This is a genomic window from Parashewanella sp. 2304DJ23-3 (assembly GCF_056591695.1).
Window position 1 is genome coordinate 1153430 of sequence record NZ_JBWQOH010000001.1, and the last position, 115343, is coordinate 1268772.

103 protein-coding genes and 1 pseudogene (2 of these 104 running past the window's edge) are annotated in these 115343 nt (G+C 40.5%); 37 read left to right on the top strand and 67 right to left on the bottom strand.

Going from position 1 to position 115343, the window contains the following annotated elements; all coding sequences use genetic code 11:
* The 5 genes from AC1EU2_RS05070 to recJ form a co-directional block, all read left to right on the top strand.
* Positions 1 to 868: the 3' portion of an MFS transporter gene (locus AC1EU2_RS05070; RefSeq protein WP_480296896.1), read on the top strand. Its footprint begins 479 nt before the window's first position; 868 of the gene's 1347 nt are visible here — the last part of the coding sequence; the start codon falls outside the window, past its left edge; the stop codon is at positions 866 to 868.
* Between the two features lie 135 nt (positions 869 to 1003).
* On the top strand, positions 1004 to 2281 hold the full coding sequence (brnQ, locus tag AC1EU2_RS05075; protein ID WP_480297081.1) for a branched-chain amino acid transport system II carrier protein: 1278 nt from the start codon (positions 1004 to 1006) through the stop codon (positions 2279 to 2281).
* A 38-nt stretch (positions 2282 to 2319) separates the two neighbouring features.
* Positions 2320 to 3225, top strand: a complete 906-nt coding sequence (gene xerD, locus AC1EU2_RS05080) for a site-specific tyrosine recombinase XerD (protein ID WP_480296897.1) — start codon at positions 2320 to 2322, stop codon at positions 3223 to 3225.
* Between the two features lie 141 nt (positions 3226 to 3366).
* Positions 3367 to 4086 (top strand): bifunctional protein-disulfide isomerase/oxidoreductase DsbC, encoded by a 720-nt coding sequence (gene dsbC, locus AC1EU2_RS05085; RefSeq protein WP_480296898.1) that lies wholly within the window; start codon positions 3367 to 3369, stop codon positions 4084 to 4086.
* Positions 4087 to 4146: 60 nt separating this feature from the next.
* Positions 4147 to 5886 carry a single-stranded-DNA-specific exonuclease RecJ gene (gene recJ, locus AC1EU2_RS05090; protein ID WP_480296899.1) on the top strand — a complete coding sequence of 580 codons (1740 nt, stop codon included), beginning with the start codon at positions 4147 to 4149 and terminating at the stop codon, positions 5884 to 5886.
* Here recJ and AC1EU2_RS05095 read toward each other — a convergent pair.
* Positions 5858 to 7063: a hypothetical protein gene (locus AC1EU2_RS05095; protein ID WP_480296900.1), complete on the bottom strand. Its 1206-nt coding sequence runs from the start codon at positions 7061 to 7063 to the stop codon at positions 5858 to 5860. The genes recJ and AC1EU2_RS05095 overlap by 29 nt on opposite strands.
* A gap of 188 nt (positions 7064 to 7251) precedes the next feature.
* Positions 7252 to 9336: an elongation factor G gene (fusA, locus tag AC1EU2_RS05100; protein WP_480296901.1), complete on the bottom strand. Its 2085-nt coding sequence runs from the start codon at positions 9334 to 9336 to the stop codon at positions 7252 to 7254.
* Positions 9337 to 9702: 366 nt separating this feature from the next.
* Between fusA and AC1EU2_RS05105 the strand changes: the two genes are divergently transcribed.
* A complete protein-coding gene (locus AC1EU2_RS05105) occupies positions 9703 to 10218 on the top strand; it encodes a hypothetical protein (RefSeq protein ID WP_480296902.1) in 516 nt (171 codons plus the stop codon).
* Positions 10219 to 10274: 56 nt separating this feature from the next.
* Here the strand turns inward: AC1EU2_RS05105 and AC1EU2_RS05110 are convergent, their stop codons facing one another.
* Positions 10275 to 11120 carry a DUF1838 family protein gene (locus tag AC1EU2_RS05110; RefSeq protein ID WP_480296903.1) on the bottom strand — a complete coding sequence of 282 codons (846 nt, stop codon included), beginning with the start codon at positions 11118 to 11120 and terminating at the stop codon, positions 10275 to 10277.
* A gap of 499 nt (positions 11121 to 11619) precedes the next feature.
* Here AC1EU2_RS05110 and AC1EU2_RS05115 point away from each other — a divergent pair, with 499 nt between their 5' ends.
* Positions 11620 to 11835: a hypothetical protein gene (locus tag AC1EU2_RS05115; protein ID WP_480296904.1), complete on the top strand. Its 216-nt coding sequence runs from the start codon at positions 11620 to 11622 to the stop codon at positions 11833 to 11835.
* 242 nt (positions 11836 to 12077) lie between these two features.
* Here the strand turns inward: AC1EU2_RS05115 and AC1EU2_RS05120 are convergent, their stop codons facing one another.
* Entirely contained in the window at positions 12078 to 12413 is a 336-nt protein-coding gene (locus AC1EU2_RS05120; protein WP_480296905.1) for a DUF4870 domain-containing protein, read from the bottom strand.
* Positions 12414 to 12723: 310 nt separating this feature from the next.
* Between AC1EU2_RS05120 and AC1EU2_RS05125 the strand changes: the two genes are divergently transcribed.
* The 4 genes from AC1EU2_RS05125 to AC1EU2_RS05140 all read left to right on the top strand — a co-directional run bounded on the left by AC1EU2_RS05125 (position 12724) and on the right by AC1EU2_RS05140 (position 18544).
* Complete coding sequence (locus tag AC1EU2_RS05125; RefSeq protein ID WP_480296906.1) at positions 12724 to 14079, top strand: DUF1800 domain-containing protein; 1356 nt, start codon at positions 12724 to 12726, stop codon at positions 14077 to 14079.
* A 3-nt stretch (positions 14080 to 14082) separates the two neighbouring features.
* Positions 14083 to 15228, top strand: coding sequence for a DUF1501 domain-containing protein (locus tag AC1EU2_RS05130; RefSeq protein WP_480296907.1), 1146 nt, complete (start codon positions 14083 to 14085; stop codon positions 15226 to 15228).
* A 199-nt stretch (positions 15229 to 15427) separates the two neighbouring features.
* Entirely contained in the window at positions 15428 to 15880 is a 453-nt protein-coding gene (locus AC1EU2_RS05135) for a type III secretion system chaperone (RefSeq protein WP_480296908.1), read from the top strand.
* Positions 15881 to 15892: 12 nt separating this feature from the next.
* Entirely contained in the window at positions 15893 to 18544 is a 2652-nt protein-coding gene (locus tag AC1EU2_RS05140; protein WP_480296909.1) for a hypothetical protein, read from the top strand.
* On the opposite strand, the gene AC1EU2_RS05145 is transcribed toward AC1EU2_RS05140, so the two are convergent.
* From AC1EU2_RS05145 to cyaB, 4 genes are read right to left on the bottom strand one after another with little or no spacing between them, the layout of a single operon-like run.
* Positions 18533 to 18988 carry an N-acetyltransferase family protein gene (locus AC1EU2_RS05145; RefSeq protein WP_480296910.1) on the bottom strand — a complete coding sequence of 152 codons (456 nt, stop codon included), beginning with the start codon at positions 18986 to 18988 and terminating at the stop codon, positions 18533 to 18535. The two genes, AC1EU2_RS05140 and AC1EU2_RS05145, sit on opposite strands and share 12 nt — an antisense overlap.
* The gene (locus tag AC1EU2_RS05150; RefSeq protein WP_480296911.1) at positions 18989 to 19318 is read right to left on the bottom strand and encodes a hypothetical protein; all 330 of its coding nucleotides are present in this window, start codon (positions 19316 to 19318) and stop codon (positions 18989 to 18991) included.
* Between the two features lie 6 nt (positions 19319 to 19324).
* Positions 19325 to 19750: a hypothetical protein gene (locus AC1EU2_RS05155; protein ID WP_480296912.1), complete on the bottom strand. Its 426-nt coding sequence runs from the start codon at positions 19748 to 19750 to the stop codon at positions 19325 to 19327.
* A 58-nt stretch (positions 19751 to 19808) separates the two neighbouring features.
* Positions 19809 to 20354: a class IV adenylate cyclase gene (cyaB, locus tag AC1EU2_RS05160; protein ID WP_480296913.1), complete on the bottom strand. Its 546-nt coding sequence runs from the start codon at positions 20352 to 20354 to the stop codon at positions 19809 to 19811.
* A 140-nt stretch (positions 20355 to 20494) separates the two neighbouring features.
* Here cyaB and AC1EU2_RS05165 point away from each other — a divergent pair, with 140 nt between their 5' ends.
* The gene (locus tag AC1EU2_RS05165) at positions 20495 to 20884 is read left to right on the top strand and encodes a hypothetical protein (protein WP_480296914.1); all 390 of its coding nucleotides are present in this window, start codon (positions 20495 to 20497) and stop codon (positions 20882 to 20884) included.
* 61 nt (positions 20885 to 20945) lie between these two features.
* Here AC1EU2_RS05165 and AC1EU2_RS05170 read toward each other — a convergent pair whose 3' ends face one another.
* Positions 20946 to 25499, bottom strand: coding sequence for an ATP-binding protein (locus AC1EU2_RS05170; RefSeq protein ID WP_480296915.1), 4554 nt, complete (start codon positions 25497 to 25499; stop codon positions 20946 to 20948).
* Between the two features lie 199 nt (positions 25500 to 25698).
* Here AC1EU2_RS05170 and AC1EU2_RS05175 point away from each other — a divergent pair, with 199 nt between their 5' ends.
* On the top strand, positions 25699 to 26610 hold the full coding sequence (locus tag AC1EU2_RS05175; RefSeq protein ID WP_480296916.1) for a LysR substrate-binding domain-containing protein: 912 nt from the start codon (positions 25699 to 25701) through the stop codon (positions 26608 to 26610).
* A gap of 29 nt (positions 26611 to 26639) precedes the next feature.
* Here the strand turns inward: AC1EU2_RS05175 and AC1EU2_RS05180 are convergent, their stop codons facing one another.
* Complete coding sequence (locus AC1EU2_RS05180; protein WP_480296917.1) at positions 26640 to 28370, bottom strand: ATP-dependent nuclease; 1731 nt, start codon at positions 28368 to 28370, stop codon at positions 26640 to 26642.
* 1041 nt (positions 28371 to 29411) lie between these two features.
* Here AC1EU2_RS05180 and AC1EU2_RS05185 point away from each other — a divergent pair.
* From AC1EU2_RS05185 to AC1EU2_RS05230, 10 genes and pseudogenes are all read left to right on the top strand, one after another.
* Entirely contained in the window at positions 29412 to 29888 is a 477-nt protein-coding gene (locus AC1EU2_RS05185; protein WP_480296918.1) for a hypothetical protein, read from the top strand.
* 374 nt (positions 29889 to 30262) lie between these two features.
* The gene (locus AC1EU2_RS05190) at positions 30263 to 30721 is read left to right on the top strand and encodes a Fur family transcriptional regulator (RefSeq protein WP_480296919.1); all 459 of its coding nucleotides are present in this window, start codon (positions 30263 to 30265) and stop codon (positions 30719 to 30721) included.
* A gap of 72 nt (positions 30722 to 30793) precedes the next feature.
* A complete protein-coding gene (locus AC1EU2_RS05195) occupies positions 30794 to 31195 on the top strand; it encodes a MerC domain-containing protein (protein WP_480296920.1) in 402 nt (133 codons plus the stop codon).
* Positions 31196 to 31242: 47 nt separating this feature from the next.
* A pseudogene (folE2, locus tag AC1EU2_RS05200) lies at positions 31243 to 32148 on the top strand (GTP cyclohydrolase FolE2).
* A 563-nt stretch (positions 32149 to 32711) separates the two neighbouring features.
* Positions 32712 to 35009 carry a TonB-dependent siderophore receptor gene (locus tag AC1EU2_RS05205; protein ID WP_480296921.1) on the top strand — a complete coding sequence of 766 codons (2298 nt, stop codon included), beginning with the start codon at positions 32712 to 32714 and terminating at the stop codon, positions 35007 to 35009.
* Between the two features lie 70 nt (positions 35010 to 35079).
* Entirely contained in the window at positions 35080 to 35751 is a 672-nt protein-coding gene (locus tag AC1EU2_RS05210; protein ID WP_480296922.1) for a Fe2+-dependent dioxygenase, read from the top strand.
* Between the two features lie 17 nt (positions 35752 to 35768).
* Positions 35769 to 36059 carry a hypothetical protein gene (locus AC1EU2_RS05215; RefSeq protein WP_480296923.1) on the top strand — a complete coding sequence of 97 codons (291 nt, stop codon included), beginning with the start codon at positions 35769 to 35771 and terminating at the stop codon, positions 36057 to 36059.
* Positions 36056 to 37597, top strand: a complete 1542-nt coding sequence (locus AC1EU2_RS05220; protein ID WP_480296924.1) for a PepSY-associated TM helix domain-containing protein — start codon at positions 36056 to 36058, stop codon at positions 37595 to 37597. Before AC1EU2_RS05215 ends, AC1EU2_RS05220 begins: the two co-directional genes overlap by 4 nt.
* Positions 37591 to 37857: a DUF3325 domain-containing protein gene (locus AC1EU2_RS05225; protein WP_480296925.1), complete on the top strand. Its 267-nt coding sequence runs from the start codon at positions 37591 to 37593 to the stop codon at positions 37855 to 37857. Before AC1EU2_RS05220 ends, AC1EU2_RS05225 begins: the two co-directional genes overlap by 7 nt.
* 120 nt (positions 37858 to 37977) lie before the next feature.
* Positions 37978 to 39135, top strand: coding sequence for a hypothetical protein (locus tag AC1EU2_RS05230; RefSeq protein WP_480296926.1), 1158 nt, complete (start codon positions 37978 to 37980; stop codon positions 39133 to 39135).
* Here AC1EU2_RS05230 and AC1EU2_RS05235 read toward each other — a convergent pair.
* The 20 genes from AC1EU2_RS05235 to AC1EU2_RS05330 all read right to left on the bottom strand — a co-directional run bounded on the left by AC1EU2_RS05235 (position 39113) and on the right by AC1EU2_RS05330 (position 54228).
* Positions 39113 to 39997: a hypothetical protein gene (locus AC1EU2_RS05235; RefSeq protein WP_480296927.1), complete on the bottom strand. Its 885-nt coding sequence runs from the start codon at positions 39995 to 39997 to the stop codon at positions 39113 to 39115. The genes AC1EU2_RS05230 and AC1EU2_RS05235 overlap by 23 nt on opposite strands.
* 3 nt (positions 39998 to 40000) lie before the next feature.
* Entirely contained in the window at positions 40001 to 40486 is a 486-nt protein-coding gene (locus tag AC1EU2_RS05240) for a hypothetical protein (protein ID WP_480296928.1), read from the bottom strand.
* On the bottom strand, positions 40479 to 40880 hold the full coding sequence (locus AC1EU2_RS05245; RefSeq protein ID WP_480296929.1) for a hypothetical protein: 402 nt from the start codon (positions 40878 to 40880) through the stop codon (positions 40479 to 40481). Before AC1EU2_RS05245 ends, AC1EU2_RS05240 begins: the two co-directional genes overlap by 8 nt.
* A gap of 8 nt (positions 40881 to 40888) precedes the next feature.
* Positions 40889 to 42235 carry an EscN/YscN/HrcN family type III secretion system ATPase gene (locus AC1EU2_RS05250; protein ID WP_480297082.1) on the bottom strand — a complete coding sequence of 449 codons (1347 nt, stop codon included), beginning with the start codon at positions 42233 to 42235 and terminating at the stop codon, positions 40889 to 40891.
* A 13-nt stretch (positions 42236 to 42248) separates the two neighbouring features.
* A complete protein-coding gene (locus AC1EU2_RS05255; protein WP_480296930.1) occupies positions 42249 to 44309 on the bottom strand; it encodes an EscV/YscV/HrcV family type III secretion system export apparatus protein in 2061 nt (686 codons plus the stop codon).
* Positions 44306 to 44668 carry a type III secretion apparatus gene (locus AC1EU2_RS05260; protein WP_480296931.1) on the bottom strand — a complete coding sequence of 121 codons (363 nt, stop codon included), beginning with the start codon at positions 44666 to 44668 and terminating at the stop codon, positions 44306 to 44308. Before AC1EU2_RS05260 ends, AC1EU2_RS05255 begins: the two co-directional genes overlap by 4 nt.
* Before the next feature lie 85 nt (positions 44669 to 44753).
* On the bottom strand, positions 44754 to 45788 hold the full coding sequence (locus AC1EU2_RS05265; RefSeq protein WP_480296932.1) for a TyeA family type III secretion system gatekeeper subunit: 1035 nt from the start codon (positions 45786 to 45788) through the stop codon (positions 44754 to 44756).
* 24 nt (positions 45789 to 45812) lie between these two features.
* The gene (locus AC1EU2_RS05270) at positions 45813 to 46679 is read right to left on the bottom strand and encodes a hypothetical protein (RefSeq protein WP_480296933.1); all 867 of its coding nucleotides are present in this window, start codon (positions 46677 to 46679) and stop codon (positions 45813 to 45815) included.
* Positions 46676 to 47335, bottom strand: coding sequence for a type III secretion system domain-containing protein (locus AC1EU2_RS05275; protein ID WP_480296934.1), 660 nt, complete (start codon positions 47333 to 47335; stop codon positions 46676 to 46678). Before AC1EU2_RS05275 ends, AC1EU2_RS05270 begins: the two co-directional genes overlap by 4 nt.
* 19 nt (positions 47336 to 47354) lie before the next feature.
* Positions 47355 to 48077 (bottom strand): type III secretion system inner membrane ring lipoprotein SctJ, encoded by a 723-nt coding sequence (sctJ, locus tag AC1EU2_RS05280; RefSeq protein ID WP_480296935.1) that lies wholly within the window; start codon positions 48075 to 48077, stop codon positions 47355 to 47357.
* The gene (sctI, locus tag AC1EU2_RS05285) at positions 48074 to 48433 is read right to left on the bottom strand and encodes a type III secretion system inner rod subunit SctI (protein ID WP_480296936.1); all 360 of its coding nucleotides are present in this window, start codon (positions 48431 to 48433) and stop codon (positions 48074 to 48076) included. The genes sctJ and sctI overlap by 4 nt, the downstream gene beginning before the upstream one ends.
* A 12-nt stretch (positions 48434 to 48445) precedes the next feature.
* The gene (locus AC1EU2_RS05290; RefSeq protein ID WP_480296937.1) at positions 48446 to 48766 is read right to left on the bottom strand and encodes an EscG/YscG/SsaH family type III secretion system needle protein co-chaperone; all 321 of its coding nucleotides are present in this window, start codon (positions 48764 to 48766) and stop codon (positions 48446 to 48448) included.
* Between the two features lie 27 nt (positions 48767 to 48793).
* Entirely contained in the window at positions 48794 to 49009 is a 216-nt protein-coding gene (sctF, locus tag AC1EU2_RS05295) for a type III secretion system needle filament subunit SctF (protein ID WP_129948641.1), read from the bottom strand.
* A gap of 10 nt (positions 49010 to 49019) precedes the next feature.
* The gene (locus AC1EU2_RS05300; protein WP_480296938.1) at positions 49020 to 49718 is read right to left on the bottom strand and encodes a helix-turn-helix transcriptional regulator; all 699 of its coding nucleotides are present in this window, start codon (positions 49716 to 49718) and stop codon (positions 49020 to 49022) included.
* A gap of 150 nt (positions 49719 to 49868) precedes the next feature.
* Positions 49869 to 50474 (bottom strand): type III secretion system translocon protein SseB, encoded by a 606-nt coding sequence (gene sseB / locus AC1EU2_RS05305; protein WP_480296939.1) that lies wholly within the window; start codon positions 50472 to 50474, stop codon positions 49869 to 49871.
* A 52-nt stretch (positions 50475 to 50526) separates the two neighbouring features.
* A complete protein-coding gene (locus AC1EU2_RS05310) occupies positions 50527 to 50949 on the bottom strand; it encodes a hypothetical protein (protein ID WP_480296940.1) in 423 nt (140 codons plus the stop codon).
* A gap of 18 nt (positions 50950 to 50967) precedes the next feature.
* Positions 50968 to 51159, bottom strand: a complete 192-nt coding sequence (locus AC1EU2_RS05315) for a hypothetical protein (RefSeq protein WP_480296941.1) — start codon at positions 51157 to 51159, stop codon at positions 50968 to 50970.
* A 9-nt stretch (positions 51160 to 51168) separates the two neighbouring features.
* Positions 51169 to 52374 (bottom strand): type III secretion system inner membrane ring subunit SctD, encoded by a 1206-nt coding sequence (gene sctD, locus AC1EU2_RS05320; protein ID WP_480296942.1) that lies wholly within the window; start codon positions 52372 to 52374, stop codon positions 51169 to 51171.
* 7 nt (positions 52375 to 52381) lie between these two features.
* Positions 52382 to 53833, bottom strand: a complete 1452-nt coding sequence (locus tag AC1EU2_RS05325; RefSeq protein WP_480296943.1) for an EscC/YscC/HrcC family type III secretion system outer membrane ring protein — start codon at positions 53831 to 53833, stop codon at positions 52382 to 52384.
* Positions 53830 to 54228, bottom strand: a complete 399-nt coding sequence (locus tag AC1EU2_RS05330) for a hypothetical protein (protein WP_480296944.1) — start codon at positions 54226 to 54228, stop codon at positions 53830 to 53832. The genes AC1EU2_RS05325 and AC1EU2_RS05330 overlap by 4 nt, the downstream gene beginning before the upstream one ends.
* A gap of 439 nt (positions 54229 to 54667) precedes the next feature.
* Between AC1EU2_RS05330 and AC1EU2_RS05335 the strand changes: the two genes are divergently transcribed.
* On the top strand, positions 54668 to 57406 hold the full coding sequence (locus AC1EU2_RS05335) for an ATP-binding protein (protein ID WP_480296945.1): 2739 nt from the start codon (positions 54668 to 54670) through the stop codon (positions 57404 to 57406).
* On the opposite strand, the gene AC1EU2_RS05340 is transcribed toward AC1EU2_RS05335, so the two are convergent.
* The 4 genes from AC1EU2_RS05340 to AC1EU2_RS05355 form a co-directional block, all read right to left on the bottom strand.
* Positions 57399 to 58046, bottom strand: a complete 648-nt coding sequence (locus AC1EU2_RS05340; protein ID WP_480296946.1) for a two component system response regulator — start codon at positions 58044 to 58046, stop codon at positions 57399 to 57401. The two genes, AC1EU2_RS05335 and AC1EU2_RS05340, sit on opposite strands and share 8 nt — an antisense overlap.
* 86 nt (positions 58047 to 58132) lie before the next feature.
* A complete protein-coding gene (locus AC1EU2_RS05345; protein ID WP_480297083.1) occupies positions 58133 to 58996 on the bottom strand; it encodes a MaoC family dehydratase in 864 nt (287 codons plus the stop codon).
* Positions 58997 to 59210: 214 nt separating this feature from the next.
* Entirely contained in the window at positions 59211 to 60812 is a 1602-nt protein-coding gene (locus AC1EU2_RS05350; RefSeq protein WP_480296947.1) for a methyl-accepting chemotaxis protein, read from the bottom strand.
* 11 nt (positions 60813 to 60823) lie between these two features.
* Positions 60824 to 61801, bottom strand: a complete 978-nt coding sequence (locus AC1EU2_RS05355; RefSeq protein ID WP_480296948.1) for a cytochrome-c peroxidase — start codon at positions 61799 to 61801, stop codon at positions 60824 to 60826.
* A gap of 224 nt (positions 61802 to 62025) precedes the next feature.
* Between AC1EU2_RS05355 and AC1EU2_RS05360 the strand changes: the two genes are divergently transcribed.
* Positions 62026 to 63030, top strand: a complete 1005-nt coding sequence (locus tag AC1EU2_RS05360; RefSeq protein ID WP_480296949.1) for an NAD(P)H-quinone oxidoreductase — start codon at positions 62026 to 62028, stop codon at positions 63028 to 63030.
* A gap of 305 nt (positions 63031 to 63335) precedes the next feature.
* Entirely contained in the window at positions 63336 to 63752 is a 417-nt protein-coding gene (locus AC1EU2_RS05365; protein WP_480296950.1) for a hypothetical protein, read from the top strand.
* 77 nt (positions 63753 to 63829) lie between these two features.
* Here AC1EU2_RS05365 and AC1EU2_RS05370 read toward each other — a convergent pair whose 3' ends face one another.
* From AC1EU2_RS05370 to AC1EU2_RS05455, 18 genes are all read right to left on the bottom strand, one after another.
* Positions 63830 to 64870, bottom strand: a complete 1041-nt coding sequence (locus AC1EU2_RS05370) for an aldose epimerase family protein (RefSeq protein ID WP_480296951.1) — start codon at positions 64868 to 64870, stop codon at positions 63830 to 63832.
* Between the two features lie 11 nt (positions 64871 to 64881).
* Complete coding sequence (galK, locus tag AC1EU2_RS05375; protein WP_480296952.1) at positions 64882 to 66051, bottom strand: galactokinase; 1170 nt, start codon at positions 66049 to 66051, stop codon at positions 64882 to 64884.
* Positions 66052 to 66232: 181 nt separating this feature from the next.
* The gene (locus AC1EU2_RS05380) at positions 66233 to 67657 is read right to left on the bottom strand and encodes a solute:sodium symporter family transporter (protein ID WP_480296953.1); all 1425 of its coding nucleotides are present in this window, start codon (positions 67655 to 67657) and stop codon (positions 66233 to 66235) included.
* A 3-nt stretch (positions 67658 to 67660) separates the two neighbouring features.
* Positions 67661 to 70834, bottom strand: coding sequence for a glycoside hydrolase family 2 TIM barrel-domain containing protein (locus tag AC1EU2_RS05385; RefSeq protein ID WP_480296954.1), 3174 nt, complete (start codon positions 70832 to 70834; stop codon positions 67661 to 67663).
* A gap of 33 nt (positions 70835 to 70867) precedes the next feature.
* Positions 70868 to 71779: a TolB family protein gene (locus AC1EU2_RS05390; RefSeq protein ID WP_480296955.1), complete on the bottom strand. Its 912-nt coding sequence runs from the start codon at positions 71777 to 71779 to the stop codon at positions 70868 to 70870.
* Between the two features lie 92 nt (positions 71780 to 71871).
* Positions 71872 to 73236 (bottom strand): magnesium transporter, encoded by a 1365-nt coding sequence (mgtE, locus tag AC1EU2_RS05395; RefSeq protein WP_480296956.1) that lies wholly within the window; start codon positions 73234 to 73236, stop codon positions 71872 to 71874.
* 246 nt (positions 73237 to 73482) lie between these two features.
* Positions 73483 to 74166, bottom strand: a complete 684-nt coding sequence (locus tag AC1EU2_RS05400) for a hypothetical protein (RefSeq protein WP_480296957.1) — start codon at positions 74164 to 74166, stop codon at positions 73483 to 73485.
* Complete coding sequence (locus AC1EU2_RS05405; protein WP_480296958.1) at positions 74167 to 75291, bottom strand: AAA family ATPase; 1125 nt, start codon at positions 75289 to 75291, stop codon at positions 74167 to 74169.
* Positions 75292 to 76024: 733 nt separating this feature from the next.
* The gene (locus tag AC1EU2_RS05410; RefSeq protein ID WP_480296959.1) at positions 76025 to 76294 is read right to left on the bottom strand and encodes an HPr family phosphocarrier protein; all 270 of its coding nucleotides are present in this window, start codon (positions 76292 to 76294) and stop codon (positions 76025 to 76027) included.
* Positions 76287 to 77138, bottom strand: a complete 852-nt coding sequence (gene rapZ, locus AC1EU2_RS05415) for an RNase adapter RapZ (RefSeq protein WP_480296960.1) — start codon at positions 77136 to 77138, stop codon at positions 76287 to 76289. Before rapZ ends, AC1EU2_RS05410 begins: the two co-directional genes overlap by 8 nt.
* A complete protein-coding gene (ptsN, locus tag AC1EU2_RS05420) occupies positions 77135 to 77578 on the bottom strand; it encodes a PTS IIA-like nitrogen regulatory protein PtsN (protein ID WP_480296961.1) in 444 nt (147 codons plus the stop codon). Before ptsN ends, rapZ begins: the two co-directional genes overlap by 4 nt.
* A gap of 2 nt (positions 77579 to 77580) precedes the next feature.
* Positions 77581 to 77868: a ribosome hibernation-promoting factor, HPF/YfiA family gene (gene hpf / locus AC1EU2_RS05425; protein WP_480296962.1), complete on the bottom strand. Its 288-nt coding sequence runs from the start codon at positions 77866 to 77868 to the stop codon at positions 77581 to 77583.
* Positions 77869 to 77940: 72 nt separating this feature from the next.
* Positions 77941 to 79416 carry an RNA polymerase factor sigma-54 gene (locus AC1EU2_RS05430; protein WP_480296963.1) on the bottom strand — a complete coding sequence of 492 codons (1476 nt, stop codon included), beginning with the start codon at positions 79414 to 79416 and terminating at the stop codon, positions 77941 to 77943.
* A 48-nt stretch (positions 79417 to 79464) separates the two neighbouring features.
* On the bottom strand, positions 79465 to 80196 hold the full coding sequence (lptB, locus tag AC1EU2_RS05435; protein WP_480296964.1) for an LPS export ABC transporter ATP-binding protein: 732 nt from the start codon (positions 80194 to 80196) through the stop codon (positions 79465 to 79467).
* A complete protein-coding gene (gene lptA, locus AC1EU2_RS05440; protein WP_480296965.1) occupies positions 80193 to 80750 on the bottom strand; it encodes a lipopolysaccharide transport periplasmic protein LptA in 558 nt (185 codons plus the stop codon). Before lptA ends, lptB begins: the two co-directional genes overlap by 4 nt.
* Positions 80737 to 81294, bottom strand: coding sequence for an LPS export ABC transporter periplasmic protein LptC (gene lptC / locus AC1EU2_RS05445; protein ID WP_480296966.1), 558 nt, complete (start codon positions 81292 to 81294; stop codon positions 80737 to 80739). The genes lptA and lptC overlap by 14 nt, the downstream gene beginning before the upstream one ends.
* Positions 81291 to 81851 carry a 3-deoxy-manno-octulosonate-8-phosphatase KdsC gene (gene kdsC, locus AC1EU2_RS05450; RefSeq protein ID WP_480296967.1) on the bottom strand — a complete coding sequence of 187 codons (561 nt, stop codon included), beginning with the start codon at positions 81849 to 81851 and terminating at the stop codon, positions 81291 to 81293. Before kdsC ends, lptC begins: the two co-directional genes overlap by 4 nt.
* 1 nt (position 81852) lies before the next feature.
* Positions 81853 to 82830, bottom strand: coding sequence for a KpsF/GutQ family sugar-phosphate isomerase (locus tag AC1EU2_RS05455; RefSeq protein WP_480296968.1), 978 nt, complete (start codon positions 82828 to 82830; stop codon positions 81853 to 81855).
* 295 nt (positions 82831 to 83125) lie between these two features.
* Between AC1EU2_RS05455 and mlaF the strand changes: the two genes are divergently transcribed.
* From mlaF to AC1EU2_RS05495, 8 genes are all read left to right on the top strand, one after another.
* Positions 83126 to 83938 (top strand): phospholipid ABC transporter ATP-binding protein MlaF, encoded by an 813-nt coding sequence (gene mlaF / locus AC1EU2_RS05460; RefSeq protein WP_480296969.1) that lies wholly within the window; start codon positions 83126 to 83128, stop codon positions 83936 to 83938.
* On the top strand, positions 83925 to 84710 hold the full coding sequence (gene mlaE / locus AC1EU2_RS05465; protein WP_480296970.1) for a lipid asymmetry maintenance ABC transporter permease subunit MlaE: 786 nt from the start codon (positions 83925 to 83927) through the stop codon (positions 84708 to 84710). The genes mlaF and mlaE overlap by 14 nt, the downstream gene beginning before the upstream one ends.
* A gap of 31 nt (positions 84711 to 84741) precedes the next feature.
* Positions 84742 to 85221 (top strand): outer membrane lipid asymmetry maintenance protein MlaD, encoded by a 480-nt coding sequence (mlaD, locus tag AC1EU2_RS05470; protein ID WP_480296971.1) that lies wholly within the window; start codon positions 84742 to 84744, stop codon positions 85219 to 85221.
* An 8-nt stretch (positions 85222 to 85229) separates the two neighbouring features.
* The gene (locus AC1EU2_RS05475; RefSeq protein ID WP_480296972.1) at positions 85230 to 85895 is read left to right on the top strand and encodes an MlaC/ttg2D family ABC transporter substrate-binding protein; all 666 of its coding nucleotides are present in this window, start codon (positions 85230 to 85232) and stop codon (positions 85893 to 85895) included.
* 2 nt (positions 85896 to 85897) lie between these two features.
* A complete protein-coding gene (locus tag AC1EU2_RS05480) occupies positions 85898 to 86185 on the top strand; it encodes an STAS domain-containing protein (protein ID WP_480296973.1) in 288 nt (95 codons plus the stop codon).
* A gap of 9 nt (positions 86186 to 86194) precedes the next feature.
* On the top strand, positions 86195 to 86446 hold the full coding sequence (locus tag AC1EU2_RS05485; RefSeq protein ID WP_480296974.1) for a BolA family protein: 252 nt from the start codon (positions 86195 to 86197) through the stop codon (positions 86444 to 86446).
* Positions 86447 to 86481: 35 nt separating this feature from the next.
* Positions 86482 to 87741 carry a UDP-N-acetylglucosamine 1-carboxyvinyltransferase gene (murA, locus tag AC1EU2_RS05490; RefSeq protein ID WP_480296975.1) on the top strand — a complete coding sequence of 420 codons (1260 nt, stop codon included), beginning with the start codon at positions 86482 to 86484 and terminating at the stop codon, positions 87739 to 87741.
* A 130-nt stretch (positions 87742 to 87871) separates the two neighbouring features.
* Entirely contained in the window at positions 87872 to 88909 is a 1038-nt protein-coding gene (locus AC1EU2_RS05495; RefSeq protein WP_480296976.1) for an NAD(P)-binding domain-containing protein, read from the top strand.
* Positions 88910 to 89013: 104 nt separating this feature from the next.
* Here the strand turns inward: AC1EU2_RS05495 and acnB are convergent, their stop codons facing one another.
* Positions 89014 to 91611 carry a bifunctional aconitate hydratase 2/2-methylisocitrate dehydratase gene (acnB, locus tag AC1EU2_RS05500; RefSeq protein WP_480296977.1) on the bottom strand — a complete coding sequence of 866 codons (2598 nt, stop codon included), beginning with the start codon at positions 91609 to 91611 and terminating at the stop codon, positions 89014 to 89016.
* A 283-nt stretch (positions 91612 to 91894) separates the two neighbouring features.
* Between acnB and hxpB the strand changes: the two genes are divergently transcribed.
* Complete coding sequence (gene hxpB / locus AC1EU2_RS05505; RefSeq protein WP_480296978.1) at positions 91895 to 92551, top strand: hexitol phosphatase HxpB; 657 nt, start codon at positions 91895 to 91897, stop codon at positions 92549 to 92551.
* A gap of 50 nt (positions 92552 to 92601) precedes the next feature.
* Here the strand turns inward: hxpB and AC1EU2_RS05510 are convergent, their stop codons facing one another.
* The 3 genes from AC1EU2_RS05510 to AC1EU2_RS05520 form a co-directional block, all read right to left on the bottom strand.
* Positions 92602 to 94674, bottom strand: a complete 2073-nt coding sequence (locus AC1EU2_RS05510; protein WP_480296979.1) for a M13 family metallopeptidase — start codon at positions 94672 to 94674, stop codon at positions 92602 to 92604.
* An 84-nt stretch (positions 94675 to 94758) separates the two neighbouring features.
* Positions 94759 to 96978 (bottom strand): patatin-like phospholipase family protein, encoded by a 2220-nt coding sequence (locus tag AC1EU2_RS05515; protein ID WP_480296980.1) that lies wholly within the window; start codon positions 96976 to 96978, stop codon positions 94759 to 94761.
* An 8-nt stretch (positions 96979 to 96986) separates the two neighbouring features.
* Positions 96987 to 101435 (bottom strand): EAL domain-containing protein, encoded by a 4449-nt coding sequence (locus AC1EU2_RS05520; protein ID WP_480296981.1) that lies wholly within the window; start codon positions 101433 to 101435, stop codon positions 96987 to 96989.
* A 304-nt stretch (positions 101436 to 101739) separates the two neighbouring features.
* Between AC1EU2_RS05520 and AC1EU2_RS05525 the strand changes: the two genes are divergently transcribed.
* Positions 101740 to 102315, top strand: a complete 576-nt coding sequence (locus AC1EU2_RS05525) for a nucleoside triphosphate pyrophosphohydrolase family protein (RefSeq protein ID WP_480296982.1) — start codon at positions 101740 to 101742, stop codon at positions 102313 to 102315.
* An 87-nt stretch (positions 102316 to 102402) separates the two neighbouring features.
* On the opposite strand, the gene ubiA is transcribed toward AC1EU2_RS05525, so the two are convergent.
* The 9 genes from ubiA to AC1EU2_RS05570 all read right to left on the bottom strand — a co-directional run bounded on the left by ubiA (position 102403) and on the right by AC1EU2_RS05570 (position 111222).
* On the bottom strand, positions 102403 to 103263 hold the full coding sequence (ubiA, locus tag AC1EU2_RS05530; RefSeq protein WP_480296983.1) for a 4-hydroxybenzoate octaprenyltransferase: 861 nt from the start codon (positions 103261 to 103263) through the stop codon (positions 102403 to 102405).
* 9 nt (positions 103264 to 103272) lie between these two features.
* Positions 103273 to 105474, bottom strand: a complete 2202-nt coding sequence (gene uvrD, locus AC1EU2_RS05535; RefSeq protein ID WP_480296984.1) for a DNA helicase II — start codon at positions 105472 to 105474, stop codon at positions 103273 to 103275.
* 164 nt (positions 105475 to 105638) lie between these two features.
* Positions 105639 to 106157, bottom strand: a complete 519-nt coding sequence (locus AC1EU2_RS05540; RefSeq protein WP_480296985.1) for a hypothetical protein — start codon at positions 106155 to 106157, stop codon at positions 105639 to 105641.
* 207 nt (positions 106158 to 106364) lie between these two features.
* The gene (locus AC1EU2_RS05545) at positions 106365 to 107297 is read right to left on the bottom strand and encodes an SPFH domain-containing protein (protein WP_480296986.1); all 933 of its coding nucleotides are present in this window, start codon (positions 107295 to 107297) and stop codon (positions 106365 to 106367) included.
* A complete protein-coding gene (locus AC1EU2_RS05550; RefSeq protein WP_480296987.1) occupies positions 107297 to 108226 on the bottom strand; it encodes an SPFH domain-containing protein in 930 nt (309 codons plus the stop codon). The genes AC1EU2_RS05545 and AC1EU2_RS05550 overlap by 1 nt, the downstream gene beginning before the upstream one ends.
* Positions 108227 to 108231: 5 nt before the next feature.
* Entirely contained in the window at positions 108232 to 108693 is a 462-nt protein-coding gene (locus AC1EU2_RS05555) for an NfeD family protein (protein ID WP_480296988.1), read from the bottom strand.
* A gap of 159 nt (positions 108694 to 108852) precedes the next feature.
* A complete protein-coding gene (udp, locus tag AC1EU2_RS05560; protein ID WP_480296989.1) occupies positions 108853 to 109608 on the bottom strand; it encodes a uridine phosphorylase in 756 nt (251 codons plus the stop codon).
* Between the two features lie 121 nt (positions 109609 to 109729).
* The gene (locus AC1EU2_RS05565) at positions 109730 to 110176 is read right to left on the bottom strand and encodes a GNAT family N-acetyltransferase (protein WP_480296990.1); all 447 of its coding nucleotides are present in this window, start codon (positions 110174 to 110176) and stop codon (positions 109730 to 109732) included.
* Positions 110176 to 111222, bottom strand: coding sequence for a polysaccharide deacetylase family protein (locus AC1EU2_RS05570; protein WP_480296991.1), 1047 nt, complete (start codon positions 111220 to 111222; stop codon positions 110176 to 110178). The genes AC1EU2_RS05565 and AC1EU2_RS05570 overlap by 1 nt, the downstream gene beginning before the upstream one ends.
* Positions 111223 to 111248: 26 nt before the next feature.
* On the opposite strand from AC1EU2_RS05570, the gene AC1EU2_RS05575 reads away from it, so the two are divergent.
* Positions 111249 to 112586, top strand: coding sequence for an MATE family efflux transporter (locus AC1EU2_RS05575; RefSeq protein WP_480296992.1), 1338 nt, complete (start codon positions 111249 to 111251; stop codon positions 112584 to 112586).
* On the opposite strand, the gene AC1EU2_RS05580 is transcribed toward AC1EU2_RS05575, so the two are convergent.
* Together AC1EU2_RS05580 and AC1EU2_RS05585 are read right to left on the bottom strand one after the other, a co-directional pair.
* Positions 112583 to 113617 carry a PQQ-dependent sugar dehydrogenase gene (locus AC1EU2_RS05580; protein ID WP_480296993.1) on the bottom strand — a complete coding sequence of 345 codons (1035 nt, stop codon included), beginning with the start codon at positions 113615 to 113617 and terminating at the stop codon, positions 112583 to 112585. The genes AC1EU2_RS05575 and AC1EU2_RS05580 overlap by 4 nt on opposite strands.
* A 193-nt stretch (positions 113618 to 113810) precedes the next feature.
* Positions 113811 to 115343 carry the final stretch of an ankyrin repeat domain-containing protein gene (locus AC1EU2_RS05585; RefSeq protein WP_480296994.1) on the bottom strand. It continues 6906 nt past the right edge of the window, so the window shows 1533 of its 8439 coding nt (coding positions 6907-8439); the start codon falls outside the window, past its right edge; it ends in the stop codon at positions 113811 to 113813.

Consider the following 115343-nt stretch of genomic DNA (forward strand, 5'->3'; position numbering starts at 1 on the left):
GGTATTTACAGATGTATCTCACTACTCTCAATCGGCATTATCGCAAATGAGTGACGCTCAACAATTGATCACTCTCAATGCACTTTCAGCTAAACTAGTGACGCCCTACCTAGCAATGGCCATCATTCTATTAGTTTTAGCGATGTGCGTATTGTTATCACCACTTCCTGAGTGCGATTTAGAAAGAGTTAATCAAGATAAGCCTGAACACTATGATAATCCATTTAAGTATCCACACCTCATTCTTGGTGTGATGGCGTTATTTTTCGCTGCAGGAACAGAAGTGGTTGCGGCCGATACCATCGGTTTATTAGGAAAGGCCTTCAATGTGACAAACTTTTCCAGTTTAACGGCTTATACCATGGCCTTTATGGTCATTGGTTATATCTTGGGGATCAGTTTAATCCCTCGTTGGATAAAACAGGAAAAAGCACTACTTTTCATGTCTTTATTAGGCACAGTAATCACTTATTTTATTATCAACTCAAGCGGTCAGCTATACAGCATTTGGAATACTTGGTTCTTATGGACCCATGCTCCAGCAGTACCTAATGTCGTGGTTCTCGTCGCCATGTTAGGCTTAGTCAACGCCATTATTTGGCCCTCTATTTGGCCCTTGGCGTTAAAGGGACTTAATAGGAAGACTATGACCATGGGGTCGGCAATGCTGGTAATGAGCTTTTCAGGCGGAGCCATGCTCCCCATGCTATATGCTGAACTAGGCTCAACCTCTGAAAATATGATCAGTGCATACTTAGTATTAATACCTTGCTACTTATTCATTGCATTTTATGCTGCACTTGGACACAAGGTTAATCAGTGGAATCGTGTCATAAACTTAGAGCAAAGTTCAACCTGCAATAGCTGAATGTAAACTGACAAACGTTCAAACAATCCAACATTAACTCGAATTCAACCATAAAATGGCCGCCTGAAAACCTATTCGTGTATGCCTGTGACCTCATCTAAATTCTCACTCTCAGAAGTCTGCTCTATTACTTTTATGACATTCGGTTTTATTTTTGGCGCTGGCAATGTCATCTTTCCACCTACCTTGGGTTTCAAGTACGGTTCAGACAGTTTCTCTGCAGTCCTCGGTTTTTTAAGCTCCACGTCGCTACTGTCTTTTTTGGCTTTAATTGCATTTGGCATCATGCAGGGTAACTTGACTAAGTTTTGGCCGAAGAAATACGGCAAAGGTTTCATTGCCGTATTATATTTGATGCTTGGGCCTATTCTTTGTGGGCCTCGTAACGGTATCGTTTCATTTGAGTTAGGGTTAAAACCTGTTTTATTACAGACTCACCTCATTGATGGCTCAAATTTGTCGTTGCAGATAGCCCTGTTGGTTTTCACCGTTGCATTCTTCACATTTGCCCTTTGGTTATCATTAACGCCAAGCCAGCTGGTAACGACTGTTGGGAAAGTGATCACTCCTTTGCTTTTACTTTTAATATTTATCTTATCTGTCCCACTATTTTTCACTCACTTTCCGACCATCGCACCACCAAGCTACGACCATAACAACTCTGCCTATATCAGTGGTTTTCTCGAGGGCTATAACACGCTTGATGTCACATGTATCCCTGTATTCGGCATTATTGTCTTTGACACATTAAGACGACGATCAATTCATTCCTCTAAAGGCATTTTTAAAGGCTTTATGCTCACGACCTTTAGTGCGCCAATCTTTACTGCTCTGATCTATTTTGCTTTTTGTTATATGGGGCTCTCTGAAGCAGGAAAAACAACTGCAGCATTAAGCGGTCCACAAATATTGCTGGCTTATACACAAGCTCATTTTGGTTGGTTTGGGGAAGTACTATTGGGCATGGCTGTATTCTTAGCCTGCTTATCAACTGCTATTGGTTTTATCGTGGCAAATGGTGAATTTTTCCATGAGATGTTTCCAAAAATCAGCTATCGGAAAATTGCAATATCAACAACTATTGTCACCGTGCTAATTGCGAATATAGGGCTTGCCGAGCTCACTCACCTAACCCAACCAGTATTGAACTTTTTCTATCCAATTTTGATCGCTTTGATTATTTGTGGCTTGTTTACCCCATTAATGAAACAACCAAAATTGACTAACTATGCGGTTGTGGGTGTTACAGTATTGATCAATACGCTCTCTATTGCCCATTATCACATTGGTTCTCTGACACAGTTGCCTTTATTTGATAATGGTCTTGGCTGGCTACTTCCTATGGCATGCACACTGATTTTGTGTTTATTTTTACCCGACAATGACTTGCAATTCGATTCTGTTGCAGATTGATGATATTTTAAAATAAACACATGCCAAACATGTAGAACGTGAGCCAAAACAAATATCAACAAGATCCTAATTTAGATCGTTTTTTAGATCACCTTTGGTCAGTACAAGGGTTAAGCGACAACACATTGTCGGCTTATCGAACTGACTTAAGGCATCTTGATAAGTTCTTACAACAACAAGGCTCTCGACTGCTTTATGCAGAACAAAGCCACATTCAATTGTTTATCGAACACAGATTTAAAACACAACCTGCAAAAACATCACAAGCGCGGATGTTGAGCAGTCTTAGGCGTTTCTATCAATATTTATTATCAACCAAACAAATCAGTAAAGATCCTACTGCTTTAATCGATTCACCTAAGCTTGGACAAAAGGTACCAACCAGTCTCACTGAAGCTGAAGTCGACGCTTTACTTTCCACTCCAAACGAGGAGGATGTGATTGAAGCTCGTGATAAAGCGATGTTGGAACTGCTATATGCAACAGGCTTACGTGTCACTGAGCTCATATCTCTAACAGTAGACCAGATTAGCTTACGCCAAGGTTTGGTTAGAGTTGTAGGTAAAGGTGACAAAGAAAGACTGGTCCCTTTAGGTGAAGTCGCTGTCGAACAACTTGAATCTTATTACGCCAAAATTCGACCTCTATTACTTGGTGATAAAATTTCAGATGTTGTCTTCCCATCAAGGCGCGGTCAGAAAATGACTCGACAAACATTCTGGCATCGCATTAAACACTATGCAGTGATTTCTGGCATCCATTCAGAGCTATCGCCTCATACCCTAAGACACGCTTTTGCGACGCACTTGCTGAACAATGGTGCAGATTTGAGAGTGGTTCAGCTCTTATTAGGACATAGTGATTTATCCACGACTCAAATCTATACTCATGTAGCTAAGGCAAGACTTCAGCAGTTACATCAACAACATCACCCAAGGGGGTAATTAATGTATCACTCCCTTATTCCAAGCTTAATCACACTATATGAATATTTGCTTTAAAGTGAATAAGGTTGTAACTTTTAAGCAATTACTCAGGTCTAATGAAGAGACCACTGATAGCATTAACCTTAATTAGGATACCCCATGAAGTTCTCCCGTATTTTATCCTTGTGCTGTTTATTAGCATTTGGAACGGCACATGCAGCAGACGTTGCAAAACCTAACATTGACGCCATCAAAGAAAAATTAACCAAAACTGCAGGATTGAAAGTGATGTCCATGCAAGACACACCGATAAAAGGTCTATACCTTGCAATGACCGATCGTGGTGTATTTTATATTAACAGTGATGGTACTAAGCTGATTAATGGCAGCATGTTTGACCTATCGAATGGGTTTAAAAACCTTACTGAAAAAGCGATGGGTAAACCTCGTATTGCCGCACTGAAAAAATTTGAACCTGACATGCTGGTTTATAAAGCAAAAAATGAAAAGCATGTTGTTACTGTATTTACCGACATCACTTGTGGCTACTGCCGTAAACTTCATAAAGAAATGCAGCAATACAATGACGAAGGTATTACTGTTCGTTACCTCGCTTTTCCTCGTGCTGGTGCAAACTCTTCAGTAGCGAAAGAAATGCAATCAATTTGGTGTTCAAAAGACCCATTGAAAGCAATGGATGATGCTAAAGCAGGCAATGACGTATCTAATAAAGTATGTGATGCAAAAATTGCTGAGCAGTATCAATTAGGTCAAAGCTTCGGCATTAACGGCACTCCAGCCATTATCCTTGAAGATGGCACGTTAATCCCAGGCTACCAGCCGCCAGCTCGTTTATTACAGACCATAGAAAATCACTAATCATTTCGTTATGATAATCTGGCGGCAAATTTGCCGCCTTTTTATTGCTTGGAAATTATTGTGCCTTATAAAATTGTTCGCCGTCCACACGTTGATGACTCACATTTACCCAACTCATTACATCCACTACTGAAGCAAATTTTAGCCAGCCGTGGAGTAATGTCTGAACAGTGTCAACTTGAACTCAAAGGCCTACTTAGACCAAGCACAATGCAAGGACAAGCAGAAGCTGCAACGATCATTTCCAGTGCCATTGAAGCTAATAAATCTATTTTTATTATCGGTGACTTTGATGCTGACGGTGCAACATCGACATCGGTATGTATGTTAGCATTGCGAATGATGGGGGCAACTAAAGTCAACTATCTCATTCCAAATCGCTTTGATTATGGTTATGGCCTCAGCCCAGAAATCGTCGATTTAGCTCAACAACAAGGCGCAGAGCTATTGCTTACAGTTGATAATGGTATCTCCTCAATTTCGGGCGTTGAACGAGCTAATCAACTGGATATTCCTGTCGTAGTTACCGATCATCACCTTCCTGGTGAGCAGCTTCCAGAGGCTGCAGCCATTGTTAACCCAAACCAATATGGTTGCCAATTTGCCAGTAAAGCCATGGCTGGTGTTGGGGTCGCATTCTACTTAATGACCACCATAAAGACTGAGCTAAAAACTCGAGGTTGGTTCATACAAAAGAATATTCCTGAACCTAATTTAGCGAGCCTGTTAGATATTGTAGCTTTAGGCACGGTTGCTGATGTCGTGCCACTGGATGCCAATAACCGTATTCTAGTCGAAGCGGGCCTTAAACGAGTCAGAGCAGGTCAATGCCGTCCAGGAATCACGGCGTTACTAGATATTGCCAAGCGCAATCCGCAGAAAGCTGTAGCATCTGATTTTGGCTTTGCTGTTGGTCCTCGCTTGAATGCTGCTGGTCGTCTGGATGAAATGTCTTTGGGTGTCGAACTGCTCCTTTGTGACGACATCATGAAAGCTAGAGGCATGGCCGCTGAACTCGATGGGCTAAACCAAGACCGACGCGAATTGGAAGCAGGCATGCAGCATGAAGCACTTAAAATGCTCAAAGCATTTAGCGTTCATGAAGCGTCTATGCCTAAAGGTCTGGCGCTATATCAAGATGATTGGCATCAGGGGGTTATTGGTATCCTCGCATCGCGAATTAAAGATAAATACCATCGACCAGTCATTGCTTTCGCTTTAGGAGAAAATGGTGAAATTAAAGGATCAGCACGCTCAATAAAGGGCGTGCACATGCGTGATCTACTCGACCGAATTAATACTCAAGTTCCTGGTTTAATCATTAAGTTTGGTGGTCATGCTATGGCGGCAGGTTTATCGATCAGAGCCGATGCATTTGAAGCTTTCAAGCAGCATTTCGAAGCCATAGTCGATGAATGGGTTACCGATGCACTGTTAACGGGCGAATATAAAACCGATGGTGAGTTAGACGTCAAATTTCTTGAGCAAGAAACAGCAGATTTACTTAAATTCGCAGGCCCTTGGGGTCAAGAATTTGAAGAACCCAGCTTTGATGGTGAGTTTAAAATCGTTCAACAGCGACTGGTCGGCGAAAAACACTTAAAACTGGTGCTAGAAACGTCTTGCAGCCGCCGTTTAGTTGACGCCATAGCTTTTAATGTTGATTTAAATATATGGCCAGATGCTCAAATAAATAAAGTATCATTGGTTTATACATTAGATGTGAATGAGTTTAGAGGCAATACGAGTTTACAATTGATGGTGAAACAAATCATGCCCGTAAACTATTATGATTCATGAGTTCGACATTAGCATTCGGCTGGAGTCTTGCAGTTGCATCATTTGTTCTTACGCTTTGGTTTGCTTTTTCATTTCGATTTGTCTGTAACGGATCAGGCGACGAGCTACCTAAGCTCATTGATTCTAGAGATTCATTAATCACCTGGTTACTTCCTTGACTTGCAGCTGTTCGAGCCTCACCAGCCAAGTCCTGTCCTAGCTCAGCATCTAAATCTAAGGGTGGGACGCCATCATTAGTATCTACAGAAGGCGGATTTTGTTGATTATTGGAATTAACTTGCGTAGCTGGATTTGAGTGCGAGCTCGGCCTTGCTTGCGGAGTATGTCGAGCACCCGAAGGAGGAGTCGCCTCTGATTTTTTAGGCTTACTACCACCAACTTCAAAATTTAACTCTCCGTTTGCTTTCCGTTTCTCCATTAGTTCTCTTGCTTTTTCCTTCTTATCACCCGAAAATAATACAGGGTCTCGAATATCATAACCTCTGAACGATTGGTTAAACTGATTCTCTTTAGTGCGAAATCCGGGTCGATGCATTAAATTTGCACGCGCCGTCAAACCTCCAAGTGGAAATCGAATACAATAGTTAGAAACAACGTTGGTGATTTTATCTATTTTTTCTTGATCATCCATTCCACCTTTACGGAGTAATGCCTCCAGAATATTTGATATAGAATCACCATGATATTTGAAACCATCTTTACCAGCGGCTCTTAAACCTAAATTAATCGTTGAGCAGCATAAATCGGCCGTACTTACTGCCACGCCAGCCCCAGCCCAAATAGCAAGGGGCGTAGCAGCGCCAAGCGTTACTCCGGTTAAAAGAATAGCCCCCGCTAGCAATGCTGTATGGCCAATCAATGTGTAAATACGTTCAAGGATATCCATTGCCGCAGTTTCTAAACCAGCCTCTTGCGCCTCTTCAAAGTTATTGACCAACTCCTCCATTTCTTTGTTCTTCGCCTCAGCAATCTTGCGGTGGACGTCAGACACATTATTTGGAACATCAAGATCATACGATTCAGATAACGGTGCTTGCTCCGGATTAAACTGACTACCTTGAGTCGAGTTTTGAGAAACACGACCTGAGCCAGTTTGGCCCATCGGTTGAAGAGGAACATCACCAGGAGAGACAAAACCATTTTGAGGAACACGTGGCTGCGTTACACTTGTACTCATGCTTAGTTCTTCAAGTTAGTTTGACATAAGCTCAGTATAGTAATGCTCGTTTACCGTAACAAGTGAATGAAATAAAAGTTAAATTAAGCTTTCTTCACATTTTTTCGATACTCTCTGTCATTTTTCATAAGACATAAAAAAACCGCTGACATTACAGCGGTTTTTGAATTAAAGAATAAAAGTTAGAATTACTTCTTAGCTTCTCTTTCTTTAACTTCAGCAATTACTTTTTCAGCAACGCTGTTTGGACATGCACTGTAGTGAGAGAATTCCATAGAGAATTGACCACGACCAGATGTCATTGTACGTAGAGAACCGATGTAACCGAACATTTCTGATAACGGTACGTCAGCTTTAATACGAACACCAGTAACGCCAGCCATTTGATCTTTGATCATACCGCGACGACGGTTAAGGTCACCAATTACGTCACCTACGTTGTCTTCTGGGCTGAACACGTCAACGTGCATTACAGGCTCAAGAAGCTGTGCGCCAGCTTTTGGCATAGTTTGACGGAATGCACCTTTAGCAGCAATTTCAAACGCAATAGCTGAAGAGTCAACTGCGTGGAAAGCACCATCTACAAGTTCTAGTTCAACGTCAAGTACTGGGAAACCAGCAACAGTACCAGTTTGCATCATAGATGCGAAACCTTTCTCAACTGCAGGCCAGAATTCTTTAGGTACGTTACCACCAACAACTGAAGAGCTGAAAGTGAAACCAGAGTTTTGCTCACCTGGACGGATAACGTAATCAATCTTACCAAACTGACCAGAACCACCAGATTGCTTCTTATGCGTGTAAGAATCTTCAACAAGCTGAGTAATCGTTTCACGGTAAGCAACTTGTGGCTCACCTACAATTAGGTCAACGCCGTAAGTACGCTTCAAGATATCAACTTTAATATCTAAGTGAAGTTCACCCATACCTTTAAGGATGGTTTCACCTGAATCTTCGTCAGTTTCAACGCGGAAAGATGGATCTTCTGCAACCATTTTACCGATTGCGATACCCATTTTCTCACTACCGCCTTTATCTTTAGGAGATACAGCGATAGAGATAACTGGCTCAGGGAACACCATAGCTTCAAGCGTACATGGGTTCTTAACATCACATAAAGTGTGACCAGTTTGAACATTCTTCATACCAACGATTGCGATGATGTCACCAGCTTGAGCTGAATCTAATTCGTTACGCTCGTCAGCTTGCATCTCAACCATACGGCCAACACGCTCAGTTTTACCTGTTGCACTGTTAAGAATGGTATCACCCTTCTTAATGCGACCAGAGTAGATACGTACGAAAGTAAGTGCACCAAAACGGTCATCCATAATTTTGAATGCTAGCGCTTTTAGCGGCTCATCAGCAGAAACGATAGCGTGTTCGCCAGTTTCGTTACCTTCTTCGTCAGTAAGAGGCTGTGGATCAACTTCGTTTGGAGCTGGTAGATAATCAACAACAGCATCAAGTAATAGCTGCATACCTTTGTTCTTGAACGCAGAACCACAGTACGTAGGGAAGAATGCCATTGTTTTAGTACCCATACGGATACAACGCTGAATGTCTTCCATAGATGGCTCTTCGCCTTCCATGTAAGCTTCCATTAGATCGTCATCTTGCTCAACAGCAGTTTCGATCAACATTTCACGGTATTCTTCTACCTGATCAACCATATCAGCTGGAATATCTTCTACTGTATAGTTTTCAGCTTGGCCAGTTTCATCCCATACCCATGCTTTACGAGTAAGTAGATCAACTACGCCTTTGAATTCGTCTTCGATACCGATTGGTAAAACCATTACCAATGGGTTAGCAGCAAGAACGTCTTTAGTTTGCTTTACAACGCGTAAGAAGTCAGCACCCATACGGTCTAACTTGTTTACGAAGATGATACGAGCAACTTCAGATTCGTTCGCATAGCGCCAGTTAGTCTCTGATTGTGGCTCAACACCACCAGAACCACAGAATACACCAACACCACCGTCAAGAACTTTAAGAGAACGATATACTTCAACTGTGAAGTCAACGTGTCCAGGAGTGTCAATAACGTTTAGACGGTGCTTGTTCCATTCACAAGTAACAGCAGCTGACTGAATGGTAATACCACGCTCAGCTTCTTGCTCCATGAAGTCAGTAGTAGATTCACCATCGTGAACCTCACCGATCTTATGGATTTTACCGGTAAGCTTTAGGATACGCTCAGTGGTGGTAGTTTTACCCGCATCAACGTGCGCAAAAATACCAATGTTTCTGTATTTTGATAAGTCAGCCATGATTCAACTTTAATCTAGTTAGGTTAAGAATTAGACGGAGTATGCGAATAACCGACACACCACACATCAGAATTTAAGGCGCATATTGTAAGGTGGAACCATGTTTGGTGCAATTAGCTAGTGCAAATTTTAGTGAATTTGTCATATAAATTGATTAGAGCACGAGCAACTATCATTTAAAATCAATACGATAGCGCCATAAACTTTTGGCAATGATTTATACTTTTTTCACTTAAATAATTAAAAAAGTAATACATTAGGACATACCACTGTAACGAAAAGTATCTTCAGCATGGAAAAATCACTTCAATATCCTAGACTTAATTTCCCTGTACTGATTTTTTGTTGTAGTAAGGATACGAAACAATGTTGATCACTTATTCAGAGTTTTGTAAGAAACTCGCTAATCAATTTCATGCTAGAAGCTCTATTCAGAATATTTATAATTTCGAATTCGAAGAGTTACAATCAAACGGGTTAAATAACGAGTTTGATGTTAACTTTTGGTTAAAAGAACAATATAAGACTCAACTTAGAAACCACCACTCTCGTCCTTTTATTAGTGACACTTTAATCTTAAATTGGTGTCAACAAATCAGTAAAGTACTTTTGAACCGACTATATCCTGAAACTGAAAATGCTCGATTTACTGTCACCGATCAACGAATAATTTGTATAGAGCCTTGTTTTGAGGACTTACCCATTCATAGCAATATTAGAATTTTGAGCCAACGTGAAGAGCAAAATAAATATGACTTCTCTCTTTTACATGAGCTCGGTCAAAACCAAATGAGTGTGAGAATTGATTTAACAGCAGCTAAATATGACGAGCAGTTAATTGAGGAATACTATCAAATTCACTCGTCGAAGTACGCATGTTAACTTGTGATATAGGGTTAGGTGCATCACAACTAACCCTACTCAAATATCAGTTAATTCTATGAATGGTGACGTTTCCATTCACGATAGTAAGTCCAACTATCTTGATTAGGAGTTTTGTACTCTTCTGGCGCATTCAGAAACTGGGGGTAATTTAATTGAGTATAATTTAATATATTCTGAGACAAATCATTGATGCTATTAAGTTTACCACTGTCCCCTATCAATAAAAGTCCACCTTCACGCTTGCCCATTTTCATCCATGGAAACCAAGGGCTTGTTCTAACCCAAGTTGCCCGGTATGGGATCGTCGTTTCATTTGAATTTATGTCTTGTTGAGCAACAAAATATTCAAAATGTTCTGACGCAATATACCTGTTACCCGTTGAAGCCATCGGAAACTCTTTAGGTGGCAATGGGTTTACTTTGTCGATAATAACCTCTTGATTAAGCCTTAAATAGCCATCATTCGTTGGGTAAAAATCGCCAGAATCAAAGTTTTTTGTATTGTCTGGGTCAATTGCAGACTGCAATACATAGTCACTTTTTCCTGTGTATGGGTTGTGCCACGTATTTAAAATTTTATGACTATTGAGATCCGTATAATACGTCACCTCACGAGATTGCCACTGGTATTTCCCACTGCCTAAAAAAACTAACTTACCAATATTAAATCCTTCAAAACCCATTACTGCCTTCAATTTTTGATGCGGTGTTTTTGCAAATACTTTTCCACTCCACCAAGTGACAACTGGGTCTCCTGATAAATCAAACCTCATCCGTAAATAATTATTTAGCTGTTGAGACTGTCCACTATCGATGTTGTTAAGTTCAGCGTGAGAAACAACTGTAAGTGGGATAATCGAAATACATAAAACGCGAAGTAATGTGTTGAAATTCGACATTTTCGGATCCTCTGTTTTGTAACTCACAAAGAATATCAACGCCGACTTCATCCCCTTAGATTTGATTGATATATGAAGCGATAATCGGTGATTTTTTCGTATTTCATAATCAGTAACCTCAATTTTTTTAACAAAAAAGAGTGTATTAATTAATGTTAAACTTACTAACAAAACATTTTAAAATAAAAACAACACCAAAAAATCAACAATAAAAACAAATAAATAAATTACCTGTAAATGTTAAACATATAAGCAAAAAATATTTGAACACTTCTCACTCATCACGAACCATAAGGAAGACTCCTTAGCTATAAACGCTACACTGCATCAACTTCTTTATTACAATACATTGAACCCTAATGAATAAATTCCTTTTAACAGCGTAGAGATCACTGGGGAAGGCATTGAAGGTAAACTTGTTATCGATAAGATTTTCAAGCAAGTTAACAACGGCAAAATAACAGTTTGTATTTAGGCGCAAGTTCAGTTCAAGATCAGCTTGGTCATTGATGGTTACCCAGTAAATGGTAAGATTCAAGATAACGCTGAATACGAAATCAACTACATCAAGCAAGGTGAAGTTTTCTATACTGAAACATTATTTATCGGTAAGGTCTTCAGCGCTAAAGAAGAGTTACCACTACCTGAAATGATTGAAATTCGTCGTGAGACAGGTGATTTATTGTATAACTGGGAGTCAACAATACCACTTTAGACTGACACAGATATTTGGGTTTCAGATATCGCTTAATTTGGCTCAGTGCGCTTCCCTGTCGAAGCTGAAAAAACAAGAGTTTAATCTTCAAAGTTGCAAAAAATCAATTACGTAGGCCGCTCTAGATTTGTTCACTACAGCCGTAGTATTTCAGTTGGTTATGGTTTCTTTCATTAATACAGCATAAACAAAAAAACCAGCTCTCTTTAATCAAGAAAGCTGGCTTTTTGAAATTCAGAAATCTACTTCAATAGTCTCAAGGTATACTTCACTCGATAATCTTCACCATTACTGGCTTTAATTGCACCAAGAATACAAAAGATTAAATGGGCAATACCCAATATCATATAACCCAGAAAGCCGATGACGATAAACACTAATACTGTTGAAATAGCATAACCAATCATTGAAGTGATAGACCAATTCAACGCTTCTTTAGATTGCTCTTGAACATACTGATCGTCTTTCTTAATAAGATACAAGATAAGACCAGGTATGAATCCAAAGAAAATAGTTCCAATCCAAAGTAGCATACCTAAATTACGCGACTCTTGATCAGATGCAGCGACTTCACTCATATCAATATCCTTATAATAAATGAACAAAACGGGGTTATCTTAATCAATTTGTGTATTTTTTAATACTTATTTTATCTGTCAATGAACGTAAAAATCTGTAAAAACAATAGTATTTGAATCTAAAGCGCTTAAATTGAGTTGATGATTATTAAACCAGTTCATATATCTAAATCGAATTACATGAGGTCATTAGGTGAAGTTTAAAGAGGTTTATCACTGTATAAACTTCTATCAAACCCACCTCGATATAAAATATTGAATATGACACTCTTTACGATTTAGTTACGGTTGGTCGTTGTCAGGAGCCGCTATGTCTACTCAAGCTGTTATTGCCGTTAATCGCTTTGGATTAGGTGCACGCCTAAATGAGCTTAAAGAAGCAGAGAAAGATCCAAAATCTTTCCTCATTACTCAACTCAATCCACCAACATTCAACGAGAAACTGCCCAACTCAAATCAACTTTTACTTCACATGGCCGAGTTTATTCAACAGCGGCGCTACTCAAACTTTTCAGCTGATTGCGTATTACCCAATAAACAAAAAAAATCAGTAAAAAAACAAAAACCTTTTTTTCAAAAGAGCTACCAGCAGTTATGTTGCGATACTTTGATTCGTGCCATCCGCTCTCCTGATAGCTTGTCATGGCGACTTCTCGACTTCTTCTCAAATCACTTCAGTGTCACTGCACTTGGTCAAAAAATGGTAGCGTTAGCGCCAACATTAGAACGCGAAGCCATTGCCCCCCATATGCTCGATAAGTTTGAAGACATGGTTCTGGCTGTCATGCACCACCCCACCATGTTGGTGTACTTAAACAATGACCGATCTTTTGGACCTAACTCAAAAATAGGCAAGCGCAGTAAAAAAGGACTAAATGAAAACCTCGCTCGTGAGATGATGGAGCTGCACACACTGGGGGTGAATAGTGGCTATACGCAAGCTGATGTTATTGAGCTGGCAAAGGGTATTACAGGCTGGAGCGTTGCCCTGCCGTTAAAGGACTACAACGTTGGGTTTTATTATCGTGACAGTGGCCATGAACCAGGAGAACGTACATTACTTGATAAAAAGTATCCTCAGCAAGGAGAAGCGCAAGGTACAGCCATGATTACCGACCTTGCTCGACACCCTGCCACTGCCAAACACTTGTGCTTTAAGCTGGCCAAACACTTTATCAGTGATACACCACCACAATCTTTACAAGACAAAATGTTCAAACGTTGGCAAGAAACGAATGGCAGCATCAAACAAGTGATGATCACTATGATTAATGCCGATGAATCTTGGAAACCAGAACCCGTTAAGTTTAAAACGCCACGAGAATTCATTATTTCAGCACATCGAGCGCTTAACTTTACGCCTAAAAGTCATCAATCATTAATCTGGGCGCTTAATCTGCTTGGACAAAGCCCATTTAAAGCCAATTCACCAGAAGGTTACGGAGATATTGAAGCGAATTGGAATGGCCCAAGTGCATTAATGTCTCGTATTGATTGGTCAGCTCAATTGGTGAAACGTAGGCAGAGAACAAATCCCAAAGTCCTCAGCCAGCGATTATTTGCCGATACCCTTTCCGATAACACTCAAACCTTAATACAACATGCTGAAAGCCGACAAAATGCACTTACGCTATTGTTGATGAGTCCAGAGTTCTTGAGGAGATAAGCTATGAAACGCCGCAACTTTATCAAATTAATGGGTGGTGCCATTGTTCTATTTCAAAGCCCAAAACTTGTATTTGCGAAAAATCAAGATAACCCAAATCGACCATTATTTATTTGGGTGATCATGCGAGGTGCTCTTGACTCATTACACACCGTCATTCCTGAAAGTGACGATAACTACAAAGCATTTCGCCCCAACCTTGCTCAGCAAATCCAGCAACCTACATTGCCTTTGTCTCAAGGGTTTACCTTAAACCCGGCGTTAAAGAACTTGCATGACTGGTATCAAAACAAAGAATTGTTACCGATTGTTGCGGTCGGCAGCGGTTACCCCAGTCGCTCTCACTTTGATGGTCAAGATTATTTAGAGAGTGGAACAGGGACACAAAATACCAAAACGGGATGGTTAGCCAGAGCACTCAATCAGAAAAAAACCGATGCTATTGCGATTGATTACTCTACACCTGTCAGCTTGAGAGGCTCATCAGGTGTAAACACTTGGTATCCTGCGAAACTCAAATCTGCTGATGACGATATTTATCAAACCTTGAAAACTTTATATCAAGATGACACCTCATTACTTGCAAACCTCAATCATGGGCTTGAGATTAAAAACAAAACCCAAGGTTTAGACAAACAAAAAGGGCGTTCGAGCTTTTCAAGTTTAACCCGTGGTTGTGCCAAGTTGCTCAGTCAAAGTCCAGATATGGATTGCGCCATGCTCGAAATAGGTGGCTGGGATACACACAACGCCCAACAGCCCAGACTAAAAAAACAACTCACCGAACTCGATGATGGCTTGGCTGAATTAAAAGCATCATTAGGACCACTGTGGAAAAACACTGTAGTCGCACTGGCAACTGAGTTTGGCCGAACAGTGAGAGAAAATGGTACGGGAGGCACCGACCATGGAACTGGAAGTGTAATGTTTTTAGCTGGCGGCGCCGTGAAGGGTGGAAATATTCAAGGTAAATGGCCTGGCCTAAAACCGGAGCAACTGTTTGAAAACCGCGACTTAATGCCAACAACCAATACTTTCAGTTGGATGGCGACAGCACTGAGCCAACATTGGAAACTGGATAACAACTTAATGAAACAGGTTTTCCCTCAGCAAAAGGTTTATAACGCATCAATAATTAGAACAATTTGAACTATGGTTAGTATGAATCAGTTGGTGATTCTATGGCATTAAGTATCTGTCGATAAGTTATTTGTACGTTATTACCGACATACAAAACTGTCGTTATTACATTTGTGTTCGGGTCTAGTGCTATACAAGGCGCAATTACAACACTTCAGAGTGTTGAAGTTAGACGCAAGAAAACCTTAAGCAACTTATTCAGGTACTTATGAGACAAAACTTAACTCTGTGGGAAAAGGCATTATCAGATGTCTTAAATCAAATCGTAAAGTTTGACGAAAGCGATGTGTTTCTCGCAGAGATTGAGCAGCAGTTGATTAACTTTCATTACCAAGATGCTGTACTCATTATCTTCGCTTGTGCAGGCCAACTCGAAAATCAGCAGCAAGCAACCGCTCTGCTCCGAGCGAACTGTTTTTGGCAAGGTACAAAAGGGGCAACCTTTTCAACCATGGATGATGGAACTATCGTCTTAGCACTTCAATGCAGCATTCAAAATAAAGCAAATCTCAATCAATTACTGACTGACTTTTTAGTTACATTAAATTATTGGTCTCAACGTTTATTAAGTGATCTTTCATCATCAAAAGAAAACGAGCCGCAAAAACTTCAAGCCACTAAAGCAGAGTCAAAACGCTGGCTTTCAATTGATTTACTCTAAGGTATATCGATTATGGCAGGCATTATTTCAGTCAAACTTTTAGGCGCCACACCAAAAATAAAGTTCAAATTCAAGCCCAAAGCGAAGCTTCCCAAAACACCTAAAGCTTCAAAATCCAATTCACCAAAAAACATTCATAAAAAAGATCCTGCGAATGGCGTCACACGTAAGAAAAAAATCAGTATGCAGCTTCCTCAAGTGCTGTCTGACGCTATCGAACCACTTGAGTTAATTCCTGAGTACCACATTGAAGCCAAATTATTTGATGAAGACTTTTCATTTTGGGGAAAGATCCCAACATTAATTCGTTACATTATTCTCAAAACAACGTTTATTAGAGAACATGAAGGTACTCTCAGTCTCATAGATTCAAAACGTTTATTGAAAACCGCTGCACATTTAGAACGTTTGCTCGGAGCCATTTTGAATCAGTCAATTCCGCTGCAGCAGATCACAATGCTTGAACCATTTTCCAACTTGAAATTGTCATCTGCCGTTTCAGCCGACAGCATCATCAATCAACTTAACAGCTTAAGAATCAACGACACAAATTCAGTCACGAACCTCATAAAGTGGTTAAGCATTTATACCCCTAAAAACGATATTTCAAACTTAAGCCGATGTTATGAATCACTGATTCAACTCTGCTCATCCACAGAAAATAAACAAGATGAATGCTACCGATGCGCCTTAGATGTTCAGGTTCTCGGCATGAAGAGTCTCAAGCAACAGTTTAATAACCAATGGCATAAGTACTTCGATAAATCGAAATCACGCCAAGCGATCACTTTTACTCTTGAGGTCAGCCAAGCGTTACCACTATTCAATCATCAAAGTCTAACCTCAACTTGGTATGTAAAATTTGAAGCCATTGTTTCTTTTTACTCAAAGGAAAATTTAAAAGTATTATTCCGCTTTTCTGCGGGTCCTTCTCCTCAGGATTTGGCCCCAATACAAACTCATGGTCAAAGGCTACTCTCAGGCCGACATTTAAAGTTCTTTAGCCCTTACGAAGATGCAGTAGATTATCTTTCTACAGGTTTTTTATTGAATCTATGTCACCCATGTTCAAGAACTCTTCACCAATTCAAAACCATTAATAGTTCTACTCTTCAACTAAAACGCACTGAACTACTCCGTAATATGGCGCTACAACAACACATCACCCACAAAGCCTCTACTCGCTACGCTGAATCGTTAAATGAAGTGCCATTGAAGAGTATTTCTCAACAACAAGTGCCTTTTACTTCTACGATAAGCCAAGGTTTCCATTATGGATTTTCAAGATACCTTGATGCACAGCGCACTAAAGTGCCACTGCTGAACCAGTTATTACAAGAGCCCTTCAGGTTAACGTGTCGTAATCCTCAATACTTTACTCTAAAAATTCCTCATAAAAGATTCGGAATGATGCAACGCAAGGGAGATCTTGGCTTTCAATGGGTTAAGAACATTACAAATAAAATCGGGGGTATCATTGATACTCTGGAAAAACAAACCACGGTATCTAAACAGGAATTACAATCACTACTGTCTGAGAGGCTGAAACTTAAACAAACCATTACTGCGCTCAACGCTGAGTATCATGCGTATTTAAGTGTGCTACGAAAATACGAAGCTGCATCAGCGTCAAATTACCCTAAATATCGAGAATTAAAGCAACAATTTGAAGATAATCGTGACTCAAAGTGTCGTGCCGAATATTTACGAGCGGTAATCTGTACTCACGCCTTATTGGTATTGGCCTATCACCAAAGTCTAAGTGCTCAGCATGAATCACTGAACGAACCCGAGATCAATTTTTGCCGATATCTGTCAAAGCTAACACAAGATTATGAGCATCCTGATTGCTACGTCGTGAAAGAAGAAGCCGATTGCTATTTGACCATGACATCAGTACTTAAAGATACGCAAATCGAAATTTGGAAACAGATTGATCTCGATGCAACCGTAAACAGATTAGCACTTACCAAAGGTAGTGTTGTTGCACGAGCGATTTGTGATGATATCGACCCATACATGGACGGTGACTATATTGATATATTGCTGACAGGTGACATAACACATCAACCATCAACACAAAGTCCAGATTGGCTTAAAATGGCTTTGCAGCAGATTTTTTCACAACCGGAGCTGTCATCGTTATCCATCAACTTAATCGATCTGCCCGAGATTGATGAAACCCAAATCACTTCAAATACGCACGTAATATTGCAATTCAAAAAAGGAAGAGATCAATTTTATGATATACAGTTTATAAAACTCACTGACTCGAATACCTTTGAACATCATAAACATGTTTATGCCACAGGCACTTCTATCGAGTTTTGGTTGAAGCAATATAACGGAAGATCGAAAGGTCACGAGCCTGAAGTTTGGCAAAAATTTAAGAGTAACAATCACAAGGCTTTGCAGCACTTGTTTGATCAAATTATTATACCTAATAGTCATGTTGCCAACCAAGTGGAAGCAATAACACGCAATTTTGAAGATCAATCAAGCAAGCGAAACCTGATAAAAGCGATACTTAAGTGGAAAAAATCACCTGAACGGCTCGAGGCAACGCAAGGCGCATTTGATGATTTTCTAAAAGAACAATATCACCACTATCAGACGAGAATTCTTAGCAGACTTTCTGTTATTAAAGCTCGATTAGAGCGTTAATTTAAACCCTTCGTGAGTAGCTTTAAAACCCAGTTTTTCATAAAATCGAATGGCGTCAGGTCGCTGTTTATCACTGGTCAACTGGACTAAACGGCAATCTCTTTGCCGAGCTCGTTTAATGGCAAACTCAAACATTTTCTCGCCCATTCCCTGCCCTCGAAAGTCAGCATGAATGCGAACGCCTTCGATTAAACAGCGCCATGTCCCAATATGAGTAAGATAAGGAATAAAAGTGAGCTGTAGCATACCAATAATTTGGTCACCTTTTTCAACAACCAATAACTCATTATTTGGGTCAACATTAATAGCTGAAAACGCATCGAGATATTTTTGATTGAGTGGTGTACTCAAATCTTCCCTTTGTCTACCCAGTTCATCGTCAGCCAGCATAGAGATCAATGATTCAATATCCTTGGGTTGCGCTTGTCTAAAATTTAAATCCATTTAATCCTCAAAGTTAATAAGTTTTGCAGAAATAGAGATGGAGCAATCAATATGTTTAAGCATTTGATTAACGACTTTATCTGCCGTATTCACTTCAAAACTTTGATCATTTTTAGGTGTAAGCAATATATCGCAATCGTCGTCAGAAATTTGCTGCTGTACAGCGAAAGTAGAAATGTCATCAATAAGCCAAACATCATCTAACAATACGTAAGCTACATACTGATTGTCTTGAGTTTGTTTTCTGAAAACATTGCTAACCTCACTCTCTAGGGTCAGCATTTGTAGTCGGTTAAGCGTTAAAAAGCGAAAGTATGCAGTTACAGCCATAATTAATTATGAAGTGCGGATAAGTTTATAAGTGCCTGCAGCATACATTAAGCCAATCAACAAACAAACTGAAGAACTGACTAGCCAGAAAACAATACTATTTTCAGGAAACATTGGCATGATAAATACAAAGCCTAATGCTCGAAACAAAAATACAGCGCTGATCGCCAATAAACCAAACTTCAACAATGGCAATTTAGGTAACAATTTGGCGCCAGAAGCAGCATAAGCCGCAAATACAAACAGCACGATACTGATCATCAAAGTAATAAAGGTTGGATACCAATGACCTAGCTCTGCCATTTGCGCTAATTGCTCTCCAGCTCCCAGAAAACGATAAGCATCACCGCCAATCGCAATACAGGCAATATGTGCTAATGCAGCAATAATACTCAATAACGCAGCAATCAATAACGGTTTATTGTGTTCCATCACAGCTACCTTAACGAAAATAATTTTTTAAACTACGCTCAAATACTACTAGGGGCAACTAAGTATTTGTAACAAGGCTTCGATACGAGCGATGTTCTAAATCCTCATCCATTAATCCAAACTCACTGGCTAATGCTTTTAACGCCACACGGTAATCTTCAAGCTTATCTTCATCATCGGTCATAATCGCAAACTCAGCGAAATCACCGATGTTTTTCAGGTGATCAACCGTGATATGAAACTCACCTACAAAATACACACTGCGAGTTTTATTCATGGTTAAGCACACTTCATAACCCATGGTTTGTAGCATGCTTTTAGCGTTATCTGACTTAGTGATATCGGTGGCTTCACAGCGGTCAGCTTCAGGGCCTTTGACAATCCAAAGCTTAATGCCCGAAGGTTGCATCTCTCTAATCGACACACTTTTATTTTGCTTTTCTAACAGCCTGTCTGGCGTATCGAAATACCAATCTTGCTCAAGGTTATCAACCAGCATCACTTCGTGTGGCATGGCACTTAAAGTTTTAAGAAACTTAAATTTAGAACTGATGCGATATTTGAATTCGACTTCATACTTGCCGATAAAATGCTGCTGCGACAATGACTACTTCCTTAATTCTTTTTATAAATGAATGGATCTCGTGAAGCACTAGACATTCTATGAACAAAAGCCTAGTGTACTTGTGGCTAGTCATATGGAGCCTGGATACAAGGAACGTCAACTTTTATTTAGGAGACAATATGAACATTCATTTCAACAAGTACTTTCTTTTTCCATCGATAATACTTTGCTCACTATCGGCATTTCAAGCAACAGCGCAACCTGTAACCACTAAATTATCACCCGGAACTTATCACGATGTAATCAGTTACTCTCCAGTGCTCTGCAAGCAAACCATTTCCTACAAAAAAGATATATTGGTTATCGATTATCAACAGCCGTGTTCTTTATCTCACACGGAACTGCAGTGTAATTCAATTAACGACTGCTACGGCGCAGAGTATAACGATGATATTTCTGTACATATCATCAATAAAGATCAATACATTTGGGACGATCTTTCTACCAACTTTGAAGGAAAGTTTCTACTAGGTGAGAAAAATAAGCATCACACGAATAACTTTAATTAAATTTAGATACAAAAAAGCTCTCTTAAATTAAGAGAGCTTTTTGATTGAAAGATAAAAAATCTTACGCTTCAACTGGAGAAACTACAAACAGTAGATCACCTTGAGATACTTGCTGACCGTTCGAGTTCAAAATACGCTCGATTCGGTATTTCTTATCTTCTGGGTACAGTTCTGCACCTTTACGGTTGAAGCTCGCCAGTGTCACTTGCGAGAACATCTTCATTGCTTCTGTCAGCGCAAGAGTTTGGTCAGTGGTAACAATGTCACCTTCGGCAACAAAGTCAGGCTCACCCGGCGCTGGAGAGCTATAGAAGATACCTGCACCTTGTGCTAGAACTTTCAGCTCGTTTGACTCACCAACGCGCAATGATTCAGTATCAACACCTTGAGTTTCAGCCGCTGCTTCCATCTCTTCAATCAGTGCTGGGATATCAATTTCTGCCATTAAACGTGGCAAGTAATTGGTATCGTAAACACCCTCTTGGAAGGTCTTGTCTTTCAGAATCAACTTCAACAGTGGAATGTTAGTCGCAATACCTTTGATAGAAACTTGATCTAGGTACTCGATGAACTGATCAATCACTTGTTGACGGTTTTCACCACGCATAATCACTTGAGCAATCAAGCTGTCATAGTATGGTGACACTTCTTTGTCTGTCGCAGCGATAGAGATGATCTCTACATCGTCACGTTCAGGGAAATTACAGTCAGTAATATGGCCAGGATTTGGCATCAACTGTAATATGCCGTTGCTGTCCAGTGCCGCTTTCTCAGCTGTGATACGAAGTTCCATCGCATAGCCGACATCTTTTGGCTCTAGATCTTCAATTGAACGACCTGCTGCAATGTCAAACTGTGCGCTTACGATATCAATGCAAGATGTCGCTTCAGTCACAGGATGCTCTACCTGCAGACGTGTGTTCATTTCCATGAAGTACACTTCGTTGGCATCTAAGTTATAGATAAACTCAACCGTACCTGCACCCATGTAATCTGTAGCAATACCCAGTGAACGAGTGTACTCAAGCACTTGTTGCTTCAGCTCTTCTGGCAACATGGTTGACATCGATTCTTCGATAACTTTTTGGTTATTACGTTGTACTGAACAGTCACGCAAACCCAATACTTTAGTATTACCAAATTTATCACGAAGAAGCTGAACTTCGATGTGACGTAGTGAAGTAACGTACTTCTCTAAGTAAAGGTCGCCATTACCAAACGCTGCCGCCGCTTCAGTTGCCGTTTGTTGGAACAAGCTGATCATATCGTCTGGACGTTCAACAACTTGAATACCTTTACCGCCACCACCTTGTACCGCTTTAAGCAATACTGGGTAGCCAATTTCGCTTGCAACGTTCACTGCTTGCTCAGCGTTATTCAGAATACCGTGAGAACCCGGTACTACAGGTACATTTTGCGCTTGCGAAGTCTTAATCGCATTCGACTTGTTACCCATAGTGGTCATTGAGTAAACCGAAGGACCAACAAAGTTAACGCCATTGTTTACACAAAGTGCCGCAAACTGTGGGCTTTCAGATAAGAAACCAATACCAGGGTGAAGTGCATCAACCTTCTCATACTCAGCAACTTTAAGCACTGAGTAAGCATTTAGATAACTTTCATCTGACGTGTTACCACCGATACAAACCAGCTTGTCGTTCTCTTTCAGCATATCTGCTGGAACAGACGTCATATCAGGATCAGACGCCACCAATACCACATTGATGTTGTTGTCGTGTGCCTTACGAATAAGTTTAACCGCAGTACAACCACGAGCGTGAACCAATACTTTGTCGATTGGCTTCATAAGCTCACGTGGATCGTCTTGTACAATCTCTTGCTCTTCAGCTTCCACTTCAGGAACCAGCGTAGAAAGCGCATTAGCAATCACATCGTTAATTTGCAGCGATGCTTGCGGCATTAATGGGTCAATGCTTGAAAGCTGTGCTTCTAACGTATCGCTGAATGGGTTCGCCACAAGACCGTTCATCGCACCCGGTGTTTTCGATAAGTAGTTCGAAAGCGTCGACGTTGATGGTAGGTAAGCCGGAACCACCATTTGACCAGCGAATGGCATGTTAGTACCTGATAGGTAGTAAGTTTGCACTAATGGGTGAGTCACGAAACTCGCTTGTGCACCACCTGTACAGTCACCATAACCGAACATTAATACTGGTAGCTCGTTATCACGGATGAAACGAGTAATACGGTCGTTCACAACTGCCATAGAGAACAGTGCAGATGCACCTTCTTTAGTCTGCATACCACCAGAGCTGATGAAACAGATAACTGGAAGTTTACGCTTAGCACATTCAATCAATAGTGAGCTGAATTTCTCAGCACTGGCCATATCAAATGCACCCGCTTGGAATGCGGTATTCGATACTGCAACACCGGCACGGATCTTCTGACCTTCGTGCTCAAATTCACCAAGACCTGTGATTAAACCACAAGGACGAATGCCTTTATCCAGTGCATCTTCAATCGATAGACGGAAACCTGGGAAGTTCAGCATGTTAGCTGACATTTTATCACCGTCGATTTCTTCAAATTGAGTGAAGAATTTCGAGATGATGTTTTCCCAACCCATCTTGCCTGAGCGTTTCTCGTCGCGCAGTACTTTCTGGATGAGTAGATCTTGGTAACCCATAGTGAGGCGGTTCCAGAAGTCTTTACGACGACCGATACGCACAGGGTTAATTGCACCAGTGTACTTGCTGGTGTCTTCTTCACTGTCAAAATACTCAGGAAGTAGACGCTCAAAGAAGTAGGTAAGTACTACGAATAAACTGTCGTTTAACTGTGGGAAACCAACACTCTTCCATGACTCAACACGAGTCAGAAGTTCAGCGCGGTTTGACTGACCCATAAAGTACTTCAGCCACTTGTAGAATTTATTCTTATCGTTAGCAATATCTTGTACCGAAATCGCTTTATCGATAGATGTATGCAGCAAGCCATCTACTGAAGCACGAGACAGACTCTTCGCCATCATCGCTTCTTTTGCGATAGACGCTAAGTTCACTACAACATTGTCATACAGTGCGTTGAAGATCAGGATGTTATGACATTGCCAGATAAAGTCTTCACGTAGCTCGTCATTTACAACAACATCAAGTACCGTCAGCTGGTTCAGCTCAGGCCAATCTTTCTGCGTCACTTCAGCAGGTAAGTTTTCAAGATGCTGGATCAAGCCTTTAAAGTTGTTCGCCGCATTCGACTTCCAACGGTGGTATAACGACCAACCGATGTTGAACAACAATGCCTTACGGGCTTTTTTGTAGTTTTCTTTTGGCTCACCTAAGATGAAACGTGTCAGCATGTTACGTTCAGTCGACACGTCATCACGCTTAGCAGTAAAGTTACTCCAAAGCTTGTTTAACTCATCGTCATAAACCAATTTATCTGGGCTAGATAACCACGTTTGGAATACTTTATCTTGCTCTTGTTGAATACGAGCCAGCAAATCACCTTGTGGTACACCCACGTCAGACAGACGACCATACTCTGCTTGCGGAATCGAGTGGATTCGGCTGCGAAGCGTTAGGTAACGTAGGTAGCGGTATGCACTACCAAATAGGTTAAGGTGCATGGTTGGGTTACTTGCTACTTCAAGTTCTGCATTGCTTTCAAGAGAAGCAAGGTTAGAAGAAGGATTCAAGAAACGGTTTAAACTGCGGTCGTAATGCTCACGTAAATCAGCAGAATCACGGACAAAATCAACAGCTGCACGCTCTACCGCTTCAATACCACTGATGATGGCACGACGAAGATTGTGTTGACGCTCGTCTTTATCAGACGGTGTAAAGTCGACAATACCGTCGATACAACCATTGGTATACAACTCTTCTGGTGATACACCTACTGACTTCGCACATTCCTGCCAAGACAGGTTGTACTTACGCGCAATGCTTTGAAGACCTTGTGGTTGAATGGTATTGAAGATACCGTCACGTAGCGAAAGCAGTATGTTTGCTGCCGCTAATGGAATCGCACCACCTGAATAACCGGCCCCGATAACGATACCGACAGTTGGTACGTCAACGTTTGCTGATTCAGCAATCGCTTTAGAAATTGAGTGCGCTTGGTTTTGGCTATTTGCAACCTCACCTGCGTCTGCCCCTGGGGTGTCAATTAAGTACACAATCGGCATAGACAACTCAGCAAAGTGACGAATCGCTTTACAAGCCGCTAAATGATGCTCAGGCATCCAAGCGCCATTTGAAGTTGAACGTTCTTGAGCGATAAAACCGATACGGCGAGTACGTGCGCCAAAGTTAAGCTCAACTTCAGCACTATAAAAAGAGCCAATAAGAGTATCGGTTACAATTTTGCCTTTTAAGTCGGCAATGATGCGTTTTGCACCTGGGCGATTTTTATCTTGAGTTGGCTGAATAACTTTCGTTACGTAACCATCTACGTCCAATTGCGCTAAATTTTTCAAGTTAGCTTGGATAGTATCCTCGTCGATTAATCCTTTCACTTGCTGCGACAAGCTTTGTTTGCTGTGCTTAGGGAACAACGAAAAGTCTTTCGCTAAATGTTCCGCTTTCATAAATAGCACATCAGTGCCTTGCGCTTGAGTCGTTTCAGTGGGCTGATTGTTGCTGGTCATCCTAAAAGATCCTCTGCTTTAGTACCTACCGATGAATAGGTACTTCTCCTAGCCTCTATATTTCGCCGTTAACAATAACAAGTTAGTAACAACGAAATAGAATTATTTTTATAAGGGTTAAATATAACTTTTATCTGTCGCAAATTGCCATTAAACTGGGTTAGACGCTTTGTTCCATATTTGAGACAGTGAAAAAAACATGCCTGATTTGAATGGGATGATGCTCTTTGCAGCCGTTGTTCGAGCAAAGGGTTTCTCACAAGCCGCCCGTGAAACGGGGCTGCCGAAATCTACCATTAGCCGAAAAGTTGCCCAGCTTGAAGAACAGTTGGGTGTCAGGCTGCTGCAGCGTGATACTCGTAATTTAAGCCTGACACAAGTCGGCGCATTGTTTTATCAACACTGCGACACCATAGGTAATGAAATCGAAGCCGCTAAAGCGACGATTGAAAATACTCATAGTGATGTGTCGGGATCATTGCGTATCGCTATCCCTGTATCCTTCAGTCAGGAGCTGATTGCCAATCTGGCAAGCGGATTCATGCGACTGTATCCTAATATCGCCCTAGATATCCAGTTTACCGACGCTGATGTTGGACTGGTCGGAGAAGGTTATGATATCGCCATCAAATACGGGCCGCTGCAATCGTCTGACTTAGTGGCACGTTTACTGTTTGAAAGGCAACCTATTTTAGTAGCCAGCCCAGGCTATTTAAAAGCCAAAGGTACACCTGCGACCCCAAAAGATCTAATGGATCATGATGGCGTTTTAATGGGCACATCCCGTTCAGCCCCTATTTGGCCTTTGGGTAAAGGCGCACGTAAAACCATGGTTAACTTTAATCGTAAAGTTCGAGCAAACAGTGCAGTGATGGTGAAACGAATGGTTATGGATGATTTTGGTATTGGTATGTTGTCTAACTCTAATTGCAAAGCTGAAATCGCCAGTGGTTCTTTAGTGCCGATTTTACAAGAGTGGCCCATTGAGCCGTTTAAGATTTACGGCGTGTATTCCAGTCGCCGCCAACTGGCGACGAACATCAGTGCTTTTTTGGATTTTTTTGCTAAAAGGTTTTCGAGTCAAGAGGCATTGCAATCGTTGATGGGGTGATTGAAGTATCACCCCATCAATAGCTTTGATTATTTAATGCCATTAGACACTTTAATGAAATCGACTAATTCTGTAACACGTCTGTTCAAATCAAAAACACTCAAATCAGCAGGGTGATTTTTTGTATAATATTCAGCGACTTTCACCTTACTCGCAGTAGGCTTCTGAGGAACTTGATTTTTAGACTTTGTATTGTGTTCAAATTCCAAAAGGTTTTCCCATTTTCCTTTAGCTAATAACCTTTTCGCAGACTTTGAATGTACTTGTAATACTGATTCCTCGACTTTATCTTCATTTAAGTAATTCTCAACTTCTCGGCCTTCCGTTATCCAAGCAAAACCTTGACCGTTATTAAACTCTTTCACCAATCGCTTTTTTGTTTCATTTAGGCGCTTTTTAGGAGCAGATTTATCGCTATCAATCATAATCACACTATTACGATTTAATTGTCTTAGTGATATCAACTCTTCTTCATGTTCTTCCAGTTCATCAACATCAGCTCCCGTAATATGACTAGATAATCGTCCACCATAAAACATGATTGAATAATGAATTCCTTCCTTGAGAGAATCGTCCTTTGCATTAATCCAATAATTTAAATAGATGCGATCTGAAGGTCCCTCAACCCAAATAACACAATTAGCCTGTAAAATATCAGATGCTTTATAGCCTAATTCAGCACAAAGCTTAGATCTTTCTCTTGTATTTGAAACTGAATAAACATTTGAAATTCCATTTTCCATAGTGACATGAAAAATTTGCGCTTCTGTCGCATCTAATAAGTGAGCAGAATGTGTAGTTATGAAGTATTGATTATTCGTATTGTCCGCAAGATATGAAATTAGCTTTCGTTGTAGAATTGGATGAAGATGTAATTCAGGTTCTTCGATACAAACAATTGTATCTTCAAGTAATGTAGCTGCTGCGGCTAAAATAACGACTTCGTGAACACCTGTTCCAAGGCTTTCCAAAGGCAAAGATTTACCATCCATGTGGACAATAATCATTGAAAAGTCATGAGGAATTTCAATTTTCGCAGTTGGATTTTCCAATACACTTTGTATAAAAGTATTAATTTGTTGAAACTTTTGCTTATCTTTTTGCTCTGTCAACGTTGGTCTTTCTAATTTTGACAAACGCTCAATGATTCCTTCACCACCAAAGCCATTAACTTGAGGGTTAGCGTCGCCAATTTTTCTTATTGCTGGTATATACTCTGCTCGATACTCTATTTTCGGAGCCCAGCTCTTAACAGAATTAAAAACAGGCTCAAAATTCGACATCTGATTATCATAATAAGAGCCGGTCAACTTTGAATTACAATATTTCCAATCAATTCCAAGCTTCTGAGCCGAATTAGAATCAATAGTTTTAGCAATCGGTAATCGGTGAACACCATCTAAACTAAACCATGTTAATTCTCTTTCTTGATTAAAAACTCCTTTATTCATTAATTCATAAGCAATACTATGGTTTTCCTCATTTCTCCCTATTTGCTTACTAAAAAGATCCAGTTCTTCTTTTCTCAAACCAAATGCAAGTTTGAATTTGGAGTTTCCAAGCTGTGGAATATCTAAATCGTTTAGATTAACTTTATGTTTCGAAAAAATCGTAGAGTGCTCATAAACCAGCCTCATTACATTTGATTTCCCCGAATTATTTGCACCAATCAAATAGTTAATCTTTTTAAGAGGTGCTATTACTGCTTGTTCACCACCAAAGCTTCTATACCCAGAAAAAGCAAAACCTGAAAGTGCCATTCATTACTCCATAACCTATTGGCATCTAATGCTTTTATCATACTAATTATTCATATATAAAGCTTTAAACTTGTTCCAAGTTTTTAAAACCTTGGGCTTTCAGCCCAAACCCGAGCAAGAAGGGGCTCTTCAGCAAGTCCCCTCTTGCATCACCCCGTGCCGCCCCACAAAGTTAAACGTTATTCGTCTTACAATAAAAATATTCTAACGTTCCCGATGGTACATCCATGTACCTCGGAAACTAGCGCAGCTTCCCTGCTGCGCTTACGATATTTTCACTGACGACTCATAACAACTTTGTCATGGGGAACTGTTGTAGCCTGATAGGTTTTCGGTTGTTTCTGAATAGAGCGTTAACGTCATGCTCGAACGCTTTAGTCGAGCATCCAGCGCCTTTCTTCGGGTAAAGCAAAAACTTAAAGACACTAGACACCTGCCTTCGCAGGTGTGACGGCATAGAAACATTCAATTATCGTTTAAGGGCTGATCATCCCCTTTGAAGCTGCCGAATGACGTTGGAATAAATGCTGTAGGCGCAACATGGACGTTGCGCCAGCTTTCGGGCTACAGGATGTAGCATCGAAAGCGTTAGGCATTTATCCATAAGGAATGAGGAGTTTTCAGCTTCGTTGGGGCGGCATTGGGGTTTCCAAAGGGGAGTTTGCTGGAGAACTCCTCTTTGGGCGGTGTGGTGTGCAACACCACGACTTTATAAACTTCGCAGAAGTTTAATTATCAATCACTAGATACAATCTAAATAAACCAACAGCATTGGGGTTTCCAAAAGGGAGCTTGCTGGAGAACTCTCCTTTGGGCGGTGTGGTGTGCAACACCACGACTTTAAAAACTTCGTAGAAGTTTAAACATCTATCACCGGAAACAATCTAAATAAATCACAGGCACTGAAGAACTCCTCTTCAGAGTGACGTAAAATATCCTCGAGCTTTGATTAACTATAATTAATCAAACCGACACTCGAGCCATTATAAAATCAGAGCACTCAATCTAGAAAATCTCGATTAATGATTAGGTTCGAATAATATGAAACAGAAACTAGTTCGTGTTGTAACAGTCATGATATTTGGTTTAACCAGCTTCTCTAGCCTATCATCCCCCTTATCATCAAGCGCTTCTGTAAATACCATAGAGCCTAGTGGCACCAGCTTCTGCCAAAAGCATGCTATTAGATCCTACAAGCCTATAAAACATTATGACAATTGTTATGTCGCTATAAACACTGGTAATGATGAACTGACAGTTGATTTTTATGTTAATCCAGAGATAGACGATACCGGAGAATCAGACGCTTTCTCTAGAATTGAGAAAAATCAGGTCGGTGAAGCAATTTTTGACATGAACGATCATAAAGTCTTTTCCGATGGTTGGGCTATTGTAAAAAATATCGATAAAAATCGTATTATTTATAACGGTTTTATTAAAAATCACCTTGGACTCAAATGTGACTCTAAACATTGTCAGCCTTGGGGGGAGCAAAACGCCTTTTCTTACAGTAATTGACCCTAAGTTTTTCAGCCACTTATATCAAATTCTTGTGTAGATGATTCACTCATCAACACAACAGACATAAACCTTATTCAGCAACATTATGGAATCATGGTTCAACTAGTTGAATTTTTAATAGTTTTTCAAATTTTTGATAAACCACCTTTTCTATTACTTTGGGCATTCAATTCAAACCCTAGCAAAAAGAGGTTCGCTGATGTATTCCTCTTTAGGCGATATGGTGTGCAACACCACGACTTTAAAACTTCGTAGAAGTTGCACTTGCATATCTCCAGCAAAGAAATTTAATCAATGTTACAAAGTAACACTTTAAACAAAACCAAAATAATGTTACAACATAACATTACAAGTTTTGGATATGAAAAATCATGGCTGACATTAACCACATCATCCAACGTGCTCAGCAAAAGTGTAAGAACAATGATGCAAGGCTTACCGCTAAGCGCAAACAAGTACTTACGGGTATTTTAAGTTCTGAAAAAGCGATTTCGGCTTATGAACTCGCCGATTTTTGCAACCAGAACTTCGATGAAAAATTTCCAATCATGACGATTTATCGCATTTTGGGTTTTCTTGAAGGTGAGTCGTTCGTTCATAAATTACAAACCAGCAATAAGTATGTGGCTTGTTCACACATCGCTTGTGATCATGAGCATTTAGTGCCTCAGTTCTTGATTTGTAATCAGTGCCAAAAAGTTAAAGAGATTCATATCGGTAAAAACATCATTGATGAACTCAACACCAATGTCGAAAGTGTAGGTTTTAGCATGTTAAGCCCGCAGCTAGAGGTCTGTTGTTTGTGCGATGAATGTAAACCGCTTCATTAGCGATATTTCATAGATTGTTACTAATTAGTAAGTATTTTCCTACCCCTTGAATAGTTCCCAAAAGGTATCACTATGAATCGTTTACAATCAATTTTAGATAAGGCTTCTATCTCCTTATCTTTACTGTGCGCTTGCCACTGCCTCTTTCTGCCTTTCTTTTTAATACTCTACCCTACATTGGTAGCACTACCTATGGGTGATGAAGCTTTCCATTTATGGATGTTGGTTGCTGTTGTTCCCGTCAGCTTACTTGCTCTATATCGAGGCTATAAAAGCCATCATGACAAGCGAATTCTGCTGGTTGGCCTATTTGGCGTTATCGTTTTATTAGCTACCGCATTTGCAGGTCATGATTTTTTGAGTGAAGCATTAGAAAAAGGCTTCACATTGGTTGGTGCCATTATCGTGGCCACTTCTCATTTAATTAATTACCGCAAGTGTAACTGTGAATCGTCACAGGTGTGCTCAAAGTAATTAAGTACCTGACCATAGGTTCTTATTGAGGAGTTTATAAAAGCAGTATGGATAAAGCACTCTCTGATATTACTTCAACGTCTCAAAGCACAATTTCAAAACACTTAAACTGGGTAGGGATGGAGAATATTGCCATCCCACTGCAAGTGAAACTCAACGATGACAGCACTCAACCTGTCACAGCTCAACTCGATGTTTTGGTGAGTCTGGATAATCAGCAAGCTAAAGGTATTCATATGTCTCGCTTGTATCTGATCGCCAATGAAGTTCTGGCTAATCAAGTGATTACTTAGCAACGCATTGAACAACTTTTATATGCGCTGATGAATTCACAGCAAGGCTTAAGTTTGAATGCAAAGTTGGTGCTTAGATTTGACTTAGTACTTGAAAAACCAGCTTTACAAAGCAATTTATCTGGTTTTCAGTCTTACGCGGTTGAGCTTTGCTCAGCACTAAAAGGTAATGATTACTGCCATAAATTGAGTATTGATGTGCCTCATTCCAGTACTTGCCCATGCTCAACAGGGTTAGCCAGACAAGCAATGGCTGACGCAGTCAATAATGCATTCAGTAGAACTGAAGTTAATAAAGCAGATTTACTCCAATGGTTACAATCAGCAAAAGGTGTTGTGGCAACGCCTCATAGCCAACGCTCATTTGCGTATTTAACTTTAACAATAAAGCCTAACTGGCCAAGCTTTGATTCAGTAATTCAACTGCTTGAATCAACACTCGTGACCGCATTGCAAACCGCTGTTAAGCGCCAAGATGAACAAGCATTTGCGCAGCTTAATGCTGAAAACTTGATGTTTTGTGAGGATGCAGCAAGACGCTTAAAAGCATGTTTGGACGAGTATGAATCAGTATCTGACTTTCAACTCAAAGTGGAACACCAAGAAAGCTTACATGCTCACAATGCTGTCGCTTATGCCGATAGTTCAACGACTAACTAATACCACTCTTTCTGCCAATTAGTTTGCTGATATTTCTGTTTAATATCAGCACTATCTCTCAATGTCTTAACGCTACAGTGAAGCCACATCAGCATTTTAAACATAAATAACCCTTACAAATCAAAATTGTCATTTTGACTGCGACCAAGCTCACATCAAGTAAAAATCACACTTGAGGCCGCTCCCGATTAACTATTTTGATTTGCTGTTGTAGATTTTTAGTTTATTCAAGGCGGCGAATGTGAGGTGCCATTCTACATAAGCATTCGACAACACAGAAAAAACAAAAAATAGACACAGCCCTTCGGGTTACGCCTAGAGTTGGCAAACTCTTTGTTACTCATCATTTATTTAGCTCACTAAACTTCATTTTTCGTGCCTCGATTTTGCCAACTCTAGGCGGTAACAAATCGAAATAACTAATTGGGAGCGGCCTCTAAATCAATTACTTTTTTTATTAATAAAAATTAATACTTACACTTCTTTACATTGCAAATGAAAATCACTATCATTCGCAACCTGTCAAGTTAACACGAATCATTCTCACTCTCAGGGACTTAGAAATGAGTACTTTTAAAAAGTCAAAACTTGCTCAAGCTTCACTACTTCATAGTGCGCTAGTTTCTTCACTTGCTATTGCTGCACCACATGCTGTTGCCGATGAAGCTCCTTCTTCTGCAAAAGCAAAACAAGAGAAGATTGAACGCATCAAAGTTCAAGGGCGTCGTCCGAATAAGTTGCATTTAGAAGACAACACAGCAACTAAAATGAATGTTGATTTAAAAGACGTGGGACGCTCTATCACTGTGTTAGAAGCTGATGATCTTTCTAAGCGTGCCATTGATGACGTGAAAGAGGCCTTTGGTTATGTGGCTGGTATTAGTGGTAATGGCCCAGCAGATCGTACTTATACAGCTCGCGGTATCAGAACCAGTATTGATACGATTATGATTGACGGTATGCGCTCATTGCAAGGCGGCGAAGGTGGTACAGGTTCTAAATCACCGAGCACATTCAATGCTGAACAAGTGGTATTTCTACGTGGGCCTGAAGCATTACTTTATGGCGCAGGTATCGGCGGTGCAATCATTAATGTTGTGACCAAAAAGCCACAAGAAATCACTCAAACCAGTGTTGCTTTGAAGAACCGTAGCTATGTATCTGACGATACAGGCAACTTCAAGCGCAATAAGCTAAGCCTAGATCTTGATACTACTGGTGCAATTGATTCTGATAGCAATTTCTTATATCGACTGCTTGCACAATACACGCCTTCAGGCGACCACTTCCAAGAAGGTCGTGAGTACGACGAAACACAGTTAGATCTTGCTGTTACTTGGAATGTCTCAGAAAACACCAGCATCATGCCTCGCATTGAATACGCTGACCGTGATTTAACTGGCGGCAGTAGCTATGCCGATGGTGTATTCACTGAAAACTTCTTCAACGGTAAGTTAGATGAAGCCGGTGATGGTAAAAAAGTAAGCTACGGTGAACCAATGAATCGTGGTGAATACTATGGCAGCGAAAAAGATAAAGGTTCTAACCTTTCTAAAAGCTATAGCTTAAGAGTAGATCATGAATTTAATACTGACTGGAGCTTATTTGGTCAGTATCGTTATAACACTACTGAGTCTGAAGCATTAGATCTTTACCTTACTGATAGTTTCAGCGCTAAAGATAAAAATGGTGAATACATATATGGCGAGAATGCCAATAAAATTGGCAAGGACATCGTTAACCGTAAGTGGGTATATACCAAAGGTGACGATAGCTACTCATTATTCGACCTAAATGTTCAAGGCTTTGCAACACTTTTAGATATGGAGCACCATATTCTATTAGGCTACAACTATCGTGATTTAGACGTTAAATTTGAGCGCAACTTCCAAAACACAGGTGAAGCAGCAGGAAAAAGCTGGATATCAGTTTCAAATCCAAGTAATCAAATTGTTGGTGATATTCCTGCTTCGTTACTCGAAGTGAAGTTTGCACCAAAGAATCAAAAAGACACCAATATCTATTTTAAAGACAGAGTAAAAGTGACTGAGTCTACAACGATAGTGGCTGGTCTTGGTTATGTGAAGCAAGAGCAATTCGAAACTCGTGGCGATGATTCATATTCTAAAACGTTCAGCGATACCATTTGGGATTTAGGTGTTGTTCAAGCACTGAATGATGATATCAATGTATTTGCCACATACAGCCGCGCATACGAGCCAGTAAATGCGCGTTGGATTTCAGAGTATGGTTTGGGGAAAACCGATTACCTTCCTGTTGAAGGCTTTAACTATGAAGTAGGTATGAAGGCAGATTTGCTAAAAGGTGATTTGGCCACATCCATAACGCTTTATAAATTAGATCGTGAAAACAGCACTCAATTTACTAGAGTGCCAACTGCTGACGGTGGAACTCAGTGGAAGCTTGAACAACTTTCAGGTAAAAGTTTTGAGTCCAAAGGTGTCGAAATTGGAATTGCTTATCACATCAATGAGTATTTCAATACCAACTTTAACTACGCCTTTAACCGTGCTTATAACACCATTGGTGATGATAAGGGTGAGCAAGTTGATAATGCACCTAAGCACTCAGCATCGCTTTGGAATAACTTCACTTACAATGACAAATTATCATTTGGTTTAGGTTTACGTTACAACTCTGAACGCTTCGACGGTAACTTTATTTTGCCAAGCTACGTAGAAATGGATTTGGGCGCTTACTACAAAGTAAATAACTGGAACCTATCACTTAGCTTGAACAACGCACTCGATAAAAATCGTGCCGAAGCAGGTGCCAACTGGGTCACAGTTCAGCCAAATGCACCTCGTTCTTTGAATATGAAAGTGAAATACACCTTCTAATCAATTATCATTCTTGTTTGCACAAGCCGTCACTGAGACGGCTTTTGCTGTTTGTTGGAGTAAGTGAAAAATGATCAAACCAATTAAAAATTTATTTACACCTCAGCAAGTACAAGCATTGCGTAACTTGATTGCTCAAGGTGAATTTGAAGACGGAAAAAATACGGCTGGATGGCATGCACAAGGCGTCAAAACTAATTTACAGTGGTTAGGTAACGAGCATATTACTCATGAGCTCCATCAAGCATTGGCGCACATTCTTACCGCTAACGCTGAATTCACATCACTGACTTACCCAAAAAAGATGATGCCATTTATTGTCAGTAAATCTACCAACAACGGTGGCTATGGTAATCATATTGACGACGCCATTATGCACAACGAAGAGCTTGTCAGAACTGACATTTCTTGCACCATATTTTTATCTGATCCCGACAGCTATCAAGGTGGTGAATTAGTCATGACCTTGGGTGGAATAGAAATGGAGTACAAACTGCAAGCGGGTGATGCCATTGTCTATCCAAGTACCACTTTACATCGAGTGAATCCGGTAAGCTCTGGAGAACGTCTTGTTGCTTTAACTTGGATTGAAAGCTTGGTATCTGACGCCAGTCAACGAGAAATTCTTCACGATTTGGATTCTGCAAGAAAAGCCATCATGCAACAAAATGGAAAAAGTGATGAATTTGATTTAATCACCAAATCCCATTCGAATTTATTACGCCGTTGGGCGGTAACTTAATTTTTAGAGCATTAGACATGACATTTTCTTTTCCGGTTCTTGTTAGAACGTTAATGGCCATTTTTGGAGGTTATGCGGTTGGCATCAGCGCCAGTTTCGGCATGATACCTGTCTCGCTATGGTTATTTACCGATAACGTTCATGACGCCATTTTTATTGGTTTAATGTGCAGTTACGTTTTTGGTTTTATCGCATTCATTTGGTGTTTCAGCTGTAAAAAAGCCATTCATTCTGTTCGTGATCTTGTCTTAGCTGGCATTGCTTTTATGGCTATTTATTACTTATTTCCTGTGGAGGTGCTGTCATGAAAGGTAATTTCAGACGTTCAATGATTTGGCTGCACACGTACAGCGGACTGCTGCTCAGCTGGTTACTGTTTGCGGTATTTGTTACTGGCACCCTCAGCTACTATGCTGATGAGCTTGATTTGTGGATGCAACCAGAAAAACTTTCACAGCAGCACAAAATTGATGTAATCCCTGCAGCGTTAGCAGCCTTACAAGCAAAACCCGAAGGAGCTTCACGCTGGAACATCAATTTAGGTAGCGAACGTGATCCTAAAGCTGAGATACGTTGGCAATATCCAGGGCAAGGCCGTAGAGACGGGCATAAAGAAGCCATCACTGCATCCGCAGAGGAGCCAAGAAATACATTAGGTGGTAGTTTTTTTGTCCACTTCCATTATTCGCTTGAGCTTCGGGATTATGGTGGGCGCTATCTCACCGGTATCGCCGCATTTGTCATGCTTATTGGTGTTTTCAGCGGCATTTTCACTCATCGAAGATTCTTCAAAGACTTCTTTGTATTACGCTGGCAAAACTTAAAGCGTGCGTTGACCGATGTTCATGCCATCATTGGTATTATCACTATTCCATTTTGTTTTGTAATTTGCTTTAGCGCCTTACTGTTTTATTTATCCATGTATGTGCCTGCTTCAGCCACTTATCACTATGACAAAGGTTACCGTCAGCTATCTTCACAAGTCAGCCCTAAAGGTTTTAACCGTGATGCCTCCGGCCAAGCAGCTAAACCAATTACGGATATACAGCCTATTTTGCAACAAGTGAAGCATGAATGGCCTGAAAAAAATGCCGTAAGCTGGGTTAGCTACTATCATCCATTCGATAAAAATGGCTACCTGATGTTTTATCGCAATAAAAGTGACTTATCTCGCCAGAGTGAGACGTTAACGTTTGATGCAGCTTCTGGTAAGTTACTGTATAGAGTGGAGCAGCCAAGAATACCCAAGCTCATCAGTTATGTGTTCTTAGGACTCCATGAAGCTAAATTTGCTGATAACAGCCTACGTTTTATTTTGTTCATATTAGGTGCGTTGAGCTGTGCCTTAATCGCAACTGGCTCAATTTTATGGCTCAATAATCGTATAGAAAAAAATGTATCTCATTTAGGCACTCGCTTGACTACTTGGAGCAATAAAGCCATGTTTGGTGGCTTGCCGCTAGGCATCATGACGTTATTCATTGCCAACCGTTTATTACCGATCTCTCTTGTAGACCGCTATGACTATGAACTGATGGCTTTCCTATCAGGTTGGGGAGTTTGTGGTTTGATTGCTATGTTCACAGCTAGAGAAAAGTACTGGCAATTTGTGCTCAAACTGTTTGCTTTAACTTGTGTTGCATTGCCTATTTACGATTTGATTGCCCCACCACACTATTTACTTCAAGCAATTGAAGCCACAAACGTTACTTTTCTCGCCATTGAATGTGCATTTATTGCTTCTGCTGCGCTATCTGCTTGGTTAGCCTCATATTTGCAGAAAAGAAATAGAGCCACCAGCAAAGATGCCAGTCCTGTTGAAATAAAAGGAACATCTTCATGTTAATGATTAACTTGCTTTCTTTCGTTGCAATACTGTGTTTTGCACTTAGCCAAACTAAACACTTTAAGACTGTGTTTCATAAACGCTTATCAGACAAACAAGCCTCGATGTTTAAGTGGTCAGGTCTCGCTTTATTATTTGCATCACAGCCCCTCCTAATTCAGCAATCTAATGTGGGTGTGACTTATGTTATTTGGCTATGCTGGATTTCAGTGTGGATATTGATATTAGGCACTGCACTGAGCTATCTGGCCAAAAGATAAAAACAAACTTAAAAAAAGGAAGTCTCGGTGACTTCCTTTTTATTAACTGTGTTTACTTTTATGTCACTATCGTGTCATCTTTAGCCCTAAGATTTCACCTAAGTACTGCATAATAAAAACATGATTAAACAACTTTTAGCGCTTTCTGTTCTTACCAGTGCCACAGTAGTTGCTGTGCCGCTCGATGTTGAGGAACAACGCATCCCCACAGCACTACAAGAGTTACCGACTGTTGCGCTTAGGTACAATGCGTTAAATGATCAACTCATCCAAAAAGTTAAAGCCAGCAAAGAAGAAAAACAGCTTACCAAGTTGGTAGCGGCTCAAGGCCAACGCTTATGGCAACAGGCGGTGCGAGACATTCAGTCTGGCTCTAATGATGACAGGCCTCTTTATTGGTCACGCCTTGCAATGCGTGAAACACTCAAGACAAAACCCGCAGGCTTTAAGCTAGCAGATTGGCAGCGTAACATTTTAGTGAAAGCGACAGAGCAATCTTCACGTGGCATAAATGATGTTTTATTTGACGACAAAGCTGATATCAAAATTTTATTAACTGGGTTCGATCCCTTTTTCTTAGACAAGGACATCGGACAATCTAATCCTTCAGGGCTCACTGCATTAGCACTTGATGGTTATCGTTTTCAAGTAAACGGCAAGCAAGCTCAAATTGAAACTGTAATGATCCCTGTTCGCTTTGCTGACTTTGATAAGGGGATGATTGAATCGATCTTAACGCCGTTATATCGAAACAATAGCATCGATATGTTATTTACTGTCAGCATGGGACGAACAGATTTTGACTTAGAACGCTTCCCCGGCCGTAATCGCAGCGCTAAAGCACCAGACAATTTAAATGTCTATACAGGAGCAAAGGCTGATAACCCAGTAGCCCCGATGTTAAGAGGCAATATTTTGAACGGCAATGAGTTTGTTGAGTTCACTTTACCTGTTGAAGCAATGCAAACTGTTAAAGGTGATTGGGCTGTCATTGATAATGCTAAAGTAACAACCCTCAAACGTGGTGACATTGAAGCTCAATCCCTTGCTGAGCTTAATGGAGAAACTTCAGTTCAGGGTTCGGGTGGTGGATATCTTTCGAATGAAATTTCATATCGTGCGATTCGTTTAATGAATCAAATGAATGTGAATATTCCGAATGGTCACATTCATACTCCAAGAATTAAAAACCACGATGGAGAAACTGAAATGAACATCGTTAATCAAATTCGCAGTATGGTTGAAGCTGCGGCGACTACTCTTCCTCAGGTTCAATAGATTCGACTTTTGCAATTAATCCCGATGGGCTTCTTAGCAAAGATACTGTTGCTAAAGTTTGGCTATGAAGCTCATCAATTTGTCTTACAATTCTGGCTTCCCCCTGCTGTAAAACTTTTATCGGTAATTCATCCCCTATCATCATGGTTCCGATATCCGCTAAATTCATTTCAACTTTGGCTAACTCAGTCAACAGCGGAGGGTAATGAAAATCAACTTCAGGCAAGACGTCATCTACCATCATACTTCCAACGCCACCAGCTGACTCGCTGCTTAGGCGAATTTTGGCTACAGGCCCTTGCCACCACAATAGGGCTTGCCCTTCTTCAACCTCACACTCATTGTCAATCCAAAAACCTTCGCCTACCTTAGGTATACTGGGTTTATTGCTTTTTTGAGGACTGTACCCAGCAACTAGGCTTAAATTGATTGTCGGAGACTCTCCAACAAACGGAGCCCAATGTGACACCATTGGTTGCCAAATTTGCGTCGGCCAATTCACCAACACACAGCGTACACCGCCAAGAGTTAACACCGGGGCAATCGCTTCTTCCAGCGTAAATGTTTCTGGTTTTTCAGCTACCGCTTCTACAATCCAACTGCCGACAACCTCAAATATCGCCGCACTGATACAAGGTGCAAAATCATCAGGCATTTTTTCTAAAACCGACACCCCTGTTTGCTCTAAAACGGCTTTTTTCCAGTCTGATAACGGGATCCACACTCCCACCCCATCAGGATAGTCTTGGTGTTTCCAAAACATCCCATCACCTGAAATGGGCTTTAATTCTAACCGACAGTTCTGCGCTTCCAAGCCTTTGCCAATCACTTGGCTTATTTTAATTAATAAGCTGCTTTGCATAAACTACCCCATAAAAATTTGAGTGTTGGACTTATGAGTGTTCTTGGGAGGGACACACTCCAGTCTTATTGGATATGCACGCCCCTGTAATTTGTCTTCTAGTGGTCCCATGACATTTTTAATTGCGTGTTCTTGCTTACTATTGTGAGGAAAGAGTCGAATTCTCAACCCCTTTTTATCGTAATTTGCTTGAATAATCAGCCCTGCCATTGGTCCATTAACAAGTCGATAGCAGAGCATATCTTTCTGGCGTGATATTTCTGCACTTCCCATTTTGCAAGTACCGCCGTCTTTAGCCAACACACGCTTTGTTGCTTTAGAAACTTTCTTTGTTGAATTATCATCTTTAGGTTCTTCAGATTTTCGACCATTAAGCAGATTGGCAAAGAGCTCTTTGTGTTGAGACTGAGGTTCAACTTCTTTTTTCTTATGATCATGTTCAACAGGTTTCGTATGTTGTGTTTCGGTTGATTTAATTGAACTACTCATCAAACACCGCCTGTAACTTTTCTTGATCTTTCACCAATTGAAAAATTTCTTTGTTAATTTGCTTAATCGTTTGCCCAATCGCTTCTATTTGCTCTTGAGCTCTGACGATCTCTTCTGCTAATTCACGTTCATTTTGATAACGTTTGGCTAAGTCGACCTTAAACTCATTCATGCCACTGAAATCCAATGATTTATCTGGCAGGGTTAAGTGTCGAATCGCATCAATTAACTGATGTCTTTTAATCACCTTTTGCCTTCTGTTTGCGACCATTTGCTGAGCCTGCTTTTTGGTATCGCTCAAACGCTTTCTCAGCTTATCTTCTTTGCGAGAACGAATATCCAATATTCGCCTTAATGTCTCTTTATCATTGTCATCAATATCAGAGCTCGCCATTACAGCCCCTAATAACCATTATAGGCTACAGCTTGACTCATCAAACCCAGCGCTTCATCGTAGGGCGTAAACTCATCAGTGCCTTGTTGTAAAAACTCAAGTATTGCTTGATGAAGTTGTATGGCCTCATCGGTCTCTGCATCCTGACCTGATTCGTACTCACCAACACGGATAAGTAATTGCACTTCTTCGTATTTCGCAAGCATTTTACGTAACTTGGATGCCGCTTTACGTTGTTCTGCTGTCACAATAATGTCCATGACTCGGCTGACACTGGCATTAATATCAATGGCAGGATAATGCCCTGCACCAGCAAGTTTTCTCGACAACACAATATGACCGTCTAGTAATGAACGAACTTCATCAGCAATTGGCTCATTCATATCATCACCTTCCACCAATACCGTATAAATAGCCGTGATACTTCCGACTTTTGCAGGTCCTGCACGCTCGACTAAAGAAGACAGCTTTACAAACACACTTGGAGGAAATCCATTTGAAACAGCAGGCTCGCCTGCGGCTAGACCAATTTCTCTGGCTGCACGTGCAAAACGAGTCAGCGAATCCACCATCAGAAGCACATTTTTACCTTGGTCTCGGAAATACTCTGCAACAGTGGTGGCTGTCATCGTGGCTTTCATTCGCTCAAGCGGTGGTCTGTCGGATGTAGACACAACCATCACTGTTCGTGATCGAGCTTTTTCAGTGAGGTTATACTCCATAAACTCACGTACCTCACGTCCCCGTTCCCCAACCAATGCTAAAACAATCACTTCGGCATCGCAGTTAGAAGCAATCATGCCAAGCAATGTACTTTTACCCCCACCTGCCGCAGCAAAAATACCTATCCGCTGGCCAATCCCACAAGTGAGCGTACTATCAATAGCTCTCACTCCCATGGGTAAAATATGTTGAATTAACGAACGGCTGAGAGGATTTGGCGCTTGACCTTTATTGTCTCTGATCGCAGTAGCAGTGAGTTCGCCTTTGTCATCAATGGGACGACCAAGTCCATCAACGACTCGACCAAGTAATCCTTCTCCTAAATGGATTTGATGACCATGGCCGAGTAACTCGACCGGTTCACCAGCTTGCAATCCTGTGGTGGCATCGAATGGAGATAGAATGGTTTCATCTCCCTTTACTGCAATCACTTCTGCCTGTAGTTTGTCAGCAATAATGCATAAGTCGCCTTGATGTGCACCTGCCAAACTCGAGTGCACCAATGTTGCCCCAACTTCATTGATGCGCCCAAAATAGCGGACACTTGGTATGCTGTTTTCAACATTAAAAGGGTTAAGATAAATTTTTTCTTCAATGGCTTTGGCGAGCTCAGTCTTGTTAGGTAACTTAATCATATATCGTCTCCTAACCTGCGTTCATCGCTTCATCGAGCGCTTCACCCACTAAATCACAATGCTCAAGTACTTTAATTTCAACATCATCACCTAATTCTTGATACGAAAGTACTGGGGTTGCAAACAGTTCTCTTTCAACAATTTTACGTAGATAACGACGTACATCCAAAGAGGTTAACAACACACAAGGTTTATCTGTTGGCAACAACGTTTTGATTTCTGTGAGGATCATATGGGTTTGTGTTGTATTCAATACAGAGTATGAACCGGCAGTTGACTGTCTGATGGATTCACGAATTAAGTTCTCGATGCCTTCACCGATCATCAATGCAGAGATCCAGCCTTGGCGAGTCGCAAATTTACGGCGAATATGTCGACGTAACGCGATACGCACATACTCGGTGAGCATAATCACGTCTTTTTCTTTAGGTACCCATTCAACCAAAGTTTCAAAGATGGTTCTTAAGTCACGGATCGAGATGCCTTCTTCAACCAATCGTTGAAGAATCTCAGCCACTTTACCTACAGATAAAAGCCGTTGTAACTCTCGGATCAACTCACCATATTTATTTTCCATGGCGTCCATCAAGTACCGAGTTTCTTGCACACCGATAAACTCACCAATAAATCGATCGATCACTTTATTGATCAAACAAGCTGGAATCGCCTCTCCTTCGACAACAACGAGCCCCTCTTCTTTCGCCTTCTCAATCTGTGCATCCTGAATCCAATGCAAGGTCTCTCCGTTATAAGAGGTCACAAAACTGCGCGTGTCCATATCGACAAAACGCTCATTAAGCAACGACTCCTCGACATCCAGTTCTAGCTGTAAAACCGGTTCTTGATACAATAAAATATCGCATTGGCAATTTTTCTTAGTACTGACGACCTGCAGTTGAATTTCGGGCAATGGAACACCAAGTTTTTCGAATAAAGACCATCGAAGCCGATGCAAGGTTTCTTTCATGCTTTGATGTGGATAATCTGAGCCTAATACCAACATGAGAGGCACGGCGCCCGGTTGCATATTGGCATCATCATCAGTTTCTTCTCCATCCTTCGGAAAGGATTTATCCTCTCCTCCAGCTTCTGCTTGTTGCTGATTCTTTTTGGATAGCCGCCATGTAAGGAAAAATGTCAGCCCACCTAACGTACCGAACACCCAAAGTGGAAAGCCCGGTATCAAAGCAAAGGTAATCATTACTAATCCAGCCATCTGCAGTGATGACGGCTGTTTCGTTATTTGCATAACCACTTCTTTACCTAAGTTTTGTCGAGTCTCACCCGGTACACGGGTAACAATTAAACCTGCGGTAATCGAAATAAGCAGTGAGGGAATCTGTGCAATCAAGCCATCACCCACTGAAAGTACTGCGTAAGTGTTCAAGGCTTCTGACGCCGACATGCCTTTTTGCATAACACCAATAGCAATACCACCAATAATGTTAGTAAAAATAACGATGATACTGGCAATCGCATCACCTTTTACAAACTTCATGGCACCATCCATCGCACCATATAACTGACTTTCTTTTTGTACTTTGGTTCTTAGTCGTTTAGCTTCTTTAGCATCGATAGTTCCGGCTCTCATATCACCATCAATACTCATTTGTTTACCCGGCATACCATCCAGAGAGAAACGTGCACTTACTTCAGCCACACGTTCTGAACCTTTAGTAATTACAATAAACTGAACGATGGTAATAATGGCGAAAATAGTAATACCTACAGCGAGATTTCCTCCAACGACAAAGTTACCGAACGTAAATACAATTTGACCAGCGTCATGCTGCAGAAGGATTAATCGGCTGGTACTGATAGTCAGTGCAAGTCGATAGAGTGTGGTCACCAATAATACGGATGGAAATACGGAAAATTCCAAGGGATCACGAATATAAATCGCAATCATCAATAGGATAATAGAAAGTGCTAGGTTAACAGCGATTAACACGTCAATCAGAGGTGTCGGCAACGGTATGATCATCATGAATACCGCTACCACCAGCATGACAGCTAAAATAATATCATGACGGCCTGCGGCTTTTGCCAGCAGCTGTTGAATTTTATTCAAAATTGGCTCCCACGGCTGACCTTACTCAAAAACTGCTGTTGTAGCTGAATCATTTTGTACCAATCTCGCCCTTCGCTCGTTTTTGGACACAGACAACTGATCATTAGCTTATGCTTGACGATAAATAGCCGTTGTGGAACCCCCATAAACGCTCTGGGATGCCAATGCTCAACCCAGTGTTTTAGATCTTTAACTTGGGTTTCGAGCAACCATGATGTCATCAATAACCTTTCGTCTTTTACTTCAAGCATGAGACCATATGGTGCCCAGTGATACTCCATTTGGTCGTCTAACTTAACTGGCCAGCGGTTTAGTAGCTGAAAGAAAGTCTCTAAATGTCGGGTAATACGTAAATCCACTGCTTAAGCCTTTCTTAGTCTTAGTTAAATCAAGGTTTAATCTCAATAAGCTTAGGACGAGATATACATCTACGCCTATTTTTTCCTATTCGTCTTCGCACCACTGATCTAATAGATCCATCATGGCATCAGTAATATGTTCTTTTTGCTCTGGATCTCGGTAGCATTTCGTGGGCAATTGTTGCATCAAATCTCGCCAGCGCCTTAAGAAGCCAATTTGCTTAGTATCTGGCACTTTCATCTTGGTAATTTTTTCTTCTAACCACTCTCCGTAAACCCAAGATTGCTCTACCAAATCAAGTGTCGCATCAAGCACTGATGCATCATCAATCTGACATGCTCTTGATAGCGCTTTACAGTAATCTTCAACACTCATGAACAGCAATAAGCGTCTAAGGTCGTCAACAACAGTGACTAACTTAACCATGTTGCTGCCTGTGTTTTCTTCATTCAGTGAATTTGACAATGCTCTAAGCAATACCCGAATTCTTTTTCTTCTATCTGGCATATCTCGTAGCAAACTAAACCACTTCGCTAGACCACCATCGCCTCTTGCTGCACGTTGATATAAACCTTGGAGGGATTGAAGCCCAGCTTGGTCCAGCGGTAATCCTTCCATTGCGGCAATAAGTGCGAGTTCTGCACCTTCCTCTGCCAACATTTCTTGCAATTTTTTGCGTAGTTTCTTACGAACTTCTTCGCTTAGGCCACTTTGAGCAATCACGTTCGCCATGAGCAACATGACATTACCGCTATCAAGGTTCATTTGCTCAATATTGACCATGATAGAATCCGCATCGCCCAATGCAGCCAACTGTATTGCATTCGCAAGAATGCCATCAGCTTGCTCGCCTTCCATTTGAGCAACCAATTCTTCCAATGCATTGAATCTGGCTTCGTCTTTTCGCTCTTTACTATTTAATCGTTTTAAGTAGTTACTAAAACCTAAACTTAAATCCTCGAGTGCTTCCTCCATGGATTCATTTGCGATCATTGCGATCTCAGCGAACTCTGTTGCGGCTAAAGAAGATGTGGTATTTGCAGGATGCACTTGCCCGTTAACAGGTTTTGAATCTGCCTGGGTATCAAAATTAACCGAAGTAGTGCCATCTACTCTCATATCATCTTCCTAGTCGCAACGATGCTAATAAGCTTCGTTGTAATCAGAGTTATCCGTATCTAAATTTTGCTCTGAGTTATCCCCATATAAGTTGTTTTCTAATTCTTCTGAATCATCAAAAAAACTGGTGTCGTCATCTGTGCCTGTTAATTCTTCATCAACAGATGACATTAATGTTTCCTCATCAGCAGTGAACTGAGTCGCTTGCTCGGGAATGACGTTATCTGAGTTCTTTTCAATATTGGACTCAACGCCTATTTCAAATACAAACGCTTTTAACAACAATTCCAAATGTCGATTTAAATCAATACGAGCACTGAGTGCAGTTGACTGTATTTCTGCTGTACCTGCGACTAATGCTGTATCAGTTTTCACTTTGAACTCATTACCCAGTTTGCGGTTTAAGGACTCAAAATCTTCTTCAGCGACCAATAAGGTCACTGTGCCTTCTCCCAGCTTTTCAATGACATCTTCAGTAAGTTGATCTGCAATTAAATCCGCTTTATCGAGATTAGAAGCCCAACGGGTAATGACGGTATGAATTTGTGAAGCGATGCCTGTACTTAACTCTTCAAGTAATTGTTGCCTAAAACTTATCTCATCTTGCACCCAAGCCACTGCATCTGCCACGGCTTGTTGCTTGGCTTGTTGCTCCCATTCAATCATCAACTTTTCAGCTTCATTTTGTGCGTCAATGATGTATTGCTCGGCTTGCTGACGAGATTGCTCTCGTTGCAAATGAGCATCTTTTAGTGAGGCTTGAATGCGTTGCCTCACTTGGTTTTCCATCGATTGAAGCTCGATTGACTGTTTAAACTCACCTGCAGAGATAAATGCAGATTCGCCCCTAGCTATTTCGCAGTGTTGAATGTCAATAAAAAATGGATTCATAGCATGCGCTCCAGTCGGGTTAACCATCGAGTCAAATTAAGCTCAGTTTCCTTTAACAAGGTAACCTGAGCCTTAAAGTCGTCTGGTTCCGTCTCGACCTCTACCACAGGCAGAGTCACTGCAATGCATTGCCATAGTGAACTTTCTTTTAGCTCTTCGTCTAATAACGCAATTGAAATCTTTTGAGCTTGCTCGAGCAAATACTCAGGTTTTACATCATCAACAAGCTCTTTAAATTTTGACGTTGGTCGTTGCGGCCACAGAGCCCATGCTTGTTGCACTTGCTCTTCAGAAAGTACACTTTCTAGGGCAAGTCGATGCTCTTTTAGTGATAAGTAGTCAGGACAATTCAGACAATAAAGTCCTAATACTGATAAAATAGCGGGTAACCTATCTTTACTCTTCAACAAAAACTGCTCGTTAAGAGTAAATGCTGAAGATAATGGCTTATCAATGATACCTAAGCGCTGCACAACTAATTGTTCTATTCGTTGAGATAAAACATTATTTTGGCCTGCATCTTTTTTCCACATTTGCAGCCCAAGCTTACTCCACCAGCTGTCATGCATAGCAACGGTAGGGCGCCAAAGCAATTGATAAAACTGCTTTATTTCAATACCTTCTTCTTCGTTAGGTGAGAAAAAACCTGAAATCATAGCGCCCCCAAAGTCTATTTTACTTACGTCTCAAGAATAAAAAGCCGAATACACTTAATAAAACGAGTAAAACCAGACCAATAATTACGGGCAATTTATTGTCTTCAATTTTCTTAATGAACCGAGTGAAGTCATCTTCTTGCTGTTGAGCAGGTGCAGATTGAAAACCGTAATTGGCAGCTTGAAGAAAGACACTGATTCGGTCGAAGGAAAGACCAGGTATCGCATTCTGAATCAAACCTTTGATTTGATTCTCTTGAGTTGTTAAATTCGCTTGAGGAGAATACTTGATATAAACCGATGCTGATTTTTCAGGTTGAGCTTGAAACTCGTCATCCTGTGTTGGTTCAGCAATTGAAACTCTCGCACTTATCACACCTTCAATATTACTCAAGGTTCGTTCAAGCTGTTGCTCTTTCAAGAAAGCAATCTTAGCGTGCTCTTGTGCTGGCGAGGTTACCAACTGCCCTGATGGAAACATATCTTCGATATTGGCGTATTTCGGTCTTGGAAAACCATTTTGCCTTAGTAATGCGACGGCGTTGATGAATTTGTCTTCATCTATCATTAATGTCGCCATACCTGTTTTCTGGTCAATTTCGTTTTCGGCTTCAATATTATTAAGGCGCAGTAGAGCCACCATTTGGTTAGCTTCGTCTTGCGGTAAATTACGATAGAGTTCGGTTTTACAACCAACCAACAGTAAAACCAGAGCCATAACCAAACAGCACTTAATTCTCATTGCATACTCGCTAACTTATTGATTGATTGAGACAATGAACCTGCAATTTTTGCAAACAAATCAACCTCAACCATACCTTTCATTATCAATCGTTGCCCTTCAAGATATGATAATGGAGAAAGTTGTTGCCCTGCTTTATCAAGCTCAGTTTTGTCTTTAGGCGCCATTTTCTTAATTAAGTCTTCATCAGAACCCACAGCACCAACTCTAGCGGCTTGATCAATTTGGGAGTTACCCACGTTCATCATGCTTTCGAACTTATTGACCATGTCTACCGAAGGATCAGGTACTTCTTTTTTGACCATTTTGTTTTGTGCTATTTGCTGAACTTGATTTACAGCTTCTGTCATCGACATAACTACCTCCCGCTAATTTCTCACTGAAATTAGCTTCTTCGCTAATATATCTTTCTGTGCTTTGCTGGATATCGGTCCAGAAAACAGCATGGCTAAAGCTTGTGCAGTATCACTGTTGCATGACTCAAGCTCTCTAACAGCTTTAGAGGCTTCCTTAAGAGCAAAATAAATCACACTTGTGCATATTTTCCTGTCTTCTTCATCAAGGATCAGTTCAGGAAAGATTTTAATGATGGCGTATGCTTGCTCTTTTAAACCGTGATTGCCTGCTGCAACTGCACATTCAACAAGCAGCTTTTTATCTTCACTAAGCAACACATCTTTCTTTTTCATCGCACGCCACCAAAGTCTATTTTGTTACTAGATTTTTGAAATAATGCCTTGAATCATGTCTTTGATCGTTTTGATCATTGCACTTTCATAGCCTACAAAATTCGAGTATTGCTGAATCGCAAATTGTGCTTTCACCATTTTCTCTGGGTTATTAATATCCCCAGATTGCATGTTTCCTTGCACATCTTTTGCTGACTTTGCAGACATTTGCGAAAGTTGATACACCACTGAACTTAAGTCCATCATATCCTCCTTAGGCTATTGTTGACCGCAACTCTGTTGGGCTACACGAATAGCGCTTTTTAAATGCATCCGTAAAGTGAGCGTGATTACTAAACCCACTATCTAATGCAATATCAGCGACCTTTCTTGTCGTTAACAGTAATTGCTGTCGAGCAAAACTTAACCGCCTTTCCAAAATCCATTGCTTTGCTGAAACTCCATAGTTCTTGTAAAAAAAGAAGTTAAGCTTTCTCACTTCCATTTCTAATTCTTCGGCAAATTGGGATACTGACCAAGGCTTCATAAAGTTGCTCTCTAAAAAGCTCAATACCTTGTCGTTATGAGCTAGAAAATATCTCAGCACCCCAGAAAAATACGCATTATCGACACTCAAACAATAAATGAAGACAAACTTCATCATCATGCTTTTATTGTCTTTTAATTGTTCTATCACCGTAATGAGCTGGTCATACACTGGAATAATCTTCGCTTCACCAAGTTTGAAGTTCATGTCTTTAACTTCTGGCCCTATTAGGTCCATCACTTCGTGATACAACTCATGCATTTCACCCGGATAACAAAACACATTTATCCAACAATCGCGGCTAATGGCTGAAGCTGAGGCGTCATCTGTTGTAATAACAAGTTGATTTGCAGAAACATCAATAACTTCACCTTGACAGCGAAGCTTTCCATCATGTTTGAACAAAATTACTTGTATTGCACTCATTTAAACAGCAACCTTAGTCACGTCTTGCCCTTCGTATCCAAGTCTTTTCATAAACCTGTACTACCAGTCTAGTCGTTAACTCAATAATTGTTATCGGGTATTAACCTTAATTTTGTGCGCAATTGCCTGGTTTTTACCAAGTAATAATAGTTATCTGATATTCGATGCGATGTTTTTGTTCATTTCTGACAGTAATGTTTGCATCGCATTGATGAGCGAAACCGTTACGTTATAGGTCTGCAGCATCTTTTGAATTTTTAATTGCTGTTGCGCAGCGTAATCAGTATCTTCACTATTTTTGGCATCCAAAGCTGCTTGAATATCGCCAAGTTGACCGCTTTTGAATTTCTTTTTGTATTTCTTGAGATACTCATCAATCGGCATTCCGGCAACTGTCATATTGGCTTGCTGCATGTACTTAACGATATCAGGAGGGAGTTTGACACTTTTTTCGTTATCAGGAAGTTGCTTCATCATGTCACCAATCCTAGCTGACATTTCATGAGTGCCTCTGGCATCCGCTTGGCGAGCACTCATCTCTTTGAATTGATCATTAGCTTGATCTTGAAGCACATCCATATTGTTGTATAGGACAGATAGCCCTTCTGTAAACAATGAGTTGGTGATGCCATTGATTCCAGCGACTAAGCCATTAGGGTCATTAGAGTTAATTCCTTCAGAGCCACTGAGCTCTCCTGTTGAATTAACTTGCGAATGAGCACTTGCATGCTGTGCACTAACATTACTGACTGACATACCACCACCTTACTTTGCATACTTCTTAGTAAGATAAACTCTTAAAAAGTTGCTAAAGATAACTTCTAACCTTTTTCTTCTTAACAGCAGGTTTAGGTTCTTCTTTGGGTTCATTCTTAGCCGCTTCAGCAGCCGCTTTCTCTTGCTTTTCGATTTCCTCAGCTTGCTCTTTAAGCTCTTCTGGCGTTTTTGGTTTACTACCTAAATTGGTAAACTCTTGTTCGAGCTTTTTAAAGTTCTTACCAAGCTCGCTCACCTTATTTAACACTCTTTCTTGCTGTTGCTCAAACCCCTGAGGAAATGCCTGCTGGAGGCGAAGCAACTTTTCTCTTGCTTCAGGATCCGTTTTTGCTCTTTGAACCAACGTTCGGATTTCTGCCTGTAAATTTTGAAACTCTTTTAGCTGTTCATTAATCGCATTTTTACGTTGCTTGATGTCATTCATTACCGCTTTTAAATCTTGAAAAACGTCCATAGCTAGGCCTTTTTAATGTCATTTTTTAAGTCTTTTAAACAATAGTTCTATTACTTTCTCTGCGGCATCTACTGCTTCTTCTTTATCAATTTTGTTTCTATGATGCGACTGCTTTAAGCGCTTACGCATCTCTGCAAAATGCAGCTTATATTCATCTTCTGAAGAGACTTTAGATTTAATGTCATCTTCTAATTTAGTGATCCTAGGCATTTTCCATTCCTAAAATAACAATGGCACATGAGTTATCTGACCATTCTTCATTAAATCAATACCATCAATATCGATATACTCAACCATATACCCGTTATCTAATTGAGTTCCCTTTGATAGCCTAAGTCCATTTTCTAATTCAACAAATGGGGCTTCAGAACTACCACCATAACTGATAACAGGAGAAGTCAGAATACGGTTAACCTCTGAGCGAACAGGGATGTTTTGAAATACTATCTTAGTACCTGTTTGCTGAATCGTTTTTGTACCTCTTGCTAACCCAATGATCCGCTGCTGCTTTTCTTGACTGACTTCCCCAGTTATAACAATAGAGTCGTCTAATTGAGAAAGCATAAGGTTTTGAATTAATTTATCTTTTCTTAATGTATCAATCAGTGGTTTAATTTGTGCCCCTGATTCATTCAAAACCTGCCAGCTTACTAAGCCATTTATTCCTTTTAGCATGCTTACGGTTTTATCCCACCTATCTCCAGCTTGTATTGCACCAGAAATTGTTACGCTGCCAGGTGTTAAGTTTTGTTGTACTGTTACACCTTTAAAACCGTTTTGTGTAAGAATCTGTTTTACATCTGTTACTAACTGATCTGTACACTCAGCATGTTCAATGAACAGGATTCCATGAGACTTTACTCCATCAATAAATTGCTGAAGCTTTCTTGAGTCTTCACAGAATCCATTAAATGTCACAACTCCGTTGGTAGCCCAAATGGCCTTTATTCCATCGAGTTCATTTAACGTTAACTGTTCTGACACCCATTCTTTTGGTGTCATCTCATGCTGAGGTGCTTGCACCGGATCAATTAGTAGCAATAAGATCAATATAGTTGAAATCAACGAGATCCCAAGTAAAGCAATATATGAAACGTTCTTTTTCTTGCCTTTCTTCTTAGGTATTTCAGGTTCTTCAATGTCTTGGGCTGCGCTCCCTAACACAAATAGGATACCGTCAACTTCGATAACTTCAGAAAGTGGTAAAGCCTCTTTTCCCTCGCACTTTTCGCCACCAATCAATACTTCTACGTCTGTTTCTAAAGTAACGCTTTCATCTTCAACATTAAATTCAAGCAAATCCGCAGATTCAAGCTCAGCTAATACATCACCGTCAGGCCCAACTGTAAATTTGCCTTGAGGTAGTATTAGCTGGCGCCCTTTTAACGGACCGTTTAACCATAAAATTTTAAAGTTTGATGGCATAGTTCACTCATTGGTTAACGGGTGTTGCTTTAATCAAAAATAACCTCATTACGCTCTCTACTTCGTGATTTGTTGAGCTAAATAGCTTTCCAAGTATTGGTATGTCTCCCAATAAAGGAATTTTATTTTTAGTCGAACGATCAACATCTTGGACAAAACCACCAATCAACAGACTCTCACCAGAAGTTAATGTAGCTTGTGTTGATATTTCTGAATTTTGTACTTGTGGTAATGGCTCTTGGCCTCCAATGGCTGCCGCTTGTTGACCATCTTGAATATTCAAAACTAAGTTGACCGCCTTGTGACCATCCGATTCATTAATCAGTCTTGGTGTCACTCTTAGTAACGATCCCGTTGTCACAGAATCAAGTTTCGCCACTTTTTCACCGGTGACTTTAGTGTAAAACGTCACATTCTTATCCAATACGGCTTGGACATTATTTAAGGTCACAACAGAAGGTCGCGATAGTACTTTGGCTTTTGAAACCTTCTCTAAAGCATCAAGCTTGACCAAAAAATTACCCGTATTGCCGATTACGGTCGAAAAGCCTTGATCACTGTCTCCAGAGTTGAAACTTACCGTGCCTCCGCCCAAGCTTGCAGCCGCAGACCAGTTCACCCCTAAATTTTTGAAGTTGGAGGCATCAACATCAAATATAGATACTGATATTTCGATCATTTGTGGCTTCACATCTAACTGCTTGATGATTCCCGCATACGTTTTTTGGTCATCTGCACTGCCACGAAGAATTATCGCATTTTGTCTAGGGTCAGCAGCAAAGACAGGCCCAGATTCATCAGCCGACTTCTTCAATTCCGAGCTCATTTCTCTAAGAACACTTACAAGTCCGGGCACTTTAACTGGCGAATTTCGATAACTGTAATCAGCATCCCCCGCTGAAGCATAATTGAGGTGATAGACCTTAACTTCTTCATGATTCACGGCCGCTTGTTTTGCATTAGAATCCAGTTTTTGAATTAGCTTACTAACGGTGTTCACGCAAATCGGTACACCGACCAACTGAACACTGGCGATGGTTTCTTGTGGCTTAACCGTGCAAGCATGGTCCGCCAGTACGCCTGTACCATTGAGATAATCCAATACATCTTTTGAAGCGATATTACTGAGTGGTATCACTTCACTCATTAGCTCAGTGGTTTTGTAAACATATAAAACATCAGTGTTGTAATACCAAATCAAACTGTAACGTCGTGATAAGTCATGAATCACGTCTAACGGCATTTTGTTTTGGATACGACCACTGAATTCATCATTAACCTTACTACTTACAACAATGGGAATACCATAGTTGCCACCAAATTCATGTAATACAGCCGTCAGAGGTGTCCCACGACTGATCATGACAAACGGCTCTCCCTGCCACTTAATTTGGTCCAAAGTTGTACTATGGGCCAAAGTCGTAAACAAGAACAGCATTAAACCTATGAGTGATTTCATGTTCTCATTCTCATTACAAAGTTGCGCTTAGCTTCTACTTTTTTCTTGAAGCCTTTCTCAAGATATTGTGCTATTGCTAGGTGTGAAACAACATTCTGAGGCAGTTCCTTTTCACCTATCTCTTCATCGTAGTAGCGCCATAACAGCCAAACATCACTTTCAAGCTGTAGGCTACAATCCTGAGCTCCATCATATGCAGCCATGACTAAGGTGGCTTTCCTTAACCAAAGTAAAGTTTCATTCGGTTCAATTTTTGGTTTAATTTGTATTGCGATCGAGAAAATACCTTCTCGATCTAAAATTCGAGCCTTTCGCTCGGCAAGTTTCCACTGGTCGTGCTTAGGGTTGGCAGCTTGAGCTTTTAGAAAACCTGTTTCTAATAGTCTCTTTAACATAGTTTGCGTTTCACCCTCTTTATTTGCACTTTAGTGTATGAATCGTTGCTCTGCTATCGGGTATTCACCTTAATCCAATATTTTCGTTACTTTAGCTACCACATTCTCTGGAACTCGCCAGTAAAGAACCTGCTTCTCACCGATTAAGAACATAAATGAGTAATTCGTTCCGTATTAAGAATATTGAAGCATTATCTTTTACTATTTATTTAGTATATGTGAAATATAAAATCTTGAAGGACTAATGTTTTTCTTAGCTAATTTATTGATAAGTTATAACTTTTATTCGCTATTTTTCACGTCTTTTACCAATTAAATTAGTCTAATCAATCGTCATTGCTTCATTCAGAATAATCTTTGCGATATGAATATCCTCGTTAAAGGTACTAAAGTAAACAATAACCACTGAATCTGATTTGAACCGGGAGCAGATTAAGGTATGAAACACCTTTCCCTAGCCAGTAAGATGACCATTACTGTGGCGTGCCTTTTCTTTAGTTGGTGGTTAATTAACGAATATCAAACTTATCGATTTGCCATTCAATTAGAAACTAAGGAGTTTATTTCAGATCATTACCTATCAAATCAACTCGGTGTAGACACTGTTAATGACTTCGTAATAACGGCACAGGAAGACTTATATGCGATGGATAAAGTGTTAATGCACTTTCCTGAAGCTTCTCGCCAACTTAACCCCAAACAAGACATCAAAAGTTACTTTCTCAACTCTGAAAATAAATTTGTTTTACAGCCTGAACATCAAAAACAAATTAGATTTTCAGAATCGTTAGCAAAGCTGCTTAAATATGAATATCAAGGGCTCATCATTCAACAGAACCAAGCACAAGTATTGAGTAAACAACCACTCACTAAAGAAGCCTTATCGTTCATATCTAAGTATATAAACAACCAGAAGCTGCCAGCACTTTCATGGACAACATTTATTGAGCCTAATAACCGCTATGCTTTGGTTTGGAAGCGAGAAAAGCAAGTATCTCTTGGCTTCCTAATCAAATTAGACCCCCTATTGGATAAATTGCACAATGAAAAAAAAGAGCAATATCAACTTCTAACGACCAGTAACAATCAATTTCTCAGTAAAATTCCAAGCTCGCTTTCCTCAGAAAATATAGCTGAATTGAAACAATTAGTTTCTTCTAATTTTGAAAAGCAAAATATTGCTGAAGGTCAAAGACTTATTCTCGTAAAGTCACCGGTTTACAATATGGATTGGTCTTTAATCACTCTCGTGACTAAAGAGTCCATTAAACAGCATTCGTTGATGTTGTTACTGAAAAAGTTACCTGAATCTCTGCTTCAGATGGTACTGATTTGCGTACTCATGCTTATTGCTTTTAATCGATTAATGCGACAGCCAATCAAACAGATTGTTGAAATCATTTCAGATCCGTTAAAACCTAACTTAAGTAAAAAGTTACCTGAAAATCGAAATGACGAACTTGGACAAATTGCCTTAGCGTACAACAAGCTACTGAACCAGCTTCAAAAGAGTCACTCTGAATTAGAACAACAGGTCGCCAATCGTACCAAATATTTATTAGAGGCTTCCCAAGCCGCTCAAGCGGCAAATGAACGAAAAACAGAACATTTGACCAGTATAAGTCATGAAATCCGTACCCCGCTTAATGGTATTTTAGGGGCTCTTGAATTGATCCAAACCACCAGTATCACCCAAAAGCAAAAGGGCTTAATTGATACGGCCTCAGATTGCTGCCATTCCCTTTTATCCCTCGTTAATAACCTGCTGGACTTCTCCCGAATCGAAGCGGGTGAAATTGTTTTAAAGTCAATGAGCTACCAACCTCTCGCCGTCATTGATGAAGCTATGACGAGTATAGAATCCATTGCGATAAACAAAGGGATCAAACTGAGTACTTTTATCAACTCTGGTGTGCCTGATGAGATGCAGTTAGACCCACTACGGGTTCGTCAAATATTAGTCAATCTCTTAGGTAATGCAGTTAAATTTACTGATAGAGGAGAAATCAAGGTTATTCTCACTTGTGCGAATCAAATGCTTGAGTACCAAATCTATGATTCAGGCTCAGGTATGACTGAAAAGGAAACCATAACCGTATTTCAACCCTACGTTCAAGGGCAGCATCAAAAATTCGGTTCTGGTCTAGGTTTACCCATTTCTAAAAAGCTCGCCAGTATGATGGATGGAAAATTATCGGTCATCAGTACCAAAGGGAAAGGAAGCTGTTTTACTTTATCCATCCCAATTATTGATGCGGGTGAAACCATATCACTGCCCAATTCTGAAGTATTTGCACCTTCCTATCTTCATCATCAACTCCAAATTTGGGGGGCTCAGCCAAAATCGAGTGATAATAAAACCCTACTCAATGAGTCTGAGCTCATGTACATGCCATACAAACTCTTACGCAGGGCTCAAGAAACTATCGATAACATCCCCCACTTTCCACAAAGCATTATGCCAGTGTTATTGCCATGGAAACTAAAAGTGTTGGTCGTTGATGATGTCGCAATTAACCGAGATATTATTTCTAAAATGCTCAATGAATTAGGGCAGCTTGTTTATACAGCACCCAGCGCTTATACCGCTCTTGAGTTAGGGTATAAGAACATTTTCGATTTGGTACTCATGGACATAAGAATGCCTGAAGTAAATGGCTATCAGGCCACGAAAATCTGGAGAAACAGTGAGGAGGTTCTGGATAACCGCTGCCCTATCATTGCACTCACAGCAAACGCAGAACCTCAAGAACAAGCTGCTTTTGAGCAAGCAGGGATGGATTACTATGTGACTAAGCCTGTTACGCTCAGAGAACTCAATCATGCTTTAGAGGTTGCTGTCGACATTCAACTAGAACGGGATATCTCGTTAACCATAAACAATGACAATGACACACCATTACTCGATATTATGGGGACAGATTTAACCAAAAAATTGTATAGCCAGCTACTTGAAATGCTCTTAAGTCTTAAAGGTGCGGTCGAAGTCTATAATTGGGAAGCCGCCAAAAATATTCTTCATACTATTAAAGGAACCTGTGGTTTAGCAGGGCTGACGTCGATTGCAGATAGCGCCTCGAAACTCGAACGACTACTGGAAGAAACCAATTTTTTAAAACTGGGAAATTTAGCCGAATTAAACGAACAAATTAAAGAGATGGAGTTTGATTCTATCTAAGACCCAGTCTTTGTGCCCAAATCATCAACTCTGCGACATTATGAGCATCTAGCTTGCGCATAAGGTTAGTTCTATGCGTTTCAACCGTCTTAAGACCTATCACTAAATCTTCTGCAATATCGCGATTTCTTCGGCCTTCACATATTAATGTCAGCACTTGCTTTTCTCGATTTGTTAATACCGGGGCATCATCGTCTTCTTCCATCTGTAATGCCCTGATTTGCTCTTCATTTAGGCTAGGGTCAATGAACACTTTACCTTTAGATACAGTCTTGATTGCTGCATATAATGTACTTTTAGGGCTATTCTTTAATAAATACCCATTCGCACCAATATCCAGAGCCTCTCGAGCCGTTTTCTCTTCTTCTACAGCAGTAAGCATGATGATAAGAATCTCTGGCCAGCGTTGCTTTAACTGTTTAATGACCTCAATACCATTCATCTTAGGTAATTTGAGATCCATGAACACGAGATCAGGTTCTAAACGGATACACTCAGAATATACAGACAAGCCGTCTTCAACAAAACCGACAAGTTTTAGTTCAGGGAAAGGGGCTAGACAGCTTTGTAGTCCATCAAAAATTAAAGAGTGATCGTCAACCACAAGAATTTTCATACTTTTAAGGCGATCAAAAGACATTAAGTCGCTCCTATTTTTCTGACCAAAAGTAAAAGGGCTACAACAAATTGTAGCCCTTTATTAAATCTCATCAAAATATCTTTAAATTATAAATATTCAACCTTGCCAATAAGATGAGGACGTTTGCCTTTTTTGTCTCGCAATTCAAATTGAATTTCTGATTCATCATTTACAGCATTAAATGTGACGTCTGAAGGCATAAACAATGGTAATTTAAATTCTACATTGACTGAAAATGCATCTCGTTCGATATTATTTTCAAGTAGAGCTAAGCAGCGAGCTTTTGACCACATTCCATGAGCCAGTACTTTATCAAAGCCAAAACGCTTAGCTAAAAATGGGTGCAAATGGATTAAGTTGTAATCACCAGATGCTCTTGCGTATTTTAAGCCACAATCAGCATCAATCGATAAAAGCTGGGCTTCTGTGAAATCCATTTTGCTGCCACGAGGAGGACGAACTCGTTTCCCACCTTCAATACGATATAAATACGTTGAAAAAGATTCCCAAACCAACTCGCCATTGACCAACGCTTGAGATCTTAAAGTAAATTCTAACCCCGAGTCCGTGACTTCACTTTCAAGCAGTTGGCAATCACAATCAAAAATTTCGCTTGTTTGGATTTTTCGATACTGCTTAATCGTATTTTTAAGGTGAATCATTCCCAAAAGTGGAAAAGTAACCATGTCTTGAGTAAATATTTCCGCATGAAGGCGGAACATAATGACATGTAAATAAGTTGCAGGAAGTGTAGCGCCATCGTAGTTAAAACCACAAACCTGTGCATATTTACTGACCTGCTTATCGTCTATCGAAACGTTTGGCAAAGACACTTGGATCTGCGGAAGTGACTGCTGATCCCAACCAGGTTTACGGCCGAAGAAAATTTTGCGGTACAAATTAAATAATGATGGTAGGCGATGTAGTTCAACTCTATGTGGCACACTAATTTCCATACTTTTACTCTTTGATTCCTGAATATTCCGTTACTCATACAACAAGTTGCTACCTCAATAATGTTATAAAGGTAGTACGCAAGATAAATATGACAAGTGGGTAATTATATACCCTTAACGATTGCGGGGAAATGAAATAGTTTTGAATAAAAACAGTTAAGTAGCTTCTGATAAATAGAAGCTACTTAACTTAGTTTAAATCGAGTAGTTAAACTTTAAATTGTTTAACCATTTGTGACACATTATCAACAGACTTTAATAATTCCACATTACTTTGTTGCAGCGATTCAGTTCCTTGAGACGTCTGCTCTGCTATCACAACGATATTACTTAAATTTTCAGCCACACCGTCAGAGGCTAAAACTTGTTGTTCACTTTGTTGACTGATGGTCTCGCTGGTTTGTTGAATGTTGTTGACTCGTGTCAATACATCCGCCAATGAATTTGAAAGCTCATCATTGTTGGCTACACAGTTTCGAGTACCTTGACGCCCCACCTCCATCATTTGTTTCGCTTCTTCAGCCTGCTCTTGAATCAACTTAATCGTATGGTGGATATCGGTTGTGGATTCTTGTGTTTTTAATGCAAGAGAGCGGACTTCATCTGCGACAACAGAGAACCCCCTGCCAGCTTCACCAGCACGAGCAGCCTCAATTGCTGCATTAAGTGCAAGTAAGTTGGTCTGATCAGCGATAGATTCGATGACCTCTAGTACTTTACCAATAGCTTCACTTGATTCGCTTAAAGAAAAAATGACTTCTGATGTTTTATCTACATTATCCGTCAATACATTCAGCTCAGTCGTCGCCTGGGCAACCAGTTTTGAACTGCCTTGTGTCCCAGTAAGAATATTGCAAGCTTGATCTTTAGCAACCACAACACTCTCGCTTACAGTCACGACAGATGCGGTAACCGAATCCATCGCTTGACTAATTTGATTAATTTGCTGCTTTTGAGACAGTGAACCTTGCTTAGTTTGCTCGGTAATTGAGGCAAACTCACCAAACTGCTGATTCATGGTCTCAACTGAACTGGCAATTTCAGATACTGACTGATGTACTTTACTAATAAATAAATTAAACTCATGAGACAAACAACCCATTTCATCGGTTGCATTCTCATCCAACCTACGAGTTAAATCACCATCGCCACGAGTTAACTCAACTACAGCTGCCGTTAACTTCTGAATTGGTGTCACGATGCTGTTTGTGATAATCAAAGCCACAACAATCGCCAACAATGCAATTATGCTTAAAACGACATAAACCGTGGACATTTGGTCATTAATATCGCTCTCGACTTTTTGTGCAAGGTGCTGAGACTCTCGCAATGTCTCTGCAACCAACTCTTTCAATTTAAGCTGAATGTCTAGCTTTTCTTCTGCTAAAATTCTGCGATCAAGCAATTTTGTTTGATTGGTGCCCGCCAAATGCTCACTGATTTGCTTTATCCATGCGTTAGTCGACTTTTTCACTTCTAATGCTTGAACTTTTGCACGCTCTTCAATACTTGCATCAGCTGCATTTTGAATTTGTTGGTTGAATTTTTTACTGTATTTTTTAATCTCTTGTTGTACTTCATTGATATTGGCTGGCTCAGTCATGGCCAACACTTTATCAGCGTACATTTCAAAAGCTAAAAAGGTCTCCCATGCGCCATGACTATTATCAACAGCTTGTAATGGTTGGTTAAAAGCAAAAACGGTTTGCTGACCTTGCTCTTGCAGCTGTTTAATCAAATATAAACTCAGCAAGGAAAATATTAAGATTAAGCTAGCAAAGCTAGCGATAACTTTATGTTTTATTTTCATTTTCAATCTGCTTAATACGGGAGTAAAGGAAGCGTAATTGCTTTATCTTCGCCAGTTAGTGTCATTAAAAAAGCTTCCAGATCCGTAATTTCTTGCTCGGTTAATTTAAGCGGCTGGATCTTATTCGAAAGTGACGGTCTACGATTGAAACCAGCCACATAATGTACAATTACTTGACGCATTGTTTCCATAGAGCCATCATGCATGAAAGGCGCTCTCTGAGTGATATTCCTCAAACTTGGTGTTTTGAATGCTTTTTCATCTTGAGGATTACCAGTGATCAACATTCTTCCATCATCGTCGCTATTAATTCCGATATCATGATACTGATAGTCAGTGAAATTCCACCCCGTATGGCAACTTACGCATTGCGCTTTACCATTAAAAAGTTCAAAGCCTCTTTTGGCATTGCTGCTGATAGCAGATTCATCTCCCTCAACCCAGCGATCAAACGGTGCTTCGCCCGAAACAATTGTACGTTCGAATGTTGCAATCGATTTACGAATATTTTGTTCATTGATACCAGAAGCACCAAATACTCGAGAAAATAGATTACGGTAGCCTTCAACAGCACTTAACCGCTCGACGACTTCTTCCATAGAAATGTTCATTTCCACAGCAGCTTCGATAGGTCCTTGAGCTTGCTCTTCAAGTGTTTTTGATCGACCATCCCAGAAAAATTCCTTCCCCCATGCAGCATTGATGATGGTTGGAGAATGCCTTCCCAGTTGAGTATTTTGGCTACCTACGGCAGCGGCAGTTGCATCTTCCCAACCAAAACTGGGATTATGACAACTTGCACAGGTCAAATTGCGATTTTTGCTGAGTCTTGGATCAAAAAACAACATCTTACCCAGTGCGGCTTTGGACGCACTATATGGGTTCGTTGCTGGGAAAGGGATATGATCTGGCCTAACAAACTGGCTTTTATCTGCAGCGAAAGCGAATGATGAGAATGTCATCAAAGAAAAAAGAAATATTTTTTTCATCTAAAACCTAATTTCACCGTCTATGCGGCTTTTGTTCTTGTTGTATTTATTTAATTTTTATGAATAAACAATACCATTGATTCAAGTGATGGCCTGTACAAAAAAATACCATTCGACCTTTATCAAATTAAAAACCTCGTTTATTTTATTCTGAGTCAATTTCATACTAAAAAAGACCTGAATATCAGCTACAATCATTCAAAACTCTAAGCAAAAAATGCCCTATGACATTGCCATCTTCGTATCAACACGTCCAATACGATTCTACCGGTTCGATTGAATCGATGACTTTGACCTGCTCTACAATGCTAATCCCTAATGACCAACAAGTATTAATTAAAGTCAAAGCAGCAGGAGTCAATGGTCCTGATATTGCTCAGCGTCAAGGTGTTTATCCTGCTCCAATAGGAGCTTCACCTATTTTAGGCCTTGAAGTTTCAGGTGAAATTGTTGCCAAAGGCAATAATGTCACTTCATGGTCTATTGGCGATAAGGTTTGCGCACTCGTTCCTGGAGGTGGCTATGGTGAATATGCCATCACACATCAAGAACACTGCCTACCAGTGCCAAATTCGATTGATTACTTTATAGCGGCCGCATTACCCGAAACTTTATTTACGGTTTGGGGGAATTTATTTATTAGAGGTGAGCTTAAAAGTGGAGAAACTGTTCTCATCCATGGCGCTTCTGGAGGACTAGGGAATACCGCAATTAAACTTGCCAAAGCATTTGGTGCACACGTCATTGTAACGGCTGGTTCTGCGGATAAATGCCATCATTGCAAACAACTTGGTGCTGATGATGCTTTTGATTATCACAGTACGGAACTTGAATCACAACTTAAAGAATCTGCACCTCAAGGGATCGATGTTGTGTTCGATATGGCAGCAGGCGACTTTGTAAATCTAAACTTGAAGCTTTTAAAAGTGGATGGGCGTATGGTTACCGTTGCATTAAAAAGAGGTGCAAAAGCTCACGTTGATGTATTCCGACTGATGGCTAAAAGGATCGTTTGGACAGGTTCAACGCTTCGCCCTCAATCTGACGAAGCAAAAGCAGAGATAGCACATCAATTAAAAGCTCACGTGATACCACTTATTGAAGCGGGAAGATTAACACCTTTTATCTATAAAACTTTTCTTTTCGAAGATGTGCAGAAAGCTCATGAATTGATGGAAAAAGGTCAACATGTCGGTAAGATTATTCTTGATTTATCACATTGTCATTGAAACGTAATCTTCCCTTTATAGATTACTCAAGCTGCTGGTTTATTCAGCTAAATGTGAAAATTAAATTAACATTAAACTTACTAAAAAAAACTTGAAGCACAAAAAAAATCGTCTAAAGTCGTAAATATGATTTAGAGCTAAGTACTGATGTCATAGGCTTTAGCTCAATTATAAATCAGAATTGAATATTGAACTTTACTGGAAATTAACTGACCTAATGAAACGGGTAAGTTCTGAATTGTATATGTGATATTTCCGCTTTGAGCTGGAAATTGAAATGAAGGGCATTGGCATATATGAACAGCATGACGAAACTAAAAGTTTGGTATGGTGAATTACGCACCTCCAGAGGAAATAGCATTGTAATTCACGATCAAGCATTACCGGAAGCGACTCCTGGTAGAATCTATTTATACAACTCAAACCGACATGCCATTATTGAGTATGTTAAAGATATCGTGGAGTCTAATCTCTATGATCTTGATGAAACCAGTCTCAAACAGGCACAGAAAAACTATGCTGCCGCATGGAAAGACGCACGTAACGAGTTTTTGAATGTGCAAAAAGATCATCTTGAGTTAACTGAAGAAGTTGCTTCAATGCCAGAGAAGGCAGTGGCAAGTCCAAAGAAAACGATTGAGGAAGACTTTGACGAAGATGAAGTATCTGACGAAGTAGATTATGAACAGGACGAATGGAGTAATGACGAATATGAAGAGTAGTCGCCATTAATCATTAAACGATCCGTAAAGTGGCACGGTACATTGCGCCACTTTTTACTGAAAAAGCAAACTCAGCTTCATTCGGAACTTAGAGCATCAAATTGATAACGACTGATATGATGATAAACCTCATCTGGTTCAGTCCACCCTTTCCCTAGTAATTCTGATTGATTAGGGGAATCAGGCAATAATTGTGGCTCTAAACAAATAGCTTGATACTGTTTCAATGATTGATTCTTCTTGCCTATAGTTCCTGCCAAAAAGTTTGATGTATACACCTGAACACCAGGTTGATTGGTATACAAGGTCATCGAAAGCCCTGCTTTTTGACTGACAATCTGACCAAATCGTTGTAGTTCACGGCCATCATTTTGAGTCATTAAGTAGCAATGATCGATGCCTTGCGTTTGCTTCAATGTGTTATCTGACACCACACCAGACAAAAATTTAGGCTGACGAAAATCTAACACGGTATTACAAACGCTTGCTTTCGACTTAGGAATACTGTTCTCGTCCGTCGCTAAATATTGCTCGCAATCCGTTTGTAGCTCATGTTCTAAAACGGATTCAGAGCCATCAAGATTGAAATAGCTGTGCTGGGTTAGATTAATTGGACACGCTTTATCAGTATCTGCTTGTACTTCAACAAAAAGGTTATTACCCACAAGTCGGTAATCCAATTGTACGTGACAATTACCTGGGAACCCCATGTCACCATCAGGGCTATGCAACGTCAACCGAACCCCATCAGGCAAGCTACCCATTTGCCAGTTTTTACGGTTAAATCCTTCACTACCACCATGAAGACAAAGATCAGCATGATTAAGGTCAAGCTGATAACGCTCACCGTCTTTTGAAATAGTACCGTTTGCGATTCGATTAGCAAAACGACCAGCAATAGCACCTAGATGTGCATTTTGCTCTAGATAGCCTTGTGCAGAGTCACACCCTAAAACGATATTTTGGCGATCGCCACTTTCGCCTGCAACCCATAGGCTTTTGATGATACCGCCCAGGCTCAGCACTTCCATGGCAATGATGCCATTATCAATTCTTACCCTATCGATTTCACCACCACGAGGGTCGCTCCAAGGCTCTAATACTTTAATGGTCACCATAGATCTATTCCCTAATCATCAATGCGACAAGCACCTCTGGTCGCACTACATAAATATACTTGTGCTTCTATGCCTGTCTTTTTGTAATATTCTTGTTCAACAGCGAGTACAACATCATCGGTCAACTCATGCTCGACCAAGGCCACTACACTGCCACCAAAACCGCTTCCCGTTAAGCGAACACCGCCTCGGTCACCGATTTTGTTATTAATGATATCAACCAACAAATCAATCTCAGGCAGACTGATCTCAAAATCATCTTTGAGTGAACGATGAGAATCCGCCATGAGTTGACTTAATCTTCGAGTATTATTCATCTCTAATGCTCGAGCGGCTTGTTGTGTTCTGCGATTCTCTGAAATAACGTGTCGAGCACGCTTATAGAGGGACTTTGCCAGATTGCTTTTTTCACGCTCTAATTGAAGTAATTCAACATGACGTAAGCTATCTAATCCAAAATGCTCTGCTACTTCAAGACACTCGGACTTTCTGGTTTGATATTTATGCTGAATATCCTCAGCATATTTGCCCGAATGGACAATGATTAAACTTAATTCTTTAGGCAGTGAGATAGAGTCATAATCTAAATCCAAGCAGTCAATTAATACCGCTTGCTCTTCTTCTGCTAACGCACTGATCATATGGTCTTTAATGCCACAAGTCAGCTTCATATGGTGAAACTCTCCGCGTTGTGCCAGTTGAGCAACAGCGAGGGGAGACAAATGTAATTGATGCAAATCATTGATGGCTGTACCAAATGCGATTTCCAAAGCAGAAGATGATGAAAACCCCTGCTCAACAGGAACGTCACTCACTATGGCGACATCCATACCCGAAGTCGATAATCCTGACTGAGCTAATGTTGCGGTGAAACTCTTGAGATACTGACTCCAATGACTAAGGACATCTGAGTCATCATTAGATTCATTTTCAAGGCCAAATTGCCATTCGATAAATTCATCAGGTGAGATATCTGTTACTGCTCGAAATAGACCATCATCACGTTTCTTGGCTGCAATTACGACATGAAAGTTTATTGCTGCAGGTAAAACAAAACCTTCGTTATAATCAGTATGCTCCCCCATTAAATTAATGCGACCAGGTGCTTGGTAACAATCGTCAGCATTAGTTCCAAAGGTTCTTATAAATAGTTTTTTTGCACGTTGGGCCGGGCTCGACATATTTGATACAACTTCCACACACTTTTTTGAAGGTATCTGTGAGTTATATCACGTCTGAAATAAATTTGTAACTGAATGTTGTTTGGAAGTTTTAAAGGGATAAAAAACGCTCTATACAAAGAGATAGAGCGCTTATTTGAGCCTATTATCCGTTCGTCGACGACATATTCGTGTCATCAATCTAAAGCGAGTCATCAGCCACTTTTAGTTCCGTTTTTTGTCCACCGAGGAAACGACTTAACATGAGCGTAAATAAGACGGTAATCAATAATGTAATCGCCATTAGGTGGATGTAGTGTAATGGACTCCAAACGAAGGTAAATATCGCATAAACCGTCACACCAAAAATCAAGCCCACTTTAATTGCTGTTGCGTGAACGTTTTTAAAGGCCAATGCACAAATAAATGCTGCCAGAACAGGCATAGAATATAAGCCATTTAGTTGTTGAAGCAACGCAATAATACTGTCAGAGTTTGCAAAAACAGGGACAAGAGAAAGGGAAACGACTGTGAAAAAAAGTGCCACACGAGTTGCTATCTTTTTCACGTCAGCATTAGGATTAATGTAGTTTTTATGAATATCACAAGTGTACAGTGCAGCGGCTGAATTTAAGCATGAATTAAACGAACTCAACACTGCACCCGCAATTACTGCAGCAAACGCCCCTGACGTCCAATGTGGTAATAAATCGCCAACAAGCCTGCCATAAGCAACATCACCAACATCACCATACAACTTTAACGCCACAATACCTGGTAAAACGACGATTAATGGGGTAAGTAGCTTCGCAAATACGGCGGCGTATAACCCTTTTTGTGCTTCCTCTACTGAGTCTGCAGCTAAAGCACGCTGAGTAATCACCATATTGGTTCCCCAATAGAAGATTTGAATGAAGATCATACCCGTAAATAGTGTATGCCAAGGAATATCAGATTCATTATCTCCAATTAAGGTCAAGTGATCGGCTGGAATACCCGAAAAATCCCAATTAATCGCATTCATAGCAAGATAAGAAACGATGGCTCCCATGATCAATAACCCGAAACCATTATAGGTATCAGAAATCGCAATAGCTCTTAACCCCCCAAAAATAGCATACACGGCGCCAACAACAGCGAATATGGCAGCAATCATGATCACAGGCAATTGAACATTAAACATCGACTTCATGAACAATGAGCCGGTATAGAGCACCACGGGTAGCAAAATAAATGCATATCCAAGCATAAAAAAGACAGACACCATGGCTCGAATGCCTTTGTCATTGTATTTTCGCTCAAGTAACTCTGTGGTCGTTGTACAGTTGTACTTGTAATAGATAGGGATGAGCCATTTGGCCAAAATGATGATGCCCAACGCAGCACCAATCTCCCACCAAGCAACAAGCAAGGTTTGAGCGCCGTTCATTCCCACTATCTGCTCAGCACTGATGTTGGTCATCACTAATGAGCCAGCAATGAACACCCAGCTTAGGCCTCCACCTGCGAGAAAGTACTCTTTGCTGTCATTTTTATCTCTCGGAGCCTGTCTACATTTAACGTAAGTAACAATGGCAACTAAAGACGTTAATAAAATAAAAATTGATAATTGAATCACTGTATCCATGATTTAATCCTGTACCAAAGCTTCTGACTGACCCACACTGCGAGCAATATTTTGAATATCACTGCCAGCAGAAATAGGAAGTAAACTGAAGCTGAATCGCATTGTCTTTGCCTCAATACGATAAGGTTTATGAACAGGACGCCCCCATGAAGTGTCACCACCTACTCCCATTTGTTTGGCGTCAATGTTCCACGTTATAAAATCTCGTAGCGAAATCTCGCCACCATGATTTTGAGTTACTGGCACCAAACCTGATGCCGAATCTTGTGCATCACCCGCTCTAAAATCGATATCACTCAAAGCGAATGGCCAAAAACTGGTTTGTAATCTTGTTGAGGCAGTGGCAAGTAAGCCTGCCCCGTTTTCATCGACGACTGCGACATAACGCACATCGCTTTTTTGCCCAGTCTCTTGTGGACGAGAATATCGATGAAATGCTTTCTCAACGGGTAATGAATACCATCCAAGTGCATTACCTGTTTTTCTGTCGGCATAGGTTTCTTCAGGACCACGACCGAAGTAATGCATAAAACGATATTTGAACGGTAATTGAGTACTGAAACCAAACTTAGGTAAGTCGGGGAGTGCCTTATCTGATGGTTTAAATTCTGTCGTAATCACTAGATCTTGTTCGCTACCAATTTGATAGCGGGTAACCAATGTGAAGCCCATCGATGAATGCTTATGGGTCACTAACAACTGCTTGCCTTGACGTTCAATATCATCTAACTGCAATTCTCCAGCAGCGTCTTGCCAAGGTTTAGCCCATTTAGGCATATCATTGCCAAGATCGTTATCTGTGGGTGGCCGCCAAAAATTCACTTCTAAGGGCAATTGCAGCATCGGTTGATTGCTGGCCAATACTTGCTCTAACCACCCGTGTTCTTTTGAAATTCGATATTGATTGTCATTGGCTTTCAACTGCCAAAAAGCATCGTATTGAGTAAGTTGATGCTCAGCGGCCTTATTACCTGCTGGAGTAACAGGCTGAATTTGAAATTGCTCGAACGCAATGAGATGCCCTGTAGGTACTAAAGGATGAGGCTTATCAATTTGAATTTCAAATAGCAGATGATATTCGAATTCTGGTTTAACCTCGTAATCCAGTGGCAATGAGATTAAGCCAGATTCTTGTGGCATAAGGTGTGGTAAAGGCAAACGTCCCTTTTGTATCGCTTTGCCATCTTGCTGTAATGACCACGATAAACTGAAACCATTTGTGCTGATAAAATCATATTTATTTATTAACTCAACACTGACCGAGTCACCGTAAACATTAAAATTAGAGAAAGCAAAAGGCTGATAAACCTTCTTTACTTCTGATAAATGTGGGTGTGGATTACGATCAGGATCCACTAAGCCGTTATTTAGGAAGTTACCATCAGTCGGCATATCAGGGTGGTAATCCTTACCATAGGCCCAAAATTGTTGACCGTTTGAATTGGTATAAGACAAAGATTGATCAACCCAGTCCCAAATAAAGCCACCTTGCAAACTCGGATATCGTTCAATGACATCCCAGTAATCTTGTAAATTCCCGACTGAGTTTCCCATCGCATGAGCATACTCAATCATAATTAACGGTTTAGTCGGGTTCGATTTTGCGTAGTTTTCGATTTTTTGAATTGACGGATACATCGGTGCATAAATATCGACATACGTTTTATGCCCTGCGGGTTCGTATTGCACTGGTCTTGACGCATCACGCTGCTTGATCCAATTTGATAACGATTCAAATATGCGTCCTTCACCGGCTTCATTTCCAAGTGACCAAATGATCACAGACGGATGGTTTTTATCTCTTTCGATCATACGCTCAACACGCGCTTGGTGTGCAGGAAGCCAGCTCAGTTCATTACCTATCTGTGTTTTTTCTGAAATCGCTAATGGATGAGATTCAATGTTGGCTTCATCAACCACATATAAGCCGTATTTATCTGTCAGTTTTAGCCAATGGGAGTCATTTGGATAGTGACTCGAACGCACCGCATTAATATTGTTTTGTTTCATCAAGCGAATATCTTGCTCCATTCGTTGACGACTCACGACATGAGCGGTAATGGGATCGGTTTCATGGCGATCAACCCCTCGAATGGTAATGGCTTTATTATTAACAGTAAGTTGACCATTATTGATTGTAATTTTTCTCAACCCCAACGGTTGATGACTGGCTTGTAATATTTCACTATTCTCATCGTAAAGCGTCGCAATAACTTGGTATAAAGTGGGAGTTTCAGCACTCCAAAGCTGAGGTTGCTCAATCACAAAATCAAACTTCACGCTTTGCTGCTCGTCTAAATCAATGTTTCTAGATACTGAATAAGACTTACCTGATGGTGAGAGTAACTCCACCTCAGCTGTCACTGGAGTTTTAGCAACATGATTGATTAACTGAAGTGTGACTTGTGTTTGAGCTTGCTTTAGATCATCTGTTAATTGTTGATTAACTTCGATATCTTGAATACGCTGTTTTTCGGTTGCATACAAATACACATCTCGCTCAATACCTGACACTCTGAGCATATCTTGGCTTTCAAGATAGCTCGCATCACTCCATCGAATGATTTGCATTCCTATGGTATTGGTTCCATCTCTCAGGTACTCAGTAACATCAAACTCAGCAGGCGTCTTAGCGCCTTGGCTGTAACCCACCCGTTCACCATTGATGAATAGACTAAACGCTGAGCGTGCCGCACCTAAATGAAAGAAGACTTGTTTGTTTTTCCACGACTCAGGGAGTTGAACCTGCTTTCGATAACTTCCCGTAGGATTGTGATCAGTGGGTACATCAGGCCACTGAGTGTTAAAAGGATAACGTTCATCCAGATATATCGCGTTTCCGTAGCCTTGTGATTCCCAATTACCAGGAACTTGGATGTGGCCCCATTTCACATTCGGTAATGCTTCTTCCGAAATTTGCTGCGGCGCAGATTGGGGGTTATCAGCAAAGTGGAATTGCCAAAAGCCATTTAAACTTAAGTAATTACTACTTTGACGCTCATCATCAATGATGGCTTTGGCTTTAGAAAAATAAGGAAATAAACTCGCATGTGGTGCTAATTTATTTTCTTCAAAAACAGTATGATCTCGCCATGGTTCATTCGCCATAGCATCCGCAGTAAAAGTAATACCAACAACATACAAGGTATTAGAGATGATCGATGTAAATCTACCCATGATACGCTTCTCTTAATGTACATTATTGAAAAATCAGTTACGGCTCCATACAATCGTCAAAAAACGATTATCAGGACTGATCGCAATTCGGTTTGCCTTTTGGTGTTGCTGAGTTGGAGGAGTTAAATCAGCTATGGATGTCCAAGAAGTTTTCGATAAATCGTTGCTATCTGGTTTATACGGCCAAGCACGTAACCTCCCGTTTTCTACATTAAAAATCCACGATGAACCACTGGCTGTTAAACCGCCCCAAGCATAGTCTTCGCTGCCTGTACCCAAACTGACTAGCGCTCGGTGCTGTTTAGATATTGGATCAAAGCTTTTAATAATTCTGTCACCATCCATTAACTTATGAACATAACTGAATTTTTTTTCTTCAGGGATCACATGCAAACTTCGACCTGCATTTGAAACCACAAAGTGACCTTCATTAGCATTCTCACCTTTAGGTTCAAAATAGAGGCTGTATGCATAACGAGCCCACATTAAAGTCCCCAGTTCTGGGTGAGTGGCATAGTATCCAGTTGGGATCATACTGTTGATGGCACGAGTCCGAGGCTTTTCACCTTGTTGATACCAAACACTTTGGTGCGGAACACCTTGCTCAACGACATATTCAAGACCGTTGACAGTATCTGTTGGTGAAAACTCGCTCTCGTTCGGAGTATCGGTTAATTGAGTGATTTTTCCGCTGTTAATGTCGTAACGGTAAATATCATTAAACTGGTTATTACGATCTGAAACAAAGATAACTCCTGAGTTATCACGAGTAAAACTGGCTTGATTATCATAACCATCGCGATTGGTGATGGACTTCCCCTCACCAACTGACCAAGAGTGCGTTTGTTTATTGAAGTTTAAGGAGTAAAGTTGAATATCATAGCCACTGGCAAAAATGGAGCTAGAAACTACACAAGTAGAGAGTAATGTCAGTAATCGTTTCATCTTGTTATTCTTTTTGTTAACAATTTTGTTACACATTACCGAATAACAACAAGATTGTATACAATCTAAATTAAATTAAACTTCATCTAAAATTAATGCAATAACACTAAGGTTGCTAAACCTAAGAACGCAAATAAACCGACAACATCTGTTACCGTCGTAAGTAACATGCCGCCCGCGAGTGCTGGATCAATGTTCATCTTTTTGAGAATAATTGGGATTGCAGCGCCAGCTAAACCAGCAATAGTAAGGTTAATCAGCATGGCACAGGCAATAAGGCTACTTAACACAACATCGTGTTTCCAAATCCAAACTGCAATAAACACCATTGCCGCCCATAACAATCCGTTTAAAAAGCCAATCGCCAGTTCTTTTGTGATTAACCAACGGGTATTGGATTGACCAATATGCCCCAAGGCAATACCACGTATTACCAAGGCTAACGTTTGATTGCCCGCTACCCCGCCCATGCTTGGTACAATGGTCATTAAGATTGCTAAAGTGGCAATGTGCTCAATGGTTCCCTCAAATAAATTACTGACTGAAGCAGCGAGAAACGCTGACAGCAAATTGATGATCAGCCACATGGAGCGTCGAATTGAGCTTTTTAGCACAGGTCCAAAAGTATCAGCATCATCTTCTAACCCTGCCATCCCCATCATCGAGTGTTCAGCATCTTCACGGATCACATCAACCACATCGTCAATGGTGATTCGGCCAAGTAATTTGCCGTCTTCTGCAACGACTGGCGCAGAGACTAAATCATGACGTTCAAACAATTGTGCTACGTCGGCATCATCCATCAATACAGGAATACCTTCTATCTCGGTATTCATTACTTCTTTAACTGACAAGTTTTGGTTTGAGGTTAGTAAGCTGGATAATGAAATCGAACCTAAAAACTTATCTCGGCGATCAACCACAAATAATTGATCCGTTGCATCAGGCAAACTGCCACGATTGCGTAAATAGCGCAAAATTACATCAATACTCACATCAGGGCGAATGGTCACCGAATCGGTATTCATGATACTGCCAGCCGTATCTTCAGGATATGACAACGCTTGCTCAACACGCAGCCGATCTTGGCTGTTCATTGACTGTAAGATCTGTTGATACAAACTATCCGGCAAACTTCTTAATACATAAGCCAGATCGTCAGTATCCATATCTTTGGCAATAACTGCTAACCGCTGCGGCGACATCTCCATAATAAAGCTGTCTTTAAGCTCTTCACCGAGCTCATCCAGCACTTCCCCCGTATGCTGCGCATCGATCAGTTGCCACAACACCTCACGAGTTTGCGGCGGGGAAGACTCAAGCATCAACGCAATATCAGAAGGTGACATATCATTCATCATCTGCCGCACATGCACGAACATGCCACTATTTAGCGCATGATTTAACTGATTTAAACGCTGCTCAGCTTGCTCATTATCCAACATTTCTAATGGCATAGCGGCTCCAACTCAAGATGATGTATTGCAATAAGGGTAGCGGATTTAGGGATTTTTTCAGAAGTGAGGGTTTAAGATCAGAAATATAGCTCTTTCTTTGTCTGAAAATAGTATGCTTTCACTAACCTAAAAAATCATTGAGCAGAAATTTATTAGATAATTACCAAAAACGACACAAAATAATGGGCTAAAATTAGTAGCATGGGACTCAACCCACTTTTTGTATCTTTTGACTTAATAGTCTTATTATATCAGTTTGTCACGTACTTCAGATAGCGCATCGATAAGTGGAAAAAGAGACTGAAGGTGCTGTTCTTTATGTATTCGTTCAACGATTTTTTTAAAGTATTCTTCACTGGCGACACCACTGCAATTTGATTTAGAGTACCTGATTCGTCGTTCTCTGAGTGCTTTAATCGCATATTTTGCATGAAATTGAGAATGGGTATCTTCGTTAATATAACATCCCATCAATTCTGGATCATGATCGTTGACGTTGTAGTACCTCATATAACTGATGAGAGGCTCGGTTCTTGGCTGCCTTGGAATTACATTGCGATTACATAACAAAATAGTTTCAAAGCATCTTTTTTGTACGACTATACATGTAGTCACCCTCTCAGGTAATTCTAACGTTTCAAGTTTTGATTCAACTTCTTTTTTACGAGCTTCAATAGAAGCTTCATCAGAGTCTAAAATAATAAAAAAATAATCGACATCTTCTGATAATTTTATATCTGATACGGAGTTCTCTATATGATTTATGATAGATGGATAACCTTCACCTGAAATATAATAGATACCCGAATTACTGTCCTTAAAACTATCAAAATCATCATGAACTTGTAGATCTGGAAGATATAGCTTAATCCACTTAGGGTATACTTGCATTTCAGAAGAAACACCTTCTACGAGGAAATACAACTTCACCTATTCACCTCGATATAGTTTACTATTAATGAGTTGTATAAATTTATCGTGGCTACTTGTTGAACCTATAATTGACTCAGCTTTCTGTGTAGAAATCACACTCCCCTTTCTTGAAACAATACTCCAATACTTAGCTGGAATCATATTGATAACTTTAGGGTGATGAGAGGTTACAATAATTTGATTATCAGTACTCTCCATTTCAGAAAGTACATCTGATAAGCAGTTAACACCTAAACTATTCTCTATTTCATCGATTACAATTGATGACTTATTGTTTCCGAAATATAGCTCTGAAAGTATCATCATTGTTTTGAACATGCCGGAAGAAATTGAATGCTGGTTGACAACCTCACCAGACTCCATATGCATGTCGATATAAATTAAGTTTCTTTTTTCTTTTGAATCATCCGTAATAGCTTCTATCAATCGAGGTTCTATTGTTTTAACAGACGGAAATATACTAGTGTATGCAAAAATAAAATCGTCAAATCTATTTTCATCAAATTTAAAAGCATAGTATATCTTTTCTCTACACTTAATACCTTTATACTTCCTAGATATTTCTTCGATATTATTTAATTCAGAATCAATAATCTCTTCATGAGTTTTAGAGTTAACTAGAGGTATGACTTTTGGCCTAGAGAAATCATTCGAATCTACATCTACGATTGTCATTGAATTTAAGGAATCATAAACATTAACGATTTCTTCTTCATCTCTAAACTGATAAATCAGGCTAGTAAGTGAGTCTAACTTAGGTAGTGTTAAACCGTTGTACTGAATATTATCTTCTGACCTTGATATAATTTCTACATTATCAATCTTTAAAACTTCAGAAAGGTAATGTCCATACTCAACGCCTTCATCCGTTACAGACGAGGGAGGTGATAGCTCCCCAGACCACTCAACACTACGATCAAGATCATCTTTAAAGCTTAAATTCCATTTAAATGAATGGCTTTTGGCTCCTTGAGCAATCTGTACTAGCTTTTTTAAACCTACAATAATTGTAGTTTTACCAGCTCCAGATATGCCAACTAACACATTCAACGAACCAAACTCTACATTGTCAATTATTAGCTTAGGTTTAGATTGCTCAAAACTTAACTTCAATACTTTCAACAGATGTACCTTTAACTATCTATATTATAAGTAATCATACTCCACTCTCGTGGAAATCTCATTATATTGATGGACTCAATTGTCATAACATTTTAATAGTGTGTCTATCTACTTGGCAAATATGGTTGAAAGTGCTCTGCACTTTAAAAGTCGTGGTCTTTCCGACCACACCGGAGCAAAAAGGGATTCTCCAGCAAATCCCTTCTTGCATCATCCCATGCCGCCCCAGCGAAGCTGAACATTTCGGATATAGTTGAATAAATGACTAACGGCTCTGATGGTACATCCATGTACCCCAGAGCCTAGCCCGACGTCCTGTCGGGCTCACGCCATTTTATATTCAACCATATCCTCAACAGCTTCGACGGGAACATTCAGCCCTTAAACAGCATTTGAGTAAACTACTGTGTAACTATTTATTCAGGTGAATTTTCGAAAACCTAGCAGGCGACGACTATTCCCATGGCAAAGTTGTTATTCACCGTTGGTGAAAAATAACGTAAGCGCAGCATGGATGCGGCGCTAGATTTCGAGGTGCATGGATGCACCATCGAAAGCGTTAGGGATTTTTTATCATAAGAGGAATAACGTTTAACTTTGCGGGGCGGCACTGGGGAATCCAAAGGGGAGCTTGCTGGAGAGCTCCCTTTTGGGCGGTGTGGAGTGCAACTCCACGACTTTATAAACTTCTCAGAAGTTTTACTAAGCTAATAAGAAGCAAGCCTAAAAGACGTCAACACCCTTCTTCAAACTTATCCTCAATCAACTGACAAACCGCATCTAATGCAGCTTGAGCATCATCACCCTCAGCGATCACAGAAATGGTTTTACCCATGCCACTCTCAAGCATCAACAAACCTAAAATACTGGAAGCCGAAGCCGACTTGTCGCCTTGCTCAAGGGTGACACTCGCATCAAACGTCGCCGCCAACGTGGCAAGTTTGGTTGCCGCACGGGCATGCAAACCCAGCTTGTTGGCAATAACAACTTCTCGTTTAAGCATCAGCAGAATCTAACTCTCTGTGGCTCGCTGAAACATTATGTTTGCCTGCTGAAAGGTGACGAGCTATTTGCTCTGTGACATACACCGAGCGATGCTGACCACCTGTGCAACCAATCGCAATGGTGAGGTAACTGCGATTATTACGCTCTAATTGCGGGATCCACGTTTCAATAAAATTAGTGATTTGCCAGATCAGCTTATTGACTAACGGTTGACGTTGTAAGAACTCCTGCACAGGTAAATCAAGCCCTGTCATCGGTCTTAACTCAGGCTCCCAATGCGGATTAGGTAAGAATCGAACGTCAAACATGAAATCTGCATCATTCGGCATTCCGTGCTTGAAACCGAAAGACTCAACGTTTATCACGAGATCTTTTTCAACTTGCCCAAGTAAAATTTCACGAACTCGATCACTCAGCTCGTAAATATTTAAGCTAGATGTATCAATATAATGATCCATCATCTTAGAAATCGGTGCTAATAACTCACCTTCTAATTTGATCGCTTCAGGCAATGTCACATGATGTTTGGATAATGGATGAAGACGGCGCGTTTCACTGTAACGTTTAAGGAGTGTTTGATCATTTGAATTCAGAAAAAAGCTACTTATTTCGATATCATTAAGTTTCTCTAACTGCTTTTCAAGGATCTTATCTTGCTCTGGTAAATTACGTACATCGACACTGATTGCGACGAGCTCATTATCCGGTTTAAGTTGAGAAATAAGATCACCAAGCAAAGGTACAGGCAAATTATCAACACAGTAATAGCCTAAATCTTCAAGCACACGCAGTGCAACGGATTTTCCTGAGCCACTTCGTCCTGAAACAATAACAAGCTTCATCCCGTAATCACCTGATACAACTCTTCTTCATCATGGCTTTTACGCAACTGCTTTAATGTCTGTTTGTCACTTAACTTTTCAGCCATTGCAGAAAGCGTGCTTAAATGTTCTTGGCATTGATCTGACGGAACCAACAGCGCAAATAAGATATCAACTGGCTGTTTATCAATTGCTTCAAAAGCAACCGGCTGCTCACATTTAATCAAAGCGGCAACAGGCTCTTTAATGCTGTCGATACGACCATGAGGAATAGCGATACCGTTGCCGATACCAGTGCTCCCCATTTTTTCGCGTTTGAGTAAGCTCTCGAAAATTTCTTGAGCCGAAAGTTCTGGGTACTTCGCAGCGATAAGATCACTGATAAGTTCGAGAACTTTCTTTTTACTGCCTGGAGTTGCACAAGTGGTGCACTCCGGCTTTAAGATGATGCGTAATTCCATCGTTAATGTTTGATCAACTTTTCTTTGTGTTTAATCACTTGGCGATTAATTTTATCAATTAATATATCAATCGCTGCATACATATCATTATGCTGTGATTTTGCATATGCCTCACTGCCATTCAATGTAATTCTGGCCTCGGCGGTTTGTTTTGAACGCTCAACGTTCAACACGACGCGCACATTATTGATCTGTTCTATTCGACGTTCAAGTTTTGCAAATTTTGTGTTCACATATTCTTTTAACGACTCGGTAATCTCGACTTGCTGTCCCGTGATTTCTACGTGCATATCCTATGCCTCCTAGCGTTATTTGAATGGTTAACTTTTCAAAATTTCTCTATACCAACTCTTATTGGTATTTTACAAACTCTTTCTCTGATTTGATGGTGGGATCATCATGGCTTCACGATATTTAGCAATCGTTCGACGTGCAACATTAATCCCTTGCTCGTTCAGTAATTGTGCCATTTTGTTATCACTTAATGGCTTCTTCGTATTTTCAGCATCAACTAACTTTTTAATGAAAGCTCGAATAGCTGTTGATGAGCATTCACCGCCATCTTCAGTACCCACATGACTAGAGAAGAAATACTTAAGTTCATAGATCCCTCTAGGAGTATGCATGTATTTTTTCGATGTCACCCTTGAAATGGTCGACTCATGCATCTCTAACTCTTCAGCAATGTCATTAAGCACCATCGCTTTCATGGCTTCAGGGCCATATTCAAAAAAACCTTGCTGCTTTTTCACAATCTCATTGCATACTCGCAAAATAGTATCGTTACGGCTTTCAAGGCTTTTAATAAACCACTTTGCTTCTTGCAAATGTCCACGAACAAACTGGCCATCCGCCTTATTTCTTGCCCCTTTAGCCATCGCTGCATAATGCTGATTCACATTGATCTTAGGCTGTGTGTTTGGGTTTAATTCTACAGTCCAACGGCCATTTTTCTTCATTACTGATACATCAGGTGTAACGTATTCATCTTCTTTTTGGCCTACAGACAACCCAGGTCTTGGGTCTAAACTTTGAATTAAATTAATCGCTTCTTTTAGCTGTGGCTCTTTAAGCTTAGTTTTTCTCATCAAAGTGCGAAAGTCACGAGTCGCAATTAATGGTAAATATTCTAAAACCATTAACTTCGTCTGCGCTAAATACGGTGTGTTCTCGTCCATTTGTGATAGCTGAATATGCAAACAATCACCGACATCACGTGCAGCAACGCCCACTGGGTCAAAGTGCTGTACACGTTTAAGTACAGCTTCAACTTCATCAAGCTCAATTTCTGGATCGCCTAAAGCGATGAGAATATCTTCAGTTGTTTGAGTGAGGTAGCCACGTTCATCGATGGCTTCAATGATCGCCGTTGCAATGGCGAAATCGATATCAGAAAAAGGGGTAAGGTTTTTTTGCCATTCAAGATGCTCATATAAACCATGGCTGGTTTCACCATGAAACGACGTTTCATCATCAGGCATTAAAGCGCCGGAACTGGAATTGGGGGCGGCGGTATAAACTTCGTCCCATGTTGTATCAACTGGAAGTTCGTCAGGCATTGAGTCTTGAGTCATGGTTTCTGACGTTTCGACTGCTGCGTCTTCAATAGGAACTTCTGGTTCTTCACCTTTGGCTTCTGATTGCAGCTGTTGTTCTTTAATCGACTCTAATGATTCGAATTGCTCGTCTTCCATTTCTAATAATGGATTGGACTCTAAAGCTTGTTGAATTTCTTGTTGTAGCTCTAACGTCGAAAGCTGAAGCAAGCGAATGGCTTGCTGAAGCTGTGGCGTCATGGTTAGGCTTTGACCCATCCTGAGCTGAAGTGACGCTTTCATGTTACCGCTATTCCCTTTTTGTTCTTGTTACGGCTTCAATGCCGCTCACTATAACGTGAATTGTTCCCCTAAGTACACTTCCCTTACGTGTTTGTTGTCTAAGATCTCGCTAGGGGCACCTTCTGCAATTAAGTCACCATGACTTACAATATAAGCATGCTCACACACATCCAGTGTTTCACGCACGTTATGATCAGTGATCAATACACCTAAACCTCTTTCACGTAACTGCTCGATAATTTTCTTAATATCAATGACGGAAATAGGATCTACACCAGCAAATGGTTCATCTAAAAGAATAAACTGTGGGTTTGCCGCTAATGCGCGCGCAATCTCTACACGACGACGCTCACCACCCGATAATGACATACCTAAATTGTCACGAATATGTGTTATATGGAATTCTTCAAGTAGATGTTCAAGCTGCTCTTCACGCTCATCTTTAGAGAGCTCTTTACGAGTCTGCAATACAGCCATGATGTTATCGTATACGGAAAGCTTTCTGAAAATACTCGCTTCTTGAGGCAGATAACCAATGCCCTTTCTGGCACGTAGGTGCATAGGGTCAAGCGTAAGATCATCATTGTCGATAAAGATCTGACCCTTGTCACTTTTAACTAAGCCAACAACCATATAAAAAGTGGTGGTTTTACCCGCACCGTTAGGCCCAAGTAAGCCAACAATCTGCCCAGTCTTAACGGTGAGACTGACATCTTTAACAACTTGCCGACTTTTATAGCTTTTGGCTAAATGCTTTGCCGTGAGTGTTTTTTGGGTCATTGTTTTTTCTCGGCTGACTTCTTAGGCGATGTTTCTTTTTTATTTAAGCTATCTTGGTAAGTTTCTGCTGGAATGATGGTTTGCACTCGGCCTTTATCTTTACCGTTAGCGCTGCCTTCAGCTTCAACATGCTGATTTTCAACATTATAGCGAATAAGGTTCGCATGCATTTTTATGCCACCTACATCTAAACGCGCATCACCGCTTAAGACTAAATCACCTGTTTTCTGTTCGTATGCAATCTTAGTCGCACTTGCAACTCCTAACTTACCGTCATCTAAAACTTGACTGAACTTAGCAGGTTTACCCGTTGCAATAAATTGGCCGTTGCCTGTTTTTTTATCTTTCGTTGCACTCATGTCATCTGCGGTAATTTTAATTGACCCCTGTACGATCAATACATTGCCGCTATATACCACTTGGTTTTTCTTTATGTCACCTTGAGAAGCATCAGCACTAATGTTCACTGGTTGCTTCAAATCATTTAGTTTTGCAATCACAGCTGAACTGCTTGCAATGAGCAACGAAAAAATAATAATGTTACTTAGTTTCATAAGTTCCTGTTACCTGACTTTTTAAGCGCACCGTTTCCTGATTAAAATCAGCATATAACCCACGGCCCTGGCTATTAAATCCGTTACCTTTAATGTAAACCATTTCATCTGACTGCATGGTCTTAGTTTTTAGATCCATCTGCAAATGTTTGGTTATCACACTTTGAAGCGGCTCTTGTTTATTAACTGCTTTTATTTCAACCGAGTTATCAAGATAAACTTTACCCAGCATTTTTTGCAGACGCCCTTGTTCTGCCGTTACTCGCCATGGGGAATGAATGTCGTCACCATAAATGAGATACACAGGCTTTGAAAAGAGCGTTAAATCTTTATCTTGGTAGTGTTCCATATGCTCAGCGGTCACTCGGCTGCTCAATTGCCCTTTTTCGTCATAAGCAACACTATCTAACTTAGTCGCAGTATAATCAGGCAACTCTATCTTTGAAGTCACCTGTTGCTTTTGCCCTTGTTTCACTTGTACCTGCCAGTACAGATACAAAGCAGTACTGAAAAAGATCACAATGGCAATCGTTACTCGATTCATACACTCATACCTTGAGCAGACTCAAATAAACCTTGGCTTTGTAAAATTAAATCCGATAGCTCTCGCACAGCACCATAGCCACCTTGAGTAAAGGTCACCATATCCACATTTTGGCGAACATATGGATGACCATCAGCAACACACACTGAAAAGCCCACTTGATTCATTACGGGCAAATCCACCATGTCATCACCAATATAAGCGACTTGTTGTGGCTTAATGTTTAACTGCTCAAGTAGTTCTTGATAAGCGATAATTTTATTATCAACACCTTGGTAAATTTTGGTTACACCTAGGGCTGTCATACGATTTTCAAGCAATTGCGATTTACGTCCCGTAATCACAGCTAATTCAAAACCGGCATTTAACAATGATTTTACGCCAAAACCATCACGAGTATGGAATGCTTTTAATTCTTCACCACTGTTACTGAGATAAATTCGGCCATCAGAAAACACACCGTCAACATCAAAAATCACTAATTTGATTTGCGAGGCTTTATCCCAATTTTGCTGTGAAATCGGACCGTATAGACTTTGCTTTACTGCTTCAGTCACCTTAAATGACTCCTGATTTAACCATATCTAACATATTCAATGCACCAACCGGACATTGTGCGTCATCCACTACTATGAGTCCATTGATGTTTTTTTGTTCCATAATGTTTAGCGCTTCTGCTGCTAAAATATTTTCATGGACTGTTATACAGTTTGCTGTCATGACTTCAGAAATCGTTGCAGACGCTAAATCAACTTTGGCATCAATCACTCTTCTTAAATCACCATCGGTAAAAATACCTAACAACTTATTTTCATCATCAACAACCGCCGCCATACCTAAACTCTTACGGGAAATTTCATACAGCGCTTCAGTGATGATCATATCTTTACTGACCAACGGCAGTTGATCGCCTTTATGCATGACGTCTTCAACTTTAAGCAGCAACTTACGTCCCAAGCTCCCACCAGGATGCGATAACGCAAAATCATCAGCCGTAAAGCCACGAGCCTGCAATAGAGCAACGGCTAATGCGTCCCCCATCACTAACGTTGCAGTAGTACTAGAAGTCGGTGCTAACCCAAGTGGACAAGCCTCTTCAGGTAAACCAATACAAAGATGAACTTGCGCATTAACTGCCATCGTCGATTTCGGCTTACCTGTTATTGAAATTAAAGGTAAACCCAGACGTTTAATGACTGGAAATAGAGTCAGAATTTCACTCGACTCACCCGAATTAGAAATGGCGATCACGACATCATTATCGGACAGTACACCTAAATCACCGTGACTGGCTTCTCCTGGGTGCACAAATACTGCTGGCGTGCCTGTACTGGCCAATGTTGCTGCAATTTTATTGCCGATATGACCAGACTTTCCCATCCCCATAACAATGACCTTGCCTTTGCATTCGAGGATTAAATCACAGACGTCAGTAAAAGCATCAGAGTCTACATATTGATATAAATTCTCAAGTGCGCTTTTTTCAATATCAATGACTTGTTTACCCCAACTACGGAGTTGTTTGCTATCGGTCATATTCATCTCTTTGATATTACAACAACTTAGTATTTCAGTTTTCTTTTGCGAAAACAGAAACAATAACATAACGGAATCTTTTCAATTATGCGCATTTTCGCTGGTATTGGATTAAATTGAAAGAGCTAGCACAGAAATCTCATTTTTGAGTTTGAACTTTTACTCAAATTTGTCATTCAAACTGTAAGTTACTGTGTCGATTGTATTGTAGATTTCTGGACATTTACGTACAATCGATCTTCTTTGCTCACAAACTAATTTGTTGAGCTAACTTGTTGATATGTTAAGGCTCTGCATGGAGAAAAAGGCGCAAACGCTGGTCGAAGTCCGCAATATGAGTTTCAGTCGAGGCCGTCGAGAAATTTTCGATAACCTGAACCTCACCATCCCTAAAGGTAAAGTTACTGCCATTATGGGGCCAAGCGGAATCGGTAAAACCACGTTATTAAAGTTGATGGGTGGGCAGCTTACACCAGACTCAGGACAGGTACTTTTTGATGGAGAAGATATCCATCAAGCTACGCGTAGTCACTTGTTTCAGTTAAGACAGCGTATGAGTATGTTGTTTCAAAGTGGTGCGTTATTCACCGATATGAATGTGAATGACAATGTCGCTTTTGCTTTAAGAGAGCATTCCAAACTGCCTGAAGCACTGATTGATAAGATTGTTGCAATGAAACTTGAAGCTGTTGGTTTGAGAGGTGCGGGTAAATTAATGCCAAACGAACTCTCTGGCGGCATGCAACGCCGTGCAGCCTTAGCAAGAGCGATTGCCCTTGAACCAGAGCTAGTGATGTATGATGAGCCTTTTGCCGGACAAGATCCAATTGCAATGGGCGTTTTGGTTAAGCTCATTAAAGAGCTGTCAGACTCGCTTAATTTAACGTCTGTTGTTGTTTCTCACGATGTTGAGGAAGTGCTCAGTATTGCCGATTACGTTTATGTTGTTGCAGACAAAACAGTAATCGCAGAGGGTACACCTGAATCGTTACGAGATTCAGACAACCCACAATTAAGACAGTTTATGGGGGGGGAGCCAGACGGTCCAGTACCATTCCACTTCCCTGCAACAGATTACAAAAAGGAGTTACTCGGTGAGTCTATTTGATTCAATCGCTGACTTTGGAAAAAATGCACTGGGTATCGTCTCCGGTTTTGGTCGTGCTGGTATTATGCTTTGGGGCGCCATTTTCAATGTGCCAAGATTTCGCAAAGGTACACCTTTATTGATAAAACAGCTTTATGTTGTTGGTGTACAGTCTTTAAGTATTATCACCATTTCAGGTTTATTCATCGGGATGGTGCTAGCGCTTCAAGGCTTTATTATCCTTGTTGACTTTGGTACCGAAGAGAGTCTTGGGCCAATGGTTGCGCTCAGCTTACTTCGTGAATTAGGCCCTGTAGTGACTGCACTACTTTTTGCCGGGCGTGCGGGGTCTGCATTAACGGCTGAGATTGGTTTGATGAAAAGCACCGAACAGCTATCGAGCCTAGAAATGATGGCAATCGACCCTCTAAGACAAGTGATTGCACCTCGTTTTTGGGCCGGTGTGATCAGTATGCCACTGTTAGCAATGATTTTCTCTGCCATTGGTATTTATGGTGGATACCTCGTAGGCGTTGAATGGAAAGGCATCGATGACGGTGCGTTTTGGTCAATCTTGCAAGCCTCTGTTGAATGGCGCCAAGACATCGTTAATTGTTTAATTAAAAGTGTTGTGTTTGCGATTGTGGTCACTTGGATTGCCTTGTATCGAGGTTACCAAGTTGTTCCCAACCCTGAAGGGATAAGTCGAGCAACCACTCAAACCGTTGTACAAGCGAGCTTAGCTGTACTTGCACTAGACTTCTTACTGACCGCACTGATGTTCGGCAGTTGATCTTAATAAGATTAATGGAATTTACGTTATTATGTTGACACGAAAAATTGAATTTTTAGTCGGATTGTTTTTACTTGCAGGCATTGGTGCCTTTTTAGTGTTGGTTTTCAATGTAGCCAATATTAAGGTCAGTAGCGATAGCGACACATATACACTTACAGCCCACTTCAATAATGTCGGAGGCTTAAAAGTTCGCTCACCAGTGAAAGTTGGCGGTGTTGTTGTTGGTCGTGTTAGTGGTATCACTTTGGATCCACAGCAACTGAATGCGCTAGTGACACTGAGTGTTGAAAAACGTTACAACCAATTTCCGGAATCCAGCAGCCTAGCGATTCAAACATCAGGTTTATTGGGTGAACAATACTTAGCGTTAACACCTGGGTTTGCACTCGATGATGATACTGCCATGCTAAAGAATGGCGACAAAATCGAAGACACGCATTCTGCATTAGTATTAGAAGATCTTATTGGCCAGTTCTTATACAGCGTTGGCGACAAGAAAGATAAGTAGAGGTAAACATGCTTAAACTATTTTCAAAAGTATTCACTGCAGCACTACTTTGCTTTACTGCAAACACTGTATATGCCGCAGTTGATGCATCAAATCCGTACACCATGATTGAGCAAGTCGCAAATCAAACCTTTTCTCGTTTTGATAGCGACCAATCTAAAATTAAAGCAGATCCTAATTATTTAAAAACGGTGATCACTGAAGAATTGCTACCGCATGTTGATTATAAATATGCCTCTTTAAAAGTGTTAGGCAGTAATGCTCGACAGCTAAGCCAGACGATTAAACCTAGAGATAAGTTCATTGCAAAACTCAATGAGTTTACCGACGCATTCAAAGGCTATATGGTCAGTACTTACGCTTCTGCATTTACTGAATATACTCATCAAAAAGTTGAATTTCCTCCTGCAAAAAAATTGACAGACAGTAAATTTGTTACGGTTCCAGTTCGAGTCATCGAACAAGGACGCCCACCGATTAAACTGGCTTTCAAAGTGCGTCGCCAGAAAGATAACACTTGGAAGGTTTACGACTTAGTGGCTGAAGGCGTGAGTTTGATTCAATCTAAACAGTCAGAAATTGGTGGTCTTATCCAACGTGAAGGCATTGATAATGTAATAAAAATGCTTAATCAAAAAGCCAGTGCTGATGTTTCGAAAAAATCTGAGAAATAATAATGGCTCAATTCCAACATCAACAACAGACTTGTACGCTTACAGGCAAATTATCTCGCCAAGAGGTCATTGAACTTTGGCCTCAGCAACAAGCAATGTTAAGTAATCAAATTAATGCCATAGAACTATCGCAACTTGATTATGTCGATAGCTCTGGCGTTGCATTTTTATTTCATTTAGTTGAAGCTGGCAATAAAAAGGGTCGTACTGTTAATTTGATTAATCCATCGAAGCAGTTGCAACCTTTAATCGCTCTGTATAATCTGCAATCATTTTTTAGCACAAATTAGGTAGTATCAATGGAACCACAGCAAATCGAAGCATTACTGAAATCAAAACTTGAGCTGGATGAAGTCAAGGTGACTCAAGAAGGTACTCATTATAAAGTGATTGCGGTAGCCGATTTCTTCGATGGTTTATCACCAGTAAAAAGACAGCAAGCCATTTATGCACCACTTACTGAGCAAATTGCCAGTGGTGCACTGCACGCATTAACGATCAAAACTTTTACTCCAGAACAATGGAAAAAAGAAAAAATCTTCAACATGTAATTTGATCGCCACTCATTCCCAACTAGAGAGTTACCGTGGATAAACTGAGTATTCAAACTAGCCAGCCACTTGCTGGCAATGTCGTTATTTCAGGTGCAAAAAATGCCGCCTTGCCAATTTTGATGGCAGGTATTTTACCTGAAACTGATTTTATTGTGTCTAACGTCCCTGAGCTACGCGACGTCCGCACCAGTTGTAAGTTATTGCAATGCTTAGGTGCAGAAGTTACTGAGCTGGATAAAGGTCAGTACCGGATTTCGACTAAAAACCTAAACCACTTTTGTGCTCCGTATGAACTGGTTAAAACGATGCGCGCCTCAATATTAATATTAGGCCCTCTGCTCGCCCGCTATGGTAAAGCAGACGTATCATTGCCAGGTGGTTGCGCCATTGGTGCACGTCCAGTTAACCTTCACCTTCATGGACTAGAGCAAATGGGTGCTCACATTGAAGTTGAAGAAGGTTACATTAAAGCCCGTGTTGATGGCCGTTTGAAAGGCGCACATATTCTGATGGATATGGTGAGTGTAGGTGCAACCGAAAACTTGTTGATGGCCGCCGTATTAGCGGATGGCACAACGGTTATTGAAAATGCCGCCAGAGAGCCTGAAGTCGTTGACTTAGCTCACTGCCTCATGGCTATGGGTGCGAAAATCTCTGGTGTTGGCACAGCAACGTTGACCATTGAAGGTGTTGAGAAGCTGAATGGTTGCGATTATCGAGTAATGCCAGATCGCATCGAAACGGGGAGCTTTTTAGTCGCTGCGGCGATTACCCGTGGTCGTATTCGTTGTTTAGATGCTGATCCCCATTCTCTAGAGTCAGTATTAATGAAACTAGAAGAAGCTGGCGCTGAGATCACAAAAGGCAACGATTGGATTGAGCTGGATATGCATGGTAAACGCCCGAAAGCAGTTAACATTAAAACTGCTGTTTACCCTGGTTTTCCAACCGATATGCAAGCCCAGTTCTGTGTGCTCAACTGTTTGGCTGAAGGCAGTGCAACCGTTATTGAAACTATTTTCGAAAACCGTTTTATGCACGTACCAGAATTAATGCGTATGGGTGCAGATATGGAGCTCGAAGGCCATACTTGCATCATTCATGGTAAAGAGCAGTTAAAGGCTGCACCGGTAATGGCTACAGACTTACGTGCATCAGCAAGTCTGGTTATCGCAGGATTAAAAGCCGAAGGCACAACTACGGTTGACCGTATTTATCATCTTGATCGTGGCTATGAGCACATTGAAGATAAGTTCCGTGGCCTTGGTGGTGACGTAAGCCGAATCAAATAATTTGCTAAAAGGAGAGCATCAAGCTCTCCTTTTCTTTATATTCTTATATTTTTTAAGCATTTCCTCAATTTCCTTTTATCTCTTATTGTACTGCTACACTTTTAATCATAATGATTTAGATGAATAGATTATGAGTCAATTTGCTTGGTGTGTGGTGGGCGCTGGCCCTGCGGGTATCTCTGCTGTTGGTAAGCTACTTGATGCTGGCATTTCAGCAAAACAAATCGCATGGGTCGACCCAGAGTTCAATGTTGGTGATATTGGTGCGAAATGGTACCGGGTTAATGGCAATACAAAGGTAAAAACGTTAAAACGATTTTTATCTCACTGTAAAAGTTTCGACATTGAGCAAGCCCCTCATTGTTCAATTTACTCATTAAATGACGAGCGTTCTTGTCTTCTGGAACATGTCGCTGAGCCATTACATTGGATCACCCAACATTTCCTTAAACGAGTCTCGAGCTTCAAAGAAAAAGTCTGCTCATTAGCTAACAATAATCATCATTGGTATCTAGAGTTAGAACATCAAACCTTGATAGCTGAGCAAGTGATTTTAGCTACTGGTGCTGCCCCAAAGACCTTACCCACCAATAAACCAACGATTCCGCTAGAAGTCGCACTGAATGATCAAAAACTCAACCAGCTTGATTTAAGTAATCAAACCGTTGGTGTATATGGTTCATCTCACTCAGCTATTGTCGCCATGAAGAACTTGTTGAATGGTAAAGTCAAAAAAGTCATTAACTTTTATCGCCAACCTACAAAATATGCCGTTTGTCTCCATGACTTTATTTTATTTGATAATACTGGATTAAAAGACTATGCCGCAGATTGGGCCAGAGAATATATTGATGGTAAGTGGCCTGAGCGCCTTGAACGTGTTCATTGTTCGAGTGAAGAAAAAAACAGCAAAGTTGAGCAGTGTAATTATCTTATTTTTACTATCGGCTTTGAAAAGAGAGATGAAATAAAAATTTCTCCCTATAAACACAGCCTCCCTTATAACGAAAGTAACGGTATTATTGCTCCAGGTTTATTTGGACTAGGCATCGCCTACCCCTGTCGAGTTGTCGATCCTTTAGGTAATGTCGAACATGATGTTGGCATGAATAAGTTTATGTGTCACTTAGATCGTGTGCTGCCGATTTGGTTACAGTATAAGGCTTAGCAGTACGGCTATTCTATACCACTCGGTTTATAGACAAGAAAAAGCCCTGCATTTAAAAAATGCAGGGCTTTCGAAATCAAAGCTTCAATTCAACAGATTAAACTTTAAACTGCTGATTGGAAAATCACTTCTTCCGCTTTATCGGTGTAGTGCTTGATCTCGTTGAAGTTCAAGTAACGATAAGTATCAGCTGCTGTCGCATCTAATTCTTTCGCATATTCTTGATACTCAGCAGGTGATGGTAGGCGACCAAGAAGTGCGGCTACCGCTGCAAGTTCCGCTGATGCTAAGTATACGTTGGCACCAGTACCTAGACGGTTCGGGAAGTTACGAGTTGATGTTGAAACAACCGTAGAGTTCTCTGCAACACGTGCTTGGTTACCCATACACAATGAACAGCCTGGCGTTTCGATACGTGCACTTACGCGGCCAAAGATACCGTAGTAACCTTCTTGGGTAAGCTGATCTTTATCCATCTTAGTTGGCGGTGCAATCCATAGACGAGTAGGCAATGATGTTGCGAATTTATCTAACATCTTACCCAGTGCACGGAAGTGACCAATGTTGGTCATACAAGAACCAACAAATACTTCTTCAATCTTAGTATCTTTAACTTCAGAAAGTAGAACAGCATCATCCGGATCGTTTGGTGCACAAAGAATTGGCTCTTTGATGTCATTCAAATCAATTTCAATGATTTCTGCGTATTCGGCATCTGAATCGGCTTCCATCAATTCTGGGTTAGCAATCCACTCTTCCATTGCTGTGATACGACGCTCGATAGTACGGCGATCGCCATAACCTTCAGAGATCATCCACTTAAGCATCACGATGTTCGAGTTCAAATACTCGATTATCGGCGCTTTATCCAGCTTGATGGTACAACCTGCAGCACTACGCTCAGCAGAAGCATCAGACAATTCAAATGCTTGCTCAACTTTAAGGTGCTCAAGACCTTCAATCTCTAATACACGACCAGAGAATTCATTGATCTTACCCGCTTTCTCAACAGTCAATAGACCCATTTGAATCGCTTTGTAAGGAATTGCATGTACCAAATCACGTAGTGTGATACCTGGCTGCATTTCACCTTTAAAGCGAACCAAAATTGATTCAGGCATATCAAGTGGCATTACACCCGTTGCAGCAGCGAATGCTACTAAACCAGAACCTGCTGGGAATGAAATTCCGATTGGGAAACGAGTATGCGAGTCACCACCTGTACCAACAGTATCAGGTAGGAGCATACGGTTTAACCAAGAGTGAATTACACCATCACCTGGGCGTAATGAAACACCGCCACGGTTCATGATGAAATCAGGTAGCGTGTGATGCGTGTTTACGTCAACTGGTTTAGGGTAAGCTGAAGTATGGCAGAAAGACTGCATCGTTAGGTCAGCACTGAAGCCAAGGCAAGCTAAATCTTTTAGTTCATCACGAGTCATTGGGCCTGTGGTATCTTGCGAGCCTACAGAAGTCATCTTAGGTTCACAGTATTGACCTGGACGAACACCCGTTACGCCACAGGCTTTACCGACCATTTTCTGCGCTAATGTATAGCCTTTGCCCGTATCAGCCACATCTTGTGGACGAACAAAAATGTCAGAAGCGCCAAGGCCTAACGTTTCACGAGCACGGTCAGTTAGACCACGACCAATGATCAACGGAATACGACCACCAGCACGTACTTCATCAAGTAATACGTCTGTTTTTAGTTCGAATTCAGAAATCACTTCATCGCTATCATGACGCTTAACTTTACCTTCATATGGGTAAATGTCGATAACGTCATTCATGTTCATTTTGCTAACGTCTAGCTCGATTGGTAATGCACCAGCATCTTCCATAGTGTTGAAGAAAATCGGTGCGATTTTACCACCAAAGCAGAAACCACCAGCACGCTTGTTTGGTACATTAGGGATATCATCACCCATGAACCACAATACTGAGTTAGTCGCAGACTTACGTGAAGAACCTGTACCAACAACGTCACCCACATACACTAATGGGAAACCGTCTTGCTTCATTGATTCAATTTCTTTAATTGGGCCAGTAACGCCAGCGTCATCAGGCACAATACCTTCACGAGCGTTCTTAAGCATGGCTAATGCGTGCAATGGGATATCTGGACGTGACCAAGCGTCAGGTGCTGGTGACAAGTCATCCGTATTTGTTTCGCCAAGCACTTTGAATACGCGAAGACTGATTTTGTCCGCCAATTTTGGCTTAGACGTATACCAATCTGCGTTCGCCCATGATTCAACCACTTGTTTTGCAAATGCATTACCTGCATTCATTTTTTCAACAACATCGTGGTATGCATCAAACATTAACAACGTATGTGAAAGTGCTTCAACAGCAAGTGGAGCAAGTGCGTCATCATCAAGCTGTGCAATTAACGGCTCAATGTTATAACCGCCTTGCATGGTGCCCAATAATTTAATGGCATGTTCTTTTGAGATAATTGGAGAATTACTCTCTCCCTTTGCCAAAGCATCTAAGAAACCCGCTTTAACATAAGCTGCTTCATCAACACCTGGTGGAATACGGTTTTCGAATAGATCTAGAATGAATTCTTCTTCACCAGCTGGCGGATTTCTTAACAGTTCTACCAAATCAGCAACTTGCTGGGCATCTAATGGCTTAGGGACAACGCCCTGCGCCGCACGTTCTTCAACGTGTTTACGATATGCTTCTAGCACGGCAACATTCCTCTTTTATTCGCACGAAAACATGCTTTATTAACTGCACTGCGTTCCGACAGCACGCTCACAATCTAATTTTTAGGGTCAATATTATACTACAGGTTTGAAAAAGTATGAATCAGGTCACACTCTTACTCCATTAAAATTAGCAAATTTAATCATAAAACTTCGAATCTTTATATTAGATCAAAGTCGAATGGTATTTTTTCTGCTTTAGGGTTTGTACATCGTTTATACTCGAGCAGCGATATTTCCTCGCATTGCCAAAATTGGAGCTGTTATGTTGTCACTTGCATTAAAGGCAGTAATTTTCGACATGGATGGCGTTTTAATTGATTCAGAGCCAGTATGGCAACAATCAGAACTCGAAGTTTTTTCTGCCCTTGGTTTACCCATTACTTATCAAGATACCTTTAAAACCACAGGATTAAGAGTCGACCAATTAGTCGAATACTGGTATCAACGATATCCGTGGGAAAATTATGATAATACCGAAACAGCGACTCAAATCGTCAATGGTGTTATTGAATTCATTCAAACTGACGCAAAACCGATGCTGGGTGTCATTGAAGCTTTACAACTTTGTCAACAACAAGGCTATCGCATAGGGCTCGCAACCTCTTCATCCATGAGTTTGGTTAATGCGGTATTGGACAAATTTGAAATTAGACATTTTTTTCAAGCCATAGAGTCTGCTGAGCATTTGAAGTATGGTAAACCACATCCAGAGGTTTATTTGAACTGTGCATCCCGCTTAGGTGTCGCACCTAGTGAATGCATTGCCATTGAGGATTCTATGAATGGCCTTATTGCCGCTCGTGCTGCCAATATGTCGGCCATTGCTATTCCTCCCCATGAACAACAGCATGATATTAAATGGATGCTTGCCCATTATCGGTTGAATGATTTAACTGAATTCTCGACCATTTTAAATTAAAAAACGCAGCCAATTGGCTGCGTTTCTACTTTTAAAGCATCAAAAAATGATTACCAAATCTTCACACGCTCGCCTTCAGCAAGGAACATCTTATCGCCTTCTTTCACTTCGAATACATCGTAGAAAGCAGGAATATTACGTGGTGTACCCATTGCACGGAAATGGCTTGGTGAATGTGTATCTGTCTTCAGACGACGCTCAAGCTCAGTATCACGATAGTTACGACGCCATACTTGCGACCAACCAATGAAGAAACGCTGTTCACCCGTATACCCATCCATCACTGGTGCTGGCTTACCGTCCAAGCTCATTTGATATGCACGATGTGCAACCGTCAAGCCACCTAAGTCACCAATGTTTTCACCAAGGGTGAATTTGCCATCAACATGTTTGCCTGGTAGAGCTTCATATTTATCGTATTGTGCAGCAAGTTGCTCACTACGCTTGGTAAATTCTTCTAAATCTTTTTCAGACCACCAATTACGTAGATTACCGTCGCCGTCGTACTTAGAACCTTGGTCATCAAAGCCATGAGAAAGTTCGTGTCCAATAACCGCACCAATACCACCGTAGTTCACAGCATCATCAGCATCCATATTAAAGAATGGAGGTTGTAAAATCGCTGCTGGGAACACGATTTCGTTCATTACTGGATTGTAATAAGCGTTTACGGTTTGCGGCGTCATGTGCCACTCAGTACGGTCAATTGGTTGACCTAACTTGTTTAACATTGAAGTATATTCAAAGTTAGCATAACGAAGATAGTTACCAACCAGTTCATCAGCTTTGATTTCAAGATTTGTATAATCTTTCCACTTGTCAGGATAACCAATCTTATAAGTAAACTTCGCTAATTTTTCTTGTGCAGCTTTTTTGGTTTCTGGTGTCATCCACTCTAAACCATTGATACTTACTTCAAAGGCTTTAATCAAGTTGTGGATCAATACTTCCATACGTTCTTTTGCTTCTGGCTTAAAGCTTTCTTTAACGTATTCTTGGCCAACTAGCTCACCAATAACACCGTTAGCAGCATCTACAGCTTGCTTCCAACGAGGCTTTTGCTCTTGGATGCCTTTTAATGTTTTGTCATGAAAGTTGAATGCTAAATCTTCAAAATTCTTGCTCATTAGGTTCGCATATGAATCCACTAAGTGGAACGCTAAGTAATCTTGCCAAACACTCACAGGGAATTTGTCGAATTGCTTACCAAGTGCTTCAAGATAAGATGGCTGACCAACAATGACTTCTGTCACTTTATCCATACCAGCGCCAGTAGCAAATGCATCAAAGCCCATATCACCTAACAGCTTATTTACACCTTCACGTTCGAATTTGTTGTAACGCTTGTTAGCATCACGCAGTGAAACTCGATCCCAGTGATTTTGAGCGATGAAGTGTTCAACTTCCATCACACTTTTTGACGCACGGTCGGCATCAGCGTAACCCGCTTGCTTAAGTACATCGTCAACATACTTGCCGAGTGCTTCACGGTTGCTCACGTACTTTTCATCATCTTTTAGATAATAATCACGATCAGGAAGTGTTAATCCTGATTGATAAACATATACAGCATATTGGCTAGAATTTTTCGCATCGTTATTCACATAAAAGCCAAATGGAGAGCCTGAACCGTTTACCAGTAATTTACCCATCAAACGAGCAATATCTTTGTGAGTTTTTGCTGCTTCGATTTCTGAAAGTAATGGCTTAAGAGGCTCAGCACCCAAGGTTTCAACCTTGTCAGTGTTCATGTAGCTTGCGTAAAAGTCACCCACTTTTTGTTCACTCGAACCAGCCGCTTTATTCGGTTTAGCCGCTGTCGCTTCAATGATTTTCTTAAGTGAATTCTGGCTTTGTTCATAAAGCACAGAGAAAGCGCCATAGTTAGACTTATCTGCAGGAATTGGCGTATCTTTTAGCCATGTTCCGTTAACGTTGTAGTAAAAATCATCTTGTGGTCGAACTGAATTATCAAAATTAGCTAGCTCAACACCTGAAACTAAAGTTTGTTCTGCTTTCACAGGTTCAACTGTCTTTTCTGCTTGCTGAGGCGCTTCTTTGCTACACCCTGCAAGCCCTAAGCTAATCGCAATACCTAGCGCTAATGCACTTACTTTTTTCATTTGTTTTCCTAACTCATTATTAAAATAAATTTTACAATCGACTAACGCTATCAAAAAAGTCGCGATAACTGTAGGGCTTTTTTGTTAGAAGTTTTTTCCAATGAACAAATATACAGCGTGCTCACCTTTATCAGACAGACCAATACCTAATGCTGCAGGCCCAAGCTCAGTGTCTGTGCCTAGATATAAACTCCCTGAATAAATTAAGTCATTCAAACTCACATCGCTCTTTTGCAACCAAACATTACCCGCTTCTATGCTGGTGCCTAAATACAAAGGATACTTTTCTAAGCCAAGTGCATCTCGGCCTAAATCATATTGATAAATAAATGCACCAAACAGTTTATGGTTTCCAAGAAGGGAATCTTTATGATATCCAGACAAGTTCAGGAATCCACCTAATTCGACAGGATCTACTGAGATGTCATCATCAGTAACATCTTCCGTTTCAAGTGAAACCTTACCAACAAATGCGTGATGTCCTACGCTTAACACTCCCTTCCAATCTAAGCTGTATCGTAAATTGAAATCGGACTCGTAATCTTGTTCTTGGTACCGAGCGTTATTTCGGGTGAAACGCATTTCAAACGCTAATCGGTCTCCAGAGGTAGGAAAGCTAATGCTATCTAAATCGTCATAGCCGAACTGTAAATATCCACCAAACCCTTTATATTGTAGCTTTCCATCCTCAATCGCTTGAGTTGAAAGTCGGCCATTGCTGCCTCTCATACCAAGCTCAACAAAAGATTTTTGGTTAAAGTTATAACCTAATCCGGTCAGTAATACTTGACTGCGTGTGTCAACGCCATAGGTGAATTCGTTACTTTCGAAAATACCTCGATTTTTTCTTAGTAACTCAAGTCTGGTGCGGCTATACCAATTCTGATCGTGATCAATAGGCTGATAAAACTCGGAGGCAACGCGTTTCTGGAAGCCGAATTGTAATTCATTTCTCCACTCACCACCGTTTGCATTAAGATCAGTAAGCGTATAAGCAAAATCAAACGTTACTGTTGACCCTAAGCTATAATCATCCTCCCAATTCAAACCAAGTTGAAAGTAGTTCGGCCCCCACGATTTAGATTTGGTGGTTAAAGTGAGTTCTCGACCTTGAAGATCATCTGCAAATTCTGCGTTAACTCTTTCAAATCGGTTTAATGCATAAACTCGGTTTATTGCTGTGTCTAACTCTTTCTTTGAAACAATTTCACCTTCATGAATACCAAACGTATCAAGGATAAGTTGATCGTTCACTTTAGATTCATTAGCCAGAACAATACGATAAACAGGTTTATTAATCGGAGCATCCCATTGCTTTCTAGCGTTTATCTTTTTCTGCTGATATTGAGCGTATTGTTTCGGAGTTTCTGCTAAAGCTTTTAATTTCGGTAATAACGTTGTTGCGGCTTTTTCACCAAGCTCTAATGCTTTAGGTAAAACATTAAAGTCTGTTGTACTCATTTGCCCAACAGCAGGACGTATCAATATGTCTTTATCTGTCAGTAATGATTTTTGATGGTTAGTACTGGCATTGGTGAGCATTGTTGAAAGTTGATTCAATACATCAATGGTCGAATTGAGCTTATCTTTACCGACAAGGGATGAGCCGATATCAACGGCAATAACAATATCTGCCCCCATTTTTTTTACAACATCTACAGGCATGTTATTCGCGATACCACCATCCACCAGTAATTTACCATGCCAACGAGCAGGCTCTAGTGCTCCTGGTACTGTCGCTGATGCCTGCATTGCAAACACAATACTTCCCGAATCAAGCACGACTGCGTGACTGGTTGCTAAATCTGTTGCTACAGCGCGATATGGAATCGCTAATTGATTAAAGCTACCGAATTTTTGGACAAGCCCTGTTGAATTTCTCAGTAAACGAGACATGGTTTGTCCCAATAATAAACCGCTCGGCGTTTTAATTTTTTCCTTGCTGTAGCCTATAGATAACGGCACGTTATATTGATCTCTTTGCTGTTTATCTCGATAGCTCAGAGATTGTCGAGGAATCGTATCAGAATAGCCTTTGCTCCAATCAGTACTGAGCATTAACTTCTCGATTTCGTCAGCACTGTAACCAAGCGCATACAAACCACCAACGTAAGCACCAATACTGGTTCCAGCAATATAATCGACAGGGATATGGTTTTGCTCGAGAATTTTTAATACACCAATATGAGCAGCACCTTTGGCACCACCGCCGCTTAATACAAGCCCTATTTTAGGCCTAGCAGATACCGAAAATGCCGTACCTATGATAATGACAGCAGCAAAGATCTGTTGGTGGAGTTTCATAGCATTCCTCAGACGAGCTCTTGTTCTCGTTCAGCGTGTAAACTGTGTTCCAAGTAACGTTCCATCTCTTCCAACGGTAACGGTTTCGCAAAATAAAAACCTTGCATTAAATAACAGCCTCGACCAATCAAATGTTCCATTTGATCGTAAGTTTCGATGCCTTCTGCGACCACTTTTAGTCGTAAGTTACGCGCTAGCTCAATAATACTGGTTACAATTGCTTGGTCTGCTCGATTGTGATTGATATCGATGATAAATGAACGATCTATCTTTAATGTATCTACTGCGAAGTTTCTCAAATAGGCTAATGATGAATAACCTGTACCGAAGTCATCAATTGCGATACTTATACCTAAATGTTGTAATTGAGACAGATGTTTTTGCGCTTGCTCAACTTCTTTCATCAACACACACTCGGTAATTTCAAGACCAAAATCGCTGCCCGTCACATCGGTTTCAGCCATTACTTGCGTTATAGTATCAACATAGTCTGGCTGTAAGAAATGTGCCGCTGATACATTAATCGAGATTTTTAAATCCTGAGAATACCGCTTCTTCCAACGGCTCACTTGTTGACATGCTGTCTTGAAAACCCAGCGGTCGATCTCAATAATCAAACCTGCTGATTCAGCGACGCCAATAAATATTTCAGGACTAATGTATCCATCTTCAGGATGTTTCCACCGAAGTAGGGCTTCCATACCCACTAATTTATCTCCATCTAATATGTTAATTTGTGGCTGAAAATATAGCTCTAGTTCATTATTCTGAATCGCTTTTCTTAGTTCCGATTCGATACGCAGAAAATAAAGATTTTTTTCGTTTCTTGCGTTTGAATAATAACGCACATTACCAGGACCATCTTCTTTAGCATGGTACATAGCTAAATCGGCATTTTTTATTAATACCTCAGGTAGTAAAGCGTGCTCTGGCCACAAGGTCACACCGATGCTCGTGCTGACATAAAACTCCCTTTCAAACAACTGAAAAGGAGCTTCAATAAATTGATGAACCCGTTTTGCGATTTCATCAACCTCTTTTGTTGTCTTGAACTTTGGTATCAGTAATACAAATTCATCACCACCAAAACGGCTTAAAATCGTTCCCTCGCCTGCAGCTTGTTGAATCCTATTTGCAGCTTCAATTAATAATGCATCCCCCATATTATGGCCATAGGAATCATTAATATTTTTAAATCTATCGAGATCCATAAACATCAAAGCAAGCCGGCTATGATTAAGCTGTGCAGTTCTAATTGTCTCATTTAATTTTTCTGAAAATAACATCCGATTTGCAAGCCCAGTTAATGGGTCAAAATTCGCCAATCGTTTTAATTTCTCTTCCGCACTTTTTCGTAAACTGATATCAGAAAAAACCGCAACATATTTTGCTGAAACACTGGTTTTTGATTCCAAGATGGAGAGAGTAAGCCAAGCAGGACAACGACTTCCATTTTCAGCATAAATGTCGATTTCACCAGCCCAATTTTTATCTCGTCCCATTAACAGGCAAATGTTAGTATTTGACTCCCAGATAAGTTCATAAAACGATAGGCTTTCAACTTCTTCCTCTGTACGACCAAATAATTTCCTAGCCGCCACATTTGCCACTACAACAGACTCAAATTTATCAAAAATAATCACCCCTTCAGAAGTATTAGCGAAGGCTTCAGCGAGTAAATTGACTCTTTCTTCAAGATTGTGAGTTGAAGTGATATCAGTGTATATTCCAGAAACAGCCTCAACTGACTTGGTACCGGAACTGTACCTAACAGGTCGTCCTTTCGTCCTAATCCAACGCCAATGACCTTCTCTATTGAGCTGCCGATATTCAGCATCAAACATTTCTGATTCACCTGAAAGTACAGCATTCCATTGGGACAAAACTTGCTGCTGATCATCAGGGTGAATCTTGAGTTGATCCAAAGTAAATATCTTTTCTTTTTTTGAATCACTTATGATTTTGGAATAGTTGCCTATATGCAGCCTTTCTTGATGAACATGCCACTCCCATAAATCTGATTCACTGCCTTTCAATGCTTGCTGCAATCTGTCTTGTGCTTCCAATAACTTATCATTTAAGGCGCTAAATTTTTTTGTCTTTTGCTGATGGCGCATGATGGTTAGCGCACAACCTGTAATAAAAATAAAAAATAGAAACGTTTTAAATTGCTCTGTATGCCACCACATCTGAGTAATTATGAAGTGATACTCATAAGGCTTCGCTGCATTTTTACCATTATTTGGTTGATTCAACTGTAAAACGTAGGAGCCAGAATTAAGTCCTGATAAATTTAAATCAGATTGATCAATAAGTGGTATAAATTTGCTCGGTTTTAAATGATTTTTATTAATAAGTCGATAACTGACATCTCGCAAGTTTTTATTGAGATAGTTTTGGCTGGAAATTTTGAAATTTATAAGCCCAGCATTCGGTTTAAATGTATCGTATGAATTTGGAAGAAGGTTTATCTCAGTCTTATCAGAGTAATACGCCGTTGTTTGAGCGACAAAGATTGGATTATTTTGAATGCGGTGCACTAATGAGGGAACGTCGATAAGCATGATTCCATTAGTGGCGCCTACATATAAACCAGAATTAGGTTGAAAAAATGCAGCTCCTTCAGTGAGCTCATTAGCAATTAGACCATCATTAGCATCAAAGACGTCGGCTTGCTGACTTATCGGGTCAAAACGAATGAGTTTACCATTGGAGCAACCAATCACATTCAAATGAGAAACAGATTGAAAAAAATACACTCTTTCGCATTCCGTTTGCCACCGCTGATCTAAAGGTGTTAAAACCTGTATTTGCTCATCATACTCAAATGCACCTTGGTAAGTCGTGCCAAACCAAAAAGTACCATCAGGTAACTGTGTCATGTGAGAAATAGTCGGCAATGTTTCTAAATTAAAGAAAGCCGCATCAAACTCTGTAAAATGCTGTTTTTTAAAATAACCAAATACACTTTTACCGCCGACCCATAATCTCCCTTGCGCATCGTAGTAAACCATTCGAACCTTAGAGGTGCGCTTAAAACCGATATCGAGTAGCTTTAAATCATTAGACTCTCTATTCCAAGAATAAACGCCCTCAGAGGTCGCAAACCACCAGTTTTGAGAATAAACATCGTAACTTGCTGAATAAACAGTTTTATTTTTTAGGGTCTCTGAGCTGCCACTCCACTCATTAAAACGTTGAACATTCTGTTCCATTTTATTAAGAACAAAGAGTCCGTCAGTGGTAAGTAACATTATATGTTCTGAGTCAATCGGTTGAATATCATAGATCGCCTTATTTGGCGCTAAATCTGGCACAGGGATCTTTGTAGAACCTTTACTCATTCGGTCAATAAGTATGATGCTATTGGCAGAGCTCGCATACACCGTATCTCCCTCAGCGTAAATAGCCCAACTATCAAACTGTGTGAGATAATACGGTGCTTCGCTTGAGATGACTTCTTTTAAAAACTTAGGATGTTCGCTAAGAACTGCGACTTTGGGTTGCTTGCCTGCTATCCAAAGCAAATTTGTAGGATCTAGCGCTATGTTTTTTCCGAATTGAAAGTCTGAATTTAGCTTTTTGTTAATAGCAATCTTGATAACTTGACCTTCATCAGTATAGTGGTAGACCCCATCATTACTCATAAACCAAATCGTATTCTCAGGACTTTTCGCCATGGAAAAAACAGAGCCTTCATGTAACTGCTCGATGTCCATCCAGTTAATTTTTGGTGTTGCGATGAACAAACCGTGACTGCTTGCAATCCAAATACGTTTATCCATACTAATGACTTGATAAATTTCACCTATTTTTTGCTCAGTTGCAAATGGATATAGAGATACCGTTCCATCTAAGTCAACACGGAATAAACTCTTAGTGTTTGCCACGAAGATCTCTTGACTGTCACTGATCACAGCCCCCGTATACTCATGGCCTCGTTTATAAGGTAATTGGATGACTTTTAGTGCAGATTGGTTGATTTCATCAAATATGAATAACTGACCACTTGATGTTAATAGTATTTTTCTTCCATCCGAATACGAAGTAATATCTTGTAAATCACCGCCATTATAAGCTTGAAATGCGGGCAAGCCATCAAGTGGATCAAATTGATTACTCGAAAAGTCAAAGACATAAACACCTTGAGTATTAGTATTAACCAATACTTTGTTTTGACCTAAATACTTTACTGCTGATAAATAGTTATCGACTAAGGGCCTTTCATCATTGCTAAGCACTATTCGACTTAAATGCGTACTCGTAGCGCGATATAACCCTTTCTCTGTTGAAAGCCAAGCAAATCCATGTTCATCAAATGCAATATCATTCACTACAGCGTTTAATCCATCTTGGCTCGAATATAAACGCTTTATATCTTGAGAAAATGCAGATGTACTAATGAAAGCTAAACATAATAGAAATCGAAAGATATTTTGCTGAAAAGTTCTGAACATGAAGACCTACTACACTTTATGATTAAATCCATTTAATAAGTTAAGACGTCTATGTTTTCATGAATAAAAACAATAAAAATTCAATAAATTGTATTGATTGTTATAACTTATCGCCTTAACAGCATGGATATTAACAGAAAGTATGGTTTGTATTTCAACTATTTTTTCATTTAAGTCTTTCAAATTACAAATAAAACTAACGGAACGTCGTAGTATAACTTATCGATATAAACACAGTTCAGATTGGATAATTTATTATTGTTATATAAAATTGCAACTCAACTTTTTTGACCTTGCAGCCACTATGAATTTAGAACACTTGAATCAAGCTACATACGATTATCTTTATAAAGACATTCATGAATTTCGCAGCACATTCGATTTACCAACAGAAGATCCACAAAGTTTAACCGAGCAGCTGGATACCTTGCATACTTCATTAATTATTGAAGAACTTACAGAGTTAGCTGAAGCCGACTGTCTGGTTGAACAAGCCGATGCCATTGTGGATTCTGTTTATGTATTGATGGGACGACTGGTTCATCTTGGTGCTAAGAATTATACCGACAATATTGAGATCAGTTATTTGGTTGATTTGATGCTTGCTGTCGCACATAACCTTAAGTTTGATTTTATCGAATGTTGGGATGACATCCACTCGAGTAATATGAGCAAAGTGTGTCGCAGCGAAGAAGAGTACCTGAAAACTCAACAATTCTATGCCGACAAAGGCATCAAACTGTTTGCCACTCAAAAGGGCGAATACATTATTGCTAAGTGTGCTGACGATGTAGAATTTGAAGGAAAAACGATTCGTTACGGTAAGGTGTTGAAGTCTGTTAATTATCGTCCTGCTGATTTAGGCCAAATCATAAAATAACCTTCTAGACTCAATAGCACTCACAAGTTTATATCTGTAAAGCTTAGGTGAGTGCTGATGATTTAAACGTGGCTAACTTTCTCAATGTTATGACGAAACATAATAGTCAGCCGCTAAGCAGCTGAACATGATAAAGCCTACCCAATTGTTATTTAAAAATGCTTTAAAACACTCAGGTCGTTGCTTGTCTTTTATTAATCTTTGTTGGTAAACCGCAAACCCAACAAATATCAGCATCCCAACGATATACGTTACACCACGATCGTGAGATAACCCGGCCATTGTGAAACAAGCCAATGCTAGAAATTGAAAAAAACCAATAATCTGAGTATCAAAGCGTCCAAACAAAATCGCCGTAGATTTAACACCAGCCTTTAGGTCGTCTTCCCTATCCACCATGCCATACATGGTGTCGTAAGCGACGGTCCAAAACAAATTACCAAAATAAAGCCACCATGCGATTGCGGGTAATTGCTCATTAACGGCCGCATACGCCATGGGGATAGATAAACTCCAAGTGATCCCAAGAAACACTTGCGGCAGGTGAGTCCAACGCTTCATAAATGGATACAAGGTCGTAAAAGTGATGCCAACAACGGACAATAAAATTACGGTTTTATTGAGAAATAACACTAAAGTAAATGCAATAAACGCAAGAAAACCAAATAGGCCAAGCGCTTCTTTACTGCTCACCTCTCCAGTTGCTAATGGCCGCCCTTTAGTTCTCTCAATCTTGCCGTCCACTTTTCTGTCAGCAAAATCATTAATGACGCACCCACAAGCGCGCATCACAACAACGCCCACAATAAAAATGAACAACAGATGCCACTGCGGAATTCCGTCAGATGCGAGCCATAGCGACATCAGACAAGGCCAAAGCAATAACAAAGTACCTATGGGCCTATCCATCCGCATTAAACGCACATAGGCATCGAATTTTTGATTCATGGTATTTCCTTAAACCACTTCTAACTTCGCATATGCGATGACTAACTTCTTCACACCGACATCATCAAAATTCACTTGAATTCGCGCCTGAGGACCTGCACCTTCAAGCTCCATTACTCGACCCTCACCAAATTTTGCATGCATCACTCGTTGTCCAACGTTAAAACCACTGTCGTTCATTTGAGTAAATGCAGGTTGGGCTTGAGAAAAGCTACTTTTACGTTGTGAGGCTGATGACATACGCGAAGACTGCGGAATCGATACCTGGGTTTTAATGCGGATCTCATCTTTGTATTCTTCAGGAATTTCTTTTAGAAAACGTGAAGGGCGAGAATAATCTTCGCGACCGTAAATTCGACGAGACTCAGCATGAGTGATAGTCAGTTTTTCCATGGCTCGCGTCATTCCTACATAACATAAACGACGTTCTTCATCTAAACGATCGCCTTCTTCTAATGCCATTTTGCTCGGGAAAAGCCCCTCTTCGACACCAGCCATAAACACTTGTGGAAACTCCAAGCCTTTAGCAGAGTGGAGTGTCATCAATTGCACAGCATCTGTAAACGCATCGGCTTGTCCTTCACCCGCTTCTAATGCTGCATGTGATAGAAAGCCGTTAAGCTCACCCATGTCTTCTATGTCTTCGGGCAATTCGAAGGTTTTTGCTGCGGTCACTAATTCTTCTAAGTTATCGATACGTGCTTGAGCTTTTTCACCTTTTTCGGCTTGATACATGGTTTTTAAGCCCGAGTTTTGAACGACCATGTCCGTCATACGATACAATGGCATATCTTGGGTTTCTTGCTGCATGGTGACAATTAAGTCCATAAAGCCACGCACGGCATTCGCTGCTCTGGCAGCTAACATTTTCTCTTCAAGCACTCTTAGACAAGCATGCCATAGAGTAAGCTGCTCTTGGCGAGCGACATTTCGTAAAATATCCAAAGTACGACCGCCAATGCCACGAGTCGGCGTATTCACGACACGTTCAAAAGCCGCATCATCATCCTTATTCGCCATCAAGCGTAGATAACCCATAGCATCTTTAATTTCTTGGCGCTCGAAGAAGCGCAAGCCACCATAAATGCGATAGGCTAACCCTTTGTGCAATAACGCTTCTTCAAGTACACGCGATTGAGCATTCGAACGGTATAAAATCGCACAATCACTTAAACTTCCGCCGTTGTCATGCCAATCATTAATCCGAGAAACAATAAAGCGCGCTTCGTCTAGTTCATTAAAGGCACAATAAATCGCAATTTTTTCGCCATCTTTATCATCAGTCCATAAGCTTTTACCGAGTCGCTCAGGGTTATTGGCAATCAGCTCATTAGAAGCATTAAGAATATTCCCAGTAGAGCGATAATTTTGTTCAAGGCGAATGGTTTCAGCGCCGGTAAAGTCTTGTAGGAATTTGTGTAAGTTTTCGACTTGAGCACCACGCCAACCGTAAATAGACTGATCATCATCACCAACAATCATTACGTTGGCTTGATTGCCTGCCAAAATACGAATCCAAGCATACTGAATGGCGTTAGTATCTTGAAACTCGTCCACCAGAATATGTTTAAACCGATCTTGATAGTGCGCCAGCACATGTGGTTTATTGAGCCACAGTTCATGAGCTCGTAATAGGATCTCAGCAAAATCCACCAGCCCAGCTCGGTCGCATGATTCCTGATAAACTTGATAAATTTTTAGCAAGTTTTGCTCAATCGGGAAAATGCCCGCATCAATATGTTTTGGCCTTAAGCCTTGGTCTTTCTTACCGTTGATATAACCTTGCGCTTGTCTTGGAGGGTATTGTTTTTCATCGAGGTTAAGACTTTTCAGCACTCGCTTAATTAAGCGCAGCTGATCATCCGAATCTAAAATTTGGAAGCTTTGTGGTAAATCAGCATCTTGATAATGTGTTCGTAACAGTCGATGAGCGAGGCCATGAAATGTACCGATCCACATCCGGCTCATGTTTGCACCCGCAACCTTCTCTACACGCTCACGCATTTCTGCTGCGGCTTTATTGGTAAACGTAACAGCTAAAATTGAGAATGGACTTTGATGCTCTGCTTGCATTAACCAAGCAATACGATGCGTTAATACTCGAGTTTTGCCACTTCCGGCGCCCGCCAGTACTAGCATACTGGATTGTGGTGCTGAAACGGCCTGTTTTTGCTTTTCATTCAAGCCGTCAAGTAAATAAGATACGTCCATTCTCGCCTCCAAAAATCTGAGACGAGATTATACCTATTTTATATCAATTACAGTAATTAAATACTCAACTCAGAGCCCTATATGCGCCTTGAACTGCATAGCTTTACCTCTTGCTGAGTGAGAGATAAACTACTGTAATTGGTATCATCAAATTCAGAGGCGATTTATCCTCGTTGACCCGGCATCATAGGACGACGCATTGCAGCAGCACCTGGCTGTGGCTTTCCGGGTTGAGATGGCTTACCTGGACCAGGTTTACCCGCTCCTGTATTTCCTTGATTGAGATTATGCAGTTTTAAATCCCATTCCTCAGCCGCTTCAATTAATTCACCCACCGCTTCTTTGATAAAACCTTTTGGTTTTCCTGAAATAATGATATTGCGATACACCGTCACGTTACGACATTCGGGTAATACTCCGATACCAAAACCACCACGGAAAGGCTCAATCGCTCTTTCACCAAATTCAACAACCCAATCACCAGGTACATTATCAGGAAGTGTATTTTGCGTTGTTACAGATAATCTCAAGCTCATTTCTTGATGATCGCGGTAAGCAGAGAGTGACAAAACAATATCTCGACCGTCCTCTTGGCGAGATAACTCGCAAGTTAATACATTGTCATCACCAAAGGTGATCCCCTCAATACCTAGCTCTGAAAACGCTTCTTCAAAAATATCCATTGACCCACCGTGATAGACTCAGTTGTTTGGAAAGTTGATGCTTTATCTTCAAGATTAGTAAAACCCTGCAAAAACACCAAACATCTCCTTATTTTGCGCTTTCTGATTTAGCGCAATCAAGGTCATAAAATTAAACTTTGTTAATGTTAAAAGCCAAAAAGGCCGCAATTAAAATTGCAGCCTTTTCAAATTAGTACTTTTAGAGCATCATTTCTGCTTCAAATCAATACTGTTCAACCAATGCTCAAAATCCATCATATTACCTGGTAAAATGACCTTATTTCCTTGCTGGCTCAACCCCTTAAATTGCTTTAAGTATTGCTCACCTAATTGCATTCTTAATGCATTTTGACCACCAGGGGCTGCAATCACATCTGCTAAGGTTGCAATAGATCCTGCCGTAGCTTTCGAAATTGTTAATATTTCTTCAGCTTTACCTTCAGCTTCATTAATCCGTTTTTGCATTTCACCTTCAGAGCGATTGATCATCTCAGCTTTTATACCTTCTGAACGATTAATTTTACTCTGTTTATCACCTTCTGATTTGGCAAGTACGGCTCTGCGTTCACGCTCAGCATTAACCTGCATTTCCATCGCATTTTTAACCGTTTGCGGTGGCGTAATATTTTTTATTTCATATCGGTGAACACGAATTCCCCACATTGCACCTGCTTGATCAAGGACTTCCACCACTTTTGCAGAAATCACATCACGCTCTTCAAAAGTACGATCAAGCTCTAATGTACCGATAACCGAGCGGGTTGTCGTTTGCGCCAATTGAATGGCTGCATAGCGATAATCAGTAATACCATAACTGGCTTTTACTGGATCAACGACGGAAATATAAATCACACCATCGACTTCTACGTTTACTTCATCTTTCGAGAAACACTCTTGTGGCGGGACGCTAATGGTTTCTTCTTTAAGATCGTGTAGATAAGCAACTTTATCGAAAAATGGGATAAGTGCATGAAACCCTGCATCTAACGTACTGTGATACTTACCCAAGCGTTCAACAATATAAGCGGATTTAGTGGGTACCAAGCGGATCGATTGAAACAGCTTCAAGATAAAGACAATGAACAACAGTCCCCAAATTGCCATGACGATAAAGTCAGTATTAAGTTCAAAACCTTGCATCACGCTTTCCCTCCATGTTGCCCTTTCATTGTTGCAGTGACGTGTTCCATGCCCTCGAAAAAGCCTTCTAATTTGGCGACTTCAGTGGGTACGACAGACACTTGAGTTGTTTCTAAAATATCACCCACTTGCTTAATGAACTGCTCCTTCAATAGCATGTTCATAGCTTCATTCCCGCCTGATTTTGCTAATGCTTCAGAAATATTAGCCATACCTTGTGCTTTAGCGTTCGCAATAATTTCTATCTCTTGACCTGTGCCTTTTGCTTCATTAATCCGCTTCTGCTTTTCCCCTTCAGATAAGTTGATCGCTTCTTGGCGCTCACCTTCTGACACATTGATCGTTGCGTCTTTTTCTGCATTCGCTAAAGTAATTTCAGCACGTTTTTGACGTTCCGCTTCCATTTGTTTTTCAAGGGTATGGATGACATGATGTGACGGTGAAATATTGCGGATCTCGTAGCGTAAAACTTTAATCCCCCAAGGCTCAGAGGCAATATCAATTTCACGAACAATGGACTCATTCAAACTTTCGCGTTCAGAAAACGTTTTGCTTAAACTGAGTTTACCAATCTCTGATCGCATTGTAGTTTGTGCTAGGTTTACCGCAGCACGGCGGTAATCTTCAATCCCGTAACTGGCAAGTTGACCATCCATGACTTTTAAATACACTAAGCCATCGACTTCTAACTGAATATTATCCTTAGAAATACAGCTCTGAGTTGGCACATCTAGTACTTGTTCGCGCGTATCATGCTTGTAGGCCACTCTGTCTAAAAATGGGATCAAGAAGTGGAAACCAGGTTGTAATACTGCTCTGAATTTACCTAAACGTTCAATTACGGCTACTTCGCGCATGGGCACGACCAACATGAGCTTGTAAATAATAAATAGAAAAATCAGAAATATGATTGTGGGTGTAAGTAACATGTGCTTTATTCCTTTTCTTCATTTCTTTCGACAACAAACGCAATATTTTGTTGGCAAATTATTCGCACGACCTCTCCGGCCTCAATGACTGTGCCGTCTGCGACAGCTGGCCAATCTGAACCTTGAAAGTGAATCCGTCCTTGCTTCTCTCCCGGACCAATATTTTCTCTAACTTCTGCAACTTGTCCGAAAAGTTCGATGGCTTCATCTGTGTTATCCACATGAGAATCTCCGCCAATCATTTTTTGGGTCAGGCCTCTAAAACCTAAAAGTAAAACAATCGAAGTGATAAACCAAACCGTTAGGCTTTGACTAATGCCTTCTACAATACCTCCCCAAAGTAAACTCGACACGACAATACACGCTGCGCCAAGAAGAATCACAATGCCTCCAGGCAAGATAATTTCGGCTAGAATAAGAAATAGTCCAATGATGGCCCAGACAACAACAGGATCTGAAAAGCTCATCTTTGCTCCTTGGTAAAAACCTTAACTTGATTATGGTTTATACAACTCACGACATAATATGTCAAGAAAGTTATCTATCTAATATTACGGCTAAACTCCTCGCACAAAAAAGCAGACTCGAAAGTCTGCTTAATATTCACGAATAAAATGTCACTTTTATTAAAGTAGCTTCTTCGCTGCTGCAACAACAATACTTACAGCATTTACTTCAGTTTTCTTCATGGTCGCTTCATCAGGAATTTCTTGTTGTGTACGGTTTACGATAACGCCCGCAACACACGCTGCACGCCACCCTTGAGAAGCACACATTGTGAATAGTGTTGAAGATTCCATTTCGTAGTTAAGTACGCCAAGATCTTGCCACTCTTGCATTGAGCCTTTGAAACGACGAGTTACGCGACCAGAAACCGTATCGTAGCGCTCTTGGCCTGGATAGAATGTATCTGATGATGCTGTAATACCAACATGAGGTTCAACACCTGCATCACGACAAGCATCAACCATAGCTGTGGTACATGTAAAATCAGCAACCGCAGGGTATTCCATAGGTGCAAAATGCAAGCTTGCGCCATCGAGACGAACTGAAGCTTGAGTTACGATCACATCACCAACGTTTACGTGTTCTTGAATCGCACCAGTGGTGCCTACACGCAGAAATGTTGATATACCCAATTGTGCTAACTCTTCAACAGCAATAGACGTCGAAGGACCACCAATACCAGTTGAGCATACCACTACAGCTTTATCATCAATGTAGCCAAGGTAGCTGGTGTACTCACGGTGACTTGCTAAAAATTTAGCGTCATCCATTAATTCTGCGATACGCTTAACGCGTTCTGGATCACCAGGAACAATCGCAAGTGCAGCACCATCCAACATATCTTTGGTCAAGCCAAGATGAAATACATCTGACATTAGAAACCCCTTTGTTTAATTTTTGTTAATTTTTAAATATTGATCAGTACTTTACCCTAGCTGAGTACCAGATAAGGTTAACTTGATCACAATCTTTTGGATTAAGTTTTAGATTTTATTTTCAAAGCAGCATATCCCTATGAGGAATGCCGTCCTCTAAATACATTTCAGAATGATTTTTGAAGCCGAAAGAATGATAAAAAGGCAGCAAATATTCCTGTGCCCCAATTTGAATATGTTCATTTGACCAATGCTGACGTATCGTATCGATTGAAGCTTGCACAACCTTGCGAGCCAGACCTTGTTTGCGATATTTTTCTGCGACAGCCACTCGGCCAATGCTAGGCTCAGGATAGCTCAGTTTTGGAGGCATTACTCGACTGTAAGCTGTCAGCGCTTTATCCGGATTTAAATAATACAAATGCAGCGTCTCGGGATGCCTGTCCTTTTCATCTAAGTCAGCATAAGCACACGTTTGCTCTACAACAAATACCTCACATCTGAGTTTGAGTATTTCGTAGAGTTCATCTGTGCTCAGTGCTGAAAAAGGTTTTACGTGTAGCTCCATTACTCTTTTATCCACTCACCATTTAATTTAGGTTTTACCCAAGCGTGAGAAAACCAGTAATAACCCGACTTTGATTTACTCGGTGCGGTGCAATTATAGCGGAATCGTCCCGCTGGCATATCTGATTTTGCTTGAATTTCGAAGCTATTATCGCTGATCCAGTTTGGTTTCTGAGCACCTTGCCCTGTGATAAAACACATCACCTGACTGGCATTCATATCATTCATGTCGAGTGTTAATGTCAGTTTTGGCTTTGATTTATCCGCCGCTAACTCAGGATTGATTGGTACTTGTTTCGCCACAGGCATATTTAAACTGGTGAATTTAGCTTTAAGTGATTTTAGGCTCGTGTATGCTCCTGCAATCGGAAAGCGTGCAAGCGACTGTAAATTTGAATACTGACCGACAGCACCTGACTGCTGGCCCAATGCTGCGAAACCTTGCGTTTTCAACATCGCCATAATATCGGTATTATACTCACCATACGGATACGCCAGTATTTTATGGCTCTGCCCTGTATGCTTCTTAATTATGGCTTCTGTTTTTTCAATGTTATTTTGAATTCTCGCTAACCAATCAGCCTGTGTTTCGTTTGCTAGTCGACGAATAAGATGATCATGACCGTAGCTGTGATTCATGATCTCAGCGCCTTCATTGGCAATTTTATTAATTTGCTGCCAACTCATCATATTGCGATACTTCATCTCAATCGGTTTAATTGCTATAAACATCGCATAGGGAAAATCATGCTTTTTTAAAATAGGATGAGCATTTTTAATAATACTCTTGTAGCCATCATCGAAAGTGATCGCAATGGTTTTTTCTGGTAATGCTTTTTTGGCTTTTAATGCTTCGATCAGAGTAGAAAGCTTAATAACGTTAAACTTGTTGTCCGCCAAATACTGCATCTGCTCAGCAAATTGAGTCGGCGTCACACTGGTTACCGCTGGGGAATCAGCATCAACGTGATGATATTGAATAATCACCGCACTTTTTACCGGCAGGGCAAACAATAGTAAACTGAGCCAAATTATCTTTTTTAACACTCGCATTTCCTTGGAACCTTGCCTAAATGAGTCGATTACAATTTTTATTTTCTAAACAACATCATCATCGACTCTGGTCTTTAGCCATTCCGATCATTATCTCCAACATCAGCGTGCCGTTAATCGGATTAATTGATACTGCGATGATAGGTCATTTATCTGCGGCTTATTATTTAGGAGGCGTAGCCTTAGGGTCAACCATTATTAGTATGATTTCATGGCTTCTTGGTTTTTTAAGAATGTCTACCACAGGATTAACGGCGCAAGCTTCTGGTAAAAATGATCACAATGATTCCTTTAAGATACTCATTCAAAGTTCAGCATTAGCGCTTATCCTCGCCAGCGTTGTTTTAATATTTCAAACGCCGATTTTAAATTCGGCACTGTGGTTTGCTGACGCCAGTAAAGAAGTCATTTTTTACTGTAAACAATACATAGAGATCCGCATCTGGTCGCTACCTTTTGTGCTGGTCAACATGGTCATGCTGGGATGGTTACTCGGGCAAAAATTGCCAAAAGTAGCAATGTGGCAAGTCATCATCGCCAATATCATCAACTTGCTATTGGATATCTGGTTTATCATCATTTTAGACTGGAAAGTGGAAGGTGCAGCTTGGGCATCATTGATTGCAGACATGACCGCTTTTGTCGTAGCACTGACTGTTGTATTAAAACAATGCAATAAACTACCACTGACAGTGATATCCAACTGGAAAGCAGTCCTATTTCAAGCGGGATACATCAAGCTAATCAGCTTAAATACAAATATTTTCATTCGCAGCTTGTGCTTACAACTCACCTTAGCGTTTATGACATTCTATGCCGCTAAGCATGGTGACAATGTCCTTGCGGCTAATGCAATCTTACTCAACCTTTTGCTTTTAATCTCATACGGTCTTGATGGCATCGCCTATTATGCTGAAGTGGAAGTCGGTAACGCATACAGCCAAAAGAAGTGGCAACGTTTAAATAATACCGTTTGGATGGCATGGTTTTGGTCTGGTGCTGTAGCAGCTTTATTTGCGTTCATTTTCTTCAGTCATGGCAGTCTGCTCATCGAGATGATGACCAATGTCAACGCCGTTATCGACTCTGCAAAAGCACATTTATTCTGGCTAGCCTTGATGCCGCTTTGGGCGTACAGCAGTTATTTATTTGATGGTGTTTATATCGGTGCCTCTAAAGGCAGCCAAATGCGAAACAGCATGTTGTTCTCAACCATAGTCATCTTTTTTCCAACTTGGTATGTACTCCAAGATTACGATAACCATGCGTTATGGGCGGCACTCAGTGCTTTCATGTTTAGCCGAAGTGCCACTTTAGGATTTCATTTCATTAAAACTAAAGGCTTACGGCAAACTTAGTTTTTATAGCTAACCCGATATACGGCATTAGCATAATCATCGGAGATGAGAATCGACCCATCAGGCATATTTAAAATATCCACGGGACGGCCTAACACTTGGTTTTTGTCATCTAACCAACCAGAAATGAATGGCTCGATTTTCTTTATTTTGCTGCCATTCAATGTGGCGAGCATGATGCGGTACCCCACTGGCGTAGTTCGATTCCATGAGCCATGTTGAGCCACAAGAATTTGGTTACGATATGGCTTAGGGAATTGATTTCCTATGTAAAACGTCATTCCGAGCGGTGCAACATGAGCCTGAAACTTATGTTCAGGTTTCGTTAAATTTTTAGGAATCGTTTTCCCGATATAATCCGGTGCAACAACATTATTACCATAAACGTATGGGAAACCAAAATCTTCACCTTTAGAGGAAACACGGTTTAATTCATCCGGCGGTGTATCATCACCAAGCATATCTTGACCATTATCAGTGAACCATAATGCACCTGATTTTGGTTGCCAATCAAACCCAACACTATTGCGAACCCCTCGAGCCATTATCTCAATATCATCGGTCGCATTAATTTTTATAATGGTGCCGAAAATAGGCTGGGTATCTCGATAAAAACAAGTGTTACAAGGCATGCCAACTGCCGTATACAATTCACCTTCAGGTGAAAACTTGATGTATTTATAGCCGTGCCAGCGTTTGTTTGGAAAGCTACCAATGACACCGTCAGGGATAGCTTTTATACTATTTTCTGTACGAGAAAGTTTATATATCGAAACTTGATCAAGCTCACCTACATATAACTTGCCATTGTGAAAACTGACTCCATTTGGATAATTCAAATCATTAAGCAGTGTGATTACATTTTTTGCTCTGGTTTTTGAAGCATCAGGCATTAATGCATAGACCTTACCTTCACCTCTACTGCCAACAAAAACCACACCGTTATCATCCACTGCAAGTTGGCGAGCACCATCAACGTTTTCAGCGTAAGTTTGAATCTGAAAACCACTATCAAGAGATAATAACTCCAAGGAATTAGCATGCAATTTAAAGGCTGTAAGGAAGATTAAACAAGATAGGTAGTACAGTGATGTTCTCATATGCTATTTATTTATAATTGAAATCAGAACATTAATAGCAAAATTTGTTCAGAAAGTCTTGAGTTTACTCAATTATTGAATTTCTATTACTAGCAAGGTAATCCATGGTGCTCATAATCAGCTACTATCTAGCAGCAATTTGTGGCACAGGGTAAACCATAGCCTCCTGAGGTGCTCTCATAGGTTTAAAAATAGCTGGCTGTTTATGAGGTAAGTAAGTCCCTTTGGTATGGGTTAAGCCATGATAAACCATTGTTGTCTGTGCTACTGACTGTGAAAAATCTGATGTTCTCTCTTGCTCATCTCTTGACTCTTTAATCGGGTCTTCATAATCAAAATCCATTAGACTTAACTCATCTTCATCATCAGAACCTATTGCACTATCCAACGAATCAGAACTCTCCCAACGTTGTATATAAGCCTCTTCACCGCCTGTTTCATCTTGCTCTTCGGCATACCTCTTCCTTAAAGGAGAAACCTCTTGTAGCAGAGAATGTGTCCCCGCTTCTAATTCACTGTATATCCCATCACTAGAAGTAGCTTCTTGTTGCTTTTGAACATCTACTCCGTCAATATCACGCAAAAGGCTCTCTCTGCTTGAAGCTCGAGATAACCCATTAACTACTGAGACATCATCACCAATTTCAGGCATTCTGTGAGTGGGATCTACTGACATACTTACCTGAGAAATTAAGCTGTCTGAACTTTCACTTCGTTTTAACGTTGATTGCGCAGCTAAAGGCGGACCTGCGTTCTTTTGGCTCTGTTTAGCAAGTTGTCGAGACTTATATAATTGCCATGGGTTAAATAAGAGTTTACGCCCTTGTTGTGTGGAAACATCTTCATGTCTCGATAAGCTCAAATTAGCTCTACCAACTTCAACCTCAGTTCGTTGAGCTTCTGGTGTTAGCTCATCAAGGTGCTTTTCAAGTTCTGGTTCAGCTGACCCTGCCCTTTCATTCATCCAAACTTTTCTTGAGGAAGATACATCTAATTGAGCCTGGGTCGATAAATCTGAATGTGAACCACTCCTCATTCCAGCACCTAAGGGAATTAACCCAGCATTTAAAACACTCTGGTTCTCGAATATATCTGGAATTAATGGGCTACCCTGCTCACTATTGTGAAGTGCGTATTCGGTTGGCGACTTTAATTTCTCAATAATAGGCACTGCTTTTGGTTGCCTCTCAGTCTCATCTATCCCCAACGGACCAGTTCGGAGAAATGAGCCAGGATCGATTCCTGGTTGGACAATACGGCTCCCGTCGAATACCCCTGATATCATGGAATTACCAGATCTGTATGTCCAAGGGCGCTCACTAACTAAAGAAGACATACCGGTGTTGATAGGATCTGTTTTTGCTGGTTCAGGTACTCTAATCGTTTGGGTCGATTCTGGTAGGGTCCCTTCAATAATGCCATATTCTTCAGTCGGAGATGGCAAAGCTTGACTTAATGACTGTGGAACATTCACGATGACACCATGTTTTTCAGCCGCCGATTGGTTTAATAATGCTTTTGTAAAATCATCTTCGGAAATTTCAGTGAACTCTTCTAAATCTTCATTCTCTTCTTTAATGTCAGTAAGTCTTTGAGCTTCAGCCTCTTGATGAGTGAAATTAACAGGCTGTGGAACACCTACGATGACATCATTTTT

What these genes read in the sequence shown, in the direction of transcription:
- brnQ (WP_480297081.1), top strand. Translation starts at nt 1,004, where the DNA reads ATGACATTCGGTTTTATTTTTGGCGCTGGCAATGTCATCTTTCCACCT.
- dsbC (WP_480296898.1), top strand. Translation starts at nt 3,367, where the DNA reads ATGAAGTTCTCCCGTATTTTATCCTTGTGCTGTTTATTAGCATTTGGA.
- AC1EU2_RS05095 (WP_480296900.1), bottom strand. Translation starts at nt 7,063, where the DNA reads ATGAGTACAAGTGTAACGCAGCCACGTGTTCCTCAAAATGGTTTTGTC.
- fusA (WP_480296901.1), bottom strand. Translation starts at nt 9,336, where the DNA reads ATGGCTGACTTATCAAAATACAGAAACATTGGTATTTTTGCGCACGTT.
- AC1EU2_RS05105 (WP_480296902.1), top strand. Translation starts at nt 9,703, where the DNA reads ATGTTGATCACTTATTCAGAGTTTTGTAAGAAACTCGCTAATCAATTT.
- AC1EU2_RS05110 (WP_480296903.1), bottom strand. Translation starts at nt 11,120, where the DNA reads ATGTCGAATTTCAACACATTACTTCGCGTTTTATGTATTTCGATTATC.
- AC1EU2_RS05120 (WP_480296905.1), bottom strand. Translation starts at nt 12,413, where the DNA reads ATGAGTGAAGTCGCTGCATCTGATCAAGAGTCGCGTAATTTAGGTATG.
- AC1EU2_RS05125 (WP_480296906.1), top strand. Translation starts at nt 12,724, where the DNA reads ATGTCTACTCAAGCTGTTATTGCCGTTAATCGCTTTGGATTAGGTGCA.
- AC1EU2_RS05130 (WP_480296907.1), top strand. Translation starts at nt 14,083, where the DNA reads ATGAAACGCCGCAACTTTATCAAATTAATGGGTGGTGCCATTGTTCTA.
- AC1EU2_RS05135 (WP_480296908.1), top strand. Translation starts at nt 15,428, where the DNA reads ATGAGACAAAACTTAACTCTGTGGGAAAAGGCATTATCAGATGTCTTA.
- AC1EU2_RS05140 (WP_480296909.1), top strand. Translation starts at nt 15,893, where the DNA reads ATGGCAGGCATTATTTCAGTCAAACTTTTAGGCGCCACACCAAAAATA.
- AC1EU2_RS05145 (WP_480296910.1), bottom strand. Translation starts at nt 18,988, where the DNA reads ATGGATTTAAATTTTAGACAAGCGCAACCCAAGGATATTGAATCATTG.
- AC1EU2_RS05150 (WP_480296911.1), bottom strand. Translation starts at nt 19,318, where the DNA reads ATGGCTGTAACTGCATACTTTCGCTTTTTAACGCTTAACCGACTACAA.
- AC1EU2_RS05155 (WP_480296912.1), bottom strand. Translation starts at nt 19,750, where the DNA reads ATGGAACACAATAAACCGTTATTGATTGCTGCGTTATTGAGTATTATT.
- AC1EU2_RS05165 (WP_480296914.1), top strand. Translation starts at nt 20,495, where the DNA reads ATGAACATTCATTTCAACAAGTACTTTCTTTTTCCATCGATAATACTT.
- AC1EU2_RS05170 (WP_480296915.1), bottom strand. Translation starts at nt 25,499, where the DNA reads ATGACCAGCAACAATCAGCCCACTGAAACGACTCAAGCGCAAGGCACT.
- AC1EU2_RS05175 (WP_480296916.1), top strand. Translation starts at nt 25,699, where the DNA reads ATGCCTGATTTGAATGGGATGATGCTCTTTGCAGCCGTTGTTCGAGCA.
- AC1EU2_RS05180 (WP_480296917.1), bottom strand. Translation starts at nt 28,370, where the DNA reads ATGGCACTTTCAGGTTTTGCTTTTTCTGGGTATAGAAGCTTTGGTGGT.
- AC1EU2_RS05185 (WP_480296918.1), top strand. Translation starts at nt 29,412, where the DNA reads ATGAAACAGAAACTAGTTCGTGTTGTAACAGTCATGATATTTGGTTTA.
- AC1EU2_RS05190 (WP_480296919.1), top strand. Translation starts at nt 30,263, where the DNA reads ATGGCTGACATTAACCACATCATCCAACGTGCTCAGCAAAAGTGTAAG.
- AC1EU2_RS05195 (WP_480296920.1), top strand. Translation starts at nt 30,794, where the DNA reads ATGAATCGTTTACAATCAATTTTAGATAAGGCTTCTATCTCCTTATCT.
- AC1EU2_RS05205 (WP_480296921.1), top strand. Translation starts at nt 32,712, where the DNA reads ATGAGTACTTTTAAAAAGTCAAAACTTGCTCAAGCTTCACTACTTCAT.
- AC1EU2_RS05210 (WP_480296922.1), top strand. Translation starts at nt 35,080, where the DNA reads ATGATCAAACCAATTAAAAATTTATTTACACCTCAGCAAGTACAAGCA.
- AC1EU2_RS05215 (WP_480296923.1), top strand. Translation starts at nt 35,769, where the DNA reads ATGACATTTTCTTTTCCGGTTCTTGTTAGAACGTTAATGGCCATTTTT.
- AC1EU2_RS05220 (WP_480296924.1), top strand. Translation starts at nt 36,056, where the DNA reads ATGAAAGGTAATTTCAGACGTTCAATGATTTGGCTGCACACGTACAGC.
- AC1EU2_RS05225 (WP_480296925.1), top strand. Translation starts at nt 37,591, where the DNA reads ATGTTAATGATTAACTTGCTTTCTTTCGTTGCAATACTGTGTTTTGCA.
- AC1EU2_RS05230 (WP_480296926.1), top strand. Translation starts at nt 37,978, where the DNA reads ATGATTAAACAACTTTTAGCGCTTTCTGTTCTTACCAGTGCCACAGTA.
- AC1EU2_RS05235 (WP_480296927.1), bottom strand. Translation starts at nt 39,997, where the DNA reads ATGCAAAGCAGCTTATTAATTAAAATAAGCCAAGTGATTGGCAAAGGC.
- AC1EU2_RS05240 (WP_480296928.1), bottom strand. Translation starts at nt 40,486, where the DNA reads ATGAGTAGTTCAATTAAATCAACCGAAACACAACATACGAAACCTGTT.
- AC1EU2_RS05245 (WP_480296929.1), bottom strand. Translation starts at nt 40,880, where the DNA reads ATGGCGAGCTCTGATATTGATGACAATGATAAAGAGACATTAAGGCGA.
- AC1EU2_RS05265 (WP_480296932.1), bottom strand. Translation starts at nt 45,788, where the DNA reads ATGAGAGTAGATGGCACTACTTCGGTTAATTTTGATACCCAGGCAGAT.
- AC1EU2_RS05270 (WP_480296933.1), bottom strand. Translation starts at nt 46,679, where the DNA reads ATGAATCCATTTTTTATTGACATTCAACACTGCGAAATAGCTAGGGGC.
- AC1EU2_RS05275 (WP_480296934.1), bottom strand. Translation starts at nt 47,335, where the DNA reads ATGATTTCAGGTTTTTTCTCACCTAACGAAGAAGAAGGTATTGAAATA.
- sctJ (WP_480296935.1), bottom strand. Translation starts at nt 48,077, where the DNA reads ATGAGAATTAAGTGCTGTTTGGTTATGGCTCTGGTTTTACTGTTGGTT.
- sctI (WP_480296936.1), bottom strand. Translation starts at nt 48,433, where the DNA reads ATGTCGATGACAGAAGCTGTAAATCAAGTTCAGCAAATAGCACAAAAC.
- AC1EU2_RS05290 (WP_480296937.1), bottom strand. Translation starts at nt 48,766, where the DNA reads ATGAAAAAGAAAGATGTGTTGCTTAGTGAAGATAAAAAGCTGCTTGTT.
- sctF (WP_129948641.1), bottom strand. Translation starts at nt 49,009, where the DNA reads ATGGACTTAAGTTCAGTGGTGTATCAACTTTCGCAAATGTCTGCAAAG.
- AC1EU2_RS05300 (WP_480296938.1), bottom strand. Translation starts at nt 49,718, where the DNA reads ATGAGTGCAATACAAGTAATTTTGTTCAAACATGATGGAAAGCTTCGC.
- sseB (WP_480296939.1), bottom strand. Translation starts at nt 50,474, where the DNA reads ATGTCAGTCAGTAATGTTAGTGCACAGCATGCAAGTGCTCATTCGCAA.
- AC1EU2_RS05310 (WP_480296940.1), bottom strand. Translation starts at nt 50,949, where the DNA reads ATGGACGTTTTTCAAGATTTAAAAGCGGTAATGAATGACATCAAGCAA.
- AC1EU2_RS05315 (WP_480296941.1), bottom strand. Translation starts at nt 51,159, where the DNA reads ATGCCTAGGATCACTAAATTAGAAGATGACATTAAATCTAAAGTCTCT.
- sctD (WP_480296942.1), bottom strand. Translation starts at nt 52,374, where the DNA reads ATGCCATCAAACTTTAAAATTTTATGGTTAAACGGTCCGTTAAAAGGG.
- AC1EU2_RS05325 (WP_480296943.1), bottom strand. Translation starts at nt 53,833, where the DNA reads ATGAAATCACTCATAGGTTTAATGCTGTTCTTGTTTACGACTTTGGCC.
- AC1EU2_RS05330 (WP_480296944.1), bottom strand. Translation starts at nt 54,228, where the DNA reads ATGTTAAAGAGACTATTAGAAACAGGTTTTCTAAAAGCTCAAGCTGCC.
- AC1EU2_RS05335 (WP_480296945.1), top strand. Translation starts at nt 54,668, where the DNA reads ATGAAACACCTTTCCCTAGCCAGTAAGATGACCATTACTGTGGCGTGC.
- AC1EU2_RS05340 (WP_480296946.1), bottom strand. Translation starts at nt 58,046, where the DNA reads ATGTCTTTTGATCGCCTTAAAAGTATGAAAATTCTTGTGGTTGACGAT.
- AC1EU2_RS05350 (WP_480296947.1), bottom strand. Translation starts at nt 60,812, where the DNA reads ATGAAAATAAAACATAAAGTTATCGCTAGCTTTGCTAGCTTAATCTTA.
- AC1EU2_RS05355 (WP_480296948.1), bottom strand. Translation starts at nt 61,801, where the DNA reads ATGAAAAAAATATTTCTTTTTTCTTTGATGACATTCTCATCATTCGCT.
- AC1EU2_RS05360 (WP_480296949.1), top strand. Translation starts at nt 62,026, where the DNA reads ATGACATTGCCATCTTCGTATCAACACGTCCAATACGATTCTACCGGT.
- AC1EU2_RS05365 (WP_480296950.1), top strand. Translation starts at nt 63,336, where the DNA reads ATGACGAAACTAAAAGTTTGGTATGGTGAATTACGCACCTCCAGAGGA.
- AC1EU2_RS05370 (WP_480296951.1), bottom strand. Translation starts at nt 64,870, where the DNA reads ATGGTGACCATTAAAGTATTAGAGCCTTGGAGCGACCCTCGTGGTGGT.
- galK (WP_480296952.1), bottom strand. Translation starts at nt 66,051, where the DNA reads ATGTCGAGCCCGGCCCAACGTGCAAAAAAACTATTTATAAGAACCTTT.
- AC1EU2_RS05380 (WP_480296953.1), bottom strand. Translation starts at nt 67,657, where the DNA reads ATGGATACAGTGATTCAATTATCAATTTTTATTTTATTAACGTCTTTA.
- AC1EU2_RS05385 (WP_480296954.1), bottom strand. Translation starts at nt 70,834, where the DNA reads ATGGGTAGATTTACATCGATCATCTCTAATACCTTGTATGTTGTTGGT.
- AC1EU2_RS05390 (WP_480296955.1), bottom strand. Translation starts at nt 71,779, where the DNA reads ATGAAACGATTACTGACATTACTCTCTACTTGTGTAGTTTCTAGCTCC.
- mgtE (WP_480296956.1), bottom strand. Translation starts at nt 73,236, where the DNA reads ATGCCATTAGAAATGTTGGATAATGAGCAAGCTGAGCAGCGTTTAAAT.
- AC1EU2_RS05410 (WP_480296959.1), bottom strand. Translation starts at nt 76,294, where the DNA reads ATGCTTAAACGAGAAGTTGTTATTGCCAACAAGCTGGGTTTGCATGCC.
- rapZ (WP_480296960.1), bottom strand. Translation starts at nt 77,138, where the DNA reads ATGAAGCTTGTTATTGTTTCAGGACGAAGTGGCTCAGGAAAATCCGTT.
- ptsN (WP_480296961.1), bottom strand. Translation starts at nt 77,578, where the DNA reads ATGGAATTACGCATCATCTTAAAGCCGGAGTGCACCACTTGTGCAACT.
- hpf (WP_480296962.1), bottom strand. Translation starts at nt 77,868, where the DNA reads ATGCACGTAGAAATCACGGGACAGCAAGTCGAGATTACCGAGTCGTTA.
- AC1EU2_RS05430 (WP_480296963.1), bottom strand. Translation starts at nt 79,416, where the DNA reads ATGAAAGCGTCACTTCAGCTCAGGATGGGTCAAAGCCTAACCATGACG.
- lptB (WP_480296964.1), bottom strand. Translation starts at nt 80,196, where the DNA reads ATGACCCAAAAAACACTCACGGCAAAGCATTTAGCCAAAAGCTATAAA.
- lptA (WP_480296965.1), bottom strand. Translation starts at nt 80,750, where the DNA reads ATGAAACTAAGTAACATTATTATTTTTTCGTTGCTCATTGCAAGCAGT.
- lptC (WP_480296966.1), bottom strand. Translation starts at nt 81,294, where the DNA reads ATGAATCGAGTAACGATTGCCATTGTGATCTTTTTCAGTACTGCTTTG.
- AC1EU2_RS05455 (WP_480296968.1), bottom strand. Translation starts at nt 82,830, where the DNA reads ATGACCGATAGCAAACAACTCCGTAGTTGGGGTAAACAAGTCATTGAT.
- mlaF (WP_480296969.1), top strand. Translation starts at nt 83,126, where the DNA reads ATGGAGAAAAAGGCGCAAACGCTGGTCGAAGTCCGCAATATGAGTTTC.
- mlaD (WP_480296971.1), top strand. Translation starts at nt 84,742, where the DNA reads ATGTTGACACGAAAAATTGAATTTTTAGTCGGATTGTTTTTACTTGCA.
- AC1EU2_RS05475 (WP_480296972.1), top strand. Translation starts at nt 85,230, where the DNA reads ATGCTTAAACTATTTTCAAAAGTATTCACTGCAGCACTACTTTGCTTT.
- AC1EU2_RS05480 (WP_480296973.1), top strand. Translation starts at nt 85,898, where the DNA reads ATGGCTCAATTCCAACATCAACAACAGACTTGTACGCTTACAGGCAAA.
- AC1EU2_RS05485 (WP_480296974.1), top strand. Translation starts at nt 86,195, where the DNA reads ATGGAACCACAGCAAATCGAAGCATTACTGAAATCAAAACTTGAGCTG.
- AC1EU2_RS05495 (WP_480296976.1), top strand. Translation starts at nt 87,872, where the DNA reads ATGAGTCAATTTGCTTGGTGTGTGGTGGGCGCTGGCCCTGCGGGTATC.
- hxpB (WP_480296978.1), top strand. Translation starts at nt 91,895, where the DNA reads ATGTTGTCACTTGCATTAAAGGCAGTAATTTTCGACATGGATGGCGTT.
- AC1EU2_RS05510 (WP_480296979.1), bottom strand. Translation starts at nt 94,674, where the DNA reads ATGAAAAAAGTAAGTGCATTAGCGCTAGGTATTGCGATTAGCTTAGGG.
- AC1EU2_RS05515 (WP_480296980.1), bottom strand. Translation starts at nt 96,978, where the DNA reads ATGAAACTCCACCAACAGATCTTTGCTGCTGTCATTATCATAGGTACG.
- AC1EU2_RS05520 (WP_480296981.1), bottom strand. Translation starts at nt 101,435, where the DNA reads ATGTTCAGAACTTTTCAGCAAAATATCTTTCGATTTCTATTATGTTTA.
- AC1EU2_RS05525 (WP_480296982.1), top strand. Translation starts at nt 101,740, where the DNA reads ATGAATTTAGAACACTTGAATCAAGCTACATACGATTATCTTTATAAA.
- ubiA (WP_480296983.1), bottom strand. Translation starts at nt 103,263, where the DNA reads ATGAATCAAAAATTCGATGCCTATGTGCGTTTAATGCGGATGGATAGG.
- uvrD (WP_480296984.1), bottom strand. Translation starts at nt 105,474, where the DNA reads ATGGACGTATCTTATTTACTTGACGGCTTGAATGAAAAGCAAAAACAG.
- AC1EU2_RS05540 (WP_480296985.1), bottom strand. Translation starts at nt 106,157, where the DNA reads ATGGATATTTTTGAAGAAGCGTTTTCAGAGCTAGGTATTGAGGGGATC.
- AC1EU2_RS05545 (WP_480296986.1), bottom strand. Translation starts at nt 107,297, where the DNA reads ATGCAAGGTTTTGAACTTAATACTGACTTTATCGTCATGGCAATTTGG.
- AC1EU2_RS05550 (WP_480296987.1), bottom strand. Translation starts at nt 108,226, where the DNA reads ATGTTACTTACACCCACAATCATATTTCTGATTTTTCTATTTATTATT.
- AC1EU2_RS05555 (WP_480296988.1), bottom strand. Translation starts at nt 108,693, where the DNA reads ATGAGCTTTTCAGATCCTGTTGTTGTCTGGGCCATCATTGGACTATTT.
- udp (WP_480296989.1), bottom strand. Translation starts at nt 109,608, where the DNA reads ATGTCAGATGTATTTCATCTTGGCTTGACCAAAGATATGTTGGATGGT.
- AC1EU2_RS05565 (WP_480296990.1), bottom strand. Translation starts at nt 110,176, where the DNA reads ATGGAGCTACACGTAAAACCTTTTTCAGCACTGAGCACAGATGAACTC.
- AC1EU2_RS05575 (WP_480296992.1), top strand. Translation starts at nt 111,249, where the DNA reads ATGAGTCGATTACAATTTTTATTTTCTAAACAACATCATCATCGACTC.